The sequence below is a fragment of the Pseudoalteromonas sp. SG41-2 genome (assembly GCF_014164535.1).
In the GTDB taxonomy this organism is placed as follows: Bacteria; Pseudomonadota; Gammaproteobacteria; order Enterobacterales; family Alteromonadaceae; genus Pseudoalteromonas; species Pseudoalteromonas rhizosphaerae.
Genome location: NZ_JACJFK010000014.1, coordinates 57,672 through 146,915, shown reverse-complemented (window position 1 = coordinate 146,915; position 89,244 = coordinate 57,672). Strand labels below are relative to the sequence as shown.

General features: G+C 40.5%; 64 protein-coding genes, 1 pseudogene and 1 CRISPR repeat array (1 of these 66 cut by a window edge). Of the genes and pseudogenes, 22 read left to right on the top strand and 43 right to left on the bottom strand.

What is annotated here, in order from left to right:
- The 4 genes and pseudogenes from H5186_RS12960 to H5186_RS12945 form a co-directional block, all read right to left on the bottom strand.
- On the bottom strand, window positions 1-374 hold a 374-nt coding region (locus H5186_RS12960; RefSeq protein ID WP_182794547.1), incomplete at its 3' end, for a sigma factor-like helix-turn-helix DNA-binding protein.
- 630 nt (window positions 375-1,004) lie between these two features.
- A complete protein-coding gene (locus tag H5186_RS12955; RefSeq protein ID WP_182739575.1) occupies window positions 1,005-1,427 on the bottom strand; it encodes a DUF2262 domain-containing protein in 423 nt (140 codons plus the stop codon).
- Window positions 1,428-1,719: 292 nt separating this feature from the next.
- Window positions 1,720-2,344: pseudogene (locus H5186_RS12950) on the bottom strand (hypothetical protein).
- A gap of 210 nt (window positions 2,345-2,554) precedes the next feature.
- Window positions 2,555-3,274, bottom strand: a complete 720-nt coding sequence (locus H5186_RS12945; protein ID WP_182717804.1) for a YwqG family protein — start codon at window positions 3,272-3,274, stop codon at window positions 2,555-2,557.
- A 686-nt stretch (window positions 3,275-3,960) separates the two neighbouring features.
- On the opposite strand from H5186_RS12945, the gene H5186_RS12940 reads away from it, so the two are divergent.
- A complete protein-coding gene (locus tag H5186_RS12940; protein ID WP_145236272.1) occupies window positions 3,961-4,518 on the top strand; it encodes a TMEM165/GDT1 family protein in 558 nt (185 codons plus the stop codon).
- Window positions 4,519-4,531: 13 nt separating this feature from the next.
- Here the strand turns inward: H5186_RS12940 and H5186_RS12935 are convergent, their stop codons facing one another.
- The 3 genes from H5186_RS12935 to H5186_RS12925 all read right to left on the bottom strand — a co-directional run bounded on the left by H5186_RS12935 (window position 4,532) and on the right by H5186_RS12925 (window position 8,562).
- Window positions 4,532-5,725 (bottom strand): PepSY domain-containing protein, encoded by a 1,194-nt coding sequence (locus H5186_RS12935; RefSeq protein WP_182717803.1) that lies wholly within the window; start codon window positions 5,723-5,725, stop codon window positions 4,532-4,534.
- Between the two features lie 17 nt (window positions 5,726-5,742).
- Window positions 5,743-7,899, bottom strand: coding sequence for a TonB-dependent siderophore receptor (locus H5186_RS12930; protein WP_182739573.1), 2,157 nt, complete (start codon window positions 7,897-7,899; stop codon window positions 5,743-5,745).
- 99 nt (window positions 7,900-7,998) lie between these two features.
- Window positions 7,999-8,562 carry a hydrolase gene (locus H5186_RS12925; protein WP_182717801.1) on the bottom strand — a complete coding sequence of 188 codons (564 nt, stop codon included), beginning with the start codon at window positions 8,560-8,562 and terminating at the stop codon, window positions 7,999-8,001.
- Window positions 8,563-8,799: 237 nt separating this feature from the next.
- On the opposite strand from H5186_RS12925, the gene H5186_RS12920 reads away from it, so the two are divergent.
- Window positions 8,800-13,248: an EAL domain-containing protein gene (locus H5186_RS12920; RefSeq protein ID WP_259400330.1), complete on the top strand. Its 4,449-nt coding sequence runs from the start codon at window positions 8,800-8,802 to the stop codon at window positions 13,246-13,248.
- Here H5186_RS12920 and H5186_RS12915 read toward each other — a convergent pair.
- Together H5186_RS12915 and H5186_RS12910 are read right to left on the bottom strand one after the other, a co-directional pair.
- Window positions 13,245-16,022, bottom strand: coding sequence for an ATP-binding protein (locus H5186_RS12915; RefSeq protein ID WP_182739572.1), 2,778 nt, complete (start codon window positions 16,020-16,022; stop codon window positions 13,245-13,247). The two genes, H5186_RS12920 and H5186_RS12915, sit on opposite strands and share 4 nt — an antisense overlap.
- Window positions 16,023-16,098: 76 nt before the next feature.
- Entirely contained in the window at window positions 16,099-16,986 is an 888-nt protein-coding gene (locus H5186_RS12910) for a cation diffusion facilitator family transporter (protein WP_182717799.1), read from the bottom strand.
- Window positions 16,987-17,204: 218 nt separating this feature from the next.
- Here H5186_RS12910 and H5186_RS12905 point away from each other — a divergent pair, with 218 nt between their 5' ends.
- Entirely contained in the window at window positions 17,205-18,641 is a 1,437-nt protein-coding gene (locus tag H5186_RS12905) for a diguanylate cyclase domain-containing protein (RefSeq protein WP_182794546.1), read from the top strand.
- 255 nt (window positions 18,642-18,896) lie between these two features.
- Window positions 18,897-22,036: a CRISPR direct-repeat array (repeat unit 29 nt; unit sequence CGGTTCAGCCCCGTGAGTACGGGGAACAC).
- 82 nt (window positions 22,037-22,118) lie between these two features.
- On the opposite strand, the gene cas2e is transcribed toward H5186_RS12905, so the two are convergent.
- The 14 genes from cas2e to H5186_RS12835 form a co-directional block, all read right to left on the bottom strand.
- The gene (gene cas2e / locus H5186_RS12900) at window positions 22,119-22,421 is read right to left on the bottom strand and encodes a type I-E CRISPR-associated endoribonuclease Cas2e (protein ID WP_145234109.1); all 303 of its coding nucleotides are present in this window, start codon (window positions 22,419-22,421) and stop codon (window positions 22,119-22,121) included.
- A 9-nt stretch (window positions 22,422-22,430) separates the two neighbouring features.
- Window positions 22,431-23,351, bottom strand: coding sequence for a type I-E CRISPR-associated endonuclease Cas1e (gene cas1e / locus H5186_RS12895; protein WP_145234111.1), 921 nt, complete (start codon window positions 23,349-23,351; stop codon window positions 22,431-22,433).
- Window positions 23,352-23,353: 2 nt separating this feature from the next.
- Window positions 23,354-24,829 (bottom strand): type I-E CRISPR-associated protein Cse1/CasA, encoded by a 1,476-nt coding sequence (locus H5186_RS12890; protein ID WP_145234114.1) that lies wholly within the window; start codon window positions 24,827-24,829, stop codon window positions 23,354-23,356.
- The gene (cas5e, locus tag H5186_RS12885) at window positions 24,816-25,463 is read right to left on the bottom strand and encodes a type I-E CRISPR-associated protein Cas5/CasD (protein WP_145234116.1); all 648 of its coding nucleotides are present in this window, start codon (window positions 25,461-25,463) and stop codon (window positions 24,816-24,818) included. Before cas5e ends, H5186_RS12890 begins: the two co-directional genes overlap by 14 nt.
- Window positions 25,464-25,489: 26 nt before the next feature.
- Complete coding sequence (gene cas7e, locus H5186_RS12880; protein WP_145234118.1) at window positions 25,490-26,515, bottom strand: type I-E CRISPR-associated protein Cas7/Cse4/CasC; 1,026 nt, start codon at window positions 26,513-26,515, stop codon at window positions 25,490-25,492.
- Between the two features lie 47 nt (window positions 26,516-26,562).
- Complete coding sequence (locus H5186_RS12875) at window positions 26,563-26,979, bottom strand: type I-E CRISPR-associated protein Cse2/CasB (protein WP_145234120.1); 417 nt, start codon at window positions 26,977-26,979, stop codon at window positions 26,563-26,565.
- 13 nt (window positions 26,980-26,992) lie between these two features.
- Entirely contained in the window at window positions 26,993-27,538 is a 546-nt protein-coding gene (cas6e, locus tag H5186_RS12870) for a type I-E CRISPR-associated protein Cas6/Cse3/CasE (RefSeq protein ID WP_145234122.1), read from the bottom strand.
- 27 nt (window positions 27,539-27,565) lie between these two features.
- Window positions 27,566-29,974 (bottom strand): CRISPR-associated helicase/endonuclease Cas3, encoded by a 2,409-nt coding sequence (cas3, locus tag H5186_RS12865; RefSeq protein WP_182761399.1) that lies wholly within the window; start codon window positions 29,972-29,974, stop codon window positions 27,566-27,568.
- Between the two features lie 131 nt (window positions 29,975-30,105).
- Window positions 30,106-30,969 carry a WYL domain-containing protein gene (locus tag H5186_RS12860; protein WP_182794545.1) on the bottom strand — a complete coding sequence of 288 codons (864 nt, stop codon included), beginning with the start codon at window positions 30,967-30,969 and terminating at the stop codon, window positions 30,106-30,108.
- A 100-nt stretch (window positions 30,970-31,069) separates the two neighbouring features.
- Entirely contained in the window at window positions 31,070-32,287 is a 1,218-nt protein-coding gene (locus H5186_RS12855) for a J domain-containing protein (RefSeq protein WP_182761401.1), read from the bottom strand.
- A gap of 76 nt (window positions 32,288-32,363) precedes the next feature.
- Complete coding sequence (locus tag H5186_RS12850) at window positions 32,364-33,245, bottom strand: SMP-30/gluconolactonase/LRE family protein (RefSeq protein WP_182761402.1); 882 nt, start codon at window positions 33,243-33,245, stop codon at window positions 32,364-32,366.
- A gap of 39 nt (window positions 33,246-33,284) precedes the next feature.
- Window positions 33,285-33,992: a sulfite exporter TauE/SafE family protein gene (locus tag H5186_RS12845; protein WP_145234128.1), complete on the bottom strand. Its 708-nt coding sequence runs from the start codon at window positions 33,990-33,992 to the stop codon at window positions 33,285-33,287.
- A gap of 98 nt (window positions 33,993-34,090) precedes the next feature.
- Complete coding sequence (locus H5186_RS12840) at window positions 34,091-34,870, bottom strand: SDR family NAD(P)-dependent oxidoreductase (RefSeq protein ID WP_149980061.1); 780 nt, start codon at window positions 34,868-34,870, stop codon at window positions 34,091-34,093.
- A gap of 41 nt (window positions 34,871-34,911) precedes the next feature.
- Window positions 34,912-35,643: a FadR/GntR family transcriptional regulator gene (locus H5186_RS12835; protein WP_145234132.1), complete on the bottom strand. Its 732-nt coding sequence runs from the start codon at window positions 35,641-35,643 to the stop codon at window positions 34,912-34,914.
- 247 nt (window positions 35,644-35,890) lie between these two features.
- Between H5186_RS12835 and H5186_RS12830 the strand changes: the two genes are divergently transcribed.
- From H5186_RS12830 to H5186_RS12820, 3 genes are all read left to right on the top strand, one after another.
- Complete coding sequence (locus H5186_RS12830; RefSeq protein WP_182768119.1) at window positions 35,891-37,519, top strand: sodium:solute symporter; 1,629 nt, start codon at window positions 35,891-35,893, stop codon at window positions 37,517-37,519.
- Between the two features lie 367 nt (window positions 37,520-37,886).
- Window positions 37,887-38,075 carry a hypothetical protein gene (locus tag H5186_RS12825; protein WP_182717795.1) on the top strand — a complete coding sequence of 63 codons (189 nt, stop codon included), beginning with the start codon at window positions 37,887-37,889 and terminating at the stop codon, window positions 38,073-38,075.
- Window positions 38,072-39,136: a hypothetical protein gene (locus H5186_RS12820; RefSeq protein ID WP_182739569.1), complete on the top strand. Its 1,065-nt coding sequence runs from the start codon at window positions 38,072-38,074 to the stop codon at window positions 39,134-39,136. Before H5186_RS12825 ends, H5186_RS12820 begins: the two co-directional genes overlap by 4 nt.
- A 73-nt stretch (window positions 39,137-39,209) precedes the next feature.
- Here H5186_RS12820 and H5186_RS12815 read toward each other — a convergent pair whose 3' ends face one another.
- Complete coding sequence (locus H5186_RS12815; protein ID WP_182784211.1) at window positions 39,210-40,238, bottom strand: family 43 glycosylhydrolase; 1,029 nt, start codon at window positions 40,236-40,238, stop codon at window positions 39,210-39,212.
- Between the two features lie 102 nt (window positions 40,239-40,340).
- Here H5186_RS12815 and H5186_RS12810 point away from each other — a divergent pair, with 102 nt between their 5' ends.
- On the top strand, window positions 40,341-41,351 hold the full coding sequence (locus tag H5186_RS12810) for an arabinan endo-1,5-alpha-L-arabinosidase (protein WP_149980056.1): 1,011 nt from the start codon (window positions 40,341-40,343) through the stop codon (window positions 41,349-41,351).
- 98 nt (window positions 41,352-41,449) lie between these two features.
- Here H5186_RS12810 and H5186_RS12805 read toward each other — a convergent pair whose 3' ends face one another.
- The 6 genes from H5186_RS12805 to H5186_RS12780 form a co-directional block, all read right to left on the bottom strand.
- Entirely contained in the window at window positions 41,450-41,884 is a 435-nt protein-coding gene (locus H5186_RS12805; RefSeq protein WP_182761407.1) for an FKBP-type peptidyl-prolyl cis-trans isomerase, read from the bottom strand.
- Window positions 41,885-41,894: 10 nt separating this feature from the next.
- A complete protein-coding gene (locus H5186_RS12800; RefSeq protein WP_182739567.1) occupies window positions 41,895-44,345 on the bottom strand; it encodes a glycoside hydrolase family 127 protein in 2,451 nt (816 codons plus the stop codon).
- A gap of 22 nt (window positions 44,346-44,367) precedes the next feature.
- Window positions 44,368-45,312, bottom strand: a complete 945-nt coding sequence (locus H5186_RS12795) for a glycoside hydrolase family 43 protein (RefSeq protein WP_033103079.1) — start codon at window positions 45,310-45,312, stop codon at window positions 44,368-44,370.
- A gap of 14 nt (window positions 45,313-45,326) precedes the next feature.
- On the bottom strand, window positions 45,327-46,664 hold the full coding sequence (locus H5186_RS12790) for an MFS transporter (RefSeq protein WP_149980054.1): 1,338 nt from the start codon (window positions 46,662-46,664) through the stop codon (window positions 45,327-45,329).
- 300 nt (window positions 46,665-46,964) lie between these two features.
- Complete coding sequence (locus tag H5186_RS12785) at window positions 46,965-49,796, bottom strand: TonB-dependent receptor (protein WP_182784213.1); 2,832 nt, start codon at window positions 49,794-49,796, stop codon at window positions 46,965-46,967.
- 512 nt (window positions 49,797-50,308) lie between these two features.
- Window positions 50,309-53,143: a TonB-dependent receptor gene (locus H5186_RS12780; protein ID WP_182784215.1), complete on the bottom strand. Its 2,835-nt coding sequence runs from the start codon at window positions 53,141-53,143 to the stop codon at window positions 50,309-50,311.
- 548 nt (window positions 53,144-53,691) lie between these two features.
- On the opposite strand from H5186_RS12780, the gene H5186_RS12775 reads away from it, so the two are divergent.
- From H5186_RS12775 to H5186_RS12760, 4 genes are all read left to right on the top strand, one after another.
- Window positions 53,692-54,654: a glycoside hydrolase family 43 protein gene (locus tag H5186_RS12775; RefSeq protein ID WP_182784217.1), complete on the top strand. Its 963-nt coding sequence runs from the start codon at window positions 53,692-53,694 to the stop codon at window positions 54,652-54,654.
- 527 nt (window positions 54,655-55,181) lie between these two features.
- The gene (locus tag H5186_RS12770; RefSeq protein ID WP_182784219.1) at window positions 55,182-58,610 is read left to right on the top strand and encodes a LamG-like jellyroll fold domain-containing protein; all 3,429 of its coding nucleotides are present in this window, start codon (window positions 55,182-55,184) and stop codon (window positions 58,608-58,610) included.
- Between the two features lie 229 nt (window positions 58,611-58,839).
- The gene (locus H5186_RS12765; protein ID WP_259400329.1) at window positions 58,840-60,741 is read left to right on the top strand and encodes a carboxylesterase/lipase family protein; all 1,902 of its coding nucleotides are present in this window, start codon (window positions 58,840-58,842) and stop codon (window positions 60,739-60,741) included.
- Between the two features lie 114 nt (window positions 60,742-60,855).
- Window positions 60,856-61,275, top strand: a complete 420-nt coding sequence (locus H5186_RS12760; protein ID WP_259397091.1) for a hypothetical protein — start codon at window positions 60,856-60,858, stop codon at window positions 61,273-61,275.
- Between the two features lie 289 nt (window positions 61,276-61,564).
- Here H5186_RS12760 and H5186_RS12755 read toward each other — a convergent pair whose 3' ends face one another.
- The 8 genes from H5186_RS12755 to H5186_RS12720 form a co-directional block, all read right to left on the bottom strand.
- On the bottom strand, window positions 61,565-62,332 hold the full coding sequence (locus H5186_RS12755; RefSeq protein ID WP_182717785.1) for an ABC transporter substrate-binding protein: 768 nt from the start codon (window positions 62,330-62,332) through the stop codon (window positions 61,565-61,567).
- Window positions 62,333-62,747: 415 nt separating this feature from the next.
- Entirely contained in the window at window positions 62,748-64,718 is a 1,971-nt protein-coding gene (locus H5186_RS12750) for an RICIN domain-containing protein (RefSeq protein ID WP_182794544.1), read from the bottom strand.
- The gene (locus H5186_RS12745; protein ID WP_182739560.1) at window positions 64,690-66,657 is read right to left on the bottom strand and encodes a glycoside hydrolase family 97 protein; all 1,968 of its coding nucleotides are present in this window, start codon (window positions 66,655-66,657) and stop codon (window positions 64,690-64,692) included. Before H5186_RS12745 ends, H5186_RS12750 begins: the two co-directional genes overlap by 29 nt.
- Entirely contained in the window at window positions 66,657-67,724 is a 1,068-nt protein-coding gene (locus H5186_RS12740) for an aldose epimerase family protein (RefSeq protein WP_259400328.1), read from the bottom strand. The genes H5186_RS12745 and H5186_RS12740 overlap by 1 nt, the downstream gene beginning before the upstream one ends.
- Before the next feature lie 216 nt (window positions 67,725-67,940).
- Window positions 67,941-68,531 (bottom strand): HAD family phosphatase, encoded by a 591-nt coding sequence (locus tag H5186_RS12735; protein WP_182717781.1) that lies wholly within the window; start codon window positions 68,529-68,531, stop codon window positions 67,941-67,943.
- An 88-nt stretch (window positions 68,532-68,619) separates the two neighbouring features.
- Window positions 68,620-70,119, bottom strand: a complete 1,500-nt coding sequence (araA, locus tag H5186_RS12730) for an L-arabinose isomerase (RefSeq protein WP_182784223.1) — start codon at window positions 70,117-70,119, stop codon at window positions 68,620-68,622.
- Between the two features lie 22 nt (window positions 70,120-70,141).
- The gene (locus tag H5186_RS12725) at window positions 70,142-70,843 is read right to left on the bottom strand and encodes an L-ribulose-5-phosphate 4-epimerase (RefSeq protein WP_182717779.1); all 702 of its coding nucleotides are present in this window, start codon (window positions 70,841-70,843) and stop codon (window positions 70,142-70,144) included.
- Window positions 70,840-72,492, bottom strand: a complete 1,653-nt coding sequence (locus tag H5186_RS12720) for a ribulokinase (protein ID WP_182794542.1) — start codon at window positions 72,490-72,492, stop codon at window positions 70,840-70,842. Before H5186_RS12720 ends, H5186_RS12725 begins: the two co-directional genes overlap by 4 nt.
- 248 nt (window positions 72,493-72,740) lie before the next feature.
- Here H5186_RS12720 and tal point away from each other — a divergent pair, with 248 nt between their 5' ends.
- The gene (tal, locus tag H5186_RS12715) at window positions 72,741-73,694 is read left to right on the top strand and encodes a transaldolase (RefSeq protein WP_182794541.1); all 954 of its coding nucleotides are present in this window, start codon (window positions 72,741-72,743) and stop codon (window positions 73,692-73,694) included.
- A 107-nt stretch (window positions 73,695-73,801) separates the two neighbouring features.
- Here the strand turns inward: tal and tkt are convergent, their stop codons facing one another.
- Together tkt and cas6f are read right to left on the bottom strand one after the other, a co-directional pair.
- Complete coding sequence (gene tkt / locus H5186_RS12710; RefSeq protein ID WP_182794540.1) at window positions 73,802-75,802, bottom strand: transketolase; 2,001 nt, start codon at window positions 75,800-75,802, stop codon at window positions 73,802-73,804.
- 815 nt (window positions 75,803-76,617) lie between these two features.
- Entirely contained in the window at window positions 76,618-76,827 is a 210-nt protein-coding gene (gene cas6f, locus H5186_RS12705; protein WP_182717775.1) for a type I-F CRISPR-associated endoribonuclease Cas6/Csy4, read from the bottom strand.
- Window positions 76,828-77,166: 339 nt separating this feature from the next.
- Here cas6f and H5186_RS12700 point away from each other — a divergent pair, with 339 nt between their 5' ends.
- From H5186_RS12700 to H5186_RS12665, 8 genes are all read left to right on the top strand, one after another.
- A complete protein-coding gene (locus tag H5186_RS12700) occupies window positions 77,167-78,120 on the top strand; it encodes a slipin family protein (protein ID WP_145234179.1) in 954 nt (317 codons plus the stop codon).
- A gap of 18 nt (window positions 78,121-78,138) precedes the next feature.
- Window positions 78,139-78,591, top strand: a complete 453-nt coding sequence (locus H5186_RS12695) for an NfeD family protein (protein ID WP_145234181.1) — start codon at window positions 78,139-78,141, stop codon at window positions 78,589-78,591.
- Between the two features lie 318 nt (window positions 78,592-78,909).
- Window positions 78,910-79,584 carry an ABC transporter ATP-binding protein gene (locus H5186_RS12690; RefSeq protein WP_182717774.1) on the top strand — a complete coding sequence of 225 codons (675 nt, stop codon included), beginning with the start codon at window positions 78,910-78,912 and terminating at the stop codon, window positions 79,582-79,584.
- Complete coding sequence (locus tag H5186_RS12685; protein ID WP_182717773.1) at window positions 79,578-80,549, top strand: efflux RND transporter periplasmic adaptor subunit; 972 nt, start codon at window positions 79,578-79,580, stop codon at window positions 80,547-80,549. The genes H5186_RS12690 and H5186_RS12685 overlap by 7 nt, the downstream gene beginning before the upstream one ends.
- Window positions 80,539-81,699, top strand: a complete 1,161-nt coding sequence (locus tag H5186_RS12680) for an efflux RND transporter periplasmic adaptor subunit (protein WP_182717772.1) — start codon at window positions 80,539-80,541, stop codon at window positions 81,697-81,699. Before H5186_RS12685 ends, H5186_RS12680 begins: the two co-directional genes overlap by 11 nt.
- On the top strand, window positions 81,696-82,892 hold the full coding sequence (locus H5186_RS12675; RefSeq protein WP_182739553.1) for an efflux RND transporter periplasmic adaptor subunit: 1,197 nt from the start codon (window positions 81,696-81,698) through the stop codon (window positions 82,890-82,892). The genes H5186_RS12680 and H5186_RS12675 overlap by 4 nt, the downstream gene beginning before the upstream one ends.
- Complete coding sequence (locus H5186_RS12670) at window positions 82,892-84,127, top strand: ABC transporter permease (protein ID WP_145234192.1); 1,236 nt, start codon at window positions 82,892-82,894, stop codon at window positions 84,125-84,127. Before H5186_RS12675 ends, H5186_RS12670 begins: the two co-directional genes overlap by 1 nt.
- A 29-nt stretch (window positions 84,128-84,156) precedes the next feature.
- Window positions 84,157-85,002, top strand: coding sequence for a patatin family protein (locus tag H5186_RS12665; RefSeq protein ID WP_259400332.1), 846 nt, complete (start codon window positions 84,157-84,159; stop codon window positions 85,000-85,002).
- 155 nt (window positions 85,003-85,157) lie between these two features.
- Here the strand turns inward: H5186_RS12665 and H5186_RS12660 are convergent, their stop codons facing one another.
- A complete protein-coding gene (locus H5186_RS12660; RefSeq protein ID WP_182794538.1) occupies window positions 85,158-86,783 on the bottom strand; it encodes a methyl-accepting chemotaxis protein in 1,626 nt (541 codons plus the stop codon).
- 140 nt (window positions 86,784-86,923) lie between these two features.
- Here H5186_RS12660 and H5186_RS12655 point away from each other — a divergent pair, with 140 nt between their 5' ends.
- Together H5186_RS12655 and H5186_RS12650 are read left to right on the top strand one after the other, a co-directional pair.
- Complete coding sequence (locus H5186_RS12655; RefSeq protein WP_259398462.1) at window positions 86,924-87,736, top strand: transporter substrate-binding domain-containing protein; 813 nt, start codon at window positions 86,924-86,926, stop codon at window positions 87,734-87,736.
- Window positions 87,737-87,936: 200 nt separating this feature from the next.
- The gene (locus H5186_RS12650) at window positions 87,937-88,407 is read left to right on the top strand and encodes a DM13 domain-containing protein (RefSeq protein WP_145234199.1); all 471 of its coding nucleotides are present in this window, start codon (window positions 87,937-87,939) and stop codon (window positions 88,405-88,407) included.
- Window positions 88,408-88,505: 98 nt separating this feature from the next.
- On the opposite strand, the gene H5186_RS12645 is transcribed toward H5186_RS12650, so the two are convergent.
- Window positions 88,506-88,910 carry a GFA family protein gene (locus H5186_RS12645; RefSeq protein WP_182717767.1) on the bottom strand — a complete coding sequence of 135 codons (405 nt, stop codon included), beginning with the start codon at window positions 88,908-88,910 and terminating at the stop codon, window positions 88,506-88,508.
- 135 nt (window positions 88,911-89,045) lie between these two features.
- Window positions 89,046-89,244, bottom strand: the end of a protein-coding gene (ahpF, locus tag H5186_RS12640; protein ID WP_182717766.1) for an alkyl hydroperoxide reductase subunit F. 1,376 nt of this gene lie beyond the right edge of the window; the window shows 199 of its 1,575 coding nt (coding positions 1,377-1,575); its start codon lies off the right edge, out of view; the stop codon is at window positions 89,046-89,048.

Genomic DNA, 89,244 nt, shown 5'->3' with positions numbered 1-89,244 from the left:
TAGGCGCGGCAGAAGTGGCTATAGCTGTAATAAGGCTCAGCGACTTTCTCACGCATTTCATCGAATACTAACTGCAACGTCAAATGTTTGTGCTGCTTTAAATCCTTATTGATGGTGAGCCAGTCAGGTGTTGGGTATCTTTTTTGACGGGGTGAGAAGTCCCTGATTTTTGTATTAAGAAACGTACCGTGTTGTTTATCGTCAGGTAACGGCCATTGGTTTAACCCTAACTCATTGGCCTTTTTAACGTAATTAGCCACAGTGCCAGGGGAGATATTTAAGCTTCTGGCAATCTCTCGATGGGATAATTTTGCTGAATATTTCAGCCGTAAAATAGCATGTAATTTACTCATAGATATAGGTCTTGTTGACATTATTGTTATCCTCATCAAATGATTTAGATAACGGTTTAACATACCTACAAAAATGATAAAACGTGAACTCGGTTACGAGTGGCATTAAGCTTTGATCGGCAAAATCATTAAGAACACAAAAGTGATCATTATCGCGTAATTTTCGTGATCAAAGCTTAATGAGAATAAGTGATCAAAGTTAATGCCATTGGATGATCAAAGCTGGTGAGAATATGCAAATTGGCGTTTTGGAAGGTATTACAGGTGCTTAATGGCTTATTTTAAGATGTAAGGGCTTACCTTTATTAATGCATCGTATTTTACGCTGCTAATATTAGCCTTCAAGTTAGTTCTCATTTACTTCTCTTTCTCTGCTCTTTGTGCAAAAAATATTTAATTGAATTATTCACAAAGAGGTTCAGAAACGCTGCGCTTTAGAAGAATATAAGCAAATGCAGTGCTAATAATGTAAATATTATTGCGTAGCGCTCCTTATATGTGTTTGCCGTAAGCTACTTGCTTAACAGCCGCATCGACAGACGAAGTAAACAAATTTGTTTATTGATTTAGAGTTGACCGCCATTATATAAAACGGTCAAAAAGACTACTAGTGCCTATTGATAGTGTTAAGGCTCATATGTGTTAAACGTTTTACCCATACATTTGCAAATATTCAAAGTTCTCACTATCAAAGATTTGTGGAATTAATGAATGGCCTCCAAACATGTTATTTTCGCTGTAGAAAAAATCAACGCTATCAGAGGATAAGAAATTTACTCCATCCAATCGCAGGTTTTTATCGAACTCCATGGCTGTCAGTATTGGTTCATCATCTTCCCGCCAGTCTTCATTGTACGATTGCAGGCTGTTTTCTATTATGTAGCCTCTGGCTTTCTTGTCGTATGCATCCAAAGAAGAAAGAATCCTTTTGGCCAGAGTAATCGTGTCTTCTAACTTCTCTCCATCTGGATCAACATGAATGCGAACTTCATCTCCTTTAAAATTGAAACTACCTTTGTAGGTACCTTCAATTCTTTCATCCATTTCTAGATTATCTAACGCTTTCTCGTACATAACTCTCTCTGACGTTTAACTAGCCTGTAGAATAACTCGTTTTTAATTTATTTTTATTAATGTATCAACCATAGCCGAGTTCCTATTTTGATTCAATGAAACTAAACAAGACAGTCACTCTAATTGAACAAACACAGCCGTTACAATAAAATTACTTTTTAGGTTAAGAATTTATCTTTTACTACAGGGTTACTTTTACTTCATCCATTAAATAAGTCATTAGCATTCTTAAACCTAAATTACATGCATAAAATGACATCAGTTTTTAACTTTTTACTGAGTAATTCAAGCGCTATGCCAGTAGTTTTTTACAATTACTGATATTTGCACGCCGCTTCCGATTTAAGTTTTCACCGTAACGTTATTGTGAAGACAGCCTGCCTACTGCGCCGTGAAATACGCGCGTAAATTACGTAGTGAGTTCTAACCAGTTTTCTGGAGAAATATTGACTCTTTCTAGTAAAGGTAAATGTGTACTTTTAATATACCCTCGCTTGCTTTACCATATACAACGTCCTGTTAGCTCAACGAATTCAAGCTACGATTTAAGCTCAAACGGTAACCCTTTTGGCATGATTTGACGTGGTATACCTGCAAAGCGAAGTAGTTGTTTTGGTTGCTTGCCATCTTTGGCGCATGTTAAACGTTTTTTAACACTAATATGGCCTGACTCTTCAGGTGTTTTTACCATCTTAGCTCTAATCGGATTTAAATAAACATATGCCATGCAGGCTGCTAATGCTGCTTCATCAAGTAGTACTTGTGACCTAAATCCCCCCTCCCCCTCTGCGGTGCCCGTAGGATTGACCGGTAAAGTGGTCTTCGCCACATAAAAATGCACGCCGTACGCAACGTGAAATACAGTGATAATATTTTGTATCAACCAAACTTACTTGACGCTTTCTTGCGATTTCAATAAGACACCCTGCTCATTTTTGCACTTAATAAAACTTAGTACTTCGTTTCACAAAATACAAAATTAAACTGGATGTCTTTGTTATTTTTTCCTTGTTATTTTTAAACACGGATAACGGTTTACACTCGCTTTAAACAAAAATAGTCACTTCAGAGCAATCCAAAAAGCCTATTTTATAACAGTATTAATAAGGAGGACTTTAATTATGCGGCTACCCAGCATCGGTCTTCAGGCAGCTGAAGTCGGCATTTTTAAGCTTTTCTTTCTCAATAAATACCATAAGCTTATCCCCATCATGCCAACACCAGCCAAGCCCATCGTGAGATGCCAGAGTGAGCAGCGGAAGCCATTCATCACCAGGGGTCGGGTCATAAGCAAGCGAACAAAATGACGGATAGCCCAGCATGTAGTTCTCGCGATGGCCTATTAGATAAGGCAGTTCATACAAAAGATTAGTATCGAAAGGCCAGTCACTGCGTAACTCTTCATGTTTGGGGATTTCCAGCCCGGTTTCCAAACGGATTACCTTTGCCTCCTGCGGTACAGCTGCTTGCTCAAACATAACTAAATCATTAATATCCGGATAATAGTAAGCGATCACATATCCTTCAGCACCCCAGAAAATTTCACCGTCGTGATCATAAGCATAGAAGAGTGATAGCAAACCGGATTTGGGCAGCGGCTCAGGACAATCGAGGATTTCAGAAAAATTAATCTGGCCTAAAAACCGGTATTCGCCAACGTTATGTTCTGGCCAGACAAAGTCCTTTGCAACCAGAGGATTACCGCCAAACCGACTCCCAGAGTCACTGGCGACACCATCTGAAAACAAAATATCAACGCTGGATTTACTGATCGAATCCAAATAAGCCTTATGAGGGGAAAAATCTTCATCAGTGCTAATAAAGTCTTCCAAAATTTTAGGGTTCAAACAACTCTCCTTTTATAACGCAAACACAACCGGCGTTCATTCCGTGTCTATGTATATGTTCAACGGGTTATTAACTTAACCCACTATCCAAACCCTTGAAGGGCTTTTGTTTATCTAACGAGCCTGTAGAATTACTCGTTTTTATTTTATTTTGATTGATGCTTCAACCATAGCCTAGTTCCTATTTTGATTCAATCGACAACTGACTTTCACATAAAACGCTAAATTTATATTTCAGATGCTTAACCCTCTCACACTTAGAGTAAGAGGATTATCATCTTTAAAAATTAATTGTGATGCCAATAGATGGTAAAGGCATATCAGGGAACTGGTAGTCTTTTTCAAACTCGCTGTAGTCTTGATTGTATTCTAGCTCCTGTACTGCGCGTGAAGCATACGTTTATATTCAATTACAGGGTTCACCCTCAGCCGCACCACAAAACCTGTTGTTGTACCTTTACTCTAAAAAAGAAATGTGGCAAAGTGCGCACTTCTCGGGGGAGTAGCCTGCTTGATGCCTTTTAACTTAAAGCGCAGCAAGTAAACTTATCAACATAATTGCACCTCATGTGCATGGTAAGTTTGTAATGTAGCAAGCATTATCGGCAAGACCTGGGTAAACACTATCCTCATGGCGGGAGATAGGCGTTTACCTTGGTTTAATGTTCCCGCCTTATAGAAGTAAAATGGATACATTTATCACATCAACCGTCACCGTTGCTTTAGCTGAAATAGGCGATAAAACGCAACTTTTATCCCTGTTGTTAGCTGCCCGCTTTGCCAATAAACCTGCACTTATTTTAGGTATTTTAGTCGCTACTATTATCAATCATGGTTTGTCTGCATGGTTGGGCGATTATTTATCGCAAAGCTTTACCTCTTCGTACCTGCCTTGGATTGTGAACGGCTGTTTTATTGTCGTTGGCTTATGGCTACTGATCCCAGATAAAGATGAAGAAGTAAGCAATAAGTACGATCAATACGGGGCTTTTTTAGTAGCCTTGGTGCTGTTTTTCATTGCCGAAATTGGCGATAAAACCCAAATAGCAACAGTATTGCTTGGCGCTCAGTATCAATCAGTGTTGTGGGTAACCATAGGAACCACTGTAGGTATGTTACTTGCCAATGTGCCGGTTATTTATGCTGGCAATGCCTTGCTAAAACGTATTCCAATGGCAAAAGTAAGAATGCTTGCTGCAATAGTGTTTGTTGCTTTGGGTTGTTACGGCCTAGTTACTAGCTAACTTTATCTGCACGTTACAGCACCGGCGAATATAGTTTTGCTGGTGCTTGGCGTACACTAAATGTTTGCGTTGTGAGGATCAGGGAACAACATACTAATAAAACACTAACTGCACCCATGATACCAAACCATTGCAATAATGAACGCTGCTTACGCTTTACTCTCAGCCAATTCATATACAATCCAGCCATACATATACAGGTCATTAAACAACCAAACACAGCCCAAATTAACTTCGTACCTAGCCCTGCAAAGTTGCCAAAATGCAAAGGATCGGCGGTATCTTTAATGCGCGCGACAATAGGTAAATCTGCGGCTTTTTGAATTGCCAGTACATCTGCTGAAGCTGGATCTAAATACACTTTATTAGCTCGTAAACGTACTAAAATGTCATCATTATCGCCCAGTACCAAAACCGGTTTATTTGCTTTGCTTGGGTATTGTATAGCGCGAATATGTAAACTTGGAAACGCTGATTGCGCCGCGTTTACCATGGCACTTATCGCTGGCGGATGCGCGACATCAGTTTGTAGATCCGTAACCTCTGCGGGGGGGGTTATATAATGGTCAATTTTGGCTGTTTGTAAGGTGTGTTCAACTAAGTACCACACGCCAGTAATAGCCATGACCACAATAAACCAGTAACTCCAAAGCCCCAGTAATTTATGCCAATCAGCCCAGCTGCTACGATTGGTTGTTTTTAATTGCCGTGGCTTTTTTAAAAAATGTCGCCACCACTGGCGATAAACAATCGGACTAGTAACCACTAAAATAACCAAGAGAATGGCTAAACTCGTGACGATCAACTTACCTGTCCAACCCATCGATAGATTCATGTGCCAGTTACGTAAAAAGCGCGATACTCGCCCCCACTGACCTTCGCCAAGCCATTGCCCCGTCGCACCATCAACATACACAAACAAAAACTGTTGCTGCCACTTAAGCGACACTTCGGTTGCTAAGTAAGGTTGTTGATGGCGCAATATGCTAATGATTTGGCTGCCAGGATAACGCTGGGCAAGTGTATTCTCAATTGCAGCAAAGTCAGTATTAGGGGAATGCGAGAGGGCACGAAATTTACTATCACTAAGATATTCAATTTCGTGGCTCAAGGTTGCCAACGTGCCAGATAAACACGTTATCAATAACAAGCTGCCAACCAAGAGCCCTGCCCAAGCATGTAAGTTAAACCACTGCTTTGCTTTCATAGTACGAAATTGTCAGTTTAGAATGTGTACTTAGCCGACAAATAGACGCGGCGTGGTTCCCCCGGGAAATGCCCAGCACGAGTTATAAAGCCACTTGATGCATACTCTTTATCAAACACGTTTTTAACTGAGAGCTGCCAAACCCATTGTTGATATTCAGTCTTCCAAGCCATGTTATAAACGGTATACGGCTGTACTTTATCACCGTCTAAACTGACTTGTTCATCAACATAATCAAGACCTGCCGCGATTGATGAGTGCAACTGCGGTAACTCATAACGCGTCCACAACCCTGCGGTATTTTGTGGCGCATTGGCAAATTTATCGCTGCCTTTTGCTTGCGCGGAAAATTTTTCACTTTGCTCAACAATACGCGTGTCGTTGTATGCGTAACTTGCTGTGATCACTAAACGTTCGGTGACATCGCCAACAATCTCAAGTTCAAAGCCTCGGCTGTCAACTTCGCCTAACGCTTCCATTTGATCAACGCCGGTGTCTGATAACTCAGTGCTGGCTTGTAAAATATTGTTACGGATAATGCGGTACGTTGCCATATTCACAGCCAACGAGTCATCAAGTAACTTAGTACGTAAACCAAGTTCACGAATATTGCTGTGCTCTGGTTTAAATGGCCCGCCTACATCTTGATTTTGATTACTGGCCGATTGTGGCATAAAGCCTGTGCCATACAGCGCATAAGGGAAAAAGGTATCGTTTAAGTTATAACTTGTGCCAATACGATACGTCACATCGCTGTCTGAAAACTCGGTGTTATTAAGGACATCGGTGTCTTCAAAACGATCGTACCGTAAGCCAACCGTAACATTCCATTTATCGGTAACATCAACTTGGTCTTGTGCATACAGGCCAATACGTGTTGACTCAGTACTTGATAAACGCGGTGTTACGTTTGCTAAATCATAATCATCTTTTGAAGTCAATCCATACACAGGATTTAATATTGAGATCCCTGGCACTGGGCCGCCTTTGCTGGCTTGTACAGCTGTTCTATATGCAGATTCAAACTCATGCTTATACCAATCTACACCCACCAGCATCACATGTTGCATAGCGGCAAGCTCAGTGTCAGCAATTAAATTGGCAGTAAAACTAAGCCCGGTATTTTCGCGTTGTTGATCACGAAATTCGCGCTCGCTCCAATCCAGTACTCCATCGCCATCTGTGTCACTTAGTCCACGCGGCTCATGATAGTTTTGATTGGCATCGTTACTAAAATAACGCGCAGTGATATCACTGCGAAATACCTCATTAAATTGGTGCTGAAAACTTGCTTGAAACACGTCAGCAATAACGGTTTGATAATCAGTTGCTTCATTATGATTCCAGCTTATGTCGGCAATAAAGTTACCGTTTTTATCCACTGGCACGCCACGTAATCTAGCGCCGCCTAAATCTTGATCAACATGGGTATATTGCAATACCAGATTAGTGTCGTTATTAAAATCAAAACGATAGCCTAAATCAATAATAGTATTATCTTCGCTGGTATTTTCACGAAATGGTTTATCTGAATCTTTATAAACACCAACACGGTAGGCTTGGGTCTGTGCGTCATTGGCACTGCCCGTTGATTCGACTGCGGCACTAAAAAAATCATCATTACCCAGTTCAACTGCAACGGTTGTTTTACTATCATAGCTGGGCTTTTTGGTCATATAATTAATGATCCCGCCAGGGTTACCACTGCCGTACACAGCGCCACTAGGGCCTTTTAAAACAGCCACTTGCTCAATATTAAACAACTGTGGTACCGCAAAACCACTAAATGGGTCACCTTTTACACCATCGTATAAAATTTCATCTTGGCGAAAACCACGAAACGTAACACCTGAGTAACTAAAGCCATTAACACCCGCAATATTGCTGTACAGATCAGTTACTTGACGTGCAGCCTGATCGCTGATTAACGCTTGCGGAATAACCTGGATTGACTGTGGAATTTTCTCTAGCGGCGTATCGGTACGAGTACCAAACGTTGATTCTGTTGGGCGATACAGTGAAAACGCTCGTCCAACGACTGAAATGGTTTCTATGTCGTTTTTTACAACAGTAGACTCATCAGTTGCAGATCCTGCTGCTGTTGTTTGCGCAGCAACGACAACAGGCGTCATGGTAATAGAACTTAGGGCTAATGCTATTAAAGAAGGTTTCATTGATATTTATACAGCAATCAAAATAATTTACGGCATGATAATAAAAACCACTATCATTTACAATGCTGAAGTGAAATTATTCTCTTCTTGTTGCCAAGCTTATTTAACAATCTTTAAAATCTCTTTAAATACAGGTGTCGCTGCCACTTCGGTCCATTGAAAAATCACACTTTCAGCGCAGCTGATCACAGCACCTGCTTGTCTTAGCTGAGCTATAGCTAAATCGCGGTGCAGATCATTACGCGAACTAACCGCATCCATGACTAAAAACACCTGATAACCTTGCGCCAGTAAATCTAAACAAGTTTGTAATACGCATACATGCGCTTCCATACCAACTACAATAATTTGCGGGCGTTTATAGCTAGCAATAAGCTCTAAAAAACCGTCCTCTTTACACGCGCTAAAGTGGGTTTTATCAAAGAACTCAGCTTGCCCAATCTGAGCTTTTAATTGCTGATCAGTTTCGCCAAGCCCTTGTTTATATTGTTCAGTGACTAAAATAGGAATATGCAACAATTGTGCAGCTTTTACTAATTGCACTGTGACCTGTTTTACTTGTTCATAACGAGGCATCGCAGGACTTAATTTGTCTTGAATATCGACAACTAACAGCAGACTTTGCATGGTGTGAGCATTAAATGAATGAGGCAATGTGAACATCCGTGATCTAAACATAACTAACAGCATAAGTGATTTGTTATACAAATGTATATCTTATATAGCTAATTCTTTAATTCAACTGTAAATTGTTATGCTATATTTACTAACGGCTAACAACCACTTTATCTCAGGGGAGCAGTACCTTAAGTGCGATTGAGAAACTTTTTTTTCATCTTATTTAGTATTTTATGCACTTGGTTTAGTGTTAATTCCAGTGCTCAAAGCTATGCTCAGCAATTGCAACGCTTATCCACGGATGAAGGGTTATCACAAGGCCACGTAACTAGCACACTGCAAGATAAACTGGGATTTATTTGGATCGGTACATTACAGGGTTTAAACCGGTTTGATGGCTATGAGGTAAAAATATTCTCTGGTGAATACTCACTGGATCAACTCTCAATTATTGTATTGTTCGAAACACACAACGGCGATATTTTTGTATCAACTGAGTATTCTGGTGCGTTTCTTATAGATCCTGTGACACTCAAAGTTAGTAAAATTTATTCAGGTAAGTTAAACGCTGAAGATAAACACTTTTCTCCTATTTTTGCCATCGCCGAACATCAGCAGCTGTTTTATTACGCCATTAATCAACATGTGTATGCCTTTGATCCACAAAAAAATACCTATACCCATGAGTTTTCAATCAGTAAAGATGATAATTCTGTCCGCGCAATTACTGTTCATAATGACTTTTTGTATATTGCCACCACTGATGGGTTGTACTCTAAATCATTAATTGATGAACATATAACTAAAATACCTTTAGTTGCCAAGGATAAGCTCAATCCAGATAATAACAATATCAAATTTTTATCCATCGACTCGCAGCTTGGTTTACTGGTTGGCACAGTCGAAGGATTTTATTCTATTGCTTTTAATAACAATGAGTTATTAAACTTCAATAACGTAAAAACGCTACTCGCGGAACATAATATTTGGGATTATGTTAATACCCCTTATGGTGAATTTATAGTCACTGAGGATGGCCTTTATCAATACCATCGCCATACTGATCACAATGAGTTTCTTTTACGTTTTGATCAAAGTAAATTTCACATGACCGACAACACTATTTTAGATGTGATGGTTGATAAAACAGGGCTTATGTGGCTTGCCTCGCGCTCGCAAGGCGTTTTTACTTGGTCCACTTTAGCAAGGCGTTTTGGCAATATTCAAATCACCAGTAATGATAAATTGCACAGCAATGTGATCCTTGCTGTTTACCAAGACGATAACGCCGTGTGGCTGGGCACCGATAATGGCCTAGCCAAAATGCGCCTAGATGAGACTACCGAAAAAACTTACTTAGCCAGCGATGACAGCAAAGCGTTTTATGGCCAATTTGCTGTGTATGGTATTGCCTCGGCGCACTTAAATGAGCCAGACCGTTATTTGTGGTTACTGCTCTATGATGGTCTTGCTTTATTTGATAAAAAAACCGAACAAAAAATAGCTCTACCAATGCAAGGCAATACACAAGCCATTCTCGACAGCGGCCCAGGCTATGGATATCATCAAATCACGACTGATACCTTTGCATTTTTTAGCGAGAATGATTATTTCCTGTATGATGGAAACAGTGGTCAGACTAACGTAATTAAAGGTCTCAAAGAGCAGTTAGATCCCGTCAATGTGCACGCTTTTTTAAAACCATTGCCCAATAAACCCGATGACTACTTGATCAGCGTATCTGGCGCGTTATATCGTTATAATGAGTCCAGCCAAAAACTCACCTTGATCTACGAAGTCGAAAATTATAACCCAATAAATTATGTCACTATCGATGATTGGGTGATCGATTATAACAATACCCTTTGGCTTGCCTCTTCCCAAGAAGGACTAATTGGTCTTGACGCCAACAGTTACGAAGTAAAACACCGTATAAACCTCAGTAATGGCATTAAAACGAAAACAATTGTCGCCTTGCAAATCGACCAATTTGGCTTTTTATGGATCAGCAGTAAAAATGGCCTCTATCGACTCGACTTAAGTTCAATGCAATTAAATGCATATACTGTTAAAGATGGCTTAACTGTGAATGAATTTAATATTGACTCACATACTCAGCTAAACGATGGCCGCTTAGCTTTTGGCAGTACCCATGGCGTGCTAACACTTGCCCCGCAAGACTTTTTATCTGTCCCTAATGATCGTGACAGCACAGTGACTGAAATCACCGATATATCGTTACTCTCCCGTACACTTAATTATCATCCATTGCAATACGCCAACCAACGTTTACAACTAACTGATGAAGATGTGGGCTTAGAAGTTAGTTTTTCTAACTTTGATTTTCAAAATGTAGATAGAACACGCTATAAGGTGTCATTAACCGGCCCCAATAAATTAAGTTATGACAAGCTAAACAATAATAAAGTTTTTTTTACTAAGCTTCCTGCTGGTGATTATCAACTAACAATCGCAGCATATAACTTAAATGACTCAGGCCTCGGTGATGAAAAAACACTTAACTTTACTGTTGCCTATGCTCCGTGGCGCTCGCCACTTGCAATAAGCCTTTATTTATTACTTACGTTTTTAGTGCTATTTGTTATTTTTTGGCAATACCGCTCCCGTCAGCGCATTATTAAGCATACTCATGATGAAATACTGCAATCACAACAACAAACAGAGCTTGCTTTAAACAGTAGTAAAAGCGGTGTATGGGAAGTTGATATTGCCGCACATTGGATAAAGCAGCAGCGCTTAAAACATGAGCTAGGCTATAAAACTTTGCCACAAAAGTTCAATTTTGACGATTTTTGCGCATTAATACACCCAGATGATAAACGTAAAGTTCTTCATGATTGGCATTTATTCATCACTCAAAAAAATGCTCAACAATGGCAGGTCACGTATCGGCTTCAACATGCTAATGGAAACTGGCTTTGGTATCACGATATCGGTAAAGTGATTGAAACGAACGAGCAAGGCTATCCTACAAGATTAGCTGGAATCTATACCAATATAACCGAACAACGTGCTACAGCACAGCAAGCTGCGGTATTAGGCGAAGCCTTTAGCCAAATAAACGATTGGCTACTTATTTTAGACAGTCAACTGACTCCGTTTTCTGTTAATAATAGCTTTGCAGAAGCCTTTTCTATTCAAACAATCCCAGCAAAGCTTGAACTAAAACGGTTTTTAGCAGCACTGGGGAAAAAACAATATGTCGATTTCATCAATATTCTAAAATCATTGCAGCCAAAGCAGAACTGGCGTGGTGACGCATATATAAAAACTAAGATAAACCCGTCGCATCCTATTCATATCAGTATTACCGCTGTGGCAAAAGACAGTAATGTAGTGAGTTATTATGTGGTGGTTATTTCTGATCTAACCGAGCAAAAACGCGCTGAAAATAAACTGCGCTATCTGGCCAACTATGATCCATTAACTAAGCTACCGAATCGGTCACTAATGTATCAAAAGATATCGCATGCGATAAAAGATGCCGATACACATGCCAGTCTAGTTGCTTTACTGTTTATAGATTTAGATAAATTCAAACCAGTGAATGACTCGTTTGGTCATGCGGTTGGCGATCAGCTGTTATGTGATATTACCTATCGAATGAATAGTATGCTTGATAAAAATGCCATTGTTGGGCGTCAAAGTGGTGATGAGTTTTTATTATTAATTAAAAACTTAGACTCGCCACAAAGTTTGAGTAACTTAGTGCGTAGCCTCACTGAAGAACTTGCAAAACGGGTGGTGATCAACGATTTTGCAATTAATATCTCGGCCAGCGTCGGTGTGGCACTCTACCCATTTGATGCCGACACCACCGATGAGCTTATTCGAAATGCCGACATCGCAATGATGCATGCTAAACAATCGGGCCGCAACGGCTTTAAGTTTTTCACTGAACAAATGAATAACCAAATCACCCAAAAACTACTGCTCGAAAATGCCTTAAAAGATGCCTACAAAGACGATTTATTTTTTAATAATTACCAGCCAATTGTTAATAATAAAAGAAAAAAAATCAAAGGTGTAGAGCTCTTAATGCGCTGGCAACACCAAGCAGAATTGATATCCCCGGCAGTGTTTATTCCTATTGCAGAAGAAACTGGTTTAATCGATGTACTCACCGAGCAGGCGCTGACCCGTGCACTTGAAGATCTCGCACCATTATTTAAAGCTAACCCACGGTTTTACTTATCGTTAAATCTATCACCTGTGCATATTTTAAAATCTAATTTAACCGAACGCTTATTACTTATTTTAAATCAGCATCATATAAAACCTGTTCAGTTACGTTTAGAGATCACCGAAAACACCTTGCTTGATGACAAAAACAAAGCAGCTAAGCAGCTGCAAGCGCTCAGAAACGCAGGTTTTAAATTATTACTGGATGATTTTGGTACCGGGTATTCGTCTTTAACGTATTTAAGTCAATTTCCAATTGATGTGATTAAAATTGATCAAAGCTTTGTGCGTAATATCGGCCAAGATAGTAATAATGAATCAATCATCAAAACAATCCACACCTTAGCTGAAAACCTAGATCTATATTGTATTGCAGAAGGCGTAGAAACAATTGAGCAAATACGCTTTTTAAACAGTATCGGCTGCGATGACCTACAAGGCTATTACTTTGCAAAACCAACAACTGCCGAGATTCTCATTAGCGATGCGTATATCCAAGCACTGCTAGAGAAATTGCAAACTACCTAGCTCAATGTATCAGCCCACTTTTTAAGGCATTGAAAAAGTTGGCCGCGATCCACGGGTTTGGCTATAAAATCGTCCATACCCACTTCTAAACAACGTTTTTGGTCGTCTTCAAAAGCATTTGCGGTAATGGCAATAATAATCACAGGACCAAATTGAGCACTGTTGTTACGGATTTCAGCTGTGCACTGATAACCATCCATAATAGGCATTTGGCAATCCATTAAAATAATATCGGCCATATTGTGTTGTAAACACGCCAGTGCTTTTTCACCATCGTTAGCAACTTCTAAGGTGCAATGGGTGTCACTGAGCATTTTTGCAATAACGATTTGATTGATTTGATTATCTTCTACCAGTAATACTTTCAACCCAGTTAAGTCAGGAATGCTTTGCTGTATGTCTACTTCATGAGTAAGTTGCACTACTTCAATAGGAATTGTGATAGTAAAGCAACTGCCTTTACCAATCTCGCTGTGTAATACCAGCTTGCCTCCCATTAACTGAACTATTCGCTTACAAATAGTTAAGCCTAATCCTGTGCCACCATATTGCCGCGTGGTTGAAATATCAGCTTGAGTAAACTCACGAAACAACGATGATTGCTGTTGCCCAGAAATACCAATGCCAGTGTCAGTTACAGCCACAGATAAATGATTATCAGCATAATCAATGTTCATCGTTATACTACCAGTTTTCGTAAATTTCCCTGCATTACTCAACAAGTTATTGACAATTTGGCTTAACCTTAGTGAATCTAACTGCACCACATCGGGTACTGACGGGGCAATATTTAATATAAATTCAACGCCTGGCTGTACGCCAGTATTTGTAAACACCTGTGCTAATTGAGTAAGCAGTTTTCGTACATTAACTATATGAATGTCTAGTTTGACCGCCCCCGCCTCAATTTTCGAAAAGTCTAAAATATCGTTTAAAATCAATAATAGATTTTTAGCGCTTTGCTGGATCATTTGCAATTGTTCGCGGTATTCCAACTTCACGTCATCAGCATTAAGTAAAATATCAGTCAGCCCCATAATACCGTTAAGCGGGGTGCGAATTTCATGACTCATATTCGCTAAAAATTGTGATTTAGCTTTGCTGGCCTGATTTGCAGTTGCCACAGCTTTAACTAATTCATCTGTTTTTTCATTTACTTGATACTCTAGCTCTACATTAAACTGTTTTAAATGCAGATTAAGTGCTGCATTTTCAGTGTTTACTTGTTCTAGATCTTTAAAGTTGCTGGTCAATTTAAATGCTAAAGTAGCAAATTGCTGCTGTAAGCTCAGCACCTCCAGCCACGCATTATTTTGAGTCTGTAAATCACTGATTTCAGTTTTAGGATCAAAGGCATCGATTTGTTCAGTAAGCTCATCTATTGGCCTCACTAACCATCGACTCAACTGGGTGATAAAGATACTGATCAAAATAATCACCACAAGAGTTAGTAATAGTGATTGCCCCCACGCACTTGCCGCCACAAGATTAGCGTATTTCCGTTTTAATAAGCTTGCTACATACCAATCTTGTTGCTGTGATAAATATATTTTTACGTAATATTGTTCGCCATCAATGTCGGTGGTCATAATGGCTTGTTGATCACCTTGTAACTGGGTAAATTTATCTTCAGTGAGCTGAGTCAATACCGAATAATGATTAGGTAAGGTGCTAAACACCACGTGTTTTTTGGCATCAAGAATTATCAGTTCACCATCATTATCAAATATGGTTGGCCTAAATTGCAAAAAGGAGCCCAACACTAACGAACCTTCAACCACTCCCTGAAAACGCCCGTTAATATGCACTGGTGCAGAAACACCCACAATGGGTTCATTACCAAATCCTCGGCCCCTAAAAACATTAGAAATATACCCTGTTGGCGAGTCTTTACCGATCGTAAAGTAATCGCGATCGGCAACCGATAAATTGCTGCCTTTTAAGCTTTCTTGCAAACTAAGTGGATTAAATACCTGAGCTATTGCGTTTTCATCCGTAACCATTGATGTAAGAAAGTTAGGGTATAGTGCCATTAACTGACTCAATGCTAACTGTTTATCGACCCCCTGCTCGATGGCTTTTGCAGTTAATACGATGCCACGGCGATAGCCATTTAAATACAGGTCAATTTTTTCAGCAATGTCTTCGGATTTTTCAGCAAGCTGCGCCTTCACTTCATATTCGATACGCGCATAATGATTGTTGGTAAGTACAATGGTGGTTAATAACACCACTAAAATAATGAGGATGCTTACAATGTAATTAAGAATTTTATACAGCGAATTTGGTCGTTTTTGCCACACTTGCTGAATAAAGAAGAAACTGAGTAAATCAATAACGCATAAAACAATGGCTGCATTTAAAAAATACTTAACCAAGGCGGTAATGACCGCCAGTAATGGCAACTCAATGATAAAATAGCCAATGAGTCCAAGCAGCGGAATACCAATTAACAACCAATAAATTATACCGCGAATAAACAGCAGCCGTGCAGTTTTAAAGCTAAAGTGATACAGCCAAAGCACTTCGCCAACAAACACAATTGATGGCCAACAATGCCCCCAACGATAAAAAATAAAAGCCGCACTGATAGTACAAGCAACTAACGCGTAGCGTAAGCCAAATAGCAACAAACAAATTAAAACAAACAGCTGACCAAATAAAAATTCAGAGCTGTCGAGAAACCAAAATGGCAGTAAATTAACAAAACCGGCCAACACGCCTAAAAGTATAGAACAGCTGAATGCAAAATATCGATGCTGAAAAAACGGCAATGGATTGTTCCGTATAAAATAGGCTATATCTAAAAGTAAAATAAAAAACGCATTTTGCCAAGTTAACTAGTTGTATTTAATGCTGACAACCATGACTTTCGATTTGTAATACGCTGTTGCCAACATTAAATTGCCTTGCTAGCAATTGCTCAACTTTAAGTCGGCATGCTTCATCATGTTTTTCTATAGTGCAATGTTGTTTAAGTACCACATGCGCCCCTACAACTAACTCCTTGTCACGGCGCATAACCGTAACATTGTGCACATTTTCTACATGCTCAACTTGTCCTATGGCACTTTCAATATCGGCCACATCGGGTAGTTTTGCTTTATTTAAACGCAGACCTTTAACGCATCCAACAATCACTTTTACACCTGTAAACAAAACAAATAACGCAATCAGCATGCTCGATAAAATATCAATAATGCTCCAACCAGTTAGATAAATAAGTATACCGGCGATAAACGTAGAGACAGTTGAAATCAAATCAAAAAATGAATGTAAAAATACCGCATAAACATTAAAGCTAGCCTTTCTACCTTTATATAATACCCATGCTGCAGCACCGTGAAATAAAAATCCAGTGGCGGCAATAACCGACATTAAATAGCTATTGACGACGGGGCCTTGCCCTTCATGGTGATGTACAAAGCGCTCGCCGCCTTCGTATAAAATCACCAGGCTGATCGCCAAATATAAACAACCGTTGATCAAACCACCGGTCAACTCTGCTTTTTGATAACCATCGTTGTAGTTTTTAGCTAAATGAATCGCTAAGCTCGATGCGATCAAAGCAATAAATAAAGAACTATTATGAACAAATAAATGCCCAGCATCGGCTAATACGGCAAGAGAGTTTGCATAATAGGCACCAATAACTTGAATAACCATAAATGAGCTAGTGATTGCTAATGCAATTAATAATCTACGTCGTGATGCTTGGTGAGTTGTAATGTCGGTCATGAAAAGCGGTTTTACCTGTGCTTAAGTGTGCTAAGAGTCATCATTCTAAAAAACGTTTAAAAGAGTAATGATATACAGTATCAATTGTAGTACTTCCATAAGCCAAACGCACTAAAAACTTAATATCGAGTTAATTTATATATAAAACGGCTAATTAAAATACCATTTTCTTAAAATTGAATGTAAGCTTAATATGTTAATAAGAAGTTGGAAATCCAGTGAGACAGTATTCTGTAGACGAAATTTGGCAATCTTTACAAGCGTTGCCACTTGCAATTGTGCTGTTTGATCAACAAACAGATACGCTGCACGCCAACGCATCAAGTCAGCAGTTACTTAAATTAATGCCAGCAATAAGTCCAGTGGAAAAAGCGTTTCAGCACTTATCAATTAAACACACAGAAAACCACACGATTGTTGATTATCAGACCTTTTTAACTCCCCAAAATAACACCGAACACATCTATAACATTGCCACAAAACACACACTCCTGCGTGTTACAGTCACCTATAGTTTAATTGGCCCACAGTTAATAATGCTGGCGCTTGAACCGCACACATCGTTTACTGTACACGCTGATTTTGACGAAGTAATAGCAAAAATATCAACACAACTTATTGATATACAAATAGACAACCTCGATCAACAGATCGAAAGCGCTTTAAAAACCATAGGTACATTTTGTGATGCTGATCGTAGCTATTTATTCCAATTTAGTGAAAACGGCAAAGCCATGAGCAATACTCATGAATGGGTTAATACGCAGGTCAAGCCTTTTAAAGAAAAGCTGCAAGATATTCAACAAGATTTATTACCGTATTTTTTTAGTACCATGAACGAAAAGCACGTTTTTAAGGTATCTGATGTAGACTTGTTACCCCCAGCCGCTGCTGCTGAAAAAGCTGAATTTGAATCAGAGGGGATCAAGTCTGTTTTATGTATTGGGCTGCGCTCTGAAAACGCCTTATTTGGTTTTATTGGCTGTGATTGTGTAACACATATACGCCACTGGACCGACACCGACCTTATGCGGATCAAACTGGTAGGTGAAATTATTGCCAATGCACTGAAAAACGTTCTGTATAAACAACGCTTAGAGCAAGCTCAACAGCAATTACTTTTAGCCAACCAAGAACTGCAATCACAAGCAAATCTCGACAGCCTGACAAATATCGCCAATCGCCGCTGTTTTGATCAAACCTTACTCAGTGAAATTCAACGCGCAACACGCTCACATCAACCATTGAGTTTAATCATTTGTGATATCGATTATTTTAAACTTTATAACGACAATCATGGCCACCAGCAAGGCGATGAGGCACTCAAACAAGTTGCCCAAACCTTGCATCGCTTATGTAAGCGACAAGGTGATTTAGCAGCTCGCTACGGCGGAGAAGAATTTGCAATTGTGTTACCCAGCATTGATAAACCCCACTGCTTAAAATTTGCCAGATTACTGCAACAGCAAATAAGCCAACTAAATATCCTGCACCCAAATTCAAACGTAGCCGACCACCTCACACTCAGCATCGGATGTTACAGCTGTAAACCAGATAAATACACCACCGCCGATATGATGATCCTCGCCGCCGACAGCGCACTTTACGTGGCAAAAAAAACAGGCCGCAATCAAATTCAAGTCTTTGATGAATAGCATTAGAGCCATGTATTCGTAGCAGCGAGTTTACCTCGCGACAAATCAAAGTATTACATGTTGCTTAACCCCTCCCTTTATAAATTCAACAATACTCCAAATGTCCTGTACTGTAGGCCGTGCTTTAGCGCGAAATGTCACCCGCAACGCAAAATGATCACTTCAGCAAGTGAAATCTTAGCCAGTTAAATTCACCAATTCAGCCCGTGAGTACGGGGAACACGGGCTCTGGCAAGTTAGCGTTAAACTCGTTTACGGTTCAGCCCCGTGGGTACGGGGAACACCAAGGGCTAGAGCTTGGGCAACAAGCGCAGGGCGGTTCAGCCCCGTGGGTACGGGGAACACACTGTTATCAGTAGATCTAGCCCATTTATCCGCGGTTCAGCCCCGTGGGTACGGGGAACACACCCCGTTACACCTAACAAATTGCGGCGCTAGCGGTTCAGCCCCGTGAGTACGGGGAACACTTATGACAGAGCAAGAATTTATTGATTTAATGCGGTTCAGCCCCGTGAGTACGGGGAACACTTCATAAATTTGGGGTTGACGGCATCAAGCTGCGGTTCAGCCCCGTGAGTACGGGGAACACGTGTTGAATCGATTATTAAAACATTATCAAACCGGTTCAGCCCCGTGAGTACGGGGAACACATGCAAAGTATGCTCGATTTAATTCGAGCCTACGGTTCAGCCCCGTGAGTACGGGGAACACTTTAGTTACGTTAACTTTCACAGGTCAAACCCCGGTTCAGCCCCGTGAGTACGGGGAACACTGGTTAAAAGCCCATGATGAGATGTTGGATAGCGGTTCAGCCCCGTGAGTACGGGGAACACCCCCCTGCAGTATAGTGATACCTACCAGAGACGGTTCAGCCCCGTGAGTACGGGGAACACGTCTATGTTAGCGCCAGTTGTTTGGCTGCTAACGGTTCAGCCCCGTGAGTACGGGGAACACATTAAATCATCTTCTCGCTGGTATGATTTAGCCGGTTCAGCCCCGTGAGTACGGGGAACACCTCACTATCGTACCTGCCGGCGGGTATAAAAACGGTTCAGCCCCGTGAGTACGGGGAACACGGCTACAAAGGTTTTTGGCCCTTACGGCAAAGCGGTTCAGCCCCGTGAGTACGGGGAACACACATTCGGCGCATACTCTCCTGTCGCCGTGTCCGGTTCAGCCCCGTGAGTACGGGGAACACTATAGTCACAGCATCAGTTGGCAATTCCATTACGGTTCAGCCCCGTGAGTACGGGGAACACTGTTTCAAGATAAACCCAGTCTGTACGGTTTACGGTTCAGCCCCGTGAGTACGGGGAACACCGACTGGATTAATTTCGCCAGCTTACGTTTAGCGGTTCAGCCCCGTGAGTACGGGGAACACATTTGCAAAAACGTTATCTGAAATATGAACACCGGTTCAGCCCCGTGAGTACGGGGAACACCCGTGGCTGGTAATTCGCACATCAGTAACATACGGTTCAGCCCCGTGAGTACGGGGAACACCTCTGCAACTTCCTTCTTAAGCGCTGCATTTTCGGTTCAGCCCCGTGAGTACGGGGAACACAAGGTATTATTGGGATAGCGATAGATCCAATACGGTTCAGCCCCGTGAGTACGGGGAACACAATCGGTAGCGGCCGTTGTTGCTCTTGGAGAACGGTTCAGCCCCGTGAGTACGGGGAACACTTGCCAAAATGCACAAACCCACTGGCAGCATACGGTTCAGCCCCGTGAGTACGGGGAACACATATTTCAAGATGCTCAAACCGATTCAGCTAGCGGTTCAGCCCCGTGAGTACGGGGAACACGATGACGGGCTTACTGAAATTAGTACTCGCACCGGTTCAGCCCCGTGAGTACGGGGAACACAAGTCATTAACAACCGCTGATTTTTCTTTATTCGGTTCAGCCCCGTGAGTACGGGGAACACTTCTCACCACCGCTTGTGATGTCGGTTTCCATCGGTTCAGCCCCGTGAGTACGGGGAACACGACCCTAAAGTATCAGGAACTAATGTCAAATACGGTTCAGCCCCGTGAGTACGGGGAACACGCCATCAAACCTGTTTATTAACGTGTCACCCGCGGTTCAGCCCCGTGAGTACGGGGAACACCACTACTTGTACGCTCAACAACTCGGTAACGCCGGTTCAGCCCCGTGAGTACGGGGAACACAAATTTGGTGAGTTTTCAGTTAGGCCAAACTGCGGTTCAGCCCCGTGAGTACGGGGAACACACTGGATTTATTTCTGAGCGTACAGCTATTGACGGTTCAGCCCCGTGAGTACGGGGAACACTGAGCAAATGCAGATAACAAAAGCTGATGCCGCGGTTCAGCCCCGTGAGTACGGGGAACACATATCGGCAACTGTATCAAAGTAATTTAATTTCGGTTCAGCCCCGTGAGTACGGGGAACACCTTCACCTTCTTTCGTGTTAACAGCTGCGCTTCGGTTCAGCCCCGTGAGTACGGGGAACACCTATCTGCTGATACAGTGTCGTCATAGTATATCGGTTCAGCCCCGTGAGTACGGGGAACACCGTCTAAAATGATATCCATGAAATCACCAACGCGGTTCAGCCCCGTGAGTACGGGGAACACTGCGGGTCGAATATCTCATCGTTTTTAGTGCTCGGTTCAGCCCCGTGAGTACGGGGAACACACCCCGCAGCTATAACCAGTAAAGTTTTCAAGCGGTTCAGCCCCGTGAGTACGGGGAACACTGACGCACAAATCACAACTGCAAAAAATAAAACGGTTCAGCCCCGTGAGTACGGGGAACACTATTCTAGCGCCGTGGTAGTAGGGGTTTATCACGGTTCAGCCCCGTGAGTACGGGGAACACCTACTAGCATTGTACAAATTCAAGGCCTAGAGCGGTTCAGCCCCGTGAGTACGGGGAACACTTTTGACGCTCCTCATCAAGTGATGATTGCAGCGGTTCAGCCCCGTGAGTACGGGGAACACGCAAAAAGGCCGTCACCCAAATCTACTGTGCCACGGTTCAGCCCCGTGAGTACGGGGAACACACGTGGGGGGCTCAAGTCAGCAATACATAGAGCGGTTCAGCCCCGTGAGTACGGGGAACACGTCCCAGCCGTAACCACATAAGGTAAATCATTCGGTTCAGCCCCGTGAGTACGGGGAACACTCGATTGCAGAAATTTACTACCGTGTCTTGAACGGTTCAGCCCCGTGAGTACGGGGAACACCTATAAAGTGGACTGATGTAGTTCACTATATGCGGTTCAGCCCCGTGAGTACGGGGAACACACGTTATTTATTTGGTCCATGAGGCAAAAATTCGGTTCAGCCCCGTGAGTACGGGGAACACTGTTTCGTCAATTGGTAAGCAACCGTTAATGTCGGTTCAGCCCCGTGAGTACGGGGAACACTCTAATAGTATATGCTTGTTTTTTATAAATAAAAACAGCTAGTTCAAATCTACCAAATTTTTAAAGAGCGTAACAGTTATTTTTAGCTTAATGTTTCGTTGTTTACTGGTGTAAACTTGACCAGCCTTAATCCTTCTAAATCTATAGGCATCCGTGCATTTTTACCATAAGTAATAAAATCAAAACCCGATTCAGTATTTGTAGCCCACGCCATAACCACATTTCCTTGTTCTGCCAACTCAGAGACTTGAAACCAAATCATTTCTCTAATCTTTCGACCTACATCACCAACGTATACACCTGCGCGAATTTCTAGTAACCATACAGCTAATCGCCCTCTTAATCTGGGTGGTACAGCTTCAGTTACAACAACACACATACTCATAATCCACTCCTAATTAGTGCGATGCCCGTCATCGCCAATAGATTCAGGCTCTGGTAGTGCTGGCGGTTGGGCATCTTCATATGGTTTAGGTGGCGTGATCTCACCAGCGCTTAATACCTCTTCGATTAAAGGAATTAACCGCTGTAAGGTTCTATCTTTTCTAAATGCTTCTCTGCACGCTATTCGTACCTCTCGATCTGGCTGTTTTGGTCTTTTACTTGCTACTTTAAAGGCTGCGGGTACAACCGTATCAAATTTAATAATATCAGCAATATCATATACAAATGACAGCGGTTTACCGGAATGTAAAAAGCCAATTGCAGGGGCATAACCTGCGGCTAAAATAGCAGCCTCAGTTACACCATATAAACATGATGTGGCGGCACTAATACATTGGTTGATAATATCACCAGCTTGCCAATCTTTTGCATCGTAACGGCGTCCTTTCCATTCGACATTATATTGTTTAGCTAGTAATGCGTAAGTTTTACGAACACGCGCCCCTTCGATTCCTCGGAGTTGATCAACACTACGTCGCTCTGGCGCGACTTCACCAAAACGCAATTCAAACATTTTTCGCACTACTTTTAGACGTAAAGTTTCATCAAGCGCTAGCTTTGCTTGATATAGTAATTTATCTGATCTTGCACCTCCAGGCTGCCCTACGGAATAGAGCCTGACCCCAGCTTGACCGACCCAGATCAGCAATGTGCCTGTCGTGGCTGCAAGCTTTACCGCAGCATGGCTTATACGTGTGCCGGGTTCGAGTAAAATACACACCACTGAGCCAACGGGTATATGCATTCGCTCACCATTGACTTCGTCAATCACAACAAATGCACCATCACGAACATCAATGCGCCCCATCGCTACAAAAATCATCGAATTACGATCTTTAATTGGTATGGGTTTAAGCTGGAGAAAAGCCATTGTTAACTATCTGCTTTATATAAAATGAACTCACCTTTTACTAATGCTTTAAATAAAGGCAAGTCGTGTTGGTACTTACGTTGTACTGATTTAAAAATCGATTTAGCTTCTTTGTTTAACGCTTCAATAGCCTCTTTTCTTAACTGTGTAGCTTCTTTTCGATTAACATCTAATAAGATCTGCTGAACAATTTGCTGCGCATTCGATGTAAATTTTTGTATTGCCTGGTTTTTAATACCTCCAACAAAGTTTTTATCGTAACCCACACCGAATATTTTATTGAACGCTAATGAGAGTTTTTCCTTTTGAGTTAAACCTGCATTGATAACTAACGATATTCTTGAATTGTTTTTAGATAATGATGATGGCATTGAATATAAATCATAGACTCGCCCAGCGATCGAGCCTTGATCGGCAATATTTCCACCTACAAGGAGACTTAAACACAAATCTACACCCAATTTATTTTGAAATTGGTTGATAATGAATGCTGGTTTAACTGATGTTTTATCTGTTTCTTTACCGATAACATATGATGTTAATTCTTGCCATGACTGCCAATATTGATCTCGTGCGCAAACGGCATATATACCATCTTCTTTTACATTTCTTGGTGTATAAGGGTGTAACCACCAGCCAGCACCATTATCACGACCTTTTTTGGTGGAGCCATACGATCCACTATACTTAACGCGCTGAAAAGTAGTTACACTCTGATCTGCTGTGTTGCCACATATATCACAAGTACATGGAGTATCAATTACTGGAAAATCAATATGATAAGCAAGTGCAAATAAACCACGTTCTAAACCAATTTTGGGTGCAGAATAAATGTCTGATATCGGCGGAATATCCCACATAAAACGACTTTCGGCATCATCATCTAGTTGGGCTTGCTCATTAAAGTAATCAATACAAACAGTATTTAATAAAATTGTCGACTTTAAATTTTCACCAGAAATAAGAGTGCTTATAGAACCACCACCACGAATACCTGTAGCACCTGTTGGCCCAAAACACTCACCTTTAATATTCATGTGTAAATTATAATTTAAAACATGTGTACAGTCGGTGCAGCAAATACTCACTTCGCTAGACTCTGAAAATAACCCTAGGGCATTTGCTGAACCGCCACATTCAATGCCAGAGACTAATTTGGTAATAGGCCCATCGGCTATTTTTGCTTTACTAGGAAAAGCTGAACGCATAAAACGCTCACCTTCAAACCACTGGCTATCGACTTTTTCAAGTAGTGCATCATATTGTCCAGGGCTTAATCCATTTGCTAAATAATCATTCAAATCTGATATTGTTGGCTTTAACACTACTGTTGAAAGTGATGACAACATTTGCAACATAGCCAACTGTGTTTCATCAAAAAAATACTGTAACTGATAGTCTTTATTTGAGGTCAAAATATCTTTTAATGACACTTTGCCATCAGTCGTTGAAATAAAGGGATCTTTAAGTAAGTTCACTAGCCAACTCCTGTTCAGGTTTAATCATTTCACCACTGACATACACCATTCGCATCGCGTACTTTCTAGATGCAAGTGTTAACTTATCCCTTACTTGTATTCGAGCTACTTGGTTTTCACCTTCAATATCACTAAAAATTTGACCTTTATTCGCCAATTTTTTTAATGCGATTGCTGGGTTACTTTCATCCATTACACGATCAAATAACGGTCTAGTTAATGGGCAACATTTCCGTCCCTGAAATAAGGTGAATTTAGGCGCTTTAACGGCCGCTTCTAATTTACTAATTAGTTCACATTCAGCACTAATAGCAAAGGTGTGCTCGCTGTCACACCAATATTCACGGTATGTGGGTTTTGTGCCTTTTTGAATTTTACCGTCAGGGCTACGGAAATTTTGCACTGTATGATAATCCATCATTTTTTCACCTGCTTGATTTACTTGCACCGCTGTCGTAATTTGTTCTGACAGCTCATAAAGTGCTTGTTGCTCTTTACGGGTAATACCTAGTGCCGCAGCCAATAACCCCACAATGGCTGAACGGGTAGGAAAATGATTTGCTCGCCTATGGACATCAAAGGTTTGCAAGCCATAAGCTGATAAACCTTCAGTTTTTAGAATTAACGTTTTCATAAACAACTCCCATGTTGTGAAACTAATTAAAACGTTAACTCACTAATTTTACTGACTAAGGTTATTTTTTCACTCAATGCTGTTTGAGTTAAATCGAATGCTTTGGCTTGTGATTGTAATTCGTAGCCATCAACTAACATTTCGTAATGAGATACTAAGGCTTTTATTGATTCTTCCATGACTTCACCGGTATTTTTGATCGGCTTCCTAAATGCATTTGCTAATGACAGAGGTTGATTTGAACTTGTACATAAAACGAAATCAGCTTTATTGTGTGCTGCAAATGTTTTCTGTTTAGCTGATGGTGAGACTTGAGCAAAGCAATTTACTATTGTATTTACAATGTGTTTAGTTTCGCTGACCGTTTTTTTGGTATTTTTTGCTAAAAGCTCCACATCTATTGAAGCATAACGATAAAACACGCCAGAGCTAAATTCATGGGTGCCAATATGACCAGAGCCTTGTTCAGCCAAATCATCACACGCTGTAAACCAATCAACTTCAATATCTGCGCTATGAGTTGTTAAGCTATGTGCTACGCTCATTGCTGCTTCAACATTACGTTCAGGGCAACTTGCGTCCATTCTTCCCGATAGTGCAACATCTATAGTGGGTATTTGAACGATTTTCTTTAAATCTTTTAATTCAGTTCCTGCTTGAACCATATTAATAGCTTCTCTGATCGCTCCAATAGAGTAAGGTTGTACCGCATCAAAAAAACGGAGTTTTTCTTTTGTTTCTTTGTTCGTTTCAGTTTTTACTTTTGAGCCCATATTTTCTAAAACGTCTTCAATTAATTTAGCTTCAAATTCAGGCAATTCTTTAATACACAAAGCGAATAAATCATCAAACTTGTTCGTTCTAATTGATAGTTCTTCAACATTTTCTTTGTATAGATCACTTTGGCGAATTGCTCTTTTTAAACACTGACTTGATATGCGACTTCTGATTGTTCCACCGAATACGGCAGTTTTTTGTAAGCCCGAATCATCACGGTTCATCATTGATGATGGATGAGAAATTAACGCATGGATATTAATAAAAGTTGTCATTTGAATGTCCTTTTTAAAATTTTTTAAATACTTAAATTTGAATAAGATTAATCTTGTTCTGCTAAAATAAATTCTTTTAAAAGTTGGCGGCGGGAGTTTTCACCCCAAAATTGTGCTAACTTCCCTAAGCTTTCTAATTGCACTTGTTTACAACGCACTAATTGACGTTTTAAATACTCAATTGCATTGTCACCGCTGCGGGTTATTTGAATAATTTGTGACTCTTTTACGCCTGCTTTTAAAAGAGCAAGAGCTACAGATTGCGCTTCACTTTCTTGAGAAACATCAATTGATGTCATCAAAAATAAAATACGTTGTGTTTGCGTAGTATCTTTAGCACCAGAAAACCTCAAAACTCTAAAGTAAGCAGGGCAATTTGCTAGCTTGCTTAGATTGCATCTTTTCAGCTCCGCTTGGTCACCTTTGCTTAAACTACTGTAAGCGTTATAAATACGTTGATACATAAATTCCCCTAAGTTAACTTGCTTTCGCTAAAGATAATAAACCGGCACCAGCATGTTTTTGTCGGCCAATACCCATAACCAGCGCCTGATAAATTTGATCAGCATTAGTAATTTGTAAAACCCCTTCAAAACAAACAAAGCGATTATTAAAGCTCTTTTTGTTTTTCACTAAAAAACTATCAAGTGCTGTAACGGTGACATTTGCCCCAGAGAGTTTTCGATGCAGCCAAGCGATTTGTTCGTTCTCATTTTTTATTTCAATCACTTTCTTACCTTGGCTAATACATTTAGTAGGATAAGCAACTAATTTAAATTTATAGAACTCTTCATTTTCCACCGTTGGATTAAATGGTTTACTTTGTAAAACGTTAGATTCTTCGCTACTGACCGGCTCTGTGGCCGATTGCAGCAACACCGTCACTTCACCCGTTGCCATTGTATTTTCTACTCGAAATAAATGATCTCGCCGACGTTCAGGGGTATTGGGAAACAAACTCCAAATAGCCTGATGCTGTTCATAACTGTCGGTCGCTTTTAGTGCAACTATGGATATGTACATACCTTCTCCCTAGAATATTTAATCTTATTATTCATTCTTTAGAGGCAAAAATACCCCTAATTCACTGTAATTAATGTCATGATTAACAATCGCTTTTACACAATATAAATCAGGATCCTGTTTGCCTTTTGCATGTTTTTTTGCAATTGCTACAGTACTTAACTCTCTGTCTTGTTGCTCTTGATAATCACCGCCATGCCATAATTCACCTTGTTCGTTAAGCAATACAACGGTTGCGGTCATTTCACCTTCACGGGTTAATAAAGCGCAGCGTGGGTCAACATCATTTAATGGTTTTGAATCGAGAACGCTATACATTTTGGCGGTATAAGCAGAACCATCTTGTTCTTGTTGATAACTTTCAAATAAGGAGAGTAACTCTTCTGGTTCTTCCGTATATGCTTGTTCATTGTGAACATACTCGATAGCGTCACGGTAACAATCTGGAAAAGTAAGCTTAGAGTTTTTATTCAGGTATTGATTTGTACGATATAAAACGCGGATATTACGGTAAACAAAACCACTACCTTGATAATGCGTTTTCCAACTAGATATTGGTTGATCTGGGAGTAAGGTAATAAAAGTAGGTTGTTTTATACGTGTACTGCGAGGGCTTAACTCTGTATTTATACGGTCGTGACGCCATAGTCTGCCCATACGCTGCATTAAAAATTCAATGGGGGCTATTTGACTCACCAAAAGATCAAAATCTAAATCAAGGGATTGTTCTACCACTTGCGTCGCAACTAAAATACGGCCTTGACGGCCAGCATGTTTACCATAAATATCTAAAATTTGCTTTTCTATTCTGGCTCTATCTGAAAAGGTATAACGGGCATGTAATAAATCTATTTCTAATGGTTCATCTTCGGTATTAATTTGAGATTTTAACTGTTGATATAAATTTTGTGCATCATGCACGGTATTACAAATAACACCGATAACTGCACCATTTTTTGCGTGTTCAATTAAGCTTTGTTGTTGTTCTGCAGTTGGCAATAAGTCATTGGACAGCCAATTTTCTAAATAAACTTTTTTTCGTGCTATGGGTTGTTTCAAATCAATTTCTTGGGTTTTTCCATCCATACCAACATGAGTGACCAGTGGATACTCAATACTGCTGACTTTACCTGAGTACGGCTTAACCAATTTAGTTTTTAATGACAAAGGCAAAGTTGCAGAAAGTAATATGACACTAGAATACGCTTGATGTTGCCCTTGTAACACACGTTCTATTAAAGCGTACATATAAGCATCGAAACTATGGATTTCATCTAAAATAAGGACCGACTTTCTAGTACCAAATGAACGGATAAACTGGTGCTTAATACCCAACACCCCCATTAATATTTGATCAACGGTTGCAACTGACAAAGAACCTAAAAAAGCTCTTTTGCTTGATTGATGTAAAAATCCATTTTCATCTGGTATTAAGTATTTAGATTTACTATGCGCCAATGTAAGTGTGCTATCTGGAAATAACTTACTAGCAGCTTCACCTATGCGTTCAAATAAACCATTAGCGGTTGCTTGAGTGGGTAAACCAAAAACAATTCCATCTGCTAAATTTTTCTCTATCAACATAGATGCATAAGCTAATGCAAATTCTGTTTTTCCTGAGCCAGTATCAGATTCAACAATAGTTAAACCTGTTTCTAATGGCATATCATTCAATAGGGTTTGTATACCGCGAGGTTGGTATGGTGAGAATAAATATTCAAAACCTGCACCATTTAACTTATTTAATACACCCGCTTCAATTAACGCTTGTTTAGCTCGTGGTAAAGTGCACTGATAATATTCATTTAAATCCTCAACTTTAGTTTTAAAACTAGTGATTGAAGAACCAATCCAATCGGCAACACTGCATAAACCAGCTAACATTGGAATATCGCCGATATCTGGAATTTCTGTTAAACCTGTCCAAGCCAAACAAAATTCAATCCATTCTTTTCGTGCAACTTTATCTAACTCAACTAATTCTTCATCAGCGTCAGGTTCAGCTAAATTACGGTCAATCGATGTATCACAATAACCATGATGACCGGCTACAGCTTTCATTGCCTCGTTATGGCCGTAAGACTTCATAAAGTGAAGATAACCATGCGAGCCATGTGCGTATTTTTCAGGCTCAACCTCAAACTCTTCGCCTTGTAACTGAACTCTTATTTCTTCTACATAGTTTTGAAATCGAGCATCAAATTTTCCCAAATCATGCAGTAGAACATAAAACAATATTATTGCTTTAGCATCTGATTCCAGGCAGTTAATTTGTATAGCAATTTGCTTTAGCAAAGTGCGAGATTCAGTTAACCAAATGTCAGCAACCGCTGCCACATCCAAACAATGATAAGGTAATAAATGATAATCAGCGCCACTTTGTAACGGATCTTTTTTCGCTTTTCCCCAATATTTAAAATAACTTGGTATCGACATCACTCTATTCCTTAACGGGTTTTATCAAACCCTACGCTTACTAGGTTAATTCAACAACACTGTACATTTATCACCTGTCGCTTAGTTGTACATATTCTTTTATTCGTTATTTTATAGTCAGTTGATTTAAATCAACGAGGTAAATAAGGCTGTAACTGGGCTAAGCATTCAGGACTTAATATGATTTGTTGCGCTTCAGGATTAACGTGATAACTAACAACACCTAATTGTTTTAAAAGGTAAAGTAATAAAGCTGCTCGTATTTTTAGAGTGCGCTGATATCGGCCATTGGGCTGCAATTGCATTTGGTGATCGAGCGCAATAATACGCGCTTTGTTTTGGGCTAAACGCGGATCAGGTTCTATTATTACGTTGAGGTGAGTTTGCCATAATGTGTCGTGTTTTTGGTCAAATTGGGCGGCGCCTTCAAATTCATATTCGCCACTAAAACGGGTTAATACAAAATCTCGAAAGTCTTGGTTTTTTTCACAGTAGGCTCGAACATGCCAACGAGTACCATCAAACACTAAATTATGTGGGCTGATAATTCTTGATTCGAATTCTGGGCTAGCAATGGATGCATAACCAACATCAACACGTAACTTTTGTTTCAGCGCTTGTAAAACGCCTCTTACTTTATCTGGTTGTATGGGTGCAAGTGGTGAGTTTAGCCATGTAAGATACTTACTTTGATCTTGCATACTCGCTTGTGTGGTTTTTAAGTAATTGGTTAGATCCAGCTGCTTAAACTTGGGTATAAAATTATCGCTTGCTTGATACCCTTTTAGCGAGTTGTTGTAAATTAAACTGTGTGGGTTGAGCGCTAAATAATCTTGAATTAGCTGGGATGCATTAGAGCGGCTTATACCAAAATGTTGCTGTAAATGATTGGTTGTCAGGCGTCCTTCCCATTGAATAATGAGCTCTATAAAATGAAACCGTTGTTGGATATTGTAGTTAAGTGGCTGGCTATTTTGATCGGTTGTTTCAACCATGCGTTCCCTGCACTATTATTTTTTATTGTTATTCCAAGTTATCAGAAAAACCATTGATTACAAGCTGAATTCCTTTTCTGCTTGAATGACTTGTTTTAGATCAAAGGTTAAACATACTTTCGAACGCAGCCTCTAATGACATGGGCATATGGCGTTTATCTAAAATCCGATCGTTTAGTTCTTCTTTGAGTACTTTTACTGTTGTGCAATAGCTTAAGCGTTCAGTAATTTCATCGCATTCATTATTTAAAGCTGCTATATGATCTGCAAAATTTTCTTTGATCTGTGCTTTACTACGGCCGTTAAATTTACGCCATACGAGTGTATGTTCATCGTTGCCTTCTTTTTGCCTGCGATGAAGCGCATTTAGCTCGGCTATTTTATTTTGCAGTAATGGTACTAGGTTTGCTTTGGTTTCTTCATCAAAGTCCACATCATCGTCAAAATGCGTAATATAAAGCTGTAATAAGGTAAAGCCATCTTTTGCTTTACGTGCTTCGCTTAGTTGTTGCATTAGCGCGTGCTTTTGGGCTTTTTTAGTTGGGTCTGGCTCTTTATCGGGGTGTAATTTTGACGCTAAGCGTTTGTACATTTTGTTAAGCTGTGAGCTTTTAAATAGCTTTTCTAATTTTGCATCGGTTCTTTGTTGTTTAATTTCATCACGATCAAACCGCTCAAATTGGTCAAAAAAATCATCCCAATCTTCATCATCATCGCTTTGCGCATCGCCGGCATTAAAGGGATCATCTGTGCTTTCTGAGTCAGGCTCTTGGGTATCACCAAAACCTTGTTCGTCTAGGTGTTTATAGAGCAGTTGAGGATCAAGCGTAATTTCCTTTAATTGTTCATCTGTTAACTCTAAACCAGGAAAATCTTGCTGCAGCATGGTTCTGAAAACATTAAGCTCTGACGATGGGATGTCGTTTACCGCTTCTTGATTGTGCTTACCTAAATGAAATTTAAAAGTGTGTGATATTGTTTCCATATCTAAGTGACCAGTAAACGGATGGCTTGCTAAGTAATCTAAATCTGCATTTATCCAATCCACAAGCTCATTTCGCTGCTCATCGGTTAAGCTTTTGCGTGGAATAAATTGGCTCAAATGACAAATCTGCTGTGCAATCATTTGTGCTTGATGCTGTTCGTGCGGTTCTACTTGCTCTTTAAACTGAATAAATAAACCTTGCTTTTTAGTATCAAAATTAGCGTTACGTTTAGTGTGCTTTTCTATGCGTTGCCACAGACGCTCTAACTCTGAGCTTGGTTTTGCTGTGGTTTGTTGTTTTACATTTTGTAAAAAAGTAGTGTTTGTCTTCATAGCAACTCATTTATGCAAATATATATGTGGGAATACTAACATTTTATCATTGCACTGAAAAAGACCTCTTGGCTGATTATGAACACAGCTGGGCAGGCGTTTCTGCTATTCCTTGTATATCGGCTTGTAAAATAAATACGGCGCCGCTGTAGGGGTATTGTTTTAGTATCTCAGGTTCTAGGCCAGTACGGGCGGAGGTAACGGCGATGGTTGTTAGGTCATCGCCAAAAAAAGTGAGGCTGGTGATCCTAGGTGCGGGAAGTCGATAAAAATGCACGATAGTGCCATTTTCACAAAAACGATAAAGGCCGTGGCCATTCCAAGACGCGACCCACAAGTGATTGTCGTTATCGACTGTCATGCCATCGGGAAAGCCCATTGTCTCGTCAAATTTTACAAATACTCGCTTATTGCTAAGCTCACCTTGCTCATTTAAATCAAATTGATAAATAGTGCGGGTGGATGATTCTGTTGAATATAAAATACGGCCGTTTTTACTTATTGCAGGGCCATTACTGATCACATAATTGCTATCAACAATGGTTGGCGTTTGTTGCTGACCAAAGCGATACAACGCCCCAGTATTGTGTTGTTCATGTTTATCCATCGTACCAAAAAACACATGCCCGTTGCGGTCGGTTTTGGCATCATTTAAACGATTATTTACTGCAAGAGTAGCCAGTGGATACAGCTCACTAGGTTGGAATGTGTTGTTATCAAGGTAATAAATGCCGCGCTCAAAACCTGCGATTAAACGCTGTTCGGTGGTTTCCATTATCCAACAAATAGCCTGCTCCATCGGGTAACGGCACACTGTTTGTTGCTGGCAATCAAAACGGTAAAGTAGTTTGTCTAAAATATCGACCCAAAATAAACACTTTAGCGATGCGCTGTAATATGGCCCTTCGCCAAGTAAACATTGGCAAGGAATGATCATTTTAATCGAGTTAATCGCCATTATTTACCTTAAAACAGCATGTGAGTTTATTGCGCTATTTTAACGTTGAAAGAAAATCAGTGCCAGCCCTGAAAAAGTCGCCACAATAATAATTAAAATACGCGTGGCTTGTTCATTAATTGTATTATTTAACAAGTATGAAAGCCCCCAACCAATTAAAATGGCGGGTAAGCATTCAATAAATAGCAGTAAGTCATTAGAGTCAGCGGTGCCCGTAAGCAGCAGCGCAGTGATCCCAAATAAATTAATAAACACGAAGAAAATACTTAAGTTAGCTTTAATTTTATCTTTATTTTGCGCTTGATAGAGTAGCCCCATCGGTGCGCCGCCTGCGGATGTGGTGGTACCAATAAAACCAGATGCTAGTGATGCCAGTACATTAGAGATAAAGGTAAGCTTAGGCGACCAACCTGTAAGTGATAACGCAACTGCAATTAGTAAACAACAACCGAGTAAAATACGATACTGATGGGGATCAACATGCAACATTACCGCTGCAGCAATTAACACTCCGACGGCGCCACCAAAAATTGAATAGCCGGTTTGCTTTAGATCTATTGCGCCACGGTGCTTTATGGCAAGAATTGAGGTGAGTAATAAAGCATTTAAAATCATTGGCCCTGGCACTAACTCTGGCATAAGCCAGTATAAAATAGGTGCGCACAATAAGCCAAGACCAAACCCAATCACGCATTGCAAGCATGCGCCTATTATTAATATAAAATAAACTAATACGATATCGGGCAACGCGTTACTACCTTATTTAACTAGGTTTGACTAATTTACAGACAAGAATATCCTAATATTATAATATCATTGGCGTTAGGTAAATTTTTTATTGAATTTTAAGTCCAACCAGCATCAACAACAAGTGATTGTGCGGTCATCATTTTACTGTCGTCTGCGGCTAAAAATAATGCGGCATTGACAATATCATCGGCCTGTAATGTTTCATTTATACATTGATTATGTCTAACATCTTCAATCATATCTGGAGTTAACCAATGCGTTATTTGTCGCTCGGTCATCACCCAGCCAGGTACTAAGGTGTTAATACGAATATTATCTTTACCATAAGTCGCAGCTAATGAACGGGTTAGTCCTTCGATCCCGGCTTTTGCCGTGGTGTAAGCAGGCATGCCAGTTTGCTTAATACGCCAACTCACTGAACCCATATTAATAATACTACCACCACCAATTCGCTGCATTTGCGGGGCAACAGCTTGCGCCGAAAAAAAACAAGGCCGTAAATTAACGGCTAACTTATCATCCCAGTATTCAACACTCATGGTATCGGCAACGTGGCGAGTATCGTCAGCCGCATTATTGATCAATACGCTGATCTCACCTTGTGTTTTGCCCGTTGTTTCAATAGCGGCTTTTAATTGTTCAATGTCACGAAGATCACAGTAAATATACTGCGGATCAAAGCGATACTGGCCAGCTAACTGGCTACACAATTGCTCACCTTGCTGTTTGGCAATATCAATAAAAGTTACTTTTGCATGCTGCTGACAAAAGCGCTTTACCATGACTTCACCGATCCCCGTTGCACCGCCGGTAATAAAAACACTTTTACCAGCGAGACTTGGATAACTTGTTGTGTGTGATGTTGAGACTGGCATGATTTCCTTAAGTATTAAGATAATTCATTAACAAAACATGGTTATTTCGATTCGTTTTGTGACTCTTTTTCAGCTATTTCTTTTTCAATAAATGACATAGCTTCGTCAATCATATACGTCATCATGTTTTTAGCGCGCTCAGGCTCACCATTTAAAATTGCTTGATACACTTTAAAGTGTTCATCCGCAATGGCTTTTTTATTACCTTTCGCGGGTGTTGTATGCTGAATACTAACGTTAAGAGCAGTACAAATAAAATCACGCAATTGAAAGAAAAAACGATTACCGCTGGCAAACAAAATTGCTGTATGAAAAGCTAAATCACTTTCATGGATTTCGCCATCGGAGGCATCAGCCGCCGCTTGCATTTTTTCAACTGCAATCGCAATCTCTGCAATTGCGCCTTTATCAGCACGTCTTGCTGCAAGTGCCGCTGCTTGTGGTTCAATAGCTAAGCGTACTTGTAAAAATTCTTTTAACACATACAAGGTCGGGCTACTATCAAGCAACCATTTTAATACGCTGGTGTCGTATAAATTCCATGTGTTTGCTGGTTCAACCCGAATGCCTTGGCGCGGGCGCGATGAAATAAGCCCTTTTGCAGCAAGCATTTTTACTGCTTCACGAATAGCAGTACGACTAATGCCATACTCTTCACATAATTTTGCTTCAGTAGGTAAACCCGTTTCAGCAGTGTAATGACCATTAATAATGGCTTTACCTAACTCATTGGTTACCTGTTGCGACAAATTTAAATTTTCAATGCGTGCCATAAACAGTTCCTTTAAAAATACTTATTCTATGATACTACTATAACCTTACCGCGTCATCAGGCAAATCTTTGACAATGCTACTGTAAATACTTTTTTCCGCTGTTTGAACTGTGTAATTGCTGAAAACATAAAAATTTAAAGTATTACTAATTTTTAACAAATCTCTTTCATTCACATCATTTGTATTATAATATTTTTATACACACAAATAATCCGGATTGATCTCCGGGCTTAGATGGAATTAAAGATGATCGAATTAAGTACACTCGACTGGCTAGTGTTAGCGGGATTTTTTGTCTTGTTATTAGCCGTTGTCGTCGTCTCGATGAGACAAAAAGAAGAAGATACTACAGATTATTTTTTAGCTGGGCGTAATGCGAGTTGGTTAGTTATTGGTGCGTCAATTTTTGCCTCGAATATTGGCTCAGAACACCTCGTTGGTTTATCTGGTGCAGGTGCACAATCGGGAATGGCATTAGCCCACTGGGAAATGCAATCGTGGATTATTTTATTACTTGGTTGGGTGTTTGTGCCTTTTTACTGGAGCAGTAAAGTATATACCATGCCGGAGTTTTTAGAGCGCCGCTATAATTCAAAATCACGCACTTTTTTATCGGTTATTTCCTTGATCAGTTATGTACTGACTAAAGTTGCGGTGACTGTTTATGCTGGCGGCATCGCGTTTAAAACTATTTTAGGAATTGAAAGCATTTGGGGCATTGATTTCTTCTGGATCTCAGCCATTGCTTTAGTAGTGATCACCGGTATCTATACTGTACTCGGGGGTATGAAAGCCATCATGTGGACCTCTGTTTTACAAACGCCAGTACTTATTATTGGCTCTGTGGTGATCTTAGTTGTCGGTTTGGATAAAGTCGGCGGGTGGTCTGAAGTTGAACGCATAAACGATATGAACATGCATTTAATTCGCAGTGCCTCAGATACCGAGTTTCCGTGGCCGGGGATCGTATTTGGTTCATTTATCATTGGTTTTTGGTACTGGTGTACAGACCAATATATTGTACAACGGGTACTGTCGGCGAAAGGCATTAAAGAAGCTCGTCGCGGTACTATGTTTGCAGGTTACTTAAAGCTATTACCTATTTTTATCTTTTTAGTACCGGGCATGATTGCCTATGCACTAAAAGTTAAAGGCGTTATTAGTTATGACAGTGCGGACCAAGCGTTTCCCACATTGGTTGCCGAGTTACTCCCATCCGGCGTCAAAGGCATCGTAATTGGTGGTTTAGTGGCCGCATTAATGAGCTCGTTAGCGTCGTTATTTAACTCATCAGCGACGTTATTTACTATCGATTTCTATAAAAAATTCAAACCCGAATCGAGCGAAAAGCATCTGTTAAAAGTTGGCCGCTTAGCAACCGTTGCAATTGTTATTTTAGGTTTATTGTGGATACCTATTATGAGCTTGATTGCAGACGTACTGTATGAATATCTACAAAGCGTGCAATCACTAATCGCGCCAGGTATTGCTGCGGTATTCTTATTAGGTTTATGTAGTAAACGTATTACACCTACAGCGGGATTTGTTGGTTTAGTATCTGGTTTTGTGATGGGTATGTTCCGCTTAGTACTTTTGCCATTTAAAGACAGCCTAGTGGGTACACCAGTGGAATGGGTTACCACAATGAACTGGTTATACTACTGTATTTTACTATTCGTACTCGTTGTCGGCATTATGATTGTAGTGAGTATATTCACCAAGCAAGCAAGTGAAGAGCAATTAAAAGGCCTTACCTTCTCAAGTCTAGACAAAGCTACATTAAAAGAGGTTGCTGATGGCCTAGATAAATGGGATTACATTCATACCGCAGGGATCATCGGTATCACCGCGTTTATTTACTACCGTTTCTGGTAAAACTTAATTAGTTGTTCCCACGTTTATGGGGGGGTGTTATCACCCCCCCTTTTTTACACACAGATAAAGATGCTTATTAAAAAAGAGCAACGTCTAAAACTTAGAGAATTCATGACTGAAGCCATCTCCTACAGGCATGCCTTTCTCACTTACCCTCATTCACTTATCTTTGTGCAAAATTAACTGACTGATTTAAAAAGAGGAACGCATAAAACTTAAAAAATTCATGGCTGAAGCCATTTCCTACGGGTGAAAAATACGAATGGGACAGATTTTAAAATAATGTGCCTGTCCCATTTTATTTTACCCTTCAGTAAGCGCGGCATTAGTCAAAGCACTTAAAGATAGTGGCGCAGCATCATCCGACATGGTTGATGCGCTTGCCAAGCGTGTAAATTCACTCGATCCACAACTACGTGCCGCAAGTATTGATTTACTTGGCGCCCAACAAACACAAGAAGCGAAAAATCTATTAGTAACTCAGTATAAACGTGAATCAGATGTATACATTAAAAGACGTATTGGTAGGTATCTTAGCGCGAAGGATTTGAGATGAGAAAGTTTATGCCAATGTTATACGCTTTTGCAGCTGTTACTTTAACAGGCTGTAATAGCGAACAGGCTACTGAACAACCTACTAAGCAAACGACTGAACAAGAGACTAAGCAAAATGATTGGACACCGCTTAACGTTAATTTTCAAAATATGACCGAAAATAACAGTTTTGCCGTTGAGATCCCCCTAAGTGATAACCGCCGAGCACTTCGTGTAACAGCGTTGCCCAAGGGATGTTTGATTGCCTCATCAGCTTTAAATGTTAATGGCGATACGCTAATAACCGATAAGTCGAGCGCAAATAAACACCTTTGGAGAACAAATAAACTCTCTGATCTGGGTTTGTTTGTATTAGAAGGTGTTGCAGCAGAAATCACTCAAATGACATTTAAACCAGTGCCGTGTGACTCTTTTTCCAAAGATACTCTAGCCAAAAATATCAATATAGAATTGCTCGTCTCTGCTATGCCAGCTAATCCAAGCATTAACGTAAGGTTTGCTTTAAGTTCTGCTATTGCTTCTGAAATAGATGTTGAATCACTTTCTATTTTAATTGGCCTTGAATTAGACCTGAACGTTAATGTAACTGAGGTTGAATTTATAGATGATGCAGCCATCATAATGAAAAGTACTCACGATTTAACCCCTTTAGCAAATATCTTGTCACAACTTAAAAGCAAAGATGAGGATACGATTAGTGTTGTTATTGGCAAATGCGTTAAACAACAAACTGGCTTTGGCCTACAAAATTTAGCAGGGTTTACGCCTCGTATCCCTGGTGGCGCAGGTGTGGCTGATGGTATTTTTGTATCACCCACCAATTGCGCTTTCCCACAAAGTGCTCCTGGCACTATAAACGAGATAGCACGATTAACAGCGCATGAAATTGGCCACTTCCTTGGACTCGCTCACCCCGTAGAAGCCAATGGAACTGAAGATGATTTAACCAGCACCACCGTCAACAATCTGATGCACCGCGTTCCTTTAGCAGCAACCGCTAAAGGGCTAACACTCGAGCAAACACAAAGGATACTGGCACATCCCTTCGTAATTGACCTATAGAATATTTTAAATCACTATCATCGGCATATATCTGACTGTAGTAAACTCATTATTAACTATGGGAGACTAATAATTAGTCTCCTTTTTCTTTAGACAAAATAGGAAATCCTTGGTCATCCCACTTTATTACGCGTGCACGCGCATGGCGATTTGGATCTGTTAAGGGTGTACCCTGTAACTCTTTATAATCACGGCTATGGTAAATTAGTAAGTCTGTAACACCGTCCTCTGCTTTTACAAAACTATTGTGACCTGGACCAAAGCGCCCTACTTTTTCGTTACTTGCAAAAATTGGCTGTGGCTTTTTATGCCAGCTTGCGGGGTCGAGTAAATCTGCATCGGCATCGGCCCATAACAAGCCCATTGCATATCGATCATCGGTGGCACTGGCAGAATACGTAAGTAGCACTTTTCCCTCACGGATCATCACTGCAGCTCCTTCATTCACCTTATAGCCTTGTATTTCCCAATCAAGTGTTGGCTCTGAAATATTAACTATTGGCTCTTTTATCGATGTTGGTGAGTCCATTTGTGCAATCCACAATGCAGAGTTGTACGTTGCGGGTTGGTTTTGTTGTGCCCAAACTAAATAGCGTTTGCCGTTGTGGCTAAATGTTGTGGCATCCAACGAAAAACTATCAAGGTGGGTTTTTAATTGCCCCATTTCTTGCCATTGGCCCTTCATCGGATTTTTGTTGTCATTTTTAAGCACAAACATACGAATACTAAACGGCTTTTCTACATCACCCGCTGCAAAATGAATATACCAACTGCCATCAACTTTATGTAGCTCTGGTGCCCAAATATTGGTACTCATTGGGCCTTTTTCATTTTTATGCCAAATCACTTTTGGCTCTGCTAGTTTCAAGTCATTAAGTCTACAAGCTTGACGTAATTCAATTTCGTCAAACTTAGGGGATGTACCAATAAAGGTATAACAACCGGTTTTTTCATCGCGGACCAACCAAGGATCTGCGCGTTGCAAAACAATCGGGTTATCAATTGGCATTAATGTTGGGCTATTATTTGCCTCTGCAACACTGTAAAAGCATGACATACTAAGTACGCTTATAATTGCAGTGGCAATCAGATTCTTGGCCATGGTATTTCCTATTTTTATAGTTTAATTTCCATTGTTAATATTGTATTACATATATTATAGTAGCTGATAAGTTTAATGATTAAAATAAAAAGGTAGGCAACTATGAAACACGCAAAAAAGTTCGCTCATACATGTAAACTGCTCGGTGCAAGCACATTACTTTGTTTAGCAAGTAATACCATGGCTAAACAAGTTGAAGTACACGACCCTGTAATGACCAAAGAAGGCGATACCTATTACGTCTTTAGCACGGGTATGGGGATCACGTATTACGAATCCAAAGACATGAAAAATTGGCAGCTTACCGGGCGCGTATTTAAAGACGAGCCGAGCTGGGCAAAACGAGTTGCCAGTGACTTTGGTGGCCACCTTTGGGCGCCGGATGTATACCAAAAAGATGGCAAGTTTTACCTTTATTATTCTGTGTCTGCGTTTGGTAAAAACACCTCGGCGATCGGTGTAACGGTTAACGAAACTCTAGATCCTAAATCACCAGATTATAAATGGATAGATCACGGTATAGTTATACAGTCTGTGCCTGAGCGTGATAACTGGAATGCCATAGATCCAGCGATTGTTGAAGATGACAATGGTACACCATGGATGAGCTTTGGTTCGTTTTGGGGCGGTCTTAAATTAGTGAAACTTGACGATGATATGGTACGTTTGGCACAACCACAAGAATGGCATAGCATTTCAGCACGCCCTAACACTGAACACGGACCTGTAGAAGCACCATATATCTTTAAAAAGAATGGCTATTACTACCTATTTGTGTCGTTTGATAAATGCTGCCAAGGTTTAGACAGCACTTACAATGTCCGTGTAGGGCGCAGTAAAAACGTAGAAGGCCCATACCTTGATAAAGAAGGCCGTGACTTAAATAATGGCGGTGGTTCGCTGGTGATCGAAGGTAATAAAGACTGGGTAGCGCTTGGTCATAATGCCGCTTATACCTTTGACGGTAAAGATTACTTAGTACTTCATGCTTACGAAACGGCTGATAACGGTTTACAAAAATTACGTATTCTACCGATGACTTGGGACGATAACTGGCCAGTAGTTGATAGCAAAGATCTAAACAAGCGCACCACTAAGCTGATTGAGAAGTAACACTTAAGAACAGCCACTAAAAAACCTGCATTTTTTGCAGGTTTTTTGTTTTGATATATCGCATTATTAACACAAGAATTACTGCTCTAGCACCAATATTACTCGCTAAAATCAATGAGTTTAATATCCATAAAAATAAGCTGCTCACTGCTTGTCGCTAAAGATTCATTCAGTGCCACACTGTAAATATCGTAGGCTAGATGCGGTAAAATCAAAAGTTCATAACGGCTGCCTTTAGGCATCAGCATGAGTGCTTCTTGCAAACCTTCAATTGCTTCTGCTATCTCATACTCAGCCACTTGCTCGATTTGCCGCGTATCATAAAGCACATGCCCTGTTGCAGTCATCACGCGTTGCTGCACCTTAACAGTAGCATCCCATGAAGGTGGTTCGCCACTTCCCAGTTCAATAATTCGATACATTAAACCCGAGCCGGTTACATGCACACCAGGCTGTGTTATGTATTGCTCTGCGAGCGGGTAGCGCCGAACACTCACTTTAGAATGCACATCGTCATAATGCTGTAAACTCATACTCGTCCTACTAGTTATTATTGATTAAACGAATACCGTAAATACCACCAGCAACCGATCCTTTTATTGCACTAAAGCGCAGTGTTAATGAGCTAGCTTTTTTCATTTCATCAGTTAATGGATAATCAATACTGTAAAATTCTGCACCGGTTTGCTTAGCAGGTAAGCTAACTTTTGCCAGCACCTCACCATTAATTGTGATAGTAAACTTACGTCCAACATCTGCAGTAAAGTAACGGATACGCAGTGCAACTGCCTGCTGCTCTGAGTTAGTTAGCTTATATTCAAACCAACCTGTTGCATCACGCCAATGATGGCCGTTATTAACACCTGCACGGGTATTTTCACCTTTAAAGTCATGCTCAACTTCAGGCTGTTGCTCGCCCGGTGTAATTTGGTCAACGGTCAATAATCGTAATTGCTCTTTTGCTTGTTCAGCCGCTTTTGAATCTTTAACAAATTGAGTAAATTCGGCTTCACTTTGCTGCGGCCAGTAAACTTGGTAGCGACTATCATGAAGCCTAAAAAACGGAATTAACTGAGTTGTTTGTGTGCTCCCTATCCCCTGCTGAGCAATGGCGACATTTTTATCTGTGGTAAATGCAAGTTCTGCGCTAGGGGCTCGCTTTAAATCAGCAATAAACTGCTCGGGTTCACTGAGCATGATAGGCAGTGCTTCGGGTGGACAGGTAGGCCCTGCTGCAATATGACCCATGCGACTGTTATCAGCAACAAAGTTTAAATGCTCATTTTTAAACGCTTGTACTTTGGTTGCCATTACCACAGGACCATACAATACCGCATAGTAATCTTGGTCATCAGGCAACTGCTCTGTGTACAGTTTTGGCGCTAAAGAAAAAGTTAATTTATCGCCATCATGCCAGTCATGTTTTATTGCGTAATACCCCTGCTCTGCAGTGGCATTTATTGCTTTGCCATTAAGCTTAAACTGCAATTCATCAGTAACCCAACTTGGTTTACGAATATGCAGCTGCGCTGATGAGTTATGTTTTTTATCTAATGTGTTAATCACTAAGGTTATATTATTAGCATCCGGAAAATGGCTTTGTTGAGTTACTTTTAAGTCCTGTTGCTGCCAATCAAGCGTACTTGGAATAAATAGATTTACCCATAAGTTATCGTCATTTTTACTGTAGATCAGCTCACCGTATTTACTATGATTTTCGATACCCGAACCGACACAACACCACATTGAATCTTGTACCGATGAATACATACGATAGTGCCCAGGACGCATTGGCGTAAAGTACACAAGCCCACCGTGCTCAGGATGTTGTGACGATAAAATATGGTTATAGGTTGCGCGCTCGTAGTATTCTAAATAGCGAGTGTCCGCGGTTTTCAGAAACAGCAGCTTGCTGAGTTTCATCATGTTGTACGTGTTACAGGTTTCAGGGCCTTCAACGTCTTCAACCATCGCGGTAAAATCTTTTTTGTCGTGAAAATGCTCACGCACACTGTTACCACCAATGGCCACTGAGCGCTCTTTAGTCACTGTTTGCCAAAAATAATCTGCGCCTTGTTGCCACGCTTTATCATCAGTGGCCTCAGCGACCTTCAACATACCAATAATTTTTGGAATTTGGGTATTAGCATGTAAGCCAGTTAGCTTATCTTGTTTTTTTAACAGCGGATCGACAATGCTATTTTGAGTAAACTGTTGCGCTAATTTGAGATAACGCTTATCGCCACTGATCGTCGCCATATCGGCAAATACCGCATTTAAACCGCCATATTCTGAATACAGCATCTGTTGAATCTGCTGCTCGCTTAACTTAGAGGTTAAGTTTAAAAACCATTCGCCTAAATCAAACAGCATGGTTTTTGCTTGTTCACTGCCTGCAATCAAGTAAGCATCACGCAAGCCATGGAAAATTTTGTCTATGTTATAAAGCGGCACCCAACGATCATTTAAACTAAATAAATCGGCTTTAATATTGCCATCATGGATTTGTTGCCACATCGCTTGACCATTTGGTATGCCTCCTAAATAACCGTCATTAACCTGTTGTGCGCGTTGTAGCTCATTTAACATGTAATCTAAACGGCGCTTTAGTTCTTCATCGCCAGTTGCAGCCCACGCAAGGCTTAACGCCGATAAATAATGACCGCCAATGTGACCATCAAGCCCCGAGTCTTCCCAATTACCATAAGATGACGCTTTGGGCTCGATACCAGCTTCACGTAAGTAAGGGGCTAATAATTGATCTGGGTGCAATGCCAATAAATAACGAACGTTAGTTTGCTGGGCATGTAAAAATGGGCTTGCACTTAAGCTAACTTGCTCAAGTGCAAAAAGTTGTTGTGGTGTGCGCTGTGTATGATGCGTATTAACAGTTTTATCATCTGCATTAGGGTGTTCGCTGCAAGCCGATAACAACATTACCGCAAGAGAAAAACTAATAACGTGTGGTAATTTTTTTACTGCTAAAACAAACATACACAGAGTCCTTTTGTTATTTTTATTGTTCGCCAGGCTTACCAAAAACAGGCATACCGTTATCATCCCAATTTAGTGATTTTGTGAAGGTATGACGATCTGGGTTCCACAGTGGATCACCTTCAATTTCAGTATATTGACGACAGTGATAAACCAGCACGTCGTTACCATTTTCATCTTGCGTAAAACTGTTATGCCCGGGGCCAAACATCGACTTAGGCTCGTTACTACGAAATACTGGCTCTTGCACTTTAGTCCAGCTATTTATATCTAATAAATCACTATCTAGGTCCGCATATAGCAAGCCCATAGCATAGTTTTCATCGGTGGCACTGGCTGAATACGTTAAGAATATTTTACCGTTACGTTTAAGTACGTTAGGGCCTTCATTCACCCAAAAACCAATTATTTCCCAATCAAGTTCAGGGATGGTTAAACGGGTGATTTCGCCAGTGATCTCTGTTGGTGATGACATTTTTGCCAAGTACAGATTTGAGTTACCTTTTACACCCGGTTCTTTTTGTGCCCAGCAATAATAAAGCTCATCATTATGATAAAAAGTCGTGGCATCTAAACAAAAAGTATCCCATGGGGTTTCAATTTGACCGCAAAACTGCCACTCGCCCTCAATCGGATCCGCATCTTTACAGCTAATTGCATACATACGATGCTGAAATAAATCGTGCTTAATTTCACGACTCGGTGCTGCGGCAAAATAAACATACCAAGCGCCATCATTAAAATGGATCTCAGGAGCCCAAATAAGCTCAGAATATGGACCTGTTTGTGGCTTCATCCAGACCATTTTTGGCGTTGCAGTTGCAAGCCCTTCTAGGGTTTTTGCACGGCGCAGTTCAATGCCATCATAGGCAGGCACTGACGCGGTAAAGTAATAATAACCATCTGTGTGCTTATGAATATATGGATCAGCACGTTGTGGGATCAAAGGTTTAGGTAAAGTTGACATAAATGCTCCTAAAATTATTCTGGTAACCGCTGGTTTTTAACCATATCGGTATAATAGTTATCGGTAATTTTGTATTTAAATAGCACAAAGCCCAAAATGGCATGAAACACACCAGGAATAATGGTCAGCATTAATGCTAATCCAGTCATGGTAAATTGACTTTGTTCAATATTTGGCTGGTAATCAAAAAAAGCTAACAGTAAACCACCGGCAAGACCCGCTAAACCACCACCGGCTTTTTGGCAAAATGAAATCCCGCCAAATGACAAACCTGATGCCCTAACACCGTCTTTAATTTCGCCATAGTCAACCGCTTCTGCAATCGCGGACCAAAACACCGGTGCATGCAAATCAACCACGAAAGATAAAATGATATACAACACAAAGGCCAACCAGATGTCACCAGGTTGCACTGCAAAAAACATTATCAGCGAAATAAACAACACTGCGATTTGTGACCATCTAAATAGTTTTAACTTACAATAACGTTGGGTGATCCACGTACTTGCCACCATAGATACTATTGATGCTGCGATACCGGCACTGGTAAAAGTACCCGCCAGATCAGGAGCACCTAAATAGTACTTAGCGTAGTACATAGCCACACTGCCACGAATTGCATAACCTAAAGTACCAAGCACACATGCGGCGCATAGCAGCAACCATTGATCGTTTTTAATCAGCACTTTAAATTGGGTCAGTATGCTTTCGGTTTGTGGTTCATGAGTAATACGTTCACGAGTAGTAAAAAAGCAAAACAGAAACAATGCTACACCACAGGTAGACACTAAAATCATTGCCAGTTTATAACCATGAGCGATATCGCCACCGCCCCACATTGATGCCAGTAAAGGTACAGAAAATACAATAATAACATTGGCTATTTTGGCAAAAAACATCCGATAACCATTCGCTGATAAACGTTCTTTAGGATCTGCGGTTAATACGCCAATGTACGAAATATAAGGAATTGCTACACCGGTAAACATCAAGGTGGCAAATAAATAAGTAAGGTAAGCCCACACCAACTTCATATTGTAATCAAAATCTGGAGTGGTAAATAGCAGGACGATTGAAATACCATATGGCACAGATAAAAATAAGAACCAATGGCGGAACTGCCCCCAGCGAGTTTTTACTTTATCGGTAATCACGCCCATTAATGGGTCAGTAAACGCATCAACAAAACGTGCAACTAAAAATAAAATACCCATATCAACAGGGTCGAGGCCATAAATGTCGGTGTAGAAAAACGACATAAAATAAAATAATGCAGCAACCATAACGTTTACTGCCATATCACCGGCACCAAAACCGACTTTTTCTACCACTGATAACTTTTGATTTTCCATACAACTACCTGATTTTTAAAATATGTAGTACCTTAATACGCCATATTTAAAATAATAAAGGTCACCTATTCTTTGTTTTATCACACTGGTGACCATTGTATTGCTTATTATTGTAAATTTAATGATAACTTCATTGATAGTATTATCATACTAATAGGATCGCAACTCTTTTCGACGAATCATAATTTTGGAAGCTCAACTATCTCAGAGCGAATAAATACAAGTTAAATTAATTCAATGAGTTGATAAGTAAAAACCCCGACCAAAGTCGAGGTTTTGTACTTTAAAGATTATATAAACTTAGAAAGAATAACGGGCACCAATTGCAAAAGTGCGTGAATATATACCGTTACCAAAGTTATAGATGTTTTCGTTGCCTTCACCATAATAACTTTGATACACATCGTCGAGTATATTTGTAGCATCAAAAGTCACCACAAAATCATCTGTTACATCATAGCTAAATTGGAAATCTAAACTTTGTTCTGAACGGTTCCAAAATTGCAATGGATTAGCAAAAATAGCCGCTTCGTTACCGGTATAGAACTCTGAACGCCATACATACGATAAGCGCATATCGAACGAATCTCGCTCATAAATACCCACCACACTATATGATTGATCAGATACACCAGCCATACTTGAATCTACATAACCGCTAATGGTTCCATCGTTGTTATACTCAGGTAGTTTTTGAGATGAATCTAGTGCGGTAAAACTTGCTTGCAGACCAAGCCCATTTAGCATTTCAGGCAAGTTATCCGGGAAATATACTAAACCAAGTTCCAAACCAGATAATTCGCCTTCACTTGCATTAACAGGGGCACTAAGCGCGTAAGGAATAATGTCACCATTCTTATCAGGTCGCATCACAACTTTTCGCCCTGGGACTATTCGGCTATCTATTTCTCGTAAAAAATAAGTTGCGTAAAGTGAACTTGAATCGGCAAAATACCACTCTAAAGAGATATCATAATTTGTCGACTCTTCAGGTTGTAATTGCGGGTTCCCTCCTGTGCCCGTCCCATTCTTAGTTCCCTCTGTAAGAGGATCCGTAAAATACTGCAAGGCATTTAAATCTGCAAAATTAGGCATACGTAAGGTATTAGTGTAAGCAAAACGACCTATCACATCATCGGTTATATTCCAGTTTAGAACTAAGCTTGGCAGTAATTTACTGACGTCTGCGCTCGCAGAGCTTGAATCAAAAATATTAGTATTTGTTCCAGTTTCTGCTGTGAAGTCCATATCCTGCTCATATTTGACATAACGCACCCCAAATTCCCCACTTATATTTTCAGTTATGAAAAAATTAGTGGTTGTATATAATGCATACGAGTTTTCTTCAATATCTAAGGTTTTATAAACATTTTCGGCTTCTAGACCATACACGTTGCGTACTGCACCAGCGTTATCAAGCATGTAACCACCATCAGCGGTAACGAAGTTACTGAATGTATCTGCCCTGCCATCGAAGTAATCATCCACATGGAATACAATACCGGATCCATCACCAGTAGTTCCTGCTGCGGCCAATTGTTGAATTAAACTTTCAACACTAGTATTACCAATCCCACCTTCATTTGTTCGAGTGAACTCTTCAGCTGTGCGTTTTTCGTAGCGACCGCCAAATTTCACTTTATCTATGAATCGACCACCAAAAAGATATTCAGCGTCAAAAGTAAATGTCGTAGAATCCCCGCGATTACCACCGCCGTTATCATACACCGTACCCGCATTCCAATTTTGTATTGCAGCCATATCAGCTTCATTTACTGCGGTGTTAGGATCATCCCAAAATGCAATCCCAGGAACTCCGTCATTATCATTAAAATCAACATTTAACCCTTTGGCTACACGGTCAAAGCGCATTGCAAAAAAATCAGTTTCAAATTCACTTTCTTGATAAACAACTTCAGTGTTAATTGTTAAATATTCACTAGCTTGCCACTGTGCACCTAGTGCATATAAGTAACTATCTGTTTTACCATATGAGAAATCACCACTTTGGAAACCACCTGCATTAATCGCTTGTTTTTCTTTAACTACATTAGTGCCATCGAAAATAGTTGGTGTTTCAATATTGCCATTGCCGTTTTCAAACGTGTTTGAAAACCACATCGCATTTTGTGACTCGTTTTCATACCCGGTGTAAAAACCTTCGGCGGTTATTTCTAAAGTATCAACCGGTGCCCACTGCAACGAGATAGAAGCTGCTGGACGTTTACGTAAACCAGTAAATGACGTACCAAAGATAGCATCACGTGCTATTAAATACTCTGTCGGCTCACCTTCAACGTTTAGTTTAGACCCTGGAGTATTAGGTAAACCGTTCTCTTGACCAATCTGCCAAACCTTGTTTCCTTGCGAGTCATATTCAGGAATACGTGAATAAGGAGAGTACATTGCTTGCGGATTATTAGTAAAAAATGGAAACGCTGCACCTGCAGTTATCGTATCATCACGATAATTGGTTTCAGAGTACGACACATTAAACAGTGCACCAAACTCACCAGCGCCGTCAATTTCCCAACGATTACTTAGCAGTGCACTAATATTTGGGTCAACTTTATCTGGTTGATCGGAGTAAATACCACGTGCAGCTAAAACAACTTTTTGGCCATCAAAGTTAAACGGGCGATTTGTTTTAATGTCGATTGAACCCGCAATACCTCGCTCGACTTGATCTGCTGATCGCGTTTTATAAACTGTTACGCCAGATAGTAAGCTCGCCGGAATATCTTGCAGTGCAACATCGCGCCCTGCACCGGTAAAAATATCTCGACCATTGACCGTAGTATGAACATCCGTTAGACCACGAATAGACACAGTACTCACTTCACCAGCACCACGGCCTGTGGTTTGTACACCAGTAACCCTTTGTAGTGCTTCAACTACATTGTTATCTGGGAACTTGCCAATATCTTCTGCAATAATAGAGTCGACAATTTGTGTACTAAAGCGTTTTTCAGCCAGTGCCTTATTTAAGCTACCACGAATACCAGAAACCTGAATAATTTCAATGTCGTCTTTCTCAGCATTTACCGATGCATTATCTTCTTGCTGCGCATATGCAAACTGACATGAAACAGCCATGATTATTGCACTAGCTATGTGTGTTTTTTTGAACATGAGTGGTGTTCTCCATTTGTTTTCCCCAGAAGGCTATTACCCTCTGCTTCCCCTTATTTACAAACTTGTTGTCAGAGCCTGTATTAAGGTTGCCTTTTATTATGTTAATTATTTGCTGCCTGACATTGATAATATTGTATGATTAATTAACAGTCAACTGATAAAAATAAATAAATGTTAAATAAAAATCAAAAAAACAAATCTTGGCAACAAGGCCATAAAAAACAATTGGTTGATGAAATATAATCTTACGGGAAAGATAGAAGTATCAAAAAGTGAAATATAACTCATCCTAAATCAAATAATTATTATACTACAAATTAACAACTCACTTGAAAGGGTATGCCAATGCTCCATAGCTATAACATATATTAAGATCGGTAATTCCAAGTACGGGGAAACAAAAAAGACGAAACAATTAGCTTTACAAGCAATGGGAATAATTTTCTGTATAATATGAATAAGCATAAAAAACCCCGAGGTTATCGGGGCTTTTTATACTCTAATTTACATTAGAATGAATACCGTGCACCTAAAGCAAATGTACGAGAAAAAATACTACTTCCCGCATTAAATAGATTTTCGTTACCTTCTCCATAATAAGTTTGATACTTATCATCTAACAAGTTAGTAGCATCAAATGTGACAGTAACATCTTCTGTAATGTTATAACTAACTTGGAAATCTAAACTTTGCTCTGGGCGATTCCAAATTTGTAATGGATTCGCAAAAGTAGCATCCGTTGTTCCGCTATAAAACGCTGAGCGCCATAAGTATGACAAACGCATATCAAATGACTCTCGCTCGTAAATACCAACGACACTAACTGATTCATCAGAAACGCCTGTCATACTTGTTTCGGTATAACCAATAATATTGCCTAACGAATCAAAGTCAGGAGTGTCCTGCGAAGAGTCTAAGTTAGTGTAACTTGCCTGCATACCTAAGCCATCAAGAACGGCTGGCAGATTTTCTGGGAAATAGACTAATCCTAACTCGAGACCAGATAATTCACCATCTGACGCATTACCAGGAAAGCTAACAACGTATGGACGAGTTTCGCCATCATCGCCTTCGCGTACAACATTTCTACGTGATGAAATGACTAACCCATCAATTTCACGCTTAAAGTAAGACGCGTATAAAGAACTTGTATCAGCAAAATACCACTCTAGCGATAAGTCATAATTTTTTGACTCAGTAGCTTGTAAATTAGGATTACCAGTACTACCGGTACCATATTCTTGCGCTTTGGTAATTGGATCTTCGTAACGTGCCACAGAGCTTAAATCAGCGTAATTAGGCATTCTTAGTGTTTCTGTATACGCAACACGCCCGACAATATCTTCTGTAATATTCCAGTTTAGAGATAAACTTGGTAGCAACTTATTGATACTTTCTGATTCAACGGTTTGGTCATACTGAGCAGGATTTTTAGATAATAGTGATTGAAACTTCATATCTTGATTATATTTCACGTAACGAGCACCAACCTCACCGCTAATATTTTCAAAGAGATAAAAGTTCATTGTGCTATATAAAGCATAAGAATCTTCTTTAATATCAAACGTTTTATACTTATCTTCTTTGTTAAACCCATAGACAGCGCGGACAGCATCTACATTATCAAGTAAGTAACCACCATCTGCTGCGATAAAGTTATTGAAAACGTTAGCTCGGCCATCAAAGTAATCATCAACCTGATAGATAAGCCCAGATCCGTCATCGCTTACACCTGCTTCAACTAACTGGCTCATGAAATTAGTTAGCGATGTTGGTTGATATTTATTCTGAGTACGAGTGAATGCTTCTGCAGTACGTTTTTCGTAGCGCCCACCAAAAGAAACTTTATCAATATATGTGCCACCAAATAAATATTCTGCGTCAAACGTAAACGCAATTGAGTCACCACTGTTGCCATCACCATTGTCATATAGATCAGCAGCATTCCAGTTTGCAACAGCGCTCATATCAGCTTCATTTACAGGTGTATTAGGATCGTCTTCGTATACGACTGCGGGTACACCTCCACCATTATTATAATCAACGTTTAGAGTAGGAAAAGTTGCGCGATTAAAGCGCATTGCTAAAAAGTCGCTTTCATAATCACTTTTTTGATATACCAGTTCACTATTAATGGTCAGATAATCTGATGCTTGCCACTTCGCACCCAATGCGTATAAATACGTGTCTGTTTTTTGAGAAGTAGCATCACCACTTACAAAACCATCTGCGCCGAGGGTTTGTCTTTGCTTTATGACATTTGTGTCATCGTAAGTAACCGGTGTTTCAATGCCGACGTTATCATTGTAACTAAACGCATGCCATAATGAATTTTGTGACTCATTACGATAGCCAGTATAAAAACCTTCAGCCGTTAACTCTAATGTATCATTAGGTGCCCATTGAAATGAGGCTGTTATTGCTGGGCGCTTACGTTCACCGCTAAAAGAGTTACCAAAAACAGCGTCACGGCCAAGTAAATACTCTGCTGACTGGCCATTTATATCAAGCGCTGAACCTGGTGTTGTTGGTAGGCCATTTTCTAAGCTCTGCCAAACAGAGGTTTCGTTACCCGGTGCTCCTAACGTTCTAGGAATTGGAGAATAAGGTCTAAAACCAGTAGCTGGTTGGTTTGTGAAATAGGGTAATGCAGCCCCTGCAGCTAATGTATCATCGCGGTAGTGCGTTTTAGAATAGGAAACATTGACCAGTGCACCAAACTCACCCGCACCATCCAAATCCCAACGATTACTTAATAACATACTTAAATTAGGGTCAACTTTGTCAGGTTGGTCTGAATAAATACCGCGTGCTGCTAGTACTACTTTTTTACCATCAAAGTTAAATGGACGCTGAGTTTTAATATCAATCGAGCCAGCTATACCACGCTCAACTTGCTTTGCCGATCGCGTTTTATATACGGTAACACCAGAGAGTAAGCTAGCAGGAATATCTTGCAGCGACACATCACGACCTGAGCCGGTAAAAATATCACGGCCATTTACAGTAGTATGAACATCGCTTAGACCACGAATTGATACGCTGCTGACTTCACCGCCCCCACGGCCGGTAGTTTGTACACCTGAAACTCGCTGTAGTGCTTCAACGACATTATTGTCAGGAAATTTACCAATGTCTTCGGCAACAATCGCATCAACAATTTGTACGCTAGCGCGTTTTTCATCTAGCGCTTTGTTTAAGCTACCGCGAATACCTGATACTTGGATAACTTCGATATCATCAGTGCTATCTGGCGGTGTATTTGTTACTTCATCCTGTGCGTAAGACAGTTGGCATGTAAATGCCAAAACTATCGCACTGGCTATGTGTGTTTTTTTAAACATTAGCGGTGTTCTCCAAATTATAGTTATATCGGAACTCTGAACTATCCAATTAAGTTACCGAAGAGTGACCACTGCATTGCCCATTGTGTGTTGTCAAAACAGTATACGAGATATCTACATTGACTATGTATATAGATTTACACTCGGACTTTAATCATATTGTATGACTATTTAAGGGTCAACTCAAAAAACAACAAATTCAAATAACCTGTAAAGAGTAGTTAACACCCACTCCATTGAAATAGTTGATTTATTAGCTTGTTTCATCTAGCCACCTAACAATTAAAAAAGTAAGGCTATGAAATTCAAAAGCTTAAAGTCGACAATGCGAATAACAATCACATTAATACTGTGTAAAAATATAAATGCATTGCAACTATATATTTACCTCGGTTATGCTGATGTCATCACAATAAAAATACAATAATACAATTAATGGTGTTTTTTATTGTACTTTTACTAATTTTTAGTACTCACAGCTGCCATGAATTAACTAAAACTACACACAAGCGCAGATACTTTGGCTTACACCATCTATAAGGATACATATGAAAAATAAATTAACAGCCCTTGCGTTACCATTACTCTTATCGAGCGGTATGGTTGCAGCACAAAACCCATTATTTACCGACGTGTTCACCGCAGATCCAGCGGCATTAGTTCATAAGGACACAGTTTATCTTTATACCGGTCATGATGTTGCCCCTAATAATGATATTTTCTTTGAGATGCATGACTGGCTTGCTTTTTCATCAACAGATATGGTGAATTGGAAAAAGCATGGCCCAATAATGAAAGCCACTGACTTTAAATGGGCTAAGGGCGATGCATGGGCAGCGCATATGATTGAACGTGATGGCACCTTTTATTTCTTCACCACTGTTCGCCATGATGAAACTAAACCTGGTTTTGCAATTGGTGTTGCAACGTCGAAATCTCCTACCGGACCATTTAAAGACGCTATAGGTCATGCATTGGTTACTAATGATATGACTACCCAAACACCGAATGATTGGGATGATATAGATCCGGCCACCTACGTAGAAGAAAACGGTGATACCTACCTATTTTTTGGTAACCTCGTACCTAAATATGTAAAACTAAGTGATGATTTATTAAGCCTAGACGGTGAAATCAAAACCATCGACTTACCTAATTTCACTGAAGCTTTATGGGTTCATAAGAAAGATGAATATTACTATGTTTCTTATGCATGTGAATTTCCAGAAAAAATCTGCTACGCAATGAGTAAAAGTATCCATGGCCCTTGGCAGTACAAAGGCATTCTCAATGAGATTGCCGGTAACAGCGAGACTAATCATCAGTCAATTATCGAGTTTAAAGATAAAAGTTACTTTATTTACCATACAGGTGCAGTACCACCAAAAGATGGCAAGCCAAGTGGCGGACGTTTTCGTCGCTCAGTTGCGATTGAACCACTTATATACAATGATGATGGTACCTTACAGCGTATCATCATGACCACTGAAGGGTTGAGTAAAGACAAATAACTCAGTCAACGAAGGGGCTCTCACTGCAGAGCCCCTATCACCGTGGTTTAAAAAATTGTTCGCTGGTGAATAAATCTACTTATAAAGACGATTTTCAATCGCTAACTGCGTTGAGTTAACTTGCAATAGGTAAGTGCCTGACGCGTAAACTCGCCTTGTTAATTCTGATAACTTTCTAGGTAGACACTTTATTAACCTTTATAATTTTAAATCAAAGCATTCGTAAATACCTTTACCTGAGATCTGGTTAACCCCCTCTATTTTCGCGTAATACTTACATTACTTGCTGTAAATAAGCGAAAAATCGTCGCAAATCATTGCTTGATGATAATTGAAACACAGCTGTAAGCATTGTAAACAAAGCACTTTTTATTTACATAACAATTACTTTTGCAAAAGTATTTGCACATTTGAAATAGTACTATAAAATTACAATACTACGTAGTTGCTATTTTACGTTAGGTGCACAGCAATTTTATTGACAACATTAAATAACAAAAATCCCAGTTATAAGAGGACATTAAAAAATGAAACTAACCAGATTAGCGATGGTGATCAGCTGCGCTTTAGCTGTTACAGGATGCGGTTCAGACAGCAATTCAGCGCCCGAAGGCGTATTAGCGGCACAACCTACTGCAACCGCAAAGCCAACTGTAAGTAGCAGTGTACAATTTAACAACAATGGCAATGTAACAGTGACTAATGTTGCCGTGCATGATCCGTCGGTTTTAAAAGTCGATGATACTTATTATATTTTTGGCTCACATTTAGCTGCCGCTAAATCGACCGATTTAATGAACTGGGAAATGATTTCAAGTTTATCAGCAAACAGTGCTGTAAATGAAAGCCCGTTGTTTGATTTTAATTACACAACCGAAATTGCAGAGGGTATTGAATGGACTGATGGCTTTACCGGTAACTGGGCTGCTGATGTAATTAAAGCACCCAACGGCAAGTTTTGGTTTTACTACAATCATTGCGCTCAAGATAATCCAGATACACCTAACACTGTTGATGAAGTATGCTTTAATCGCTCTTATTTAGGTCTTGCAGAAGCAGACTCTATTGAAGGTCCATACAAAAATAAAGGCATTTTTTTACGCAGCGGCTACCGTACTGATGATGAATTTGCTAAGTATCCATTAGATAATGGGCAAACAATATGGGCTGGCGCTGTAGATCCCAATGCCATTGACCCCGCCGCTTTTTATGATAAAGATGGCAATTTATGGATGGTGTACGGTTCATACTCTGGCGGGATATTTGTACTTGCTATAGATGAAACAACAGGCATGCCTGAAGCAGGACAAGGCTATGGAACTAAACTAGTCGGTGGTGACTTCCGTGCTATGGAAGGTGCATTTACTATGTATAGCCCTGAAAGTGATTACTACTATCTTTTTTACTCAGTTGCAGGATTTGCTGCTAATGATGGTTATAATGTACGTGTTGCACGTTCAAAGAACCCACAAGGTCCTTATTTAGATAATGCGGGCAACGATATTGCCTCTGCAGGCGGCCTTGAAATAGGTGAAAAACTATTAGGTGGTTTTGAATATACCCAAGAGCTCGGAGAAACAGCACCAGCTTGGGGTTATCAATCACCGGGTCATAACTCAGCGTATTATGATCAGGCATCGGGCAAACATTTATTTGTCACTCACACTCGCTTCCCATTAAGCTCTACTGAATTTCCAGAAAGTGCTGAAGCACACCAAGTACGAACCCATGAAATGTTCATTAACCAACTTGGTTGGCCTGTACTTTCACCACAACGCTATGTTCCACTCAATGGTGAGAATGTACTATCGATGGACGAAATCCAAGGTTATTACAAATTCATAAACCATGGTACAACCGTTAATACCAGTGCTATTCGTTCAACTCACATTGCACTTAATGCTGATAACTCAGTAACAGGCAGCGATCCTGGTACTTGGTATCCTAGCGATGATTCTAATACCAATATTAAACTAGTATTAGAATCTGGCACTTACTTTGCCGTCGCTAAATGGCAATGGGATGATGCCAATAAAGCACTTGTACCAACGCTGTCGGGAGTATCAAGTGAAGGAGCAACGGTTTGGGCAACTAAAGTTGACGATATTACGGCAACAAGCGATATCCTTGCCACTGTTGCTCAAGCGTTGGATATTAAAACTGAGTTAAGTATTGCAGATGAAGGTTACTCATTACCAACTCTTGGTAAAGATGGCGCACAAATCAGCTGGCAAAGTAGTGATGAATATTACATAGGTAGCGACGGTGCAGTATTTATTCCAACCCCAGACCGTGGTAATAAATCAGTGACGCTCACAGCCAATATTGAGCTAAACGGCCAAACCACGAGTAAAACATTTACAGTTAATTTAACCGCACGTCCTGAGTTTAAAAATGCGATAGCACATTATTCATTTGAAAATGCGCTCACAGATAGCTTAGGAAATTTACCAAGTGCCACAACTACTGATAATAATTTGTTAAACACCGGCGCAGGTAATCAAGCGTATGCTGCTGGGCAAACAGGCCAAGCATTTAGTTTTGATGGTGCAACAGGTGTCAGATTACCTGATAGCTTTATTCAATCAAGTGCATACACTGTTTCTTATTGGTTGAAACCAACGGTTTTAACTGATTTTTCACCATCATTCTTCGCCACTACGACTGTTGATAGATGGATGAGCTTGATCCCTGGTAACACTCATTTTACAACCACACCAATGCTATGGAGCAAATATTTAGATGATGCGGGTGTTGAACAGTGGAACCAAATCATTTCTGCAACCCCGGCAACGCTTACTTGGTCGCATGTTGCAATCACTTATGCCAACGGCGAAGCTAAACTTTACCGTGATGGGGTTTTAGCAGGATCAATGCCACGCGCTGATTTTTTTAGTAATGCAACGGGTAACTTTGCACTTGGCGTAAACTATGGCTGGGATTTACCATTCCAAGGCGAGATTGATGAATTAATAGTATATGACTATGCCCTTGGTAACTTAGACATCAATGCAGCTGCTATCAATAACTTAACTGATCCAACAAAATTCGCTGGTTTTGTAAAAGATGCATTAGATTTAGGTGATGTATCAGCAGTGCGTGATAACCTCACTCTACCGCGTGTTGGTCCATTTGTATCCGGTATCAGTTGGACATCAAATAATGAAGAATACCTAAAACCTGTTAATGGCACAGCTATCGTTAATCAACCAAGTGCGTTGGCAGGCGATCAAATCGTCACCTTAACTGCAACGATTAACTATAAAGGCTTCACTGACACTAAAACCTTCGATGTTACCGTTAAATCACTTGCCCCTGCGCAATATAGCTTTGAAGGTGATTTAGCTGAGCTTGAAGGCGTTTACGGTAAAGGTAACGCAACCGGTAACCGGATAGATAACCAAGGCGGTGCTGTCACTTTCACTGACGGTATTATCGGTCAAGCTGTACATCTAGATGGTAATGTTGGAGTGAGATTACCTGATAACTTAATTACAACGAATGACTATTCAATTTCACTGTGGTTAAAACCAGATGTATTTACCAGTTACACGACTGCATTCTTTGCCGGTGCAAATTCGTCAACGTGGTTAAGCCTTGTCCCATCAATGGATGGTACTGATAAAACTCGACTTTGGGCAACTACGGGCGCATTTTTCGATAACGGTGAGCTTGATACTCGTATACCTAAAGACAAATGGACTCACTTAGCCATGACTGTCGATGGTAGCAATGGTGATACACTAAAAATGTACGTAAATGGTGAATTAAAACTTGAAGCTGCAGGTTTTCCACGTGTATTCACTGTTGCAGGCGAGACCAATGAATTTGCGTTAGGCGTAAACTATTGGGATACGCCTTATGCTGGTGCAATTGATGAGTTAAAAGTATTCAGCGGTGCAATTGATGCTGATGCAATTAAAGCACTCTTTGATGCAGCAACTGCACAAGAATAAACTATTTTGGGCGAGCTGCCTTGCCCAATAGTTTGTTGTCGTGAAAAGCCAGACGAGAGTCTGGCTTTTTTATTTATCAATTATTTCAAAAAATCACTTATCTTCTACCGCACTATTTGTACTATAATAACAACTTAGTAAGGGCTATGTACCGTATTCTTATGTTCTTATACCCTGTTTTTGCTTTGCCAAAATGACAGCATTTAAAGTTATTGCTAACGGCGGCTGAATGGACACCTTATTTCCTTTTGAGCATATGCTGTCTGAGATTAATTCATATGGTTACTTAGTGATAGCACTGGGCAAAAGGCAAAACAGCCTTGATGACAAATTCTTAAATAAGGCCAGAAATAGCATGCTCCCTCACGTCATTGATTGGATTAGAGCACAATTTGCGAATCTGCTCAGTGAATTTTACCAAAGCGCAAATCTGCAAAAAATCGCTATTGCAGGTCAATTCTGGGATGGCGCGCAACTTTTTGCTACAGCAAACTATAAGCTTGATTGGCAATTAAAAGATAAGCAAAGCAATTTTAAAGGAATGATTATGAACGTATCAAAACTTAAACGGCTTTTATGGGCCACATTTTTTGCTACAGCTGCAGCCAGCGCAAACGCAGAACCATTAACCCAAGTCAGCGTGGCACAGGGCAAACTTGAAGGCACGGCCCAGCAAAACTTAGCCGTATTTAAAGGCGTGCCCTTTGCTAAACCACCGGTTGGAGAGTTGCGCTGGAAAGCCCCTCAACCTGCCGAAAAATGGCAAGGTGTGCTTAAAGCACAAGCGTATGCCCCTGCCCCAATTCAAGCAGGCGATCCCGTATCTGGGAGCAGTGAAGATAGTTTATATCTGAATATTTGGACGCCCGCGCAATCAAATAATGAAAAGCTCCCGGTGCTCGTTTGGATCTACGGTGGTGGCTTTAGCTTTGGCAGTTCATCAGATCCTATTTTTGATGGTAGCGAACTTGCCAATAAAGGCGTGATAGTAGTGTCTATTGCTTATCGCGTTGGTCAATTAGGTTTTTTAGCCCATCCTGAACTTAATAAGGAAAGCCCAGTTGGCGTATCAGGTAATTATGGGTTGCTCGACCAACTAGCCGCCTTAAAGTGGCTTAAACAAAACATTAGTGAGTTTGGTGGTGATGCAAATAATCTTACCATTGCGGGTGAATCTGCGGGCGGCATTTCGGTTAGCATGCTTGCCGCCTCACCGTTAGCTAAAGGGTTATTTAACAAAGTTATCTCGCAAAGTGGTGGTTCATTTGGTCCTACTCGCATTAAGAACTACCCCGGTGAAAACATGTCAACCTTACAACAGGCTCAAACAGAAGGTTTCGACTATGTAAAACAGTTTGGCACAAGCTCCATTGCACAACTGCGAAAAATGAGCGCAAAAACTTTTATACCAAAAGGCTGGTCACTTCCCGGTGGTTGGCCCATTGTTGACGGCTATGTGATAAAAGACGACCAATATAAGCTCTATCAGCAAGGCAAGTTTAATGATGTACCTGCTTTAATTGGTTATAACTCGGATGAAGGCGTCAGCTTTGTGTGGGACCCTGATGTTAATAATTTTGTTGATGGAGTAAAGACTCGCTTCGGTCAATTTGCGCCAAGTTTACTTGAGGCTTACCCTGTTGCAAAAAACAGCATCCCTCGCAGCGCCCGTAATCTGGTGCGTGATGCTGCCTTTGGTTGGCATACTTGGAGCTGGGCTAAGTTACAAACTGAACATGGAAGAGCCCCTGTTTATTTATATTACTTTGATCACCATCCTGAGCGTAAACTTGGCGGCAAAGATGAAGATCATGGCTCTGGCCACGGTCATGAAATAGCCTATATGTTTAAAAACCTTAATAAAGCAGATCCGAATGTAACTAAAAATGATTTAAAAATGTCAGATATAATGGCAACCTACTGGACTAACTTTGCCAAAAATGGCAATCCAAATGACGATGCATTACCAAATTGGCCTGCTTTTAATAATGACAAACCCAGCACTATGTATTTTCAACAGCAACCAAAAGTCGGCCCAGTGCCCGACAAACAAGCGCTAGAAACACTTGATCAGTATTTTAAATGGCGCCGCACACCAGCCGGTGAAAAATGGGCTAACCAAGTTCGTTAGTCTGCAGCTATCCAAATAAAAGCCAAATTAATATTTGGCTTTTATTTACATGCCTCCCCTTTAGTAACGCCTCTTTCAGCCGATAAGTATGATTAAATCACATTATAAAGAGCCATGATGCAGATACATAAACCACTGGGACAGCCAATTGCGTCACCATCAGAGTCTACGGTAAAAAGTAACGATACTACTGGCTATCGTTTATCAGAAAAAGAGTTAGACAATATATCAGGCCGGGAAACTAAAGAGAAAGCAGAAAAAGAGGCCAATTCAGATATGCCCGATCACATCGCTAAAATGATCGAACAGCTGAAAAAAATCAAAGAACAGATTGAACAACAAAAAGAGCAACTCGAAAAGTTAAAAGCGCTAGATAACCAGCAAGATGAAGCTGTTAAAGCACAAGTCGAAGCGCAAACTAATATGATTGTATCAATGCAAGCTCAAATGGGTTCGTTAGTTCAAACCATCGCTGAAGCGATGAAAGAAGCTGGTATTACCGACACAGGTGCACTTGTCAGTGCCATGGTGTGATCAACTGAAATCGCGATTAGTTGTTACTATTGTAGTACTGCTCATATTCTATTATTAGCAATCGTGTTTTTAGCTATACTTAAATAAGCGCAATATCAACAATTAGGCATAATTATGAGTTATAAAAACTGGCCAATCGCTAGGCAGATTGGTGCACTCGTATTTCCTTGCTACAGCAATTTTTACTGACAAAAGTAAATCGGCCATTAAAATGCCTTCTGCTACCAGGCGCAATAAGCTTTGCAATTTAATCACCAAAATAATTAGTGATTGTTTAATCGATAGATTTTTAGTTAAAGGAACCGCTTTTTATTTGTAGATACTTTTCGATAGTTTTATCTTTCTTATCTGATGCAAGCACTTCATCTAAAGATTTCTGAATTTTTGTTATCATTTCATCTGATGTTTTTTTATTAGCTATCATGTAATAGCCACCTTCGTTCGACAGTAAATAGGCTTTTTCAATTGCTGACTGATCATAGCCCAGCGTTTTCATTTGATAGGCTAAATCTAATGGATCTCCAGGGATCAGATCTGTCCTTTTTTTAAATAAAGCTTTTAATATTTGTTCTGAATTAACAGTAACATAGTAGTCTATATTTTCTTGAAAGTGATTACGTTTAAGGAATTGCTCAACTGAACCGCCCATCAGCACACTAGTTTTATATTGTTTGATATCTGCGATTTTGTTGATCTGTATATCAGATCGGGAATTTAATTTATACAGATATACCTCTCTGGTGTGCAAAGGGCCAATCCATTTATACATATTTTCGAGCTCAGGAATGCGAGCTACTGTAAAAAGCAAAGTGTTAGGAGTTTGTTGGACAGTGTATAAAGCGCGCTTAAAAGGATAAACTAACAGTTTGTATTTGATGTTCGCTTTTTGCAGCGCGGCTTCTACTAACTCTGTGCTAATACCAACTAGCTTACCACCTTTGTTAAAATTATAAGGTGGCCAGTCGTTCAACAAAATTGTAAGTTCAGGCTCTGGATCCTGAGCATTTGCATTTATATTTGACAATAAACTCAATAATAAAATCATTCTTAATATCATGAGGCTTCCTATTCCTGTGCCTGCTTCTATCTATAAAAAGCGCTATTTTTTAAGTTTATTTTATAATTATCTTTGGCTTTACCTTACATATTAGCAGCCTACGCTAACATTACACTTGGTTCACTGTATCTTACAATTATGGACAATCAAATTGTACCTTTGCTGCGTCACCTTACACTAATTAAATTAGCGACAACAGCTTAAAATACAACCACCTTTTATATTGAGCGAATCGCTTAACTTTGGCAGTTTGTTAAAAAATACTAAATGTACAGGCCGCGAGTGCACTTTATTAATGATGGCAATAACACGACTATTCAAATGTAAGTTCATAAAATTAAAACGCACGCTACATACACATAAAAAAGCCACTATCGAAACAGTGGCTTGGTGAGAGTCGAACGCTTATTTACATTTACTTTGGTTCGCGTAAATGGAAAATTTGGCACTTGTTACCTAAATCAGGTTGTTGTGCAAAATTAGTTTTATCTGCAAGGCCACAATCACTTAAACCCAGTGCTTGCTTTGTGTAACGGTTGATCAACATCACGCCGCCACCTTCAACAGGGGTTATACGCCATTGTGCTGTTTTAGTTTCGCACGAAGCCATTTCAACGTTAGCGCCAGGCACTAAAGCATTGTTTGCCACAGCAGCGCAATAATCGCTATCTAGGTCTTGCTTTAAAGCAACGTAACCTGTGTCTGTTGGCGCAAAGAACCATTGTTGGGCGTCGCTGTGAGTAAACGCTTGTTGCTCAACATTAGTACCTGCTTTAACAGCTCCTGCTACACTCAATGCTTTACCACTTTGTTGGCTCATTACCGCGACACTGCCTACAGGCTGTAACTGCCAATCAGCACATGCAGTATCTTTACCTTGTTGTAAAACCGCTTGATTTTGCGCGGCTGAACACCCTGCTACGGCTAATGGTTTTTCAGTGTAGCGATTCGTAATGGTGACATTTCCATCAGTGCTTGGGGCAACTTTCCATTGTTGGCAAAAGTTGTTACGCCATGCCGCAGATTGTGTTTTCGCATTATCAGCATCACTGCAATTAGCCAGCTCTAAAAACTTGCTGTCTTCACGATTTGCTAAACGTACAAAACCATCTGTGGTGGCATCAATCACCCATTGACCATTGGTGCTTGCACATTGGCGTTGCACGGCACGCGCATCTTGAGGATCCGCTGCAATATCTAAACATAAACCGCTGGTTGCATTAACTAAGTTATAACGCTGACCTTGCACACGAGTTACAAGTGGCCCGTATTCACCTGATGGTGGAGCCACTTCAACACCCGGTGTAACAGGTTTTGCAAAGTTTGGCGTGCCATCCTTATTCCAAGTAAATTTTTGCGCACGTAAAGAACGTGTGGCACTACAACCGTGTTCTACTGAGTCATTGCCATGGTATACCAGCCAGTCTTCACTGCCATCGGGTGAGGTAAAAAAGCCATTATGGCCTGGGCCAAATACTTCATCAGTACGTTCAAATACCGGCTCGTCAAACTTCTTCCAGCTGTTTGCATCAAGCGGATCATCACCTACAAGTTCTAACATCCCTAACTTGTAGTCTGGGGTGTTACAAAAGCTTGCTGAGTAAGTCATAAACGTGCGACCGTTATGCTGTAAAATCTCAGCGCCTTCGGTAACTTTACGGCCACTGATCTCCCAATCGAGTTCAGGACGTGTGATCACCGTGTGCGGTGAATTCTTTTTCAATGTCCACGGGTTTTCCATTTCAGCAATAATGTTTAACTGTTGATCTCCTTGCCACTGTGAGTAGATCACATACAGTTTGTCTTTATAGTTTAGGTAGTTACCATCGATATTCCATACATCAGGCATGAGTGCGCCTTTGTATTCATACGGACCCATTGGGTCGTCACCGGCACTTTCTAATACATTAAGATGTTGGTTATCTAAAGTACCATCAGTCCCTGCTGTATACATCATGTACCAACGGTAGCCGTCAGGGCCTTTAACACGATGAAATTCAAACGCCCAAAAGTTACAACAACGCGCAGGATCGGTCGCTGACCATACATTTACTGGGGTTGCATCGGCAAGTCCTGCTAAAGTAGGTGATTTACGCATCACCAATTCAGATGTCCATGTTGTCGTCGTTAGGTAATAGTTACCATCCCAGTACTCAAGCCATGGATCGGCACCATTAGGAAATAATGGATTAGTGAATACGCCATCATCTTGCGTGGGTGCTTTTGCGCTCGCGATTGGTGCTGCATCTTGTGTTTGTTGTGTGTCTGCGCGGGTTGTAGATTCACACCCTGTAAGTGAGCTTAATGACAAAGCGAATAAACCTACAAGGCCTGTTGCTTTAGCAGTACGCTTTAATTTAGTGCGCAAGTGATGTTGTGCATTCATTGTTGTTATCACCCTTAGTTATTATAACAAACCCGCTATTGGGGTTTAATTTTATAGAAAACAGTTTTGAGTTGAGCTGTTGCGCCTCAACCTGTGTTAATTTTTTACCTGCGCTAAGTAGCTGGGCTGAACTGAAGTTACTAAAGCTTAAGTCAATATCTAACGTAATAGCTTTATCCTGCGCATTAATACCTGCAACATACCAGTTGCAGCGAGAACGTCTCGCCATCACCACATGCTTACCTGGGCTGCCTTGCAAGAGCCTTGTTTCATCCCACAGAGTAGGCAGCGATTTCAAATAAGCTTTTACTGGTTCTGAAACTTTCGTCATTTGCTCAGGCGTTGTCACTAAGTGCTGTACCCCAGATGTAAATAAAATCGGCAGCGCGAGCTCAAAGGCATTATTGGTTTTGCGTTCAATATTAGGAATATCACCAAGTACCATAGGTGTAAAATCCATTGGATCAAACACGTTCCGAGTAAACACTAAGGTCGCTGCATGCTGCGCTTCTTTATCGGCAAATGCTTGAAAAAAGCTTATCATCTCAAAGCCTTTTACTGCTTCGGAGGTCATTAGATTAGGATAAGTTCGCTGCAAGCCCCTTGGCAAAGTGGTGCCATGAAAATTGACCATTAACTGATGTGCTGCTGCGTCTTTCAGCATAGCTTCGTAATAGGCCATCACAGATGAACCATCACCCGGGAAGAAGTCGACTTTAATGCCTTTAATTCCCATAGCTTGAAGTTTTGCAAAATGTTTAATGCGATCAGCACGCGTTAGTAATGCACTTTTAGGAGAATAAACCGTGTTATTCCACGCGCCTGATGAGTTATACCAAACCCATAAATCAACATTTTTTTGCTTAGCATAGGCTGCCAACTGCTGCATTTTCTCCCAGCCTATTTTTTGATCCCAATCCGCATCAATCAATACATATTGCCAGTGCATATCTGCTGCATAATCAATGAACTGTTTTTGCACAGGAAAGGTTGTAAAGTCATCCTTTAATAACCCCCAACTCCAAGCAGCAATCCCCGGTTTAACAAAATCAGTGTTAGTTAGCTGGTTTGGTCGTGCTAAGTCAGTCCCTAAAGTAGACTCAGTAACCGTTTGCAACGTGCCAATTACCAATAAACGCCAAGGCGATAACAGCGGCAGTGTATGCTCTGGTAAATAGCCACCATTAGAAGTAACTTCACGCTGATCAGGAAAACGAACCTTAAACTGCCCTTGGCTATTATTGGTTAAATTAGTACCACTGTAATAGTCTTCACCACCAGCTTCTGAGATTAAAATATACTGCTCTTGGTGCTTAAATAATGCCGGATACACCCAGCCATTATTGGTTATTGCAGGGGTCGTTAATGCTGTCGCTTGTAAATATTCTTCTTCATAAGAAGGGTTAGTGTTCATCCAGCCAGATTGCGCTTGCGCTTTAGGCTGTAACCACGCAACGGTTTCACTTGGGAAGTTAAAACCCGTTTGTTCACTCATAACGACCCGCGTATCCGAGGACTCCCCATCTAACTCGTAGCGAAAAGCAACCCCATCGTTGCTCACTTGAAAGCGAACATTCAATGTTTCGTGTTGCTGATTAGTCACGCTTACAACCGTACTGTTAGCCTGGTAATCAACAAACTGTTGCTTACCAGTAAAAAGCTGGTAGCTATCATTCACTGTCGGCTGTTGTTTAACAGCTAATAATCTAAGCTTTTTAGTAAAATCGGTATTATTAAGCGTGATACCTAATAAAGATGGCTCAATTACTTTATCGCTACCTGACTGTACTTGATAACTTAACTGCCCTTGCTCATCTAAATCAACCAATACGGCTAACTGCTGATCTGGGCTATGAATAGTCGCAACCTCAGTCGCTTGCGCCACAGTTGTTATCACTAAGGCTGCAAACAGCAGCCCTATTTGATTAACGAAGTGCATTACTTAGTGCCAAACTCATACACGATACGCGTTGAATAAACCTCACCTGGCAACAGTGTTGTAGTTGGGAATGTAGGCTGATTAGGCGCATCAGGAAAGTGCTGTGGCTCTAGGCAAAAACCACTTCTTAATTTATGTACTAAACCAGAGGCTTGCTTACTGCTTCCATCTAAAAAGTTACCTGAGTAAAACTGTACCGCAGGTTCTTCGGTATACACAGTTAGGGTTCGACCTGAGCTTGGCTCATAAACGTTAGCTGCTTCAATCAAATCATGATTAGGTTTGTTTTTCAGCACAAAGTTATGGTCATAACCTTTACCAAGCTTCAGCTGCTCATCATCCACATTAATTTCTTTACCAATTGCTTTTGGATTTCTAAAATCAAACGGTGTACCCGCCACTTGCATTAACTCACCCGTTGGGATCAAACCGCCATCCACAGGGGTGATTGCGTTTGAGTTGATTTGCATTTGATGATCGAGAATATCGCCCTTACCGGCTAAGTTAAAATAACTGTGCTGGGTCATATTGATGATGGTTGGCTTATTTGTTTTTGCCACAAACTGCATATCAAGGGTATTTTTGTTGGTCAATGTATAGGTGACTTGTGTGGTCAGCTCACCAGGATAACCTTGGTCACCATCAGGACTTACGAGGCTTAGTGTTACACCAGCACTGTTTTGCGTGCTAAATGGCACCATATTCCAGACTTTCTTATCAAAGCCTTGCACACCACCGTGTAAATGGTTAGCACCATCGTTAGTTGCTAACTGATAATCCGTGCCGTTTAAGCTAAATTTACCATTAGCAATACGGTTACCAAATCTGCCAATGATCGCGCCAAAGTATGTGGTTGCATTAGTGTAATCTTCTAAATTATCCATACCTAAAACAATATTACCCATGTTGCCATTGCTGTCTGGCGTTTCGATACGGGTAATAATGCCGCCATAATTGATCACATCAACGCTCACGCCATTACTATTGGTTAGGGTAACTTGGTTGATCGGAGTTTGGTCTGCCAGCTTGCCATAAGCGTGCAGTAATGCAGAAGGTGAATTGGTCATATTGTCTCCTTGGTGAGCACACGCGGGGGTTAAAGCAATCCCAAAGGACACTGCTATTGCAAAGATACCGCGAGATAATTTTTTAATCGATGTTGACGACTGATGAACCGCTGTTAGGCGCTGAGTTACACATTGCAATGACATGACAATAACCTTATTATAATTGCATTTATACTTTTATAATACAATATAGTGATCGATTGCAAATTTATTCGCCTAACTTTTTAGTTGTATTTTGCCGTCTTTGACTAAAATGCAGTCCATACCACCAGCCTGAGCTGCTTGATAGCCTATTTGCGTGTCTTCAAACACCACACAATTTTGTGGTTGAATGTTTATTTGTTTGGCTACGCTTAAAAAAGTTTCTGGGTGTGGTTTACCGTGGCGAACATCACTGGCAGTAACTAATGCGTCTATTTTATCGATTAACCCTGTTTGAGTTAGATGCTCAATGGCATGCGCACGGTCCGCGCCAGTACCTACCCCAATAGGCATTTTGCCATGGTAATAGTTTAATACATCGACTGTCTCAGTAATGATTTCTGGCTGATGGTTTAAGCCTAACCAAAATTGGTGTTTTTGCTTGGCAACTTCATCAGGATCATGACTAAGTCCATATTTTTCATTGAGAATATCAACAGTGGCAAGTGTTGGTACGCCACCTAAACTATACATATAGTCATAGTCAAACGGATAACCTAATGCATGGCAGGTCAGCTCCCATGCTTGTAAATGAGAGCCCATCGAATCGATAAGCGTGCCATCCATATCAAAAATAATGCCTTGGTATTTTGTGAGATCGAGCATGTGTACTCCAAAGTCTTAGAAAACAAAAGCCAACTTTACTATAAAGTTGGCTTATTTAGTTAACTTAGATCACTGCTGTTATAGGTGATTAAAGCCCACGTTTTAACATGTAATACGCTGCATTGTGGCGTAGCTCTGTTTTGAAACCACGGATGCTGGTATCAGCATCGATAATCATGGTTTCAACACCTGCCATTTCAGCAAAATCAACAATCATATCGGTGGTAACAGCTTGGCTGTACGCAGTGTGGTGCGCACCACCGGCATGGATCCACGCAGCAGACGCCACTGATAGATTCGGTTTTGGTTCCCACAATGCTGATGCAACTGGTAAATGCGGTAACTCAGCCGGTGGCGTTACTGTATCTACTTCGTTGATCAAAATACGGAAACGATTACCCATATCAATTGGCGAAACGTTAATTGCCGCACCGGCTTTAGCAGTAAACAATAAACGACCCACATCACATTTCACCCCAATGGTGTGAGTGTGAACTTCAAGGCGTGGTTTTTGCGCTGCAATCGATGGACATACTTCTAACATGTGAGCACCTAGTACTTGGTCGGTATCACCCATGTTATACGTGTAATCTTCCATAAATGAACAACCGCCTTCACGGCCTTCACCCATTACTTTCATGATGCGTACCATAGCGGCTGTTTTCCAGTCGCCTTCACCGCCATAGCCATAGCCTTTAGCCATTAAGCGCTGCGTTGCAAGTCCTGGTAAACCTGATAAACCAGACAAGTCTTCAAAACAGTTAGTGAATGCTTTAAAGCCACCTTTTTCTAAAAAGCGTTCCATACCAAGCTCTAAACGCGCTTCGTTGCGTAGCATCGATACTTTGTAGTCATCTTGCAACGTTTCATCGCTGATCACATAGTCAGTTTTGTATACTTCAAGCTGGGCATCGACTTCAGCATCTGTCACGGTATCAACAACTTTAACGAGCTCAGCTACACCAAAGGCGTGTACTTCATAACCAAAAGTGATTTGTGCTGATACTTTGTTACCTTCTGTAACCGCAACTTGGCGCATGTTATCGCCAAAACGTGCCACTTTAAGTGTTTGGCTCTCAGCCCACCCTTTAGCAGCGCGGCACCAATCATCAATTTGCTTTTGCACGTCAGCACGTTGCCAGTGACCTGCCACTACTTTACGCTCTTTGCGCATTACAGTACCAATAAAACCAAACTCACGATCACCATGCGCACTTTGGTGGGTGTTCATGTAATTCATATCAATTTCAGACCACGGTAACGCGGCATTAAATTGTGTATGAAGGTGTAACCATGGCTTACGTAATTCGTTTAAACCGGCAATCCACATTTTTGCTGGTGAGAATGTATGCATCCACAATACTAAACCCACACAGTTAGGATCAGTGTTTGCTGCTTGGCAAACCGCATGAATTTCTTCAGGTGTTTTTACCGTTGGCTTACAGACTAAGTTAACCGGTAAATTTGCTTCGCTATTTAAACCAGCAACAATTGCAGCGCTATTATCTGCAACGGTGTTTAACACTTTTGGGCCATATAAATGTTGTGACCCAGTTACAAACCAAACTTCTTTCATTGACGACGGCATATATAAATTCCTCTTGTACTTGTTAGCCACGGTTACTTTGGCCGTAGTAGGCATCTTTACCGTGTTTTCTTAAATAATGTTTATCCATCACAGACTTCTTAAGCGCACCTGCATTTTGATCAAGCGTGCGAGTTAAGTAAGCCATGCGAGCAATTTCTTCTAGCAGTGCTGCGTGATACACAGATTGCGCTGCATCTTTACCCCACGTAAACGGTGCATGTCCTGCCACAATCACCATTGGTGCTGCTTTTGGGTCGCGGTCTTTATAAGCATCAGTAATTTGAATACCTGTCTCAAGCTCATAATCGCCATTTACTTGCGCATCGGTAAGCTCACGTGTACAGGTAATGTCACCGTGCACATAATCAGCGTGCGTTGTCCCAAAGCATGGAATACTCTGCTTTGCTTGTGCCCATGCTGTTGCGTAAGTTGAATGAGTATGCGTTACGCCACCAATGTCATTAAAATGACGATACAAGTGAATATGAGTTTTGGTATCAGAAGATGGACGCATACTGCCCTCAACAATGTTGTTTTGTAAATCAACAATTACCATGTCTTCTGCTTTCATTTGGTCATACGAAACACCACTTGGTTTAATCGCAATCACGCCTTTGTCGCGGTCAATTTGCGATACATTACCAAAGGTGTAAATCACCAAACCACGACGTTGTAATTCCATGTTAGCTTCAAATACTTCACGCTTTAACTCTGTGTAGCTCATGATTTTGCTCCATCAACATACTGTGCTAACGCTTGATAGTTAGCATAGAGTTCGTTATAAACCGCAACCCGCTCTGGGTTAGGTAAATACTGATGACATACAGCAGAAGCCATAACTTGCTGAGCATCCGCCACTGTTGCATATTCGCCCGCTGCCACAGCAGCCATAATTGCAGCACCAAGCGCACAGCTTTGCTCGCTTTCAAGTACGTCAATTGGGCAATTCCATACATCAGCACAGGTTTGCATTACGTAATCTGATTTTTTTGAAATGCCGCCAATTACCACTACTGAATCAATCGGCACGCCTTCATTTTCAAAGCGTTCGGTGATCGCACGAGCGCCAAAGGCCGTCGCCTCAACTAATGCTTTAAAGAACTGCGGCGCGTCAGTGCCCATTTTCATGCCCGTCATGGCCATTGCTACGCTTTGATCTGCATCAGGTGTGCGACGACCGTTGACCCAGTCAAGTGCTGTTACATCAGTATTTTTAACCGGTAACGCACTGGCAGCTTTTGATAAATCAACTAAAATTGAGTCTTCAATTTTGTTGATCAAGCTTTGTTCAACGTCGTTTAAATTTGCTAACTGGCGAGTTGGCCACAGCATTAGGTTTTTAAACCATGCGTATAAATCGCCAAACGCAGATTGCCCCGCTTCAAGGCCAATCATGCCTGGGATCACTGAGCCATCTACTTGACCACAGATACCTTTAACACAGGTATCGCCAAGTTGCTGTTTTGAAGTAACAGTAATATCACAAGTTGAAGTACCCATTACTTTAGTTAAAACACCTGGACGCACATTGGCAGCAACTGCCCCCATGTGACAGTCAAACGCACCGTAACCTACAACTACATTCTGTGATAAACCAAGTTTATCAGCCCATTGCGCTGTTAATTTACCAGCGACTTGGTCACTTGGTTGGGTTGCTGCATTAAGCGTATCAACCACACCATCTAATAATGGGTCAATATTGCTGAAGAAACTATTTGGTGGGAAACCACCCCATTGCTCATTCCACATTTGTTTGTGGCCCGTTGCACAGCGTCCCAGTGTTAATACTTCTGGGTGAGTGGTGCCACACATCAATGCCGTCATCCAATCACAATGCTCAACCCATGAGTAAGTTGCCGCTTTGACAGCCGCATCATCTCTAAAGATATGTAAGGCTTTAGCCCAGTACCATTCTGATGAATAGATACCGCCCATGTGTGAAAGATAATTAACCTCGTTATTGGTCGCGGCTTTGGTGATCTCATTCGCTTCTTTAATCGACGTATGGTCTTTCCAAAGAATGAACATCGCATTAGGGTTTTCAGCAAATTCTTCAGTCAGCGCTAAAGGCGTACCTTGGTTATTAATCGCCACCGGTGTTGAACCCGTGGTATCAAAACTCATACCGATCACTTTATCCGCAGTTCCCGCAGGTACTTGTTGCCATAGACCATTAACGACCTCAATCAAGCTGTCGATGTAGTCTTGTGGATGCTGGCGAAATTGATCTTTACTTGGGTCGCAATATAAACCTTGCGCCCAACGCGGATAATTCACTAAATGGCTAGCCAGCTCTTTACCTGTGGTTACATCAACAAGCAGTGCTCTTACTGAGTCTGAGCCATAATCTAATCCCAATGTATAACGAGACATAAATACCTTTCACTAATTGGATACTAACAATGTTAGTCATTACTGTTATTTGTATGATAATATCAATAATGACAGGTTGTAAAGGTATTATAAAAATATTATTAACAGATTTATTCTGCGATATTCGTGACTCCCTTGCCTTTAAATTGACACTTTGCAGTCAATAAGGGTTAAACCTTGTTCAAAACAATGCTTAAAGTAATGCTAAAAGCCATTAATTTATTTTGTATCATAAGAATAGGATGCCTATGTCTAGCCAATTAGAACAATTAAAAACCATGACCACTGTGGTTGCTGATACCGGTGATTTTGAAGCAATCGATCAATATAAGCCGCAAGATGCCACTACCAATCCGTCGTTATTGCTCAATGCCATTAAAATTGAAAAATACCGTCCATTGGCTGTAGCAGCCGTTGCTTGGGCTAAGCAACAAACAAGTGACAATGCACAGGTGATCAGCAAAGCTGCTGACAAACTATCGGTACTAATTGGTGCAAATTTAATGGCTCAAGTGCCAGGGTTAGTGTCTACCGAAGTAGATGCTCGTTTATCGTTTGACACTCAAGCAACTATTGATAAAGCCCTTGAGCTTGTTGCGCTCTATAAAGAGCAAGATATTGATACCTCGCGCGTGTTGATCAAAGTGGCGTCTACATGGGAAGGTATTCAAGCAGCAAAAGTACTCGAGCAACAAGGTATTCGCTGTAACCTAACGTTGGTGTTTGCATTTGCTCAAGCTCGTGCGTGTGCTGAAGCAGGTGCTTATTTAATCTCGCCTTTTGTTGGTCGTATTCTTGATTGGTATAAAGCAAACCAAACTGATAGCGATTTTAGCGGTGCTAATGATCCAGGCGTACAGTCTGTTGCACATATTTATAACTTCTTCAAAAAGCACGATTATAAAACCATCGTTATGGGTGCAAGCTTTAGAAACATCAGCGAAATCCAATTACTGGCAGGTTGTGATAGATTAACTATCAGCCCAGGGCTATTATCAGAACTAGCCGCAACAGATGCCCCATTAGCGCGTCAACTGACTGCTGCTACTGAAACAGTTGCCCCGCCAACGCCTATGACTGAGCAAGCATTTCGCTGGGAAATGAATCAAGATGCCATGGCCACTGAAAAACTAAGCCAAGGTATTCGCCAATTTGCAATTGACCAAGAAAAACTAGAAGCCATTCTAGCTGAGCTGATCTAAGCTTCAGTCGTTATATAAAATCAATTCTGCAAATAAAAAAGCCCGCTGATTTAATTAAATCAGCGGGCTTTTTGTTCAGGTAAATTTTTAACCCAAGTTCAAAACAATTAAGCGTCTAGTAACGCATTAGCCTTAGCAACTAGGTTACTCACAGTAAAGCCAAAGTATTCAAGCAGAACTGGTCCTGGCGCTGACTCACCAAAGGTAGTCATACCTAGTACATCGCCATCTTGGCCAACATATTTATACCAAAAATCGCTATGTGCAGCTTCTACCGCAATTTTAGCAACACCAACAGGTAATACACTCTGGCGATAGGCTTTATCTTGCAAGTCAAACTGATTGGTTGATAGCATAGAAACAACGCGAACTTGCTTGCCTTGAGCTGTTAGTTCAGCTGCCGCATTAACCGCTAATTCAACTTCAGAGCCAGTCGCCATTATGATTAGATCTGGTGTTTGCTCCGATTCAACTAAGGTATAGCCACCTTTTGCAACATTCGCTAATTGCTCTTTTGCACGTGGCATTGCTTTAGTGCCTTGGCGGCTAAAGATCAACGCACTAGGTCCTGCTTCATTGATTAACGCTTGACGCCACGCAACGGCAGTTTCAACCTCATCACATGGGCGCCAAGTCGACATATTTGGCGTCATACGCAAATTAGCAATTTGTTCAATTGGCTGATGGGTCGGGCCATCTTCACCTTGACCAATTGAATCATGGGTATACACAAAAATACTGTGTGCTTTCATTAATGCCGCCATACGCACAGCATTACGCGCGTATTCCATAAACATTAAGAAAGTTGCACCAAATGGGATAAAGCCGCCATGCAGCGCAATACCATTCATTATCGCGCTCATGCCAAACTCGCGTACGCCATAAAATACATAGTTACCGGCAGCATCATCTTGCAAGCCTTTCGCGTCAGGCCATAAAGTTAAGTTGGAACCGGCTAAATCAGCGGAGCCTCCCATAAGTTCAGGCAAATGCTCAGCAAAGAAGGTAATGGCATTTTGTGATGATTTACGGGTTGCGATGTTTTGCATATCTTCTTGGCACTTGGCAATGTACTGATCAGCAATTTCTGCAAAGTTGCTCGGTAATGATTTAGCCGTTACACGGCGGTTAAATTCTTTACTCAGCTCTGGGTGTGCTTTGCTGTAAGCGGCAAAGGTTTGTTGCCATGCGCTTTCTAAATCTTGGCCTTTGGCTTGGCCATTCCACTCATTGTATAGATCTTGAGGAATTTCAAACGCTGGATGTGGCCAATTTAGTTGCTCACGAACCGCTGCAATTTCATCATTACCCAGTGGTGAACCGTGACAATCATGACTACCCGATTTATTGGGCGAACCAAAACCAATCACCGTTTTACAACAGATAAGCGTTGGCTGATCTGGGTTAGCTTGCGCAGCTTCAATAGCACTGGCAATCGAGGCTATATCGTGACCATCAACGCCACTAATAACCTGCCAACCGTATGATTCAAAGCGTTTTGGGGTATCGTCAGTAAACCAGCCTTCTACTTCGCCATCAATTGAGATGCCATTGTCATCCCAAAAAGCGATGAGTTTACCTAACTTTAATGTACCTGCTAATGAACATGCTTCATGAGAGATACCTTCCATCAAACAACCATCACCTAAAAAGCAGTAAGTGAAGTGATCAACAATATCAAAGTGTGGTTTATTAAATTGTCCAGCTAAGGTTTTTTCAGCAATTGCCATACCAACCGCATTGGCAATACCAGCACCAAGTGGCCCTGTAGTTGTTTCAACCCCAGGTGTATAACCATACTCTGGGTGACCCGGCGTTTTAGAATGCAGTTGGCGAAACTGTTTAATGTCTTCAATACTGACATCATAACCACTTAAATGTAGTAATGCGTACTGCAACATAGAGCCATGGCCGTTTGACAACACAAAACGGTCGCGGTTAGGCCAATCAGGATTCAATGGATTGTGGCGGTGGAAGTTTTGCCAAAGAACAGCAGCAATATCGGCCATCCCCATTGGTGCACCTGGGTGACCTGAATTAGCTTTTTGAACGGCATCGACAGCAAGCATACGGATTGCATTTGCAGATTGAGAACTGGGCAGAGTCATCTGTTACTATTTCCTGTTAATATTATATTATAAATAATATCTCAAAATGTAATATAAATAGCAATCAGAAATCGCCCGAACTCGCTAAAAACAGTTCTTCAGCACATACAAATGCAGCTCTGCAAATCATTTACCTAGAACTTAACGATTTTTTGCACAAAAAACAGACCGTGAGGGTAAATGAAAAACCATGAAATAATTTGTAACTCGTGCTTAGCACGTTAAGCATATCGTCGCCGTAAACATCAGTAGTGTGGCTTGTAGGAGATCGCTTTAGCGCCGAATAGTGATCAAAAAACTCGTTCCACTGCCTCGCCACCTAAGCGGTCTGTGTCGTAGGCGCTAAGCTTGCTGGCGCGACAGTACTTCAAATAAACCAAAGGTTTAACAATCCGTCCATGGAGCTTGGTTACATCGGTCATTACCTAAATGGATTTAGGTACTTAGATTTTGTCGGGAACAAAAATCTGCCATGACCTCACTTCTTCGCGCTGCACTCTTTATTAGATATGTCGTTTACTTTAGGCGTCCTGCCCTTCGCCATAAAGGTCTGCTTCGCAGTTCCAAAATATTCCCGATATTTTTGTCGGTCCCTCGTCACCTAAGCTGCCTGTGCGGCAGTAAACTCGAAGCTGCAGGGCTGATACTGGTTGTCCGTTTTCTAAGCTGCCTGTGCGGCAGTAAACTATAGAATATCAGCATAAAAATAAGTTACAACAAGCCATTAGGTTAAATATTACTATTTTACCTTATCAAAAACGATATGTTATAACCCATTGTTTTTATAGAAAATTTTAAAGAGAAAAAATAAAGGGTTAAAACCAAGGTATCGTGGCAACTTTACTTAATCCATAAGAATCAAACTTACCATCAATAGGTTTATCTTTTAAATCACTAAACGCAAAGAATTTGCGATGCACTTGTTCTGTTGAACCGCTGAACAAATCTAGATAAGGATTATCAGCAGCACCAAGTACATATTTACATTGTTTGAAAAAATGTGTACGTTGTTTTGAGCTAAACATGGTGCGGGGTCTATTCTTACATGAAGGTGAGTTTAACTATGTAAGGTATTCACTTTGAGTTTGCTAATCTTAAATTAACTGAGAGGCTCACAAACAGACTTCCCTTTCTGCCTGAACTATTTGCTTTAGATCAAAAATCAAACATACTTTCTGTGTGCATCTTCAAAAAACATGACCATAATATTGCAATCGTAATTAACTTACCGACATACTTTGTCACGATTTTTCACTAGCTGGGCTTACAGCTCAATGGTAATGTAGGGTTAGTCACGTTTATAAGTATATAAATTAAATAAATATGTGACACGCCATATTGGCCACTATTAAAGGAGAGTATCTATGGACCCGATAACGCAAGTTCTCAACATGTTATTCACTGTTGAGGCGTTTTTACTCATTTTTGTTTTAGTACTGCTAAAAAGTAGTGTTAAATTTGTGCCGCAAAACCGTGCGTGGCTCATTGAACGTTTTGGTAAGTATCAATCAACTAAAGAAGCAGGCCTAAACTTTATTGTGCCGTTTGTTGATCGTATTGCCGCTGATCGTAGTTTAAAAGAGCAAGCGCAAGATGTGCCGTCGCAATCTGCTATTACCAAAGATAATATTTCATTGATTGTTGATGGTGTATTGTATTTCCGTGTTATGGATCCATACAAAGCCACTTATGGCGTTGATGATTATGTGTTTGCCGTTACGCAATTATCGCAAACAACGATGCGTTCAGAGCTTGGTAAAATGGAGCTGGATAAAACCTTTGAAGAACGTGATGTACTAAATACTAATATTGTTGCGGCAATTAACCAAGCCGCAGATCCTTGGGGTATTCAAGTATTACGTTATGAAATTAAAGATATTGTGCCACCGCAATCAGTAATGGAAGCGATGGAAGCACAAATGAAAGCGGAACGTGTTAAACGTGCACAAATTTTAGAATCAGAAGGTGATCGTCAAGCTAATATCAATGTCGCTGAAGGTAAAAAACAAGCGCAAGTACTAGCCGCTGAAGCAGAAAAAGCCGAGCAAATCCTGCGTGCTGAAGGTGAAGCTAAAGCCATTATTGCGGTAGCCGAAGCACAAGCTGATGCACTACGTAAAGTAGGTGAAGCAGCTGATACTGAGCAAGGTCAAAAAGCCATTCAATTAGACCTCGCCTCAAAAGCAATTGCCGCAAAACAAGCCATTGCTAAAGAATCGTCAGTTGTTTTATTACCCGATAACGGCACCGATGCCAGCTCTATGGTAGCGCAAGCGATGTCGATTATTAATACCTTAAATACCAAACAAAAAGGTTAAGCTGTAAAGGAGCAAACTATGGAGTTCATTACCAATAATTTAGCCCAAACACTGATGATCTTAGGTGTACTGGCACTGATAATTGAAGTAGCAGTGCTGGGAATGTCGACCTTTATATTATTGTTTTTGGGTATATCATTATTTGCAACTGGATTAATGATGAACTTCGCGCTGTTAGAAGACTCATTAACCACCGCACTTTGGAGTAACACCTTGATCACCGCCGCATGCGCTGTTTTACTATGGAAACCGCTAAAACGCATGCAAGATAATGTTGATAATAAAGAAGTGAAAAGTGACTTTGCAGAGCTTGATTTTGTGCTCACTAGCGATGTTGATGAGTTAGGTGTTAGTACCTACTCGTATTCTGGAGTGAGCTGGAAACTAAAAAGCCAGCAACCACTAAGCGCTGGCACCCATGTAAAAGTGGTAAAAAAAGAAGTCGGTGTTATGTGGGTTGCAGCAATTTAACCTAGATGTGGGTATAACACTCTGAATATGCTGTATGATTTTTACCATAAAGCCAGCCAAGAAGTTTTTATCGAATTACTTGGCTTTTTTGTAACAAAAAATATTCGCTAAACCCGCACAACTCTTAGCTAAAACGCAATAAATGAAATATAAAACCACGCAATTGTTAACTGACAATGATTAAATTAGCCTTTAAATGTTAAAACAATTAAAGGCTGCAAATAGACGTATGTTTAACTACTATATTTGGACTTGTGTCTCGCTATAAAACTCGCTAGTTTAACCAATCAGATAATAATAAAAACAAAAAGTAACTGTATGATCAGGGTCGAAAATCTTTGCCGTACTTATGGCGCAGGCGAAACGCAAGTCATTGCATTAAGTAATGTTTCATTGCATATTGAAGAAGGTGAGTTTGTCGCCGTAATGGGCGCTTCCGGTTCAGGGAAGTCGACTTTAATGAATATCCTTGGGTGTCTCGATACACCAACCTCAGGCAGTTATTTGCTCTCTGGTGAAAGTATTAAAGAAATAGATGACGAAAGTTTGTCAGCTATCCGTAATAAAAAAATTGGCTTTATATTTCAAACCTTTCACTTATTAACTCGCCTTAGTGCTCAAGAAAATGTGGCTTTGCCACTGCGCTATACCGACACCCCAAAACAGCAAGCCAGTGAGCGCGCTATGGCGATGCTGGATAAGGTTGGCTTGCAAAATCGCGCACACCATAAACCCTTTGAAATGTCCGGTGGTCAGCGGCAACGAGTTGCTATTGCCAGAGCATTAGTAAACGAGCCAAAAGTCATTTTTGCTGATGAACCAACGGGTAACCTCGATAGTAAAACGTCTCATGAAATTATGCAGTTGCTTTGCTCACTCCACCAGCAAGGGCATACTTTGGTCATGGTAACCCATGAAGAAGATATTGCTGCTTATGCTAAGCGAATTATTCGGATGAAAGATGGCATAGTTATAGAGGATAGCGGATGTTAAAAAATCAATGTTTCAAAGCCTGTTTAGGATTATTACTTTACAGCTTAGCTTTCTCAAGCAACGCGCAAAGTTTATTACTCAGTGGTGAGCTAAAAGCCAGCGATAAGCAAATTTTTTATGCTCCAAAATCAGACAATTGGCGAGTACAAGTACAATGGATGATGAAAGAAGGCGAAATAGCGCAACAAGGTGATGTTGTTGTGGTGTTTGATAGTGGCTCGATTGCCAGTGAAATTGAACAAGATGAAGTAAGTTTAGAGGCCGCCGAAGAAGAGCTGCTTAGGATCACCACTAGCAATCAAGAAAAACAAATAGAAGCTGAGTTTAACTTTAAGCGCACTGAGCTTTTACTAGCGCGTGCCCGCATAGATGCTGCTATTCCACACGCTAACTTAAGTACCTATGATTATCAAAAAAATCAGCTCGAACTTGAAAAAGCCCTGATCAATAAACAAAAATCATCCGAAGAACTCAGCCAAGTTAAAACTGAAAATACCGTTGCGCGCAATAAGCAGTTACTGACTATTGAACAACTAAAAACAGACCTTGCATACAATAAAACGCAACTGGCAAGTATGAGCATTAAGGCACAGCGTACAGGGCCCGTTTTATATGCAAACCATCCGTGGAATGGCGAAAAAGCATTTGTCGGTATGACAGCCCAACCAGGCTGGAAAATTGTCGAAATACCGGCCATGAGTGAACTCTACATTGAAGCCTGGGTACACGAAATTGATTATCAACATTTACAACTTGGCCAACAAGCGCAATTGTTATTTGACGCCTATTTACAACAGCCGCTCAATGCGACTTTAAGCGAAATTTCAACTCAGCCAGAAGAACGCCTTCAGTGGGGCAAAGATGCCTACTTTAGAACTCGCTTTAACTTTAACGCTCAGAATTTAAAACTGTTACCGGGCATGAGTGCAAAATTAACAATCGGAGAAGACTCTGATGAATCATAACGTTTTATGCATAATATTGAGTATGTTGCTATTAACTGCATGTAATGACGATGAGCAACAACATTATCTAGTGAAAAAGAGTGATATTGCTATCACGGTTAATGCCAATGGCGAACTGGAGTCATCAACCAGTGCGATCATTGCCCCGCCGTCAGTTGCCCGTATGTGGCAATACCAAATTAAGACTATGCTAGCGGAGAACACCCAAGTTAAAAAAGGCCAAGTGGTGGTATCGTTTGACGACAAACAAGTTCGCGATAAGCTAATCGACAAACAATCTTCATTAGAGCGAGCAAAAAAACAACTCGAAAATGCGCAAAATAAAGAGCTTATCAAAGAGCAAGAACTGACCCTCAGCGTTGCCGAAATGAAAATGAACTACGATAAAGCTAAACGCAAAGCAGAGATTGTTGATCAATCTCGTTCTGAAGTTGAACGTAAAAAGTCACAAATTGATTTTACTATTGCAAACAACGATCTAACGCTTGCTAAAAGTAAGCAAACGTTTCAGCAACAGAGCAAAGAACTAAACTTAAAAATGGTGCAAAGTAAAGTTGCACGGCTGCAAAGTGAGGTAGACGAGTATTTACAAGATATTGAACGCCTTAAGGTAAAAGCCCCAATTGATGGGCTGGTAATTTATAAAACCAATTATGAAGGTGAAAAGTCATCCATTGGTGAAAGTGTGCAATTTGGTCAGCCTGTTATTGAGCTTGCTGTACTTAAAAATATGCAAGTAAAAGCACAAATCGATGAACCCGACAGCGGTAAAATTGCCCCAGGGCAAACCGTTAAAATAACCATTGATGGCAGTAGCGAACTAGTTGTGTCAGGGAAAATAAAGAGTTTGGGTCGTGTATTTAGAGAAAAGTCATATCAAGATAAGCGTCGGATTGTGGATGCCATTGTTAGTATTGATAATATTGACACCAGTGTTATTCGCCCAGGACTTACTGCGCGCTTAGAGATCACCACCGCTCGCTTACCTCAGGTATTAAGTATTCCTTTAACCAGTTTGCAATATGATCAACAAGGTCCCTATGTTACAACCACTGAAAATAACAAACAATTTATAGAGATAAGTCACTTTACCGATAATCTCGCCGTAGTTAAAAGCGGCCTACAACTAGGCGACGAGGTAAAATTATGAAAACGAGCTTTGCACTTAGCTTAATCGTTACAGCTTTATTTATCAGCGGTTGTTCAAAAGAACATGAAATTCAAAACGCGCTTACTTATACGGTTAGTGAACACAGTTTTAAAACTGAGGTTGAAGCCAAAGGGCATTTGATCGCGGCAAATGAAACCCTGATTGTTGCGCCAGCATCAAGCCGTGGGCCACAAACTTTAGCGTGGTTAATGCCAGAATATAGCCAAGTTAAAAAAGGTCAGGTCATTGCTCGTTTTGATGGCGAACAAATGCGTCGGCAAAGCCAAAAAAACACTAATCAAGCGGCTTTAGCAGCGCAAGATTTAGCACAAAAATCAGGAGAAATAGATAAAGATAAGACTATTTTAGAGCACGATATTGTATTGGTTAATGAAGAAAAGCAATTTGCCGAAGATTACTCAATTGAAGATGAACGCATTCGCTCTAAATTAGATATTTTAGAGTCACAACAAAATGTTGAGTTTTTAAATGCAAAACATAACTACTACGACTGGCAAACTGGCCGTTTTGAGCAAAGTGCCACCGGAGAGTTGATGTTATTAAAAATGAAAGAAGACCAATACAAACAAAAATTAGCAACGTTGAACACTAACCTATCATTGCTTGAGATCATCGCCCCTCACGATGGCTTATTAACCCATAGTACTAATTGGCGCGGCGAAAAACCGCGAGCGGGTGAATCCTTATGGCCTGGTCAAAAAATAGCAGCACTGCCTGATGTTAGCCAAATGCAGTTGATGTTATATGTGTCTGAACGTGAAGCAATCGATTTATCCGTAGGTCAGTCACTTACATTCAAACTTATTGCATTGCCTGAGCAGCAATTTCGTGGCGAGTTAATTGAAGTATCACCGTTTCCTAAATCAATAAAACGCGGCGACCCACAAAAATTTTACGAACTAAAAGCAACGATAAATCAGCAAAGTGACGCTTTACGCCCGGGTTTAAAACTCAATGCTACTATTTTAGTGACACCGCAAAGTGAGCGTTTAGTGGTACCTAAACAAAGTGTTTTTACCGAACAAAATGCGCATTATGTCTATGTTGAAGAAGCTGGCGAATTTGTCAAAAAGACCGTTTCATTAGGCAAACATAACCTTAGTCATGTAGAGATCCTCGCAGGCTTAGCTGCTAATGATGTGATCTCACTCATTGATATAAAGGACATCTGATGAAATATTTAACTTTATTTATCGACACCGCCTTAGAGCTTGCACAGCATAAATTACGTACTTTACTGACTTTATTAGGGATGATATTTGGTGTCGGTGCCGTCATTGCTATGCTCAATATTGGTGAAGGTGCTGAACGTGAAGCCATGAAAATGATTGACTCTATGGGGTTATATAATTTGATTGTTAATGGCAAAGAGTTCGATGAAAAAGAACTCAAAGAGCAACGTAAGCATTCGGCCGGTTTAAGCCTGCGTGATGCCCAAGTTGCCCACGACTCGCTGCCTTTTGTTACCGATTTTGCCGCACAAAAAACCATCGAGACGTATCATATTTTTAGCCAATACAATAACAGCGACGCCAATGCCGTAGGTGTAAGCGCTAATTATTTTCAGCTGTCACATTTTCAACTATTTGCTGGGCGTATATTAAATAAAAACGATCAACAACGGTTTGCTCAAGTGGCAATGCTTGGCGCAAATACTGCCAAGCAACTATTTCCGTTAGGTGACGCACTCGGTCAACAAATAAAAATTAACCACTTATGGTTTAAAGTAGTCGGTATTTTACAAGCGCCTTATTTAAAGAAAAAAGAATTTCAAGGAGTCAAACTCGGTAACGAACAAAACCAAGTATTTATTCCACTTAGTACTGCATTACACCGCTTTGAAAGTGGCTTACTTGATAGTGAAGTCAGCAGCTTGAAACTAGCCATTGATAAATCGGTTGATCCAATTGTTGCCGCACAAGCACTGGAACATTTACTGCAAAATCGCCACAGTGATATTGATGATTTTGAATTAGTTATTCCTGCCGCATTATTAGCCCAGCAAAAACAAACCCAGCAAATATTTAATATTGTAATGTCCTGCGTGGCAGGCATTTCACTCCTGGTTGGCGGTATCGGTATTATGAATATCATGTTGGCGACGGTGCTTGAACGCACTAAAGAAATTGGCTTACTGCGTGCTATTGGTGCAACACAAAAAGACATTCGAATACAATTTATTGCCGAGAGCTTTACCATTTCTATTTTAGGTGGCCTACTGGGTGTGGTATTTGGTATTGGCTTGTCTGAAATTATTTCTATGTACTCGCAGTGGGCGGTATCGTGGTCAATGACCGCCATCGTGCTATCGTTTAGTATTTGTGCGTTAGTCGGCCTTATTTTTGGTGTATACCCCGCGATCAAAGCGTCACAGCTTGACCCTATTGAAGCACTGCAAAGTGATTAACTCGAATGTTAGTAGTTAAAGGAGAAAATTTGGTGAGCAACAACAAACACACCCTTGTTGTAGAAGGTGGTGCAATGCGCGGCATATTTGCCACCGGCGTACTTGATGCGTTCTTAGGGGCACAATACCAACCATTTAATCGCTGCTTTGGTGTTTCTGCTGGGGCAACTAATATTGCGGCTTATTTATGCCAACAAGCTAAACGTAATCATAAAGTGATCACTGATTATTCATGCCGACCCGAGTTTATTAATTTAGCGCGCTTTATCCGTGGTGGGCATTTATTTGACTTAGATTGGTTATGGCAAACCACCATGGCTGATATTCGTTTAGATCTTGGCACATTTGCAACACAGAACTGTGAATTTTATATTGTCGCTACCGATATAGACACAGCATCAGCGCAATATTTAAAAGCGACAGCAGAGCAAATGGAGCAACAGTTAAAAGCCTCCTGTGCGATTCCTATTGCTTATCGAGATTACCCAGTCATAGATGGTGTTGCCATGACCGATGGCGGTGTGGCTGATTCAATTCCGATCCGAAAAGCCTATCAAATGGGAGCTGAAGAAATCACGGTCGTTTTATCACAACCACTTGGATATCGTAAAAAAACCAGTAAGGCCCCATGGTTTACACGCCGCATTTATAAAAACCACCCGGCACTTGCCAGTGCATCTTTAGCGCGAGCTGATAACTATAATGCCAGTATTGCGTTTATTCATAATCCACCTGCAGACTGTAAAATAAATATCATCGCACCACCGGCTGACTTTAACGTTGGCCGCACCACTAAAAACTATCAAAAGCTCAGCGATGGTTATCAGATGGGGATTGTGGCTGCACAGCAACACTTGCAAAACATGCAGCTATAGAACAATGATTTTATCTATAAAAAAGTGTGTGGCAGCTTATTGTTTTTGCTGATGTTGTCACAAAACTGCGCGATCCAAACCTTGTGAAACTAATAAATTTAGACTGTACCTTGTCATTCGTACTCTATTAGTAACAAGGTACACTCATTACAGTGTTATACTTTAAACTCATTTACTTGTTGTTGTAACATACTTGCGAGTAACGCCAACTCCTGTGATGCTTGTGCGTTTTGCTGAGAACTTTCACTCACTGATGCAATACTAGAACTAAACTCGTTGATGTTACTACTTAATTCATGGGCCACCATTTTTTGCTCTTCAGTGGCTGTTGACACTTGCGTGTTCATATCGGCAATTTCGGTTACCTCTTGATTTATTTCAGTTAAAACTTGTGATGAATATTCTGCATGATCAACACTTTCTTGTGCACTACTTTCAGCGTTGCCCATAGCAACAACAGCTTGTTGAGCCATACCTTGTAGCTTGCTGATCATTTCATTAATGCTCGCTGTGGCTTTTTGGGTATTATGAGCAAGCTGCCTTACTTCATCGGCAACAACAGCAAAACCACGACCAGAATCCCCTGCTCTTGCGGCTTCAATCGCAGCATTTAAAGCCAGTAAGTTAGTTTGCTCTGCAACGCCTTGGATCATCATTACAACCTGATTTATATCATTTGTTTGTGTATTAAGGTCGTTTATTAATTGTGTATTTGTATTTACTAACTTAGATAACGTTTGGATTGAGCTAATATTATCAGCAACGGCTTGCTGCCCTTGTTGTGCTTTACTATCTGCATTAGTGGCTTTTTCTGATGTGGCCATCGCATTTTGTGCCACTTGTTCAATCGCACTACTCATTTGCGTAATGGCTGTCGCAATCATTGTAGACTGTTGCTCTTGCTCTGTGGCTGTTGAGGCCACTTGCTCACTAATTGAGTTCATTTCTTCTGCCGCAGAAGATAAAGTTAACGTCGCCCCAGATACATCGGTTACTAAAGTATGTATACGTGACAACATATTATTAAAGTTTCGCGCAGTATCTGCAATTTCATCTTCACCAAGTACATTGGCTCGTATTCGCAAGTCAGCATTATTTGCAATTTGCGTAATGGTATCGCGCAGCGCCATCAATGGATTTTGAATTGAACGATAAATAAAATAAGCAATGGCTAACAACAAAAAAATCAACAGTCCTACTGATAATTTCATCACTAGACTTACTAACGCAAAGTTTTCGTCGGCTTGTTTTTTAAAGTGATTCGCTTCATTTAATTGCAGCTCTATTAAAGCTTGATAGCTCGCACTTAACGGATCGAATACATCATATAGATCAGTAACAAACTGCTGTTGAGAGAGTGACTGGAAATCCCCATTGCGTATTTTATTCAACAAATTTTTGAGGTGCGCTTGAACTGGCTTAAGTTTTTGTTCAACAGTATTTACTAAGCTTTTTTCTTCACTGATTAAGTCTGTACTAAGGTAAGTATTCCATTCTTTATCGGCTGTATTTTGAGACTGCTGTACTGCCGCTAATAAATCATTTTGGCTTATAGTCCCAGCTCTAAATTTATGAAGTAAATCAACAATATTAACTGCGTAGTTATCTGACACTGTTTTTATCTGTTTCAATGGTACGACACGGTTTTCATATAAACTGTCAATTCCTTTGACTAACCCTCCCATAGTACTAATTGAATATATGGCAGTAATCGTAAATATTACAACAGGTAAAAGCGCTAATACAATTAAACGGGAACGGACCAAATAATTATTTAACATAGTATTCCAAAGCTACATCTTTAATATTTACAAGTATAATACGTAATTCAAAAGCCTCTACGTTTTTATAATATTTTTTGCAAAAATAAGGTATTATAATTTTGCTATACTAGAGTCATAAAATTTTAAGTTATAGCTCAATGATGAAATTGTATAATTTTGGCGTGCTCTGGTTATTGTTATTGCCTCTGGCGTTTACTAGCTTTGTACACGCAAATGAAGCAATCGTTAATCTTCATTTAGCCAGCCCCAGCAACACCGATACCCCTCGTAATCACTATATTCATGCGCTGTTAACGCTCGCCTTTGCTGAGCAAGGAAAACAGGTTAATTTTATATACTCCATTAGACCAATGAATAAAAAACGCGTGGTGGAAGAGTTGTCAAAAGCAAGCAGTATTAATTTAGCTTGGCTATCGCTCCCTGCTACTAGCTACCCAGATTTACATCATACCTCATTGTCAATTTACCAAGGTTTACACGGCAAGCGATTACTAATAATTAATAAAAATCAACAACCGCGCTTCGCTGAAATATCAACTTCAGCACAGCTTAAGCCTTTAATCGCATTACAAAAGCAAAGTTGGTCTGATTATGATGTACTTATCCGCAATGGCTTCACTGTTAATGGTGAGCTAGATTATAAAGGCATGACTAGAGCACTCGAGACAGGTTTGGCAGATTATTTTCCTCGCTCTGTATCAGCTATTGCCGCTGAGGTGACTAAACTGCAGCATCAAAACTTAATGATTGAACCAACGATCATGTTGCAATACCCGAGTCATTATTATTTTTACACTCATAAACAAAACGATGCTTTACTAATGGAGTTAGAGGCAGGGTTACTAAAACTTCAAAAAAACGGTAAGTTTGCGCAGCTTTATCAACAATTTTTTGGTGAAAAAGAACGAGATCTCGCATTATCATCGAGAAAAGTTTTTCACCTAAATTAGCGACACCATAGCTCACATTACTTATTGCGAGCTAACAACTAAGTCAGTTCACAATAGGGTCAAGCACCCTAATAAAGTAAATACTTAAATGAAGATTGAACTCGCCCAATCCAATTTTGTAAGCTAGCTTATAACTATAGATGAAGGCATCCGCTTGTTTTGCCCTATATACTGAATACTCTCATGGATAAGGTCTTATTATGATGCGTAAATTGTGGCAGGTAGTCGTTTATCTGATGATATTTTGTGTTGGCTTTGTTGCGGGGTTATACACACTGCCAATTTTAACGGCCCCACCATCCCCCAGCAAACTTGAGCTAGCCACACATGCTCAGCAAGCACTTTATAGTGGTGAATTCAAAGCTGACCTCGCAGGCTCCGATGCTTTGCATTATGGTAACGGCCAAGTCAGATTAACCAATGCAATGATCTCTTTTGATGGCACCTTGAGCCCAGGCCCAGATTACCAACTTTATTTAGCTAATCGCTTTATTGATAATGAAGCCGATTTTTTAGCCTATAAAGGCACAATGACAAGGGTTGCAAGCATAAATACATTCGATGGTTTTATAATTAAGGTGCCAGCCGATATTAATATTGCACGCTTTAACACTGTTATTGTGTGGTGTGAGAGTTTTGAACAATTTATAACCGCGGCTCAGTACCAATGAACAAGTACTGGGAAACAACTGCTTTAAAAGCAACAGAGAGTTGCGGCACAGACTATTTACCAGTTTACTTATTATAAAAACACTATCAGCCAACGAACTTAGCGGGTCGGTTCAAAACCATCATAGTGTGGGATATCAGCATTTATTTGCTCCCAATTCGCTTTTGAGCTGACAAAATTATGACTAATTGGCCGCTCTGTAATATCACTATCGAGTATACCCAGACGCAACCTTAGTCTGCTTATATCATCAAGGTTTTCACTGTAAATTGGGCTACCGCATGCACTACAAAAATAGCGGATACGCCCTGGTTTAAATTCAAAGCTGCTTAACCACTCATTGCCTTTGGTTACTTTAAAGTCAACACGAGAGATAAATCCATTGGTTGCAAATGCAGTGCCACTGGCTTTACGACACAACGAGCAGTGGCAATGAATAATGCTCTGGATCGGGCCATCAATTTGCACTGTGACCTTGTTACACAAACAACTTCCTTGATACATGCTAAAACTCTTTAAAAAAATAAGCCTAAATACTAGCACAATTTTTTATCCAAAAAAGCCGCCTTTGGAGAGGGCGGCTTGGGTGAACAAACAGCTATGGGTGGGAGCTGTTATATCAAGAGACTATAATTTGATTTATGCTACGCGTTGCTCTTCACTAGGTGTTTGACGAATTAAGTAATCAAATGCCCCTAGGCTTGCTGTTGCACCACTGCCCATCGCAATGATGATTTGCTTAAATGGTGTGGTCGTTGCATCTCCCGCAGCATATACTCCCGCTAAAGATGTCGCTCCTTTTGCATCTATTATTATTTCGCCAAACTGACTGAGTTCA

What these genes read in the sequence shown, in the direction of transcription:
- cas2e (WP_145234109.1), bottom strand. Translation starts at nt 22,421, where the DNA reads ATGAGTATGTGTGTTGTTGTAACTGAAGCTGTACCACCCAGATTAAGA.
- H5186_RS12740 (WP_259400328.1), bottom strand. Translation starts at nt 67,724, where the DNA reads ATGACCAATTCACCTTCTGCATTACTGCACGCTTATGGCAAGCTGGCA.
- cas6f (WP_182717775.1), bottom strand. Translation starts at nt 76,827, where the DNA reads ATGTTTAGCTCAAAACAACGTACACATTTTTTCAAACAATGTAAATAT.
- H5186_RS12835 (WP_145234132.1), bottom strand. Translation starts at nt 35,643, where the DNA reads ATGGCACGCATTGAAAATTTAAATTTGTCGCAACAGGTAACCAATGAG.
- H5186_RS12875 (WP_145234120.1), bottom strand. Translation starts at nt 26,979, where the DNA reads ATGTATCAACGTATTTATAACGCTTACAGTAGTTTAAGCAAAGGTGAC.
- H5186_RS12725 (WP_182717779.1), bottom strand. Translation starts at nt 70,843, where the DNA reads ATGAGCTACACAGAGTTAAAGCGTGAAGTATTTGAAGCTAACATGGAA.
- H5186_RS12720 (WP_182794542.1), bottom strand. Translation starts at nt 72,492, where the DNA reads ATGTCTCGTTATACATTGGGATTAGATTATGGCTCAGACTCAGTAAGA.
- H5186_RS12925 (WP_182717801.1), bottom strand. Translation starts at nt 8,562, where the DNA reads ATGTTCACATTGCCTCATTCATTTAATGCTCACACCATGCAAAGTCTG.
- cas3 (WP_182761399.1), bottom strand. Translation starts at nt 29,974, where the DNA reads ATGTCGATACCAAGTTATTTTAAATATTGGGGAAAAGCGAAAAAAGAT.
- H5186_RS12955 (WP_182739575.1), bottom strand. Translation starts at nt 1,427, where the DNA reads ATGTACGAGAAAGCGTTAGATAATCTAGAAATGGATGAAAGAATTGAA.
- H5186_RS12675 (WP_182739553.1), top strand. Translation starts at nt 81,696, where the DNA reads ATGAAAACGAGCTTTGCACTTAGCTTAATCGTTACAGCTTTATTTATC.
- tkt (WP_182794540.1), bottom strand. Translation starts at nt 75,802, where the DNA reads ATGACTCTGCCCAGTTCTCAATCTGCAAATGCAATCCGTATGCTTGCT.
- H5186_RS12755 (WP_182717785.1), bottom strand. Translation starts at nt 62,332, where the DNA reads ATGATATTAAGAATGATTTTATTATTGAGTTTATTGTCAAATATAAAT.
- H5186_RS12790 (WP_149980054.1), bottom strand. Translation starts at nt 46,664, where the DNA reads ATGGAAAATCAAAAGTTATCAGTGGTAGAAAAAGTCGGTTTTGGTGCC.
- H5186_RS12655 (WP_259398462.1), top strand. Translation starts at nt 86,924, where the DNA reads ATGATGAAATTGTATAATTTTGGCGTGCTCTGGTTATTGTTATTGCCT.
- cas5e (WP_145234116.1), bottom strand. Translation starts at nt 25,463, where the DNA reads ATGAAAACGTTAATTCTAAAAACTGAAGGTTTATCAGCTTATGGCTTG.
- H5186_RS12745 (WP_182739560.1), bottom strand. Translation starts at nt 66,657, where the DNA reads ATGCACTTCGTTAATCAAATAGGGCTGCTGTTTGCAGCCTTAGTGATA.
- H5186_RS12840 (WP_149980061.1), bottom strand. Translation starts at nt 34,870, where the DNA reads ATGCCAGTCTCAACATCACACACAACAAGTTATCCAAGTCTCGCTGGT.
- cas1e (WP_145234111.1), bottom strand. Translation starts at nt 23,351, where the DNA reads ATGGCTTTTCTCCAGCTTAAACCCATACCAATTAAAGATCGTAATTCG.
- H5186_RS12680 (WP_182717772.1), top strand. Translation starts at nt 80,539, where the DNA reads ATGAATCATAACGTTTTATGCATAATATTGAGTATGTTGCTATTAACT.
- tal (WP_182794541.1), top strand. Translation starts at nt 72,741, where the DNA reads ATGTCTAGCCAATTAGAACAATTAAAAACCATGACCACTGTGGTTGCT.
- cas7e (WP_145234118.1), bottom strand. Translation starts at nt 26,515, where the DNA reads ATGACAACTTTTATTAATATCCATGCGTTAATTTCTCATCCATCATCA.
- H5186_RS12750 (WP_182794544.1), bottom strand. Translation starts at nt 64,718, where the DNA reads ATGAATGCACAACATCACTTGCGCACTAAATTAAAGCGTACTGCTAAA.
- H5186_RS12770 (WP_182784219.1), top strand. Translation starts at nt 55,182, where the DNA reads ATGAAACTAACCAGATTAGCGATGGTGATCAGCTGCGCTTTAGCTGTT.
- H5186_RS12650 (WP_145234199.1), top strand. Translation starts at nt 87,937, where the DNA reads ATGATGCGTAAATTGTGGCAGGTAGTCGTTTATCTGATGATATTTTGT.
- H5186_RS12810 (WP_149980056.1), top strand. Translation starts at nt 40,341, where the DNA reads ATGAAACACGCAAAAAAGTTCGCTCATACATGTAAACTGCTCGGTGCA.
- H5186_RS12780 (WP_182784215.1), bottom strand. Translation starts at nt 53,143, where the DNA reads ATGTTTAAAAAAACACACATAGCCAGTGCGATAGTTTTGGCATTTACA.
- H5186_RS12935 (WP_182717803.1), bottom strand. Translation starts at nt 5,725, where the DNA reads ATGAAAGCAAAGCAGTGGTTTAACTTACATGCTTGGGCAGGGCTCTTG.
- H5186_RS12805 (WP_182761407.1), bottom strand. Translation starts at nt 41,884, where the DNA reads ATGAGTTTACAGCATTATGACGATGTGCATTCTAAAGTGAGTGTTCGG.
- H5186_RS12685 (WP_182717773.1), top strand. Translation starts at nt 79,578, where the DNA reads ATGTTAAAAAATCAATGTTTCAAAGCCTGTTTAGGATTATTACTTTAC.
- H5186_RS12830 (WP_182768119.1), top strand. Translation starts at nt 35,891, where the DNA reads ATGATCGAATTAAGTACACTCGACTGGCTAGTGTTAGCGGGATTTTTT.
- H5186_RS12855 (WP_182761401.1), bottom strand. Translation starts at nt 32,287, where the DNA reads ATGAAGACAAACACTACTTTTTTACAAAATGTAAAACAACAAACCACA.
- H5186_RS12800 (WP_182739567.1), bottom strand. Translation starts at nt 44,345, where the DNA reads ATGTTTGTTTTAGCAGTAAAAAAATTACCACACGTTATTAGTTTTTCT.
- H5186_RS12700 (WP_145234179.1), top strand. Translation starts at nt 77,167, where the DNA reads ATGGACCCGATAACGCAAGTTCTCAACATGTTATTCACTGTTGAGGCG.
- H5186_RS12760 (WP_259397091.1), top strand. Translation starts at nt 60,856, where the DNA reads ATGATGCAGATACATAAACCACTGGGACAGCCAATTGCGTCACCATCA.
- H5186_RS12660 (WP_182794538.1), bottom strand. Translation starts at nt 86,783, where the DNA reads ATGTTAAATAATTATTTGGTCCGTTCCCGTTTAATTGTATTAGCGCTT.
- H5186_RS12860 (WP_182794545.1), bottom strand. Translation starts at nt 30,969, where the DNA reads ATGGTTGAAACAACCGATCAAAATAGCCAGCCACTTAACTACAATATC.
- H5186_RS12735 (WP_182717781.1), bottom strand. Translation starts at nt 68,531, where the DNA reads ATGCTCGATCTCACAAAATACCAAGGCATTATTTTTGATATGGATGGC.
- H5186_RS12825 (WP_182717795.1), top strand. Translation starts at nt 37,887, where the DNA reads ATGGTTGATGCGCTTGCCAAGCGTGTAAATTCACTCGATCCACAACTA.
- H5186_RS12645 (WP_182717767.1), bottom strand. Translation starts at nt 88,910, where the DNA reads ATGTATCAAGGAAGTTGTTTGTGTAACAAGGTCACAGTGCAAATTGAT.
- H5186_RS12785 (WP_182784213.1), bottom strand. Translation starts at nt 49,796, where the DNA reads ATGTTCAAAAAAACACACATAGCTAGTGCAATAATCATGGCTGTTTCA.
- araA (WP_182784223.1), bottom strand. Translation starts at nt 70,119, where the DNA reads ATGCCGTCGTCAATGAAAGAAGTTTGGTTTGTAACTGGGTCACAACAT.
- H5186_RS12690 (WP_182717774.1), top strand. Translation starts at nt 78,910, where the DNA reads ATGATCAGGGTCGAAAATCTTTGCCGTACTTATGGCGCAGGCGAAACG.
- H5186_RS12850 (WP_182761402.1), bottom strand. Translation starts at nt 33,245, where the DNA reads ATGGCGATTAACTCGATTAAAATGATCATTCCTTGCCAATGTTTACTT.
- H5186_RS12795 (WP_033103079.1), bottom strand. Translation starts at nt 45,312, where the DNA reads ATGTCAACTTTACCTAAACCTTTGATCCCACAACGTGCTGATCCATAT.
- H5186_RS12775 (WP_182784217.1), top strand. Translation starts at nt 53,692, where the DNA reads ATGAAAAATAAATTAACAGCCCTTGCGTTACCATTACTCTTATCGAGC.
- H5186_RS12765 (WP_259400329.1), top strand. Translation starts at nt 58,840, where the DNA reads ATGGACACCTTATTTCCTTTTGAGCATATGCTGTCTGAGATTAATTCA.
- H5186_RS12930 (WP_182739573.1), bottom strand. Translation starts at nt 7,899, where the DNA reads ATGAAACCTTCTTTAATAGCATTAGCCCTAAGTTCTATTACCATGACG.
- H5186_RS12670 (WP_145234192.1), top strand. Translation starts at nt 82,892, where the DNA reads ATGAAATATTTAACTTTATTTATCGACACCGCCTTAGAGCTTGCACAG.
- H5186_RS12940 (WP_145236272.1), top strand. Translation starts at nt 3,961, where the DNA reads ATGGATACATTTATCACATCAACCGTCACCGTTGCTTTAGCTGAAATA.
- H5186_RS12910 (WP_182717799.1), bottom strand. Translation starts at nt 16,986, where the DNA reads ATGACCGACATTACAACTCACCAAGCATCACGACGTAGATTATTAATT.
- H5186_RS12815 (WP_182784211.1), bottom strand. Translation starts at nt 40,238, where the DNA reads ATGGCCAAGAATCTGATTGCCACTGCAATTATAAGCGTACTTAGTATG.
- H5186_RS12695 (WP_145234181.1), top strand. Translation starts at nt 78,139, where the DNA reads ATGGAGTTCATTACCAATAATTTAGCCCAAACACTGATGATCTTAGGT.
- cas6e (WP_145234122.1), bottom strand. Translation starts at nt 27,538, where the DNA reads ATGTACATATCCATAGTTGCACTAAAAGCGACCGACAGTTATGAACAG.
- H5186_RS12820 (WP_182739569.1), top strand. Translation starts at nt 38,072, where the DNA reads ATGAGAAAGTTTATGCCAATGTTATACGCTTTTGCAGCTGTTACTTTA.